Source organism: Asticcacaulis benevestitus DSM 16100 = ATCC BAA-896, assembly GCF_000376105.1.
In the GTDB taxonomy this organism is placed as follows: domain Bacteria; phylum Pseudomonadota; class Alphaproteobacteria; order Caulobacterales; family Caulobacteraceae; genus Asticcacaulis; species Asticcacaulis benevestitus.
This window is the reverse complement of record NZ_AQWM01000002.1, coordinates 55,487-169,162: the sequence shown is the minus strand read 5'-3', so window position 1 is coordinate 169,162 and position 113,676 is coordinate 55,487. Positions and strand designations below refer to the sequence as shown.

Below are 113,676 nucleotides of genomic sequence, written 5' to 3'. Positions count from 1 at the left end.
CCTTTGCGTAGGCACGGGGCTTTATAGAGAAAAGTCCTGCGCGGGAGAATGGAAAAACGCCCCAGGAACCATAAGGCTCCGGGCGAGAGGCGGCGACTTATACAAGGATATGTCGGTGAGTCAACGGGTTTATTGGCTTTTATGACGGGAATAAACTGCGGCGCGGGCAGCTTTGATTTGAAAGCTGTTATGCCCATGAAGCTCGACCCGCCCCCGTCAGGGTTATCAAGAACCATATCAGAAATGCGGAACCAAAAACACTAAAAGTCCAAAACGCACCTTGTCCCAACTGGCGAAAAAGCCTTGTGGCGCGCGGCCGAACCCCGTTGCTGTCGCTACTATAAGACTTACAACGGCAATCCACAGTGCTGTGATGGGTGGGGTTAGGGGAGTCCAGGCGGATATGTGTGCTGCAAAATGCGTGCTGTTGGCGCAAATCATGGACGTAATCCAAAGGACTAGATTGGCGCCTAACCAAAATAATCTGACCATAATTCCCCCGCAGGAAATCGTTACATAAACAACATGGCTTGATTTCAATGCGCGAAGGCTTAACTAAGCGGCAGACCCTTTCCACCTTTATAAAGTAACACCACCATGGCCGATACCGCTTCTGTCACCGCAAAAACCCCCGTCACCGTCCTGACCGGCTATCTGGGCGCCGGCAAGACGACCCTGCTCAACCGCATCCTGTCGGAAAACCATGGCAAGAAATACGCCGTCATCGTCAATGAGTTCGGCGAAATCGGCATCGACAACGACCTGATCGTCGGCGCCGATGAAGAAGTGTTTGAAATGAACAATGGCTGCGTCTGCTGCACGGTGCGCGGCGACCTGATCCGTATCCTGGCTGGTCTGATGAAGCGCAAAGGCCGGTTTGACGCCATCATCGTCGAGACCACGGGCCTGGCCGATCCCGGCCCGGTGGCCCAGACCTTCTTTGTGGACGAAGACATCAAGGCCAAGACCTATCTCGATTCTGTGACCGCGCTGGTGGATGCCCTGCACTTTGATGAAGCGCTCAGGACCGACCGCGTGGTCAAGGAACAGATCGCCTTTGCCGACCATATTATCCTCAACAAAACCGATCTGGTTGATGACGCCAAGCTTGATGAGATTGAAGGCCGCCTGAAGGGCCTGAACCCGCTGGCCAGCATCACCCGCGCCCAGCGGTCTTTTGTCGATATCGCTTCGCTGCTTAATCAGCACCGCTTTGACCTGACCAAGATGGACAGCATCGGTCATGATGACCACGATCACCACGATCACGATCATCATGGTCACGATCACGGGCATGACCACCACCACCACCATGATCACGGCCCGGCGCACGGTGAAGCCGGTCACGTCCATGATGAGCATTGCAGCCACACCATCAATCCGATCCACGACGAAGAGATCAAGAGCATATCCCTGAGCGCCGCAACGCCGATCGATGGCATTCGCTTTACCCAGTGGCTCGATAAGCTGCTGGCCGAAAAGGGACAGGACATCCTGCGCGCCAAGGGCATTCTCGACGTGAGGGGCGAGGACAAGCGTCTGGTCTTTCAGGCCGTTCACATGATCCTCGAAGGCGAGTTGCAGGGCGAATGGCGCGAAGGCGAAAAGCGTATTTCGCGCGCCGTGTTTATCGGCCGTCATCTCGATACGGTAGCGATCAAGGCCGGCTTTGAGGCCTGCATCGCGGCTTAATTCCTTTTTCTCCTCCCCTGCAGCGCAGCGTTCGGGGGAGGTGTCGCCGCGCAGTCGGCGACGGAGGGGGCAACCCGGAATTACGTTAAGAGGCCCCCTCCGGCGGGACTTCGCCCGCCACCTCCCCCGATTTGCCAAGAGGCTCGCAAGGGAGGATGAAGTGATACTTCCCAAACCGTTTTCATCACCTTATAAGCGCCCTCATGACCTTTGCTTACCAAAACTCGTTCGACTCCTATGTGGTCGCCGCCCTTTTCGATACGCTCGGTGAGCCCGTGGTGGCGCTGGCCGATGGCCGCGTCGTTTTCCCTGAAGCCGACGCGCGCTATGACGCGCACCCTGACGCCAGCATCCTGAGCGCCGTCATCCACCCGACCGGCCTTGGCGTCATCACCGGTGGCGATGATGGCCGCGTGGTCTGGACAACGAAGGAAGCCGGCCCGATCGAACTGGCGTCGCACAAGGGGGCGTGGATCGACGTCATCGCTGTGGCACCCGAAGGCCAGGTGATCGCGTACGCCACCGCCAAGAAGGTGCATGTGCTCGATCTGCTCAAGAAAGAGAGCAAAATCTTCACGCATGAGCATTCCGTCTCCGATCTCGTCTTCGATCCGAAGGCGCGCAAGCTCTACTGCGCCACCTATAATGGCGTGGTTGTGTGGTTTGCCCGTATCGATGAAAAGCAAAAGCCGACCAAGCTGTTCTGGGCCGGTTCGCACACGAAGATCGCCATGGCGCCGTCGAGCGAATTCGTCATCACCGCCATGCAGGAAAGTGCCCTACACGGCTGGCGGCTGAAGGATTCGAAAGACATGCGGATGGGCGGCTATCCCGCCAAGATCAAGAGCCTGAACTTCTTTGCCAAGGGCAAGCTTTTGGCCACCTCCGGCGCCAATGGCGCGGTGGTCTGGCCCTTCCTGCGCGCCAACGGCCCGATGGGCGAGGAAGCCTCCGAGATCAATCCGCTGGAAGGTACCATGGTCAGTTGCGTGGCCGGTGCGCCCGAGGAAACCATTCTGGCTGCCGGCACTGAGGACGGCCGCGTCTGGCTGGCTGAGCTGCAATCGACCCACATTGAGTGGATCAAGGGCGAAAAGGGCGCGGCCATCACCTCGCTGTCGCTCTCCGGCGAAGGCACGCGCATTCTGTTTGGTGATGAGGACGGAACCGTCTATATATTCGAACCTGCGGAGTAATTTGGACGCTGGGGGCGTGCATGAGTGACGGTAAGGGCGATGAGCCGGAGAATGACATTCCGGGTCTGGGTGAAGAGGTCATCTATGATGCCCCTGCGGAAGACACCACACCACCACCATCTGTAAAGCCTGTGCCCCTTAAACGTAAATTCCGTCCGTTCCGTTTCGCCGTCGGCTGTGTCGTCGGCTTCTTCGCCTTTTCGATCCTGTCGGTCGCCATCCATCGCTTTGTGCCGGTGCCTATTACGCTGCTGATGATCGAGCGGCTTGGTCATGGTAATGGCCTTGATCACCGCTGGGTGCCGGCGTCGCAGATCTCGGACAATCTCAAGCGCGCCGTCATCGCTTCGGAAGACGCCAAGTTCTGCACGCATGATGGCTTCGATATCCAGGCCATCGAAAAGGCCCAGCGCTACAATGCCACCCACAAGAAGAAGCGCGGCGCTTCGACCATTTCGCAGCAGACCGCCAAGAATGTTTTCCTGTGGCCGGATCGTTCCTGGGTGCGCAAGGGCTTTGAGGTCTATTACACCTTCCTGATCGAGCATATGTGGTCGAAGGACCGGATCATGGAGGTCTATCTCAACTCTATCGAGATGGGGCCGGGCGTCTATGGCGCCGAGGCCGCCTCGCAATATTGGTTTGGTCACAGCGCGAAGACGCTCAGCCGCGCGGAAGCGGCGCAACTGGCGGCCATCCTGCCCAATCCGATCAAGCGCAAGGCCAAGGGCAACAAGCGCTCCGGCCGCATTGCCGCCAATGCGCGCACCGTGGTCAGTCAGGGACTGGACGCCTGCGCAGCGGAATAAACAGAGGTATGGTTTACTAGCTTTCCAATATTTGGCTTTGCAGCAATCATCCTGTGATGGCGTTATTTGTCTGTCATTAAAGGGGGCTATTGATCGCATCGGGGGGATAAGCAAATGACGGAATACGCAGTCAATGACTGGCTAAATATTGCTCTCCAATCTCTGGAATGTCTGGCAGCGATAGCAATCGGTCTGGCCTATTTCCGCCAAGGGGGCGTCCAGGCCCGTGCCAGGCTGGCTAGCCGCTTCGGCCTTACAATTAGCGCCGCAGCACGCCTCTATCAAGAGGCACGGACGCCGCTATACGTGTTGTTGCGCGGGCTCGGCGGACTGGGATTTGTCGTCCTGGGACTAGGCGGATTGGCAAACCTAGCTGTGCTCATCTTCTTCGATCAGTTGAGTATGAAGCTGATAGAAATGCAGGTGTATCTCCTGATCGGCGGTATCGCTTATGCCATGGCCTCGATTGGTCTTCTCGCACTGTTCAAAGCAGAAACCATCGTGCGGCTGAAACATCTGAATCTGCTGGCAAACGGTCAGGAGCCAGTTGAATCAGGACTGCCATTGCTTAGGACAGATGGTCGCGAGGTTTTGAAAGTGCGGATTATCGGTTTTGCCCTTCTGGCGATACTTGTGTGGAACGCTTGGAGATTTGTACCGCTGATGATGCACTGGCCGCATCCTGTGGCTTGACCTCCACGATCAAATAGCCTTTCCTCTCGGCATTCACCTTGGGAGGTCTGTTATGAAGCGTCTGTTAGTGTCCGCCGCGTGTCTTGCCCTGCTGACGGGCTGCGCCACCACCTCAGCCCCGACGGCGCCGGTCGCCGAAGCACCGCCTGTTGCACCTGAACCGGCGGTCCCGCCGGTCGCGTCCGCCAAGCCCACCCCGGCCGAAGCCAAGGCCTTCGCCGATGAGGCCGAAACCAAGCTGGCCGACCTCAACGAATATGCCCAGCATGTGCAGTGGATGGGCGCCACCTTCATCAATTACGACACCGAATGGCTTCAGACCCGCGCCGATGCGGCGCTCAATGAGGCTCAGGTCAGCCTGGCGCTGCAAGCCGCCAAATATAACGATGTCGACGTCGATGCGGTAACGCGCCGCAAGCTGTTGCTGTTGCGGGTGTCGCAGGTTTTACCGGCGGCCGACAAACCCGGCGCGGCGGCCGATCTGGCGGCGGTCAATACCCGCCTGGGTTCGACCTATTCGACCGGAAAATTCACCTGGAACGGCAAGGTTTATAATCTCGACGAAGCCTCGCGCACCATGGCCGCGTCGCGCGATCCGAAGGTCACCCGCGCCATGTGGGAAGGCTGGATGAGTATCGCCGCGCCCATGAAGGGCGACTACGCCAAGCTGGCGCAGCTTTCCAATGCCGGCGCCGAAGGGCTGGGCTTCAAGGATACCGGCGCACTGTGGCGTTCGGGTTATGACATGGCGCCGGATGCCTTCGCCACCGAGACAGACCGCCTGTGGTCGCAGGTCGCGCCCTTCTATAAAAATCTGCATTGCTATACGCGCCGCAAGCTCAATGAGAAATATGGCGACAGCGTGCAGCCGAAGTTCGGACCGATCCGTGCCGACCTGCTCGGCAATATGTGGGCGCAGGACTGGTCGAACATCTATGACGTGGTGGCGCCGAAGGGCATCAAATCGTCCTACAGTCTCGACAAGCTGCTGGTGCAGAAGAAGTACGACCCCATCAAGATGGTCAAGACCGGCGAGAGCTTTTACACCTCGCTTGGTTTCGCGGCCCTGCCGCAGACCTTCTGGGAGCGCTCGCAGTTCACCCGTCCGAAGGACCGCGAAGTCGTCTGCCACGCCTCGGCCTGGGACGTCGATAACCTGTCCGACGTGCGCATCAAGATGTGTACCAATGTCAATGGTGAGGACTTCTACACCGTCCACCACGAGCTGGGGCACAACTTCTATCAGCGCGCCTACAAGGATCAGCCGTTCCTGTTCAAGAACAGCGCCAATGACGGTTTCCACGAGGCGATCGGTGATTTCGTCGGCCTGAGTTCGGTGACCCCGACCTATCTCAACCAGATCGGCCTGCTCGACAAGGTGCCGGACGAATCCGAGGATATCCCGTACCTGCTCAAGATGGCCTTGCAGAAGGTTGCCTTCCTGCCGTTCGGCATCGAGGTCGATCGCTGGCGCTGGGAGGTCTTTTCCGGCAAGATCACCGAGGCGCAGTATAATCAGCGCTGGTGGGAACTGGTGGGCAAGTATCAGGGGCTTTCGGCGCCGGCCGTGCGTCCGTCCAATGCCTTCGATCCGGGCGCGAAATACCACGTGGCGGCCAGCGTGCCCTACACGCGCTATTTCCTGGCGGCGATCCTCCAGTTCCAGTTCCAGCGCGCGGCCTGCGATCAGGCGGGCTGGAAGGGTCCGCTGGCGCGTTGCTCGATCTATGGCGAGCGCGCGGTGGGTGAAAAGCTGAACGCCATGCTGGAGATGGGGCAATCAAAGCCCTGGCCGGATGCGCTGGAAGCCTTCACCGGCCAGCGTGACATGGATGCGACGGCGATTCTGGATTATTTCGCACCGCTCAATGCGTGGCTGGAAGAACAGAATAAGGGCCAGACCTGCGGCTGGGAAGGCTCGATATAAGGTATGGGGTTTGGGGCCTGCGGCCCCAAGTCTTCTCTCCTTCCGAAGAAGCCCGGCCCCTTTGAGGGCCAGGCTTTCTTCGGAACAAGGCAAGGTTTGTACGGTCACAGACCCCACGCCCCATAGCTATACGCAATGATCTCTGGAGTATGCCTTGGTAAATTATGCCGCTCAAGATACCTATTATGTAGTTCAAAGCGGAACGTGGCGGCTTCCGGTTGTTATACTTGGGGGGGGCGCTCGTAGCTGTTTGGCTGATGACGTTCTGGAAAGGCATCAAGACGGGAAGGCTAACTGCAATTGTCATTGCCATTGGTTTCGGCATTTTGACGCTCGTGCCTTATGTCTCAATGTATATCAATCTGGTCAAATTTGGCGCAGACATTTCAGTAATATTACCTTCTCTGCTGTCGTGGCTGGGCATGGTCGAGATTGTATGGTTGCCGTTGGCTTGGTTGACCGTGATTTATGGCAATTGGCTTTACCGGAAGCGCATCCGCCTGAAGACCAGCAGTCAGGTATTTGACTGACTGGGACCCCAAACCCCATAGGTTTATCTCAGCATATCAACCGCTGTATCGGTTGCCATAGCAAGCGCTTTTTCATCGAACATCAGCGTCATGTGTCCCTGATCCGGCAGAATCGTCACAGCGATCTTCGGATTGGCCTTACCGATTTCGACAGGATAGGCCGAAGCTGTGAAAAGTTCATCATTGGCGCCGATCAGGATGCGCGTCGGTTGCCGGATCGCCGCCAGTCTGGCCTGCCAGTCCTGTTGCAGATTGGCCGATGCCAGCAGGGCGTGACTATAGGTGCGCGGACGCTGGTTGTCGTTTTCCAGCACCGCCATGGCCAGAACGGTCAGGTGATCAAGCGCAGACATGCCGAAGCGGTTGAGAATGGTCAGGACGACGATGCGCGGCACGCTGACCACCGTCCAGCCGCCCTGCGAGGGGCGATCCATGGGTGTGTTGGGCGCGATGAAAGGCGACAGCGCCAGATAGCCGTTGAAGTTACCGGCATAGTGGCTGGCGGCGGTGCGCAGGATGACAGCACCGCCCATAGAATGCCCGACCAGCAGCCGCTTTTCACCGGGATGTTCGCGTTTAATAAGCTTTACCAGATCATCGAGATCGTCTTCGTATTGCCCGCGATAGACGATATCTCCAAGCCGGCCGTTCGGGCCGGGACTCATACCGTGACCGCGCAGATCAGGCGCGTAGACGGTGATGCCGCGCGCGGCATAGGCCTTGGCCAGACCGTGAACGGCCAGTGACGTGCCGGAGGAGCCATGCACCAGAACAGCCACGCCGCCGCCGGGTCTGCCGGCATAGATGTGATAGGCGAGCTTCCCGCCATCCCGCGCCGTCAGGTAATGATAAGCGGGCAGTTCGCGGCTGAAACGCGCGAACGGATCATTGGCCTTTTCGACGGCGGCGATAAGGGGCGGCGCTTTCGGGGCTGTGAAGATCAGTATGCCGCCGGCGACAGCGATCATGACAAGAGGTATAAGGATAAGACCGCGAAGAAGATGTTTGAGCATGAGGCTCTCCTGTGGATGTGACCTCGCTTGCTTATGGGGCGCGTGCCTCGTAGTCTTGGCGTCTTTCGTGGATGGTCGCCAAATTTCGCCAATGGATTTGTTTCGTCTCTTAAGCTTTCGCTATGCGCCGCATCGCTCATTGCAGGCGTTGCTGACCATGCCTTTTCTGGGGCTGTTGCTGGCCTTGTTCGGGCCTTTCGGCAGCTATACCACCATGGATTTCTGGGAGCGTTGCGCACATTTTTCGCTGTGTTTTACGGTTATTGGCTTCGTTATCATGGAGGGCGCTTACCGGCTGGCGCGGCGCTTTTTCGCCGGCAATTGGCCCTTGTGGGTAGCCTTGGTTTACGATGCCGTTCTGGTCTTGCCGGCGGCCGTTATCGTCTGGGGCTCGCTGCATGTTTTCGGCCGAGGCGCCTTGCGGTTTGTTCACTTCACGGACCTGCTGTGGCAGAACCTGTTCGTGATATGGGTGGTGCAGGCCAGCATCACGCTGGTGGCATGGCTGCGCCATAGCCGGTTGCCAAAGCCTGAGCCTGCGGTGGCAGGGGAGGCGTTCCCCCTGGCGCATCGCTTGCCGTTCGCGCTGAAACGCAGCGCTGTGCTGGCCATGTCGTCGGAAGATCATTATCTGCGCATTTACACGGCGCGCGGCGAGGCGCTGATCCATATGACCCTGACCGAGGCGGTCGAATTGTTAAAAGACGGCTTCCAGATTCATCGTTCGCACTGGGTCCACGATGGTGCGGTCAAGGATTACAGAAACGGCTTGGTCGAGCTGAATACGGGTTTGAAGCTGCCGTTAAGTCGCCACCGTCGGAAAGAGTTCGAGGCGTGGCTGGAACAGGTGAGCTGAACATTCGGGGCGTGGGGTCTGTGACACCACAAACCTTACCTTATTCCAAAGAAAAACCCGGCCTTTTGGACCGGGTTTTTCTTTGGAAAGAGATGAAGACTTGGGGCCATTGGCCCCAAACCCCGTAAGTTATGCCAGCTTGATCTCGCGCAGCCTCTGCATCAGGAAGTCCTGCGCCGTGATCGGTTCGCCCCCCAGATCGGGATGCTCAGGCGTGATGCAGTTCGGCAGGATTTCGATCACATAGGGCGGCTCGAAATGCAGGAAGAACGGCGTCGAATACCGCGCGAAATCCTTGCGCCCCTCAGCCGGATTGATGACGCGGTGCTGGGTCGACGGCAGAACCCCGTTGGTTAGTCGTGACAGCATGTCGCCGATATTGCAGACAATGCAGTCGGCGGGCGGGGTGATCGGCAGCCACTGGCCATCACGGTCGAGCAGTTGCAGGCCGGGCTCCTCAGCGCCCAGCAACAGGGTGATGACATTGATATCGCCATGCGCGCCGGCGCGGACGCTCTCACCCGGCGTGGTCACCGGCGGATAGTGCAGCAAGCGCAGCACGCTGTTGCCATCTTTGACCGTGGGCGTGAAAAATTCCGCATCGAGCTTCAGATAGGTGGCGATGGCGCGCAGCACCTTCTTGCCGAGCGTGTCGAGCGCTTCGTAGAGCGCGTAGGTGCTGGCATGGAAGTCGGCGATCTCCTGCGGCCACAGGTTTTCCGGCATATAATCCGTGTACGGATGACCTGCGGGGAGCTCGCGGCCGATATGCCAGAATTCCTTGAGATCGTGGTGCGTGGCGCCCTTGGCGGTCTCGATGCCGAAGGGCGTATAACCCCGCGCGCCGCCCATGCCGGTCTGGCGATAGCGCAACTTGGTGGCTTCGGGCAGGGCGAAGAAGGCCTTGGTGGCGCTGAGTGCCCGATCAAGCAGGGCCGGATCAAGCCCATGGCCGCCAAGCACTGCGAAGCCGTAACGCTCGAATGCCGCGCCCAGGCTCTGCGAAAAGGCAGCGAAATCGGTCTCATACAGCGCTAACGGTACAGGCGGAATGGCGGAAACGGGGGCGGGGGTATCGGGCATGTCAGGCACTCTTGAAAGGGTTGCGCCTTCATAAGCTGCCAGCCCTTGGCCGACAAGAGCAACTAAAATCCCACAACCCCGATTAACCTTCGCTCAGGGGATGATTTTTGCAACAAACTCGGTTATGACCGCAGGAGGTGTAACGCGACTCGTGATGAGGGCGCGGTGTTTTGTGCTGCTAAGGCGGATACGGGTTGTTTCGAGTATGGGTGAGGGTCGCAGGTTTGGGATGTGGACGAGGGCAGCCGTCATGGTTATGGCCGCCGCGTCCCTGTTATGCCTGACCACCGCCAGCCTGCCGAGCCTTGGCTGGGCCCAGAGTGACAGTGCGGAGTCCAACCCCTCTATCGCACAGCAGATCGCCGATTCCGACCTGCAGCCGGTCAATTCCACCAAAGCCTTAAGAAGTTCCGAGCAGTCGGTGGTGCGCGTTCTGGTCGTCTATCGCGGTTATGGCGGCGTGCCGCTCGATACGGTCGGTATGGGCTCAGGCTTTGTGGTGGCGCCCGGCTATATCGTCACCAATTACCACGTCATCCAGGTGCCGCCCGAAGCTTCCAGCGCCGATATCTATATCGTGCCGCATAAGGATTCCGGCGCCAGCTACCAGCCGGTGCAACTGGTCAAGCCGTGGGTCGAAGGCGATCTGGCCCTGCTGGCCGCGCCCGGCCTGAAAATCCCGCCGCTCAAGCTGTATCTGACCCCTTACAAGAACGAACGCGTCGTTTCGATGGGCTATCCGGACGTCACGGATCACCTGCTGAATCGCTCCGGCACCGCCTTGCTGGAACCGGCCGACGCCTATGTGACGCAAGGCTCCATTGCGCTGTTTGCCTCCACCAACCCGGACGGCAGCCGCGTCGAGACCCTGTTCCATACCGCGCCAATCAACCATGGCAATTCCGGCGGCCCGCTGCTCAACGAATGCGGTCAGGTGGTCGGGGTCAACACCTGGACGGCGCCCTCCACCATGTCGGCTGGCGGCAATCTCGATATTTCTGCGGGCCAGTTCGTCGCCACCCATGTGTCGGCGCTCAACACCTTCCTGAGCTCGGCGGGTGTCAGCCCCGGTCTGGTCAGCGCGCCCTGTTACGCCAAGAGCGAGGACGAGATCGTCAAGGACGACGCCCTTTCGCGGGTTCTGGCTGCCGCCGCCGAAGCGCAGGTTCAGCGCCTGGCCGAGCAGAAGAAGGCCGAGGCCGACCGCGCCACCCTGGAGCGTTTGCAACTGGGCGCCATGATCGTGCTGTCGGGGCTGGTGCTGGTGCTGATCGGCCTGATTATCCGTCGTGAAATCCTGCATCGCGCCGAGATTCATCGCAAGGAACACGGCGCACCGACCGCTTTCTCGGATGAGGCGCCGTCGGAGTCACCGAAGCCCGGCAAGACCAAGCCGGTGCGTGCGGAAAGAGTGCGGACGGACCATCTGGAAAAGGTGCGCACGGCCATTACCTCACGCGTCAAGCACCCGATCCCGTGGGGCTGGATCTTCCTGGCGGCCGTCATCATCATCGCTGTGGCCACTTTCCTGATCAAGGATCACGACATTTATCGCCGTCTGACCAAGCCCAAGGTGGCCGCGCCGGTGGCGGCGGCAGCCGCCGTCCACATGGTCTGTGCCATCGACAAGGCGGCGTCGAGCAATCCTTTGAGCGATGCCGGTCCGGTCGAGTTCGATTTTGACGCCATCCACGCCTGCGTCAACGATCGCACGCCTTACGAGCCACAGGCCAATGGCACGCTTTTGCGCTTCACCACGGGTGACGCCAATCCGGTGGCGGCGCGCATGGAACTGGCGGCCGACGCCACCACCTTCATTCGCTACGAATACCGGATGGAGCCGGCGCAGTATGCGGCCTTCAAGGGGCAGATGAGCGCGCTTGGCTCGTTCCGCTGCTCGGCCCATGCCGATCAGGGTGCGTTGACGGCGCTGGCTGACAATCTTGCCCGTGTGCGCGGTCTGTCCCAGACCTATCTGACCATGGCGCCGGAGACCAAGACGGTCTGGCGTTGCGCACCGCAGACCGGGCAAGGTTAACCTTCGCCCTATCTATGCCTTCATGCTGTGTTCAGGCGGTTATCTGTAAAGCTTACCCGTGAGTTTTGTTTGCGCCTGTGGATCAACACCATGGCCTTATGAAATCCTAACGAATCCGCGCGGTCTTCCTGCCAGCCCCCTTACCCGTCCTGTGCGATGGCTGAGAGGCTGACCTGAATTTGGCCCCGCCATTTTAAGGCTGACCGCCGAACGCGGTCGAAAACATACATCTGAGGAGTTATTCAATGCGTACTTTCAATCTGTCGAGCCGTAACGTGGTTCTGGCCCTGACCGGCGCGGCCTTTCTGCTGGCTGGTTGTGAAACCGTCGATACCAGCAATGGCGTCAAGACGAGCAGCAAGACCAAGTCCGGCGCCCTGATCGGCGCAGGCGCAGGCGCCGTATTGGGCGCCCTGTCCAACAAGAACGACCGCCGCAAGAACGCCGTCATTGGCGCCGGTATCGGCGCGCTGGCCGGTGCGGGCGTTGGCGCCTATATGGATCGCCAATCCAAGGACCTGCGCGCCCAACTGGAATCGCGCGGCGTCTATGTCACCCGTCAAGGAGACAACATCATCCTGAACCTGCCGTCGGATGTGACCTTCTCGACCGGCAGCGCCGATATCGCCGGTTCTTTCCTGCCGGTGCTCGATGACGTCGCCACCATCCTGAACCAGTATCCTTCGACCTATATCGACGTGGTCGGCCATGCCGACAGCCAGGGTTCGGACGCGTTTAACCTCGACCTGTCCGAGCGCCGCGCCAACGCTACGGCCGGCTATCTGGTGGCGCGCAAGGTCAAGAGCGAGCGTATCTATGTCGCCGGCATGGGTGAAACGCGCCCGATCGCCAGCAATGATACCGCTGAAGGCCGCGCCAAGAACCGTCGCGTTGAGATCACCCTGCGCCCGGTGGAATAAGACTTATTTACCCTGTTTTTTGAGGGAATATCAAAGTTACGGGTTTAGATTGGCGGCATGGAAACACCATGCCGCTTTTCGCTTTTAGGGGCTGAGGTCGATAGAGTGACCCCTGCCTGTGTGATGGAGTTCGTTGGCCGCAAGGTGGCGGCGAAGGAGCGCGCCATCGTGGCCAATCACAACCTGCACAGCCTTTATCTGTTTCAGAAGCGCGCCGACATGCGTGCCTTTTACGAAAAGGCCGATCTGATCGAGATCGATTCGACGCCGATGATCGCCTGGGCCAAACTCATGGGCCATCCGGTATCGCGTGATCATCGCTGCACCTATCTCGATTTCCGCGAAGATTTCTGGGCGCTGGCGCAAACGCATAACTGGCGTGTCTATCATGTCGGTGGTGAGGCCGCGCACAATGACGCCTCAAAGGCGGCGATCCTTGGGCGTTTTCCGAAGGTGCATCTCGACCTGCATACCGGCTTTTTCGACATGAAAGGGGCGGATAACGACGCCCTTCTGGCTGATCTGAAGGCGAAACGTCCGGACGTCCTGCTGGTCGGGATGGGCATGCCGCGCCAGGAAACATGGATTCTCGCTAATCTTGAGCGCCTGCCCGATTGCGTCATCCTGCCGGTCGGGGCCGCCTTTGATTATGAGGCTGGCGTCATGTACACGCCGCCGCGCTGGACGGGCCAGCTCGGCATCGAATGGCTGGTCAGGTTCTTCCATGAGCCTCAGCGCCTTTTCGAGCGCTATTTCATCGAACCGTGGTGGCTTATACCGCAAGCCTTACGCGATGTATGGCGTCGCCGCTCGATTGCCTGAGAGATCAGTGCGTTGTTAATCTCCATTAACAATCATAGTTAACGCCGCTTTAACCGCACACGGGCAAACTGCCGGCCACGGACGGATCGCGTCCGGATGTCAGTATCAAGGCGCCAGATGACCGCACTTCTTCATCGTGATTTCTCGCCACAGACCGATCCGGTCAAGAACAAGGTCGTGCTGATCACCGGCGGCACCGGCTCGTTCGGCCGCCGCATGGTCCAGACCCTGCTGGAGACATATGATCCGCGCAAGGTGATCATCCTGTCACGTGACGAACTCAAGCAATACGAGATGAAGAACGAGCTGGAAGAGCGCTTTGACAAGGTGAAAATGTCGAAGATGCGCTTCTTCCTGGGCGATGTGCGCGACCGCGACCGCCTGAACATGGCCTTTCGCGGCGTCGATCTCGTCATCCATGCGGCGGCGCTGAAGCAGGTGCCGGCGGCTGAATATAACCCGTCGGAATGTATCGCCACTAATATCAATGGTGCGGAGAATGTGGTGGCCGCCGCGTTTGCCGCCCACGTGAAGAAGGTGGTGGCGCTCTCCACCGACAAGGCATGCTCGCCGATCAATCTCTACGGCGCCACCAAACTGGCCTCTGACAAGATCTTCGTCGCCGCCAACAATATGTCGGGTGATATCGGTACGCGTTTCTGCGTGGTGCGCTATGGCAATGTCGTCGGTTCGCGCGGTTCAGTGGTGCCCTTCTTCAAGCGCCTGCTGGAAAAAGGCGCGACTGACCTGCCGATCACCGATCCCCGCATGACGCGCTTCTGGATCTCGCTCGATCAGGGCGTGGCCTTTGTCCTGTCCTGTCTGGAGCTGACACAGGGCGGTGAGATTTTTGTGCCGAAGATCCCAGCGACCCTGGTCACCGATCTGGCCACCGCCATGGCGCCGGAGGCCACCCAGACGGTTATCGGCATCCGTCCCGGTGAGAAGCTGCACGAGATGATGATCTCGGCCGATGACTCCCGCTCGACCTACGAGCTCGACGACCGCTATGTCATCGAGCCCGAATTCGCCGAATATACCCGCAAGAGCTTCTCCAAGGTGCGCGGCATCAGGAAGGTCGATGAGGGCTTCTCCTATGCCAGCGACAACAATGAAGAACGTCTGGACGCCACAGGCATCAAGGACATGATGAAGGCGTATCTGTCGTGAGGGTTTGTTTCACTTTTTCCTCCCCTGCGAAGCGGGAACCTTCGTTCCGAGAGAGGTGTCGAGCAAGCGTAGCGCGTCGAGACGGAGGGGGCGTTTTTGTTAGCGCGGCTTACCCCCTCCGACAGCGACACCGGTCCTGCGGACCTCGCGCTGCCACCTCCCCCGCTTCGCAGGGGAGGAAAAGATGACCTTTCTTCCCTATGGCCGCCAGTCGATCAGCGAGGCCGATATTGAGGCGGTCGTGGCGGCTCTGCGCTCCGATTTCCTGACCACCGGCCCTCTGGTCGAGCGCTTCGAAAAGGCGCTGGCCGATGCCGTGGGCGCCAAGGAGGCCGTGGTGGTTGCCAATGGCACGGCGGCCCTGCATCTGGCGGTCATGACCGAGGAACTGTCGGCGCGCTGCGCGGTGATCGTGCCGGCCATCACTTTCGCCGCCTCGGCCAATTGTGTCGCCTACTGCGGTGCGCCGGTGATCTTCGCCGATGTCGATCCGGTCACCGGCCTGATCACCGATGAAAGCTTCGATGATGCGCTTAAAATCCTGGAGCGCGACCATCATGGTTATCGTCTCGGTGGGGTCATTCCGGTTCATTATGCCGGCCGGCCCGTCGATCTTTCTCATATTCATGACGTATGCGGCGCGCGCGGTTCGTTCGTTATCGAAGACGCCTGCCACGCCATCGGCACGGTGGGGCCGCAAGGGGCTGTCGGCAGTTGTCAGGCCTCCAACATGGCCTGCTTTTCATTCCACCCCGTCAAGACCCTGACCACCGGCGAGGGCGGGGCGATCACCACCCATGATCCGGTGCTGGCGAAACGCCTGCGCGCCTTGCGTTCACACGGAATCGAGCGCGATCCGGTGCATTTCGTAGGTCTGCGTTATGACGGCGAAGGCGATACCGGCCCGTGGGTCTATGAGCAGCAATGCCTTGGTTATAACTATCGTTTGCCGGACCTGAATTGTGCGCTCGGCCTGTCGCAATTGCAGCGTTTGCCGGACTTCGCAGGCCGCCGCAAAACCCTGGTCAGGGCCTATCAAGCCGCACTGGAAGAAACGAACATTCCGGTAAACTGGAAGTCTTCGGAGCATGATGCGGTGTTCCATCTTTTCGCGGTGAACATCGATTTCGCGGGTCTCGGCACCACGCGCGCGGCCGTCATGTCTGGTTTACGCGAACGCGGCATCGGCACCCAGGTGCACTACATTCCGGTGCATCGCCAGCCGTGGTGGCAGACCCATGCGCTGGCGCAGCGTGCGCTGCCAGGCGCTGATTGTTTCTATCAAAACACACTCTCTTTACCGCTTTATGCTGACATGAGCGATGATGACCCGGCGCGGGTCATTGAGGCGTTGCGTGAGGTGCTGGGATGAGTCTGGAAGTTGTTATTGATGGCCGCAAGATCGGCGCCGATCATGAGCCCTATATCATTTGCGAACTCTCCGGCAATCACAACGGCTCGCTCGATCGCGCCCTGAAAATGATCGATGCGGCGGCCGAGACCGGCTGTGACGCCATCAAGCTCCAGACCTATACCGCTGACACCATCACCCTGGATTCTGACCGGCCGGAGTTTTATCTTCATGGCGGCCCGTGGGACGGCCGTTCGCTTTACGAACTGTATGAGGAAGCCCACACACCGTGGGACTGGCATCCGGCGCTGTTCGAGCGGGCTAAAAAACACGGCGTGACGATGTTTTCATCGCCCTTCGATGAAACAGCGGTTGATCTGCTGGCGGGGCTTGAGGCGCCGGCCTACAAGATTGCCTCGTTCGAACTGGTTGATCTGCCGCTCGTCGCTTACGTGGCGCAACAGGGCAAGCCCATGATCATGTCGACAGGCATGGCCAATGCGCGTGAGATCGATGCGGCGGTCCAGACCGCGCGCAAGTTCGGCACCGGCGAGATCATCTTGTTGCATTGTGTATCGGAATATCCGGCCAATATCGCTGACGCCAATGTCCGCACCGTGCCCGATCTTGGCCGCAAGTTCGGCTGCGTCTCGGGTCTGTCCGACCATACTTTCGGCACGGCGGCCAGCGTGGCGTCGGTGGCGGTGGGCGGCTGTGTGATCGAAAAGCACTTTACCCTCGCCCGCGCGGACGGCGGTCCTGATTCCGGCTTTTCGCTGGAACCTGCCGAGTTCGCGGCGCTGGTGCGTGACTGCAAGGACGCCTGGCGGGCGCTGGGTCGCGTCCATTATGAGACGCTCGGCACCGAGCAGGGTTCGAAAACCTTCCGGCGCTCGCTCTATGTGGTGAAGGACGTCAAGGCCGGCGAGGCGCTGACCAAGGACAATATACGCTCGATCCGGCCCGGCCTCGGGCTGCCGCCCTCACGCCTGTGGGACGTGGTCGGCAAGGCGGCCAGCCGTGACCTGATGCGCGGTGAGCCGCTCGCCGACGACATGATCTCTCTTTAGCTCAAACGCCGCGTGGCTGCCTCGCACCGGCTCGGGCGGGTATTAGTCCGCGGCCGTCGCCTTGACCGTCGGCCGGAACGGGTTCCAGCCCTTGCGCATCTTCAGGAACGGGCGCTCGTAATAGGCGTAGGACAGGGTGGCGATGACCAGGGTGACAGGCACGATGGAAAACATTGAAAAGCCAACAAGAAGGCGTTCCCAGTATTTTCCCGGCACGAACAGCCGCAACTAGCCGAACTTACCCGCCTGATAATCGGCATAGGCCTGATGGATTTCCTGCACGGTGTTCATGACGAAGGGGCCGTGCGCGACGATTGGCTCATTGATCGGCGCGGCGTGTCCGAACAGAAGCACGCTGTCTTTTACCGCTTCGATATCGACCAGATCGCCCTCGCCAAATTCGACCAGGTTGAAGTGACTGACATCGGTGCCATTGACCGCGACATCACCGCGCACGACATAGCAGAAGACATCACGGCCAGTGAGACCGTCGAACACGATCCGGCCGCCCGTCTTCATATCGAGCGTGGTCATGAAGACGCCGGTCAGGGAGGTAATCGCACCTTTAAGGTCGCGCCATTCGCCGGAAATGAGATTGAGCGTCACCCCTTCGGCCTCGATGGTGGGAATCTGGCTTATCTGCACGCCCGTATAGCGCGGCGCGGTCATTTTCAGATGTGACGGCAGGTTGACCCAGAGCTGGAGAATCTCCATCGGGCCGCCGGCGCGTTTGAAGGCTTCGGGCGATACTTCTTCGTGGACGAGACCGCTGCCGGCCGTCATCCACTGCACACCGCCGGCGTGAATGACGCTCTCGTGGCCGCCGGAATCGCGGTGGGCCAGATCGCCTTCCAGGATGAAGGTCACGGTCTCGAAGCCGCGATGCGGATGCGGGCCGAACGGCAGGCCGCGATTGCCTGGCGCGTAGGTCTGCGGGCCGTGGTGATTGAGGAAGAGAAAGGCGCCGATATTGTTGAGCCGTCGGCTGGGCACGGGGCGGCGCGTCACCAGATCGGCGATATCATCGCGCGTGGCGGGATGCAGGTCGAGAACCGGTTTGGTCGTCATGTCAGGTACTCCTTTACAAGCGGGCGCACGCTGACCGTATATGACACAGAGGTCAAGCGGCAGGCCATGCGAAGGTCATAATTTTAGGGTACGTTACCGTCTACAGTTGGAGCTGAGCGTATGAAACATCCTCTTTTACTATGCGGCATCGCAGCCGGCGCCTTTGTGATGCTGGCCCAGCCCGTTCTGGCGCAGGAGATGCGTCCCTACAGCCAGGTCGAGTTACAACAGGCGTATGAACGCGGTCGCGCCGATCAGGCGCGCGACACACGCAGCGCCACCACCCTGCCGCGGGACCAGCCCGATGGCTACTGCTATCAGCGTCAGGCCAGCGCCCGCGCCACCGGCACAATTGTTGGCGCTGTTTTGGGCGGAATGGTTGGCAACGGTCTGTCTGATCGCTGGAACCGTAGCGGGAATACGATCGGCGGCGCCATGGTCGGCGGTCTTTTAGGCTCGTCAGTCGGCGGTGATAGCGTGGCCTGCTATCGGGACGCCTACTACGCCTATGACGATGGCTATTATGCCCCGCCACCCCCGCCGCGCGGCTATGTCACCGTTTTTTACAGCAGCCGTCCGTCCTATGGCTATGGCCACGTCTATCGCCGCCCCTATGGTTATGACCGCCCCTATTACGGTCACCGCTACCGCTGGTAAGGTGAGCGGCCCCTAAAATTTTAAGCCCGCGAAGCCTGAGACAGCTTCGCGGGTTTTTGTTTGAGGTTGAGAAAGGAGAGCTCTATCAGGAGGTAGGTCAGGCAGGCGATGAGCAGGCCGAGGTATTGCTCGTCTTGCGGTGAGACCTCTCCTAATAGCCATACCGCCAGCAGGATGCCGAAATAGATCGGCAGGATGCACAGGGCGCGCAAGCCATCCAGCCCGGCGATCGCCTTGCGCTTAAGCAAGGGGCCGGTGACCCCATGGTTCTAAAAACCTCGGTAGCATATCGCCCCCGCACTGGCACTACCCTTAACGGATGTGATAAGTCGCCCGTCATGACCGCTTTCGAGACCGCCCTTTACTGGCTTGACTATGCCGCCGTCGCCGTTTTCGCCGCATCGGGCGCTTTGGCCGCCGCGCGCACACGTCAGGATATCGTCACCTTCGGCTTCTTCGCCGCCATTACAGGCGTCGGCGGCGGCACCATGCGCGACCTGCTGATCGGTGCGCCGGTCTTCTGGGTGCAGCGGCCCGGCTATATTGTGGCCTGTCTGGTGGCGGCCGTAGGGGTTTGGATCTTCGCCAGGCGCGGCTGGCGTTTCCGTGCGCTGTTGTGGCTCGACGCCGTCGGGCTGGCGGCCTATGCGGTCGTCGGAACGGCCAAGGCGCTGAGCCTCGGCGTTCACCCCTTCTCGGCGATCATCATGGGGGTTCTGACCTCGTGTTTCGGGGGGGTGATCCGTGACGTGCTGGCCGGAGAACCTAATCTGCTGATGAGCCGTGAAATCTATGTCACGGCGGCCCTGCTCAGCGCGGGCGTCTTTGCGGGTATGACCCTGATGGGGGCCGATTTCTGGCTGGCAGCTCTGGTCGGATTTTTCGCCGGCGTGGCCCTGCGGGCCTGCGCCATCCGCTACAATCTGCGCCTGCCAGGCTTTGCGCAGGGCGGTGGTGAGACGGAATACTAAAGCGCCGATCTGGTTGGATCAGATCGGCGCTCTACTTCTTTGCTTTACGCGCTTTTTCATCCGAAAAGTGCGTCACACTTTTCGGAAAGCGCTAACCACCTTTCAGCACGCGGTAAGTCACTTCCGCGACCTCCCAGTCTTCGGGCGTATCGATATCGACCACCTGAGTACGCGGCAGGATGACCGGCGCGGAGATGGGGGAGAAGGCGGTTTCACCGTTCACCCAGGCGTCGCTCCAGCCCCAGTAGAACTGTGCGGCATCATGATAGGCGGGTTCCAGATCCTGTGAACGTTTGGTCAGGTTTTCCGGCCAGAACATATCGACGCTGCCATCGGCTGTCTTTTTCAGGGCGCGCTGGATCGGAAAGGCGTACGAGGTGACGGAAAAGGCGAAGCGCTTGCCCTGCAATCTGTCCCAGCCTTCTTTCAGGCGTTCGGGATCGAGCAGCGGGGCGGTGGCGTAGATGCAGCAGGCGGCGTCATAGGCCATGCCGTGCTGAGAGAACCATTGGAGCGCATGGACGACGACCGCGCCGGTGCCGGCATGATCATTGGCGAGATCGGCCGGGCGCATGAAGGGGATATCGGCGCCGAAGGACCGCGCCACATCAGCGATTTCCTCGTCATCGGTCGAGACAATGATGCTGTCGAACAGGCCGGACTCTTGCGCCGCGCGGATGGAATAGCCGATCATCGGCTGGCCGAAAAATGGCTTGATGTTCTTGCGCGGAATACGTTTTGAGCCGCCGCGGGCGGGGATGATGGCGACCCGTTTCATACAAGCGCAATCCGACAAGGTGCCGCCACTTTTCGGATAAAGTGCGCGACCAAGCAGGAAACTGAAATGAGGTTATTCTTCATAAAAGTCTCATTTCAGGAAGAGCTTGTTGATATAGGGGTCGTGCTGCGGCAGGCGTTCCATCAGCGGCTGTTTGGGCGACAGCGGCGACGGGTAGAGATTATACTCGATCGCCAGCAGCAGGCGCGGCTTGTCCGCCGGCAACTGCCCTTTATGGAAGCCATAGACATCCTCAAGGAACCACGAACCGGCCGGCGCAGTGATGGTCTCGATGGCGTCCGCGCCGAAGGCCTCGATGATGGCGTCGTCGGTCTGGGCCTTGCCACTTTCCAGCCGGCGATCCTGATGCGAACCCCTGACGTATGTGTGCGGGCCGGACGTCGCGTCGATATCGGTCAGATAGTAGAAAGCCTTGAAACAGCGCGAACAGTCGTAATCGCGGTGAAAGCGCTGGACGCCCTTGGCGGTGTTGCGGCCGGGATAGCCCCAGGCGGCCCCGATATTGTCGATTACCGGCTTGCAGCCGAGATAGGCCTCGGCCACGGCCAGAATATCCGGACTATTCATCAGGTCGAGCATATGCGGTGCGCGCAGCACCTCTTCCCAGGTATAATAACCGATATTGATCTCATCAGACGGCGGCTGATTCCAGTCGAAAAGACCAAGGTGCGGGCGATAGGGATCGTGGCACGGGGTAGCCTTGAAATAGCTGACAAGATCGCTGAGCACGCCGGCCGGCAGGGGCGGTTGCAAACCCGTAAGGCCGTCGTGGCGCAACTGGTCATGCAGGATCGCCTGAGCGTCGGTTGGCCTCAAGCCCGGCGTTTTGGGCGAAAAGGCCGCAAGTGTGCGGGAGAAGCCGTTGCGCTGATCGAGCCCCAGCACCGGCAGCAGGTCATAGGCCGGGTTGCGGGCGTCTTCGCGGGCGCGCTGAAAGAAGCGCTGCCAGGTAGGCACGCGTGTCTTCAGGCGCTCGGTTAACGAAACCATGACAGGCCCGACTTTCTACAGGCCGACGAGCGCCGCCAGGTCGTTCAGGGTCTTAGCGTCCTTCAGCTTTTCGGCATCAACGATCTGGTCCATATCGCTATCGACCATGGCGACGAACGAGATGACCGACAGGCTGTCCCAGTTGCCGATATCATTGATGGTTTCAGCGCCGGTAAGGCCGGCGGGATCGGCTTCGAGGATCTCGGCGACGGCGGCGAAAAAGGCGGGCTTATCCATGGGGGTACTCCGGAAACGTAAGGCTTCAGTGAAATCCTGATTCCGTCAATATTCCCTTAAAGGGTTAATGCGAAGTGTTATGGTGGGGTCGCGCAAGCGAATCACCAATAAGCGTTGCGTAATTGAGGTGCGGTCATGACCGAGGCAATTCTGAAAGGCGTCAGTTTACGTGGCATACGTGCCTGCGTGCCGGCGCAAACGCGCACCCTGGCCGAGGAAAACCTGATCCCCGACGAGGCGGAGCGCGAACGCCTGATCGGCACGATCGGTGTGCGTTCCCGTCATATCGCCCGCCCGGATATTCTGACCTCAGATCTGTGCCAGAAGGCGGCCGATGGCCTGCTCGACGAACTGGGCTGGGCGCGCGACAGTATAGATGTGCTGATCATGGTGACGCAAAGCGCCGATTTCGTCATTCCCTCCACCGCCTGTGCCCTGCAGGCGCGCTTGGGGCTGGGTTCCTGCCTCGCCTTCGATATCAATCTCGGCTGTTCAGGCTATGCCTATGGCCTGTGGACGGCGGCCTCGCTTATGCAGACCCTGAAAGTCTCCGGACGTCCGGCGCGGGCTCTGGTTCTGGCCGGTGATGTCAGCACCTCGAAGCTGCTGGAAGGGGACCGTAGCACCATTCCGCTGTTTGGTGACGCCGGCTCGGCCACGGCGCTGGAAATTGATCCGCAGGCGGACGATATGCCAAATTCTCACTGGTACGGTGTCTTTGGCACCGATGGTTCCGGTGCGGCGCATATCATGGTCGAAGCGGGTGGTTTGAAGCACCCATTGCTGCCGCCGAAAGAGCCGCACAGTCCTGAAAAACTTGAGGAGCTGTACCGCAAGTCGCGCCTGCACCTTAACGGCACAGAGGTTTTCAATTTCACACTGAAAAACGTGCCGGGCCTGGTCAAAGCGATCTTTGAGACGTCAGGCACGACGATCGAAGACGTCGATTACGTCCTTTTCCATCAGGCCAATGTCTTCATGCTCAACCATTTGCGCAAGAAATCCGGCCTGCCGGAAGACAAGGTGCCGGTGGCCATGGAAACCTTCGGCAACACCTCGTCGGCCTCGATTCCGCTGACCATCGCTGCGAAACTGTCTCAGATTTTCGACAAGCCGCAAAGCCTGATCATGATGGGTTTCGGCGTCGGCTGGTCGTGGAGCGCCATCAAGTTGACCGTCGGCCCCATGCCGGCCCCGCAGATCGTCGAGCTGGCCTGATGCCTGATTCCACTATGAAGTCGCCGCTGGGCCGCCCAGGATATATTCAAGCCGCCTCTTATGGGGATGCGGACGTGTTGCGCCTTGAGCTGGATCACATTTTCAAGTCATCATGGCTATGTGTGGGCTTTGCTAACGACCTGCAAAATCACAACGACTTCATAACCTTCCAGGTCGGCCCGCACAGCCTTGTCGTGCAGAATTTCAAAGGCGTGCTTAAAGCGTTCCGCAACGTGTGCTCGCACCGCTTTTCACGTCTCCAAACCGAGCCTTGCGGTAACCGGGCGCTGACCTGCCCCTATCACGGCTGGCGCTACGACGGCGAAGGGCGGCCGGTGGGCATTCCGCAGAACGAAACGGCTTTCGGGCTCGTTGATTCCGACAGGGCTGCGCTGGCGCTGGAATCGTATGAGATGGACACGGTTGGCCATTTCGTCTTTGTGCGGATGAATTCGCCAGGGCCTTCGCTGAAGGCGTTTCTGGGCGAGGCCTGGGAGGCCTTGGCGCACGTATCGGACATCTGCGTCGAACGGATCGAGCAGATCAGCTACGAGGTAGGGGCTAACTGGAAGCTGGGTGTTGAAAACGGTATCGAGGCCTATCATCACCCGCTTGTGCATTCTGACACTTTCTCGAATGTTCTGCAGCAGGACATCCTAATGAACGTCTATGGGCCGCACTGTACGCACGAGGGCGCGCTGACGGCGCGTTCGCGGCGGTGGTGGGATACGATAGCGGACAAGGCGCGATTGGAGCTCAGTGATCGCCAGAGGGACTATGTCAGCTTCCTGATCTTTCCTAATGTCGTCACCACTTTCACTGCGGGCGCCCTATTCACCTTCCAGACCCTGACCCCTATCAACGCCTCGCGGTTCCGGTTGAATTCCTCAAGTTGGCTGGCTGCTGGATCAGGAGCTGCGCGCCCGCTGGTGATCGGATCGTTGAATGCCTTTAGCGCCAGGGTGCGTGACGAAGATCTGAAGATCTGCGAGATCGCGCAGTCTGGTGTCGCTGAGCGAGGTATAGACCGCCCCCCATTTCTGGGTGAGGTCGATAACAGGGTGCGTCATTTCCAGGCCGCATATGCCGAACGTATGGAGGCCCAGCATGTATGAACAGCGCCTTGGTCACATTCCGCCCAGCTCTTACTGGCGCGATGATGTTCTCAATGAAGAGATGGCACGCATCTTTAAGCCATCGTGGCTGTGCGTCGCCTTTACTGACGACTTGTCCAGTGACCGCGACTTCGTGACTTGCGAAATCGCCGGACACAGCATTGTCGTGCAGAATTTCAAAGGTGTGCTGAAGGCTTTTCGCAATGTCTGCTCGCATCGTTTTTCGCGTATCCAGACGGAGCCATGCGGCAACCGGCCGCTCACATGCCCTTATCATGGCTGGAGCTATGATGCCGAGGGCCGTCCCCATGGCATACCCCAGAATGCCGCCGCTTTCGGGTTGAGCGAGGAAGATCGCACTGCACTGGCTTTGAGCGCATATGAGTTGGAGGTGTGCGGTCGCTTCGTCTTTGTCCGCATGCAGCCTGGTGGGCCTGGTTTACGCGATTTCCTGGGCCGGATTTATGATGATCTGGTGCATTTCACTGAGGTCTGTCCGAAACAAATCAGCCGAACGACCCTTGAATGGGAGGTTAATTGGAAGATAGGCATGGAGAATGCCGCCGAGGGGTATCATACCCGCATGATTCATCGTGATAGCCTGGATCCGACTCTTCAGGACGACTTGCTGGTGGAAACGATCGAGGACCATACGGTCTTTTATCGCAGCCTGACGCAAAAGACGCAGAAGTGGTGGGACCACGTGGCGCGCGTGGTGCATATGCAGGTTAGTGACCGTTTTCCCAAAAGCGTTAACTGGGTTATTTTTCCAAATATCGTAATCCTGGCCACGCACGGCGCATCCTTTGTTTTCCAGACATTCGAGCCTGTCTCGGCTTTACGCTTTCGCTTCAAGTCGACCTATTGGATGGCGGACAGCCGTTCAGGTGCTGCCACGGACATCATTGCCAGAAACCTGGCCGAATTCAGCGAACGTGTGATGGGCGAGGATCACGGTGTCTGTACCTTGGTACAGGCCGGCGTGCAGGATGTGCCGACTGAGCGTCCGCCTCTGTTGGGTGAGCCGGAAGGCCGTATCGCTCATTTCCAGAAGGCCTATGCCAGGCGCATGGAGGTCGTGATATGATATTTAATCCCATGTCTCTCGAAGGCCGGACCATCCTCGTGACCGGCGCCACCAGCGGCATCGGCAAAGCGACGGCCATCTATCTGTCGAAGCTGGGCGCGCGCGTCGTGGCTTCGGGGCGCAACCAGGCGCGCTTGGACGAAACATTGGCATCGTTAGAAGGTCATGGCCATATCGGCCGTCTGTTCGATCTCTCTGATCTTGATGCCATCGTGCCGTGGCTGAAAGCCTTGTGCGCTGACATCGGGCCGCTCAACGGCATCGCCCATTGCGCCGGCGTGCAGGCCACCAAGCCGATCCAGTCGATCAACTCCGCCTTCGTGATGGACGTCCTGACGCAGAATCTCGGCGCGGCCCTGATGTTGGCGCAGGCCTTCCGCCTCAAGGCCTGCCACGGTTCTCCGGCCTCGCTGGTCTATTGCTCGTCCTCGGCGGCGCTACGCACAGCGCCCGGCAATGTGGTCTATGCGTCATCCAAGGGCGGCATCGTTTCAGCGGTCAAGGGACTGGGCGTCGAACTGGTGCGCGATGGCGTGCGGGTCAACGCAGTGGCGCCGGCCATGGTCGATACGCCTATGTCGGATCAGTTTCGCACCATCCTCTCGGAAGAGAATTTCAAACGCGTGGTCGATATGCACCCGCTTGGCCTCGGAAGGCCGGACGATGTCGCCGCCGCGATCGCTTTCCTGCTGGCCGATACCTCGCGCTGGATCACCGGTTCGATTCTGTCCGTAGACGGAGGATTTCTGGCGTGAACGCACATGCGCCGATCAAGCCGTCGCGTAAAATCAGTCTGTCGCTGTCGGAAAAGCACAGCCACGGACCGCTCAGCTATCTCGAAATGGGCAATCCGGAGGGTGAAACCGTGGTCTTTGTCCATGGTTTCGGCGCCGACCTCCTGACCTGGCAACTGTGCCTTGTGCCGCTCGCCGCGACATACCGCCTGATCGCGCTGGATCTGCCGGGCCATGGCCGCGGCGCGCCCGATGTCGGCGATGCGTCGCTGGCCTTTATGACCGGCTGGTTGAAAGAGGCGTTCGATGTGCTCGATATTGCGTCCGCGCATATCGTTGGCCATTCCATGGGCGCCAAGATCGCGCTCGGTTTTGTTTTGAGCCACGCGGAGCGCGTCAAATCGCTGTCGCTGATCGCACCGGCGGGGCTTGGCGGCAATTTCCACCTAGACGCGCTGGATGCCTTTTTGGGCGGTGACGATGCTGAAGCCCTGGCGCGTCAGTTGCTTGGGCCGCGCGGGCAAAATCTCGGCGCGTCCCTGACCGCCTCATTGCAAAATGCGGCGGCCGATCCGGTGCGTCGTGAGGGGTTGAAAGCTTTGCTCGGCAACGCCAAGGCCTATGGTCTGGCGCTTTCGCCCGAAGGTTTTGACTGGAAACGCGTGATGTGTCCGGTTCAGATCATGTGGGGCGACCACGACCATTTGATCCCCATGCCACAAGCGCATCGCCTGCCCACATCTGCGCCCTTGCACCTGATCAAAGGCGCGGGCCATCTGCCGCATATGGAGGCCTCTGCCACCGTTGTCGCTCACCTGAAGGAATTTTTGCCGTAATGACTGCCCTCGACATGATCCGTGAAGACCTTCGCACGCTCCTGCATGATAAGGGCGCGCAGACCGGCGAGATCAACGCCGATACGCCGCTTCTCAATGGTCCCTATGATATCGACAGCCTCGATCTGGCGACGCTTGTGGTGACTCTGGAAGAAAAAACCGGCCTGACGCCCTTCGCCAACGGCTTTGTGCTGTTCCATACGGCAGGGGAACTTGCTGCCCTGTTTGGCGGCTGAAATGGACGCCCTGAACCCCGGTTTCACCCTGATCGAAGGTGATCATACGCTTTCGAGCGACGATTTACGTCCGGATGGCGTGGCGGTCGTCGAGGTGGCGAAAACGGGTGTAAAGGGTGTGGTCGCCGCGCTTCTGGGAACCGGCGATGTTTTCATGGTGCGCGACGCATCGGTGCCGCTGCCACAAGCCGCTGAGGATAAGGTGTGGCTGCAGACGTCCGGTACGACCGGCGCGCCAAAATGGGTGGGGCATAGCCGCGACCGTCTGAAAGCACGGATCAGGGCCGGTGGTGACCGGGCGCGCTGGCTCCTGACCTTTCATCCGGGGAGTTTTGCCGGCCTTCAGGTGCTCCTCACCGCCATGGCCGGCGGTCATGTCCTGATCGCACCGGGCCATGGTGCCAGCATCGCCGATATGGCCGATCTGGCGGTGGCGGAACAGGCCACGCATATTTCGGGAACGCCGACCTTCTGGCGCGCCTTCCTGATGGCGCTCGGTGACCGATCGCTGACCCTCAAAAGCGTGACCCTGGGCGGTGAGGCCGCCGATCAGACCCTGCTGGATGCTGTGAAAGCGCGCTTCCCGCAGGCGATCCTTCGCCACATCTACGCCACGACCGAGGCCGGCACCGTCTTTTCGGTGCAGGACGGCCTGGCAGGTTTCCCCCGCGACTGGCTGAACGATGAGCTGTCCGTCACCGGAGAGGGCACGCTCAAAGTGAAAGGGCTCGATACCGGCGATATGGTCGAGCTGACGCCAGATCGTGTTCTCTTCAGGGGACGTCGAGACGCCATGGTCAATGTGGGTGGTGTCAAGGTCTATCCGGAAGTGGTGGAATCATACCTGTTAGAACTTTCGTCCATACAAGATGTGCGCGTTTCCGCGAGGCCTAATCCCATCACAGGCCATGTGCTGGTGGCGGATATCGTGCTCAAGCCAGATTCCGGTTTTGATGAAGCGCAAATCAAGGCACACTTGCAGGGGCTGCCGCGTGCGCAGCGTCCGGTCAGCCTGCGCTATGTCGACGCGCTCGATATCGGCGCCACCGGCAAGAAATCGAGGTCCGTATGAATGAGGTTCCGCACAAATGGCTGATCGTCAGCGGCGTCAGCCGGGGGCTGGGTCTGGCTCTAGCGCGCGACCTGCTGGCGCAGGGCTATGGTGTGGCCGGTTGCAGCACCACCTTTGGCGAGGATTTGCAGGCGCTGAAGGATGTCCATGGGGGCAAGTTCGTCTGGCAGGCGGTCGATATGGCCGATACAGCCGCCATCGAGGCTTTTGTCGGCAGCGCGGTCGCGGCCTTTGACGGTCAGCGCCTGTGGGGCGTGGTCAATAATGCCGGCATGTCGGTCGAAGGCATCCTGTCCACCCTGCCGGTCAGCGACATAGAGCGCGTCCTGCGGGTCAATCTGACCGGCGCGATCTGTCTGGCGCGGTCGGCCCTGCGGCGCATGATGAAGACGCGCAAACCCGGCCGCATCATCAATATTTCCTCGATCACGGGCCTGCGCGGCTATACGGGCCTGAGCGCCTACGCGGCGTCCAAGGCCGGACTGGATGGATTTTCCCGCGCCTTGTCGCGTGAGGTCGGGCGCATCGGCATCACCGTCAATTCGGTGGCGCCGGGCTATATGAAGACGGCGCTGTCCGAAGGTCTGGACGACCGGCAACTCGACCAGATCGTCCGCCGCACCCCGCTTGGCCGGTTGTGCGAGCTGGCCGATATCGTTCATCTGGTGCGCTTCCTGCTGTCCGAAGATGCCGGCTTTATTACAGGGCAAACCCTGGTGGTTGACGGGGGGCTCACGTCCTGATGGTCAGTTTCACAGCCAGAGCCCCGAAACTGTGTGGGATCGTCACCGCCATGCCGGAGGCTGTCAGCGAGAACGCCGACTTGGCGGCCAGTTTTGGCGCCGAAACCATGGCCAAGATCATGGCCGCCACGGGCATCGAGCGCCGTCCGGTCGCCGATCGTCATACGGTCAGCCAGTTGGGCGAGGCCGCGGCTGTGGTGCTGCTGGAAAGGCTGGGCTGGGCGCCTGACAGCATCGGTCTGCTGATCGTGGTGACCCAAACGCCCGATTATCCACTGCCGGGTACCGCCAGCCTGTTGCAAAACAGGCTGGGACTAGCCAAATCGACAGCGGCTTTCGATATCAGCCTGGGGTGTTCCGGCTATGTCTACGGGCTTTCGGTCGCCCATGCGATGATGCAGTCCGGCAACATCCGGCGCGCGCTTCTGGTGACGGGCGATATTACCTCGCATATGATTTCGGAGTCGAATCGTGCGCTGGCGCCTTTGTTTGGTGACGCCGTGGCGGTGACGGCGCTTGAGCTTTCCGAGCACGGACAGATCGCGTTTGACCTGGGTTCCGATGGTTCCGGCGCGCCCTATCTGATCTCAAAAACCGGCGGTCTGGCCGAACCTGGCACGCCGGAACTCTTCATGGACGGCACACAGGTCATGGCGTTCTCGCTCAAGCAGGTGGCGCCTTCGATCGAACGCGCGCTCCATGAGGCCGGCAAGAGCATTGGCGATATGGACTATGTGGTGCTGCATCAGGCGAACGCCATAATGCTGAAAACGCTCGGCCAGAAGATCAAGGCGCGCGAGGACCAACTCGTCTATGCCGTACGTGACTTCGGCAATACCACATCGACCTCGATCCCTTTGGCATTGTGTGATCACCTGAGCAAGGTGGCCACGGCCCCGCAGCTGACCTTGCTGTTGTGCGGTTTCGGCGTTGGCTGGTCGTGGTCTACGGCGGTGTGGCAAACCGAGGCGCCGCTCTGTCACGATATCATCCGGGTGGCCTGATGCGGCTGTTTATTCGCACCGAAGCCTCGACCCAGATCGGCCTTGGTCACTTCATGCGCTGTTTCGCCATCGCCGAAGAAGCACGGGCCCAAGGCATCGAGGTCACCTTCCTGCTCAATGAACTGGGTGAGGCGGCCATGGCGCGGCTGGAAGAGATCGGCGCCAAGGGTGTCCGCATCGATGGTCCTCTGGGCAGCGCCGCCGATTTCATGGCCATCGCGGATCTGGATTTGACGCGCAAGGATTGGCTGCTGATCGATAGCTATGCGGCTACTGAGGACTATATCGCCCTGCAAAGCCAGGCCGTGCGGGTAGCTGTTCTGGATGATCTCAATGTGCTCGAACGCTTCGATTGCGACCTGCTGATCAATCCGGCGCAGTCGGCGAAACCGGCGGATTACGAGCGAAAAACACGCGCAAGGCTAAGGCTTGGGCCTGACTATGCCCTGATCCGCAAAGAGTTCACCGAAGCCTTTCCGGATAGCGCGGACGCGCCATTCGTTACCATCATGTTTGGCGGCAGCGACCCTGCACAGCTCACAAGCCGTTGTGTAGAAGGGATCTATGGAAACATAGAAAGTGTCCACGTGAGGGCAGTCGCGGGACCTGCCAATGTTCATACAGATGATCTAACAAAATTAGAACAAAAGTTAGAACATTATCGCCTATACGCCTCTCCCCCAAGTGTAGCAAGAGTTTTGGCCGGCAGCGCCTTGGTGATCACGGCGGCAGGGGGGAGTGTCGGCGAGGTGGCGGCCATGGGCCTGCCGGCGCTGGTTCTGGTGGTCTATGACAATCAGGCGGCGGCGCTCAAGGCCTGCCCCTATCCGGTGATCGATGCGCGCGGCGGACTGCCCAATGATCTCGGTGCGCAGGTCAAGGCGCTGCTGGATGACCCGGCGCGTCTGGCCGAGATCGCCCGTATCGCTCATGCCGTGGTCGATGGTGAAGGGCCGCGCCGAATTGTGGAGGCCTTGCGCCATGTATAGTTTTCTCAGCTACCGCCGTATCACACCCGATGACGCCCAGATGCTGCTCGACTGGCGCACCGCGCCGCATATCACGCAATATATGCTGACCGATGTGCCCTACGATATCGAGCGCCAGAAAGCCTGGATCGAGCGCTGCAACACGCGTGACGATTATCAGCACTGTATCATCCGGATCGAAGGCCGCGACGTCGGCTACGCGTCGATTACCGTCACCGACCGGGTTTCCGGTGTAGGTGAACTCGGCGTCTATATTGGGGAAGCTTCCGCGCCCAAAGAACTGACCATCTATAATTTCGTTGGCACCCTCAACCATGCCTTCTTCACCATGGGGCTGCACAAGATCGTCAACCATGTCGTGGCCTGGAATGAGCGCACCCTGCGACTTCAGCAGTTTAACGGCTATCGCCATGTCGGTGTGTTGAAGGATCACGCCCTGAAGGATGGCGTGCGCCATGACCTGCATATTTTCGAGCTGTCGGCGGCGCACTGGGCGGATTTCCGCAAAAAATTTCCGCACGAGGGTAACTGGTGGGGCGAAGAGACCGTATATAAGGGGCAGTAAGTTTCCTCCCACCTGTAAAAAGGACGGGAGAAGAAAGGTAAGTCAAGATGACCAAATCTTCGCTCGGATTCGACCTCACCCCGCCCACGGCAGAGCAAAAGCAGCAACTGGCCGCACGGCTTGATCCGGAAGCCCGCCGTATCCTGCTCAATGCCGGCACCGAACCGGCCTTCTGCGGCAAGTTCGACGAATACGAAGAAGAGGGCGCCTATGTCTGCAATCTCTGCGACCTGCCGCTCTTCGACAGCCACGCCAAGTTCCATTCGGGCTCCGGCTGGCCAAGCTTTTATCAAGGCATCGACAAGGATCATATCCGCAACATTGTCGACCGTTCTCATGGTATGACGCGGATCGAGATCCGCTGCGCCCGCTGCGATTCACATCTTGGCCATGTCTTTGAAGACGGCCCCAGGCCCACCGGCCTGCGTTACTGTTTGAATTCGGTGGCGATGGAGTTCATTCCCGAAGGCCAGCCCCTGCCGGACCGCCTGGGCCGTGGGGCACCCGAGGGCGACGTGCTCAAGCTCTGAAAGCTCCAAAATACCCGCATACCGCTTGTAAGTAAGAAATTCACGTTTGCACAGCATAGTCTCTCTCTTCTGAGGGATGGTACACATGCAGAAGCTGTTGCAATGGGTTGTCAATCTTAAGGCGCGGACCCTGTTCACGATGGTGTTCGTGTCTGGTATCGTCCTGATGCTGGCCGTGATGGTGCTGCTCCATACGTCGCTGGCGATCGTCACCGAGAAGACCAACGATATTGATACCCACCGGGCGCAGGAAACGGCGCAGGCCGCCCTCACGACGCAGACCGCCAGCCTGACCGAAACCCTGCAGGACAATGCCGTGTGGAATGGTGGTCAGGAACAGATCTATGGCCGCGGTCTTGAATCGCAATGGCTGCGTTCGACCTGGGGCGGCAAGGCCAGAGATCGCAACGGTTATGACGGTGTCTATATCCTTGATGAACAGTACCGCATCCTGTGGGGGGCCTCGCGCGGCAAGGCCTATATGCGTGGTGGGCTGGAACGTTTCGGCAAGGACTTCAAAGCGCAGGTAGAGCGCAAGGGCGCTCTGTTGCGCGATGGCAAGGGCGTGGTGACAGGCTTTTCCAAAACCCGTTCAGGCCCGGCTCTGGTCGCCATGACCCTGATCCGGCGTTCGGATTCCGGCATTGCCAATCTGGGCACCGTGCGGCGTTATCTGGTTATGACGCGCCACCTGACACCGGCCAGACTTAGCGCTATGAGCGAGACCTTTGGGCTGGCCGGTTTGCGTCTGGCCCCGGCGGCGGAACAGGTTGCGCCGGCTTATGCTTTGCGTGGCGAGGCCGGCAAGGTTGGCCAACTGACCTGGACGGAGCGTCGGCCCGGCAAGGAGGCTGCGCGTGCGGCGTCGGGCAGTATTCGCAAAGTCGCTGGCGTTACGGCGCTGATTATCCTGATCTTTGTTTTGGTCAGCTCTTTTGCCCTCTATAAAATGGCCAAGAGCGAGAAACTGGCGCGGACCCTGGCCCTGACCGATGGCCTGAGTGGCTTGCCCAATCGCCGGGCGCTGTTCGAACTGGTGCAGAAATCCAGATTCGGCGGGACTTCGGTCTACAAGACCGTCGTTTATCTCGATCTCGATGGCTTCAAGGAGGTCAATGATATCTACGGTCACGCCATCGGCGACAAGCTTATTGTGATGGTGGCAGCGATGCTGAAAAGCAAGCTGCCGCCCGGCGCCATGCTGGCGCGCATGGGCGGTGACGAATTCGCCATGGTGCTGACAGGGGCCGAGGCCATGAAGCCCTGCCTGGACTTTGCCCAGAGCGTCCTCGATTTTTTCGCGCGGCCCGTCCACATAGACGAACGCAGTCTGCATGTTGGCGCCAGTATCGGCATCGCCACGGCGGATATCAAGGCGGTGCGCAGCGAGGAACTGTTCCGCCGCGCCGATATGGCGATGTATGAGTCCAAGAGCGCCGGCAAGAACCGCATCACCCTCTATGACGCCACGCTCGATGCCGAGCGCCTGCGCAAGACCGACATCGAGGATGGTATTCGTAAAGGTCTGGAAAATGACGAGTTCGATGTCGTTTATCAGCCGATCGTCGAGGCCCGCAGCGGTGTGATCAGCAGCGTCGAGGCGCTGGTGCGCTGGCCGCGACGGCCCGAAGGGGCGATGATGCCGGATCAGTTTATCGATGTCGCCGAGTGCAGCGGTCTGATCCATCCGCTGGGCCAGTTCGTGCTGCGCAAGGCCTGTCTCGATCTCGGCGCCGTGCCGGGTTTGCGCCTGAGCGTCAACCTGTCGCCGGCACAGTTCCGTGATCCGGAGCTGGAGGCCAAGGTGGCGAAAACCCTTGAGGAAACTGGCTTCCCGGTGGAGCGGCTGGAACTGGAAGTGACCGAGGGCTACCTGATCGAAAATCCGGCGCGGGCTGTCGCCGCCATCGCCAATCTCAAGGCGCTGGGGCTTTCGATGGCGCTTGATGATTTCGGCACCGGCTATTCGAGCATCGGCTATCTGCGCCGCTATGCCTTCGACAAGATCAAGATCGACAAGTCACTGGCCGGAACGGTGGACCGCGATCCACAGGCCGCCGCGCTTGTGGCCGGCACCGTCGCCATCGCCCAGGCCCTGCATATCTCGGTGACGGCCGAGGGCGTCGAGACCGAGGATCATGTGCGTCTGCTGAAACTGGCCGGCTGTCAGTATCTGCAGGGCTTTTACTACAGCCGACCGAAACCGCTGGCGGAGGTCTTGGCGTGGTGCAAAGACACAACCGAAACGTCGGTGGCTTAAGAATTAGAGCGCTGATTTGATTGGATCAGATCGGCGCTCTAATTTTTTGTTTTGACGCACTTTTTAATCCGAAAAGTGCGTCACACTTTTCGGAAAGTGCTCTAGTTGGACGCCGGTGCTGGATTGTACATCGTCTTTACCAGATCGGCCTGCGGTACGCCGTCCTTGATCGCCTTGAGCAGGAGGGTGGCTTGCTTTGCACTATCGCCGCCGTGCGGGTTTTCAGCGATGATCTGGAGAACATTGGCGGCGTCCGACACTTGGTCCTTCTGTATCAGCAGGTAAACCGCCTGAAAGGCAAAGTTCGTTACGGCCGGTTCCAGATTATAAGCCTGAATGGCAGCTCTGAGCGCATTGTCATCGGGATAGTCTGGCTGGTCATATCCCGCCAATGACAGGTAATAAAGCGCGGAAGCATTGAGCGGATCGCCCGTATACGCGGCACCCAGCGCCTTGCGCGCCTTCTTCAGTGCACCGGGCCGATCCGCCTCGCTGGTGGCGTCCGAAATGGCATGGCGATACCAGGCTTCGCCCAACCTGAAGGCCGCCTCCGCATCGGCCGGATGGGCCGCTGTGTAGGGCGTCAGCCAGGCAATGGCTTTCAGGGGATCGCCGCCTATAACCTCGGCCCGGGCCAATATAAGCTGCGCCTCATCATCAGTGGGGAATTTGGCGGCTTCGCGGCGTATGTTCACAAGCGTCTTTTGTGCCAGCTCAGGCATCAGCCCCGAACGCATGCCAGCATCGAGCAGCAGCAGTTTATTAAGAGAGGCGGGCAGCGCCGTGGTTGTGATGACCGGCGCTGGCATATCCTTCAAGGCATAGACCTTGGCCGGCATTTTGTGGAAGTAATCCTCCAGTTCGATCGTCAGCTTTTTCATCGACAGGCCAAAGCTCGCCTCGAAGGCGCTGGCCGGATCTTCACCCTGGCGATAGGCCTTGAGGTAGGCCTGAAACTGAGTCATGCGCTCAGGTGAGGCGAAAATCCAATGCGTCAGCAGCCAGGATTGGGCATAATAGGCGTCGGTGTCCGGGCCGTTGCCTTGCCATGAGGTGGCGCTGCGCAAAAGCTTGTCATAACGGATTGAACCGGCGCCATTCAGGGTGCGTGCGCGGTCGCTCCAGAACAGGCCGACGGCGACCTGATCATCGTGCAGGCGCGCCGTGCCGTAATATTCCGCGAATCCTTCGACAAACCACGGCGGATAGCGTTCCAGATCGTGTTTATACATAAAATCGTGAGCGTATTCGTGAAACAGGATGATCTGGCTGGCACTTTCCGGCTGATGCAGCGCATCGCGGCCGGTTGAGACGGAGCGGTCGGGAAAAACAGCGATCGCCGAAGTGCCTTCTGTATCGAATATGAAGACGCCGGCGACACCTGCCGGCAGGTCCGGCCGGATCGTTGTCAGACTGGGGCGGCTGGCCAGTAGATATAGCCTCAGGGGAGGCAGGGCTTCCATATTCTGATTGCCGTAGAAGCTGTTGAGGACGAAGCGGTATTGTTCCAGATTGCGCAGGTAGGCCTCCGTCATCGGTGCGCTTATCTGGCTATAAACGGTAAAATGCTCCGATCGCGCCTGTACCCAGTTGCCGGCCCGCACCGTTAGGGGAGCAAGAAGGCAGGCCAGGGCCGAAAGCGACGCCCATAAGCGGCGTGATTTTTTGGTGATTCGCATATTTCCCCCTTACCAAGCCGCCAAACCCAGACTGCCGCGTCTTGTAGACTTTATTTAAGTCGAGGCTGCGTAGGCTGTAAAGTATAACCTTTGGTGGTTTGGACGTGACGACGCTAACAAAGGGATTTCGCCGCGTCTAGCGGCTTGATCCATCCGCCGGGCCAGTGCGCTTTAAGGCAAGTCTACCTCGATCTTGACGCCGATTCTGGAGCGTACATCGTTAAAATTATCGCCACGGCCTCATCGCTCAGGTCTCGCCGCCGTCGAATTGGCAACAAAAAAGCGGCCCCTTTCGGAGCCGCTTTTCATTTCATCCGTGTTCGGACGGTTTAACCGGCGAACTGATAAGCCGTCTTCACGATGGTGTAGAATTCCTTCGCGTAGGCGCCTTGTTCGCGCGGGCCGAAGCTGGAACCCTTACGGCCACCGAACGGGACGTGGTAGTCAACACCGGCGGTCGGCAGGTTGACCATGACCATGCCGGCTTCCGAATGGCGCTTGAAGGTTTCGGCCGACTTCAGCGACGAGGTGCAGATGCCTGCCGACAGACCAAACTCGGTGTCGTTGGCGACCTTGATGGCTTCTTCGAGATCCTTGACGCGGATGACCGAGGCGACCGGTCCGAAGACCTCTTCCTTGTTGATCGACATGTCCGGTGTGGTTTTGTCGATCAGGGTCGGGGCGTAATAGTAGCCGGGGGTGCCAAAGGTCAGGTCTTCGCCGCCGGAGAGCACGACGCCGCCTTCAGCCTTGGCCTTGGCGACCGCGTCACGGGCGATGGTGAGTTGTTCCTGCGAAGCGATCGGGCCCATCTGGACGCCGTCAGCGCGCGAGTCGCCGACCTTGATGGCCTTGGCGGCTTCGGCGAGCTTGGCGACGAACTGGTCTGCGATGCCTTCGGTGACGATGATGCGCGACGAAGCCGTGCAGCGGTGACCGGAGGAGAAGAAGGACGAGTTCAGCACCGAATTGACGGCGATGTTGAGGTCGGCGTCATCGAGCACAACGACGGGGTTCTTGCCGCCCATTTCGCACTGGACGCGCTTGCCTTTTGCGACCGCTTGATCACGGACGCGGGTGCCGGTGGGCACGGAGCCGGTGAAAGAGATGGCGTCACAGCCGTCGATCAGCAGCGGGCCGGCGACCGAGCCACGGGCGAAGACCACGTTCAGCACGCCCTTGGGCAGGCCGGCGCGGTTGAGGATGTCGGCCAGTTCCCACGCACAGGCGGGGGTCAGTTCGGCGGGCTTGCAGACAACCGTGTTGCCGAAAGCGATGGCCGGGGCCATCTTCCAGGCCGGGATGGCGATGGGGAAGTTCCACGGGCAAATCAGGCCAATGACGCCGACCGGCTCGCGGGTGATTTCCACCTTGACGCCAGGACGGACGGAATCGAGCACTTCGCCATGGGCGCGCAGGGCTTCACCGGCGAAATACTTGAAGATATGGCCGGCGCGGGTGACTTCGCCGATACCTTCCGGCAGGGTCTTGCCTTCTTCGCGCGACAACAGCGCGCCGAGTTCGGCCTTGCGGGCGAGGATTTCGGTGCCGGCGTTGTCGAGCACGTCGAAGCGTTGTTGCGGCGTCGAGAACTGCCAGGTCTTGAAGGCTTCCTTCGCCGCGGCGATGGCGGCCGAGACCTCGGCTTCACCGGCGGTCGAATAGGTGCCGACGATGTCGTTGGTGTCCGAAGGATTGATATCGTTGAAGGTCTTGTCGATGACGACCCATTCGCCGTTGATCAGATTGCCTTTAGTGGTCATGGCCGAAGCTCTCCTGAGGATGTGTGTGGCATTATGAAGCAAGCACTGGGACGGCTCTATAGGCCGTTGTGGTAGCGCTCACAAGGGAATGTTGTGCGCCTCTATATAGTCAGACAATAGTGGTTTGTCATCGGCAGAGACCGTAGATTTTGAAATTATCCGGATGAAATTATACACGGCTGATCAGGTGTTCGACCTGCGCCCCGGCGACGCCGGGCAGGTGCGCCAGGCGGTCGGTCATGCGGCGGGCTTCCCCGGGCGTCAAGCCGCTCACGCGGAAGCGATGCTGGTAAACGCCACTCAGCCTGTATTGCTGCAAGCGGCTTATAGCCAGACCCATGCGGCTGACGGCGCTGTCGATGTCAAAAGGAGACAGCGTGGTGAGGGAAACGATGTGGCTGAGGCTGGCGAAAACATCGCGGGCCAGATCGTCGTCGGGTTCGGTGAAGGAGACGTGCGCGTTCAAGTTTCAGGCCCATAAGCATGAAGGTCTCGAAAGGGAGGCTGGATAGATCCCGTTTCGTTGCCGGACATCGGCCGCATCGCTCTTTGATGAGCCGCCACCTTGCCGGGGAAGGCAGGTTGGCGCGGAGATGATCCGCTCTTGATGCGCGCTCTCTATAGCGGTCTCGCGTGTCGGCATCAACTAAAATCGTATACGATGTTAAGCTTTACTGAAACCTTGGGTAATGTCTTTTGAGGTGCATTGAATCCTTGGGCGCTTTAAAGGCAAATGGCCGCTTACAACATTCAGGCGGGCGGGCAGCTTCAAGGTTCAAGTATCATGGCAATTCCGTTTATCGACCTCGGTATCCAGCGCGAACGTATCGGCGCGAAGATCGAGGAGGCTGTCCTCAAGGTGATCAAGCACGGCGCCTATATCATGGGGCCTGAGGTGCGCAGCTTCGAGGCCAATATGTCGGCCTTCGCCGGCTCGAAGCACACCCTGTCCTGCGCCAACGGCACCGACGCCATCGAGCTGATCCTGCTGGGATTGGGTGTCGGTAAGGGCGATGCCGTGTTCGTGCCGGCCTTTACCTTTGTTGCCACCGCCGAAGTCGTGCCGATGACCGGCGCCGAGCCGGTGTTCGTCGACATCCAGGCCGACACCTACAATATCGATCCGGTCAAGCTGGAAGCGTCCATCGAGGCTGTACTTAAAGAGGGCCGGCTTAAGCCCGCCGCCATCATTGCCGTCGACCTCTTTGGTCAGCCGGCCGATTATCCGGCGCTTTCGGTCATCGCCAAAAAGTACGGCCTCTATCTGATCTGCGACTCGGCGCAGGCCTTTGGCTGCACCATCGATGGCAAGCAGCCGCTGGAGTGGTGCGTGGCGACGGCGACCAGCTTCTATCCGGCCAAGCCGCTGGGCTGTTATGGCGATGGCGGCGCGGTCGCCACCAATGACGACGCCCTGATGGAGCGCTTGGTGTCGTTCCGCGTCCATGGCGGCGCCACCGCCACCGACGCGGCGACCATGAACTATACCCACGAGGCCAAGTACCTCAATGTCCGCATCGGCATGAATTCGCGCCTCGATACCATCCAGGCGGCGGTGTTGATCGAAAAGCTCAACATCTTCGCCGAGGAAATCGCCCTGCGTCAGAATGTGGCCAGGCGTTATAATGAGCTGCTGGGTGGCAAGGTCATTTCGGTGCCGCACGTCAAGGAAGGCTATGTCTCGACCTGGGCGCAATACACCATCGAGCACGCCAACCGCGACGCGCTGCAGCTGCACCTGCGCGAAAAGGGCGTGCCATCGGCGGTCTATTATCCGATTCCGCTGCATCAGCAGCCGGGCTACAGCATGTTCACCTCTGGCACCGGCGATCTGGCGGTCTCGGAGGCCAAGTCGAAGACCGTGATCAGCCTGCCGTTCAGCCCCTATCTCGATGCGGCCACACAGGATGAGATCGTCGCGGCCGTTCTGTCGTTTGAGGGCTGAAAAGCAAACTGACGCGTTCCTTGAGCAATATGACGGCCTGGCGCGGTATTTTGCCAAGGGTTCGGAAAATTTCTCAAAATGAGTCGGCTTTGCGGAAAAATTTGTCTTTTAATCGCGGCAATCTTCCGCTATGGACAAAAAATACCCTCGATCTCGCGTGTGCACACACATGGATGAAAAGTCCGTGCGCTGAAAAACGGTGTGCTGCGTAAAGAGCCGGGCTTTGCAATACTAAGAGGCTAAAACCATATGGCGATATTACAGGTCAGTGCAGCGGCGGCAACGGCAGGGGCGGCGAAGCCCGCACTGCTGGCGCATCAGGCTGTGCTTGATCTCAGCGCCGGCGATACCGCCTGGATGCTGGTCGCCACCTGCCTCGTGCTGTTCATGACCCTGCCGGGGCTGGCGCTGTTTTACGGCGGCATGGTGCGCAAGAAAAACCTGCTCTCGACGCTCGCCCAATCGGTCGCCACCTCGGTCATCGCCTCGGTGATCTGGATCTTCATCGGCTACAGCTTTGCCTTTGGCGTCGGCGGTGGTGATGCGGCCAGCTTCATCAACAAGTTCATCGGCGGTTTTGATGTCGCCTTGCTGAATGGCGTCAAGCCGGACACGGCCTATAGCGCCGCGCCGCACCTGCCGGAATATCTCTGGGTCGCCTATCAGATGACCTTCGCCATCATCACGCCGGCCCTGATCGCCGGCGCGATCGCTGAGCGCATGAAGTTCTCCGCTTTCTGCCTGTTTGTCGCCCTGTGGAGCGTGCTGGTCTATGCGCCGGTCTGTCACTGGGTGTGGGGCGGTGGTTTCCTGGGCGCCATGGGCGTGCTCGATTTCGCCGGCGGCGCCGTGGTGCACGTCAATTCCGGTGTCGCCGGTCTGGTCGCCTGTCTGGTCATCGGCAAGCGCAAGGGTTTCGGCCGCGACAACATGGCCCCGCATAACCTTGGCTACACCATGATCGGCGCCTCCATGCTGCTGGTCGGCTGGATCGGTTTTAACGCCGGTTCGGAATGGGAGGCGGATTCGCTGGCCAGCGTGGCCATGCTCAACACGATCGTTGCCGCCATGACCGGCGCAGTCGGCTGGATTATTCCCGAATGGATCGAGCGCAAGCAGCCGACCCTGCTCGGCATGGTTTCCGGTCTCGTGGCCGGTCTCGTCGGCATCACCCCGGCGGCCGGCTTCGTCAACCCGACGGGCGCCCTGGCCATCGGGCTCCTGACCGGCGTGGCCTGCTATTTCGGCACGACCTACGTCAAGAACATGTTCCGCTACGATGACAGCCTCGACGCCTTCGGCGTCCACGGCATCGGCGGTTTCGTCGGCGCCCTGCTGACGGCGGTGTTCGTCGACACAACGATAAATACAGGCGACGCGGCGGCCCACGCCACCGTGCTCAAACAGTTGATTGGCCTTGTGGTGGTCATCGGCTGGAGCGCTCTGGTTACCTTCCTTATCCTCATGGTCTGCAAATACACAACAGGCCTTCGCGTAACAGAGGAAGAGGAGATCGAGGGTCTCGATCAATCGCAGCACGGGGAGACCCTGCACGGATAAAATCAAAAGGCTGAAAGGCTGGACTGAGTTTTCCCCCTCGCGATTGACCAGAGACCCACCCGGAAGCGGGCGGTCGCGAGGTCAGCCGAGGGGGTTCGCATGTCAGGGCCCTGAGGCGTTATAGACTTCCGAAGCTTTCGCTTCGGCAAGGCCAGGTGGTCAGAGGCGAGGTTTCGCCGAGCCATGCGGCCTTGAGCTGGTAACAAAAGAAACAACAAACGGCAAATATGTCATCTGTGGTAAAAAAGCCGCCGAACGTTTGCCGGGATTGAGATTAGAACTTTTCTTTGCAAGGGTTTTGCGCTTTTAGCACGCTTGTTAGAGAGTATTGGGCCGCTGGGCTCGCTTCGAGTGAGAAGGTAGTGAGATGGATACGAACCGTTTCGTGATTGAAGTCAAAAAGACACCGGCGAAAACCGATGCGAAGACACGCATCGAGAATTTCAACGAGATCTATGCCGACTTCAAACCGACACAGGCCTCGCATCAGGCCTCGCGCTGCGCCCAGTGCGGCGTGCCCTTCTGTCAGCATGGCTGCCCCCTGTCGAACAACATCCCCGACTGGCTGCGCCTGACCGCCGAAGGCCGTCCGCAGGAAGCCTGGGAGCTGTCGGCGGCGACCTCGACCCTGCCGGAAATCTGCGGCCGTATCTGTCCGCAGGACCGTCTGTGCGAAGGCTCCTGCGTGCTCGAACAATCGGGCTGGCAGAACGTCACCATCGGCAGCGTGGAGCGCTATCTCGGCGATATGGCCTTTGAGAACGGCTGGATCGAGCCGATCGTGCCGGAAGTCGAGCGTTCGCAATCGATCGGCATTATCGGCGCAGGGCCGGCCGGCATCGCTGCCGCTGATCGTCTGCGCACGCAAGGCTACAAGGTCACCATCTATGACCGCTATGATCGCGCCGGCGGCCTGCTGGTTTACGGTATCCCGTCGTTCAAGCTGGAAAAGCACGTCGTGGCGCGCCGCACAGACCGCCTGGCCGCTTCGGGCGTCGAATACGTCATGAACACCGACATCGGCGCCGACGATCACCTCACGTTTGAGGAACTGCGCGAGAAGCATGACGCCGTGCTGATCGCCACCGGCGTCTACAAGACGCGCCGCCTGTCGGTGCCGGGCTGTGGCTCGAAGGGCGTGGTCGCCGCGCTCGATTACCTGATCACGGCCAACAAGGTCGGTTTCGGTGATCAGATCGAAGATTTCGCCAATGGCCGTCTCAATGCCGAAGGCAAGCACGTTGTCGTTATCGGCGGCGGCGACACCGCCATGGACTGCGTGCGCACCGCCACCCGTCAGGGCGCCAAGTCGGTGACCTGCGTCTATCGCCGTGACCGCGCCAACATGCCGGGTTCGGACCGAGAAGTCTCCAATGCCGAAGAAGAAGGCGTGCGTTTCGAGTGGCTGTCGGCCCCGAAAGCCGTCCTCGGCGATGCCGACACGGTGACGGGCCTCAAGATCCAGCGCATGCGCCTGACCACGCCGGACGCGCAAGGCCGTCAGGGCATCGAAGACATCCACGGCAACGAAGCCGACCTGCCCGCCGATTTGATCATCGAGGCGCTCGGTTTCGAGCCGGAAAATCTGCCGGTGCTGTTCAATGAACCCAAGCTCGAAGTGTCGCGCTGGGGCACCCTCAAGGTGATGGCCGGCGAGTTCGCCACCACCGTCAAGGGCGTCTTCGCGGCGGGCGATATCGTCCGTGGCGCATCGCTCGTGGTGTGGGCTGTCCGCGAGGGGCAGGACGCCGCCGCCGACATCCACCACTATCTCCAAACCGAATTACTTGTACCGGCCAACGCCAATGGCGAGCCTTCCTCCTACGCGCTGGGAGCTGCGGAATAATCATGACCTTCGACTCTTACAAGCACTACCAAGACCAACGTCAGCGCCTGATCGACGGCCACGCCTACGATCCGGAATCCGAAATCTCGGCCTGCGGCGTCGGCGTCGTCTGTTCCATCGATGGCTCGCAAAAACGTGAGGTCGTCGAACTGGCCGTCAAGGCGCTGAAAGCCCTGTTCCACCGCGGCGCCGTCGATGCCGACGGCAAGTCGGGCGATGGCGCCGGCATCATGATCAATGTGCCGCAGGCCTTCTTCCGCAAGCAGATCGAGAACATCGGCCACAAGCCGCGCTCCGGCCCAATCCTCGTTGGTCAGGTCTTCCTGCCGCGCACCGATCTCGGCGCCCAGGAAACCGCCCGCACCATCGTGGAATCGGAAATCCTGCGTTCGGGCTTCTTCCTCTATGGCTGGCGTCAGGCGCCGGTCGACGTGACGCAGCTCGGTGAGCGCGCCATGGCGACGCGTCCGGAAATCGAACAGATCATGATGGCGGCGCCGGAAGGTCTGGAAGGCGAAGCGCTGGAACGCGCCATGTTCCTTTGCCGTCGACGCATCGAGAAGCGTGTCGATGACGCCCACCTCGGCGATTTCTATCTCTGCTCGTTCTCGGCCAAGACCCTGATCTATAAGGGCATGTTCCGCGCCGAGTCGGTCGATGACTTCTATCTCGACCTGAAGGACCCGGACTTCACCTCGTCGGTCGCTATCTTCCACCAGCGTTTCTCGACCAACACCTTCCCCGAATGGCGTCTGGCCCAGCCCTTCCGCATGCTGGCGCACAACGGTGAAATCAACACCCTGCGTGGCAACATCAACTGGATGAAGTCGCACGAGATCCGCATGGCCGCCACCACCTTTGGCGATCAGGCCTCGGACGTGAAGCCGGTCATCCAGCCGCGTGGCTCCGATTCTGCCGCGCTCGACAACGTGTTCGAACTGCTGGTCCGCGCCGGCCGCTCGGCGCCGATGGCCAAGGCGCTGCTGATTCCCGAAGCCACCGCCAATGACGAGACGGCTTCCGACGCCAACAAGGCGCTCTACGCCTATTGCAACGCCGTGATGGAGCCGTGGGACGGCCCCGCCGCCATCTGCGCCACTGACGGCCGCTGGGTCATCGCCGGCAAGGACCGCAACGGCCTGCGCCCTCTGCGCGTCACCGAAACCAAGGACGGCCTGCTGATCGTCGGTTCCGAAGCCGGCATGACCGGCGTGGCCGAAGAGCGCATTTCGCGCCGCATCCACATCGCGCCCGGCCGTATGATCGCGGTCGATCTCGAAGGCGGCAAGCTCTACGGCGAGGATGAAATCATCGACGCTCTGGCGGCCAAGCACAACTATTCGGGCTGGCTGGAAAACATGGTCGATCTGGAACCCCTGATCATGCCGGGGCCGGAGCCGCGCGTCTATTTCGGCGAAGAACTGCATCGTCGCCAGATCGCTGCCGGCTTCACGCTCGAAGACCTCGATACGGTCCTCGACGCCATGGTGAAGGACGGCAAGGAAGCCATCGGCTCGATGGGCGACGATACGCCGCTTGCCGTGCTTTCCGAGCAGTGGCGTCCGATCGCGCACTATTTCCGCCAGAACTTCGCGCAGGTCACCAACCCGCCGATCGATCCGTTGCGCGAAGCGCAAGGGATGTCGCTCAAGACGCGCTTCAAGAACCTTGGCAACATCCTGGCCGAGGACGAGGCCCAGACTGACGTCTTCGTGCTGGAAAGCCCGTTCCTCAGCACGCTGATGTATCAGCGCATGATCACGTTTGATAATGTCGGCCATGTCGCCAAGCTCGACTGTACCTTCCCCGTGCCGGGCGAAGGCGCCTTGCCGGGTGCCGGCCTGAGCGCCGCGCTCGAACGCCTGCGTGACGAAGCCGTCAAGGCCGTGAGCAACGACAAGGCCAGCATGATCGTGCTGAGCGATGAAGCCCTGTCGGCCGATCTCATGGGCGTGCCGATGATCCTGGCCGCCGCCGCCGTCCACTCGCGCCTCGTGCAACAGGGGCTGCGTTCGTTCGTTTCGATCATCGTCCGCACTTCGGAAGCCATGGACCCGCACACCTTCGCGGTGCTGGTCGGCGTCGGCGCCACGGCGATCAACCCCTATCTGTCGCTGGAAATTCTGCAGGAACGTCTGGCGCAGGGCCGTTACGAGGGCTTCAACGAGCACAAGGCCTTCTCCAATTACAAGAAGGCTATCGAAGCCGGTCTGATGAAGATCCTGGCCAAGAAGGGCATCTCGATCATCTCCTCCTATCGCGGCGGTTATGAGTTTGAGGCGCTTGGTCTTTCGCGTGCGCTGGTGGCCGAATATTTCCCCGGCGTGACCTCGCGTATCTCCGGCATCGGGCTTTCGGGCATCGAGCAAAAGCTGACCGCCCTGCACCTCAATGCCTGGGCGAAGAAGCCTGTCACCCCGATCGGCGGCTTCTACAAGATGCGCGCCGCCGGCGAGACCCACTACTATCAGCCGAAGCTTATCCACCTGCTGCAGGACGCGACGACGCGCGACGATTACGAGGTCTTCAAGAAGTATTCCTCGCTGATCGCCGGCATGTCGAAGACGGCCCCGACCAGCCCGCGCGACCTGCTCGCCTGGGAAGGCAAGCTGCCGCCGCTCGCCATTGAAGAGGTCGAAAGCGTCAACGAAATCCGCAAGCGCTTCGTCACGCCCGGCATGTCGCTCGGCGCGCTCAGCCCCGAAGCCCACGAAACCCTGAACATCGCCATGAACCGTATCGGCGCGCGGTCGGTGTCGGGTGAGGGCGGGGAAGACCCTGAGCGTTATCACCGTCGTCCGAACGGCGACAATCCGAACTCGGCCATCAAGCAGATCGCGTCCGGCCGTTTCGGCGTCACCGCCGAATACCTCAACCAATGCCGTGAGATCGAAATCAAGGTGGCCCAGGGCGCGAAGCCCGGCGAAGGCGGGCAACTGCCCGGCTTCAAGGTCACCGAGTTCATCGCCCGTATGCGTCACTCGACGCCGGGGGTTGGCCTGATTTCGCCGCCGCCGCACCACGACATCTACTCGATCGAAGATCTGGCCCAGCTCATCTATGACCTGAAACAGATCAATCCGCGCGCCCGCGTCACCGTCAAGCTGGTGTCGCAATCGGGCATCGGCGCGGTCGCGGCCGGCGTTGCCAAGGCCAAGGCCGACGCCATTCTTGTCTCCGGCAATGTCGGCGGCACCGGCGCGTCCCCCCTGACCTCGGTCAAGTTTGCCGGCCTGCCGTTCGAGCTCGGCCTGTCGGAAGCGCATCAGGTGCTGACGCTCAACAATCTGCGCGGCCAGATCCGTCTGCGCGCCGATGGCGGTATGCGCACCGGTCGTGATATCGTGATCGCCGCCCTGCTCGGCGCCGACGAATTCGGCATCGGCACGGCCTCGCTGGTCGCCATGGGCTGTCTGATGGTGCGTCAGTGCCAGTCGAACACCTGCCCGGTCGGTGTCTGCGTGCAGGACGAGCGCCTGCGCGCCAAGTTCACCGGCACGCCGGAAAAGGTGATCAACCTGTTCACCTTCATCGCCCGCGAAGTGCGCGAAATCCTGGCCTCGCTTGGCCTGCGTTCACTCGGCGAAGCCACCGGCCGCACCGACCTGCTCCAGCAGGTGTCGCGCGGCGGGGTGCACCTCGATGACCTCGACCTCAACCCGCTGCTGGTCCGTGTCGATCTCGATCCCGGCGCCACCATCACGCGCTATGACGAGATCAACGAGGTCGCCGATACGCTCGACGCCAAGATCGTCCGTGACGCCGCCTACATGCTGGAGCGCAAGGAAAAGATGCAGTTGACCTACGATGTGCGCAACACCATGCGCGCCGTCGGCACCCGCACCTCGTCGCATATCGTCAGCGCCTATGGCTCGACGCTCGATGAGGGTCACCTCAAGCTCGACCTGATGGGGTCGGTTGGCCAGTCGCTTGGCGCTTTCGCGGTCAAGGGTCTGTCGATCAACCTGATCGGTGAAGCCAACGACTATGTCGGCAAGGGCCTTTCCGGCGCCACCATCGTTATCCGGCCCAAGGCCTGGCAGGAAGGCCAGGCGCTGGCCGGCAACACCCTGCTTTACGGTGCGACCTCCGGTCAGCTCTATATCGCCGGCTCAGTGGGCGAACGTTTCGCCGTCCGTAACTCCGGCGCCACCACGGTGGTCGAAGGCGTCGGCGCGCATGCCTGCGAATATATGACCGGCGGCGAAGTCGTCATCCTCGGCAAGTCCGGTGCCAATTTCGGCGCGGGCATGACTGGCGGTGTCGCCTATGTCTACGATCCGGACGAGACCTTCGCCCGCTACATCAACCCCGAAGGCATCACCTTGCGTCCCGTACCGGATGAAAACGTGGCCCGCCTCAAGGCGTTGATCACCACCCACCTTGAGAAGACGCTTTCGCCGCGCGCGCAGGCCATTCTCGATGATTGGGATAACAGCCTGAAGGCCTTCGTTGAGGTTATGCCGAATGAGATTTTGGCCATACAGCAAAAGCTGCAAGCCAAGAGCGCTTAAAAGAAAAGGCGGTCCGCAAGGGCCGCCTTTTTCGTTGGCCGTGCCTGAAAATACCGCATAAACCGAACGTGATTTCTTTACTGGTATGTGGCAGCCTAGTTTGCGGACGAGGGCGAGATATAGCATGAGCGCTATGAACACACTTCGCAACGATAATGCGCAAGGCTCCGGTACGCAGCCCAAAATCCTGCTGGTCGATGATCGCTGGGAAAACCTGTTGGCCACCGAAGCCCTGCTGAAGCCGCTCGGCGCCTCCATCATTACCGCCGATTCTGGTGAAAAAGCCCTCAATCTGGTACTGGAGAACGATTTCGCCATCGTCCTGCTCGATGTCCAGATGCCGATCATGGACGGTTTCGAAACCGCCCGCCTGATGAAGACGCGCCCCAATATGCGCAATGTGCCGATCATCTTCATCACCGCCATCAGCAAGGAAGATCACTTCGCCACCGAAGCGGCCGAGATCGGCGCGGTCGATTATATCTTCAAACCGATCAATTCGGATATCCTCAAGAGCAAGGTGAAGGTCTACCTCGACCTGTACACGCAGCGGGAGCAGATTCTGCAACTGAACGCCACTCTGCGTCAGTCGAATGAGGAGCTTGAACGCTTCGCCTATGTCTGCTCGCACGATATGCAGGAACCGGTGCGGATGATGAACATCTATGCCGGTTTTCTGGCCGAGGATGCGCTTTCGCAACTCGACGAGGACAGCCAGCGCCACATCGGCTATATCCGCGAAAACGCCGTGCGCATGCAAAAGATGATCCGCGATATCCTCAGTTTCTCGCGCATCGGCCGTGAGGCCATCGTGCTGGAAACCATCGACAGCCAGCAGGTCTTTTCAGAGGTGATGCAGGGCTTTGAGGACATCGTGGCGCAAAAGCAGGCCGTGGTGACGGCCGAAGGTCTGCCAGTCGTCCGCACAAGCCCGACCCTATTGCGCGTGCTGCTGCAAAACCTGCTCTGCAATGCGATGAAATTCCAGGACGGCAGCCGCACGCCGGTGATCACGGTTTCGGCCAGCCGTGAAGGCAGCGGTCGCAACGCCATGTGGCGCTTCGATGTCAGCGATAATGGCATCGGCATTGATCCGGTGTTTTACGAGCGCATCTTCCAGATTTTCCAGCGCCTGCACAGTTTCGATGACTATACCGGCACCGGAATCGGGCTTTCGACCTGCCGCAAGTTCGTCCGGCTATGTGGCGGCGATATCACCGTGCGTTCAACGCCGGGCGTGGGCAGCGTGTTCAGCTTCACCCTGCCGGACAAGGCATAGGCATGGGAGAGGCCTTGGAAATTCTGTTGGTGGAAGACAATCTGGGCGATGTCGAGATGACGAAACGCGCCTTGCGGACGGCCAGCACGCCCTGTCGGGTTGAAGTGGCCAGCAATGGACGCCAGGCGCTCGATTGTCTGCATAAGGCCGGCCGCTACGAAGGCGCGGTGACGCCGCAACTGATCCTGCTCGATATCAATATGCCGTTGATGGACGGCAAGGCCTTTCTAGATCATGTCAAGGTCTCGAACGATTTCAAGGCTATTCCGGTCGTGATGTTCACCAGCTCGGAATCAGCGCGAGATGTCCGTGATTGTTATGAGCGCCATGCCAATGGCTATGTGGTGAAGCCGTTCGACGGCCAGGCCTATGCCGCGGCCGTGCGTGGGGTGATCGATTTTTGGGGCAGTTTATCGACGCTTCCCCAATAGGCTCTGAAGTTTGTCCGGCGTCGCCTCATTGAATCTTTATCCATAAGCCGCGATGCTGTCTCAAAAATGCGCACATCCGGAGTCTGTCATGAAACCGAACCGCCTGATCTTCCCGCTTCTTCTGGCTTCCGGCGCCGTGCTGGCGCTCACGGCCTGCGCCAGCCTGACCGCTGGGCCGGTTGGCAACGCCTCGGTGCCACAGCCCGCGAAACCGGTTGATATCGAGCAGTATAGCGGCCTGTGGTATGAAATCGGGCGTTACGAGAACCGTTTTGAGAAGGACTGCGAGGGCGTCACTGCCGAGTATCGTGCTCGTCCGGATGGTCTGATCGACGTCATCAATTCCTGCCACAAGGGCGGCCTTTCGGGACCGGTCAAGGTGGCCGAAGGTAAGGCCAAGGTCTTGCCGGGCAGCGATAACGCCAAGCTCAAGGTATCGTTCTTTGGTCCGCTTTACGGCGATTACTGGGTGCTTGACCGCGCCGACGACTATAGCTGGGCCATTGTCGGCGAGCCGTCAGGCCGTTACCTGTGGCTGCTCAGCCGTGTCGCCCAGCCGCACGAGATGGTGCGCAACACGATCGAGGCGCGCACCCGCCAGATGGGCTATGACTGGGGCCGTGTGCGGATGACGAAGCATTAATTATCGCTCAAACGCCTCGAAGCTCCTCGCATAAGCTCGGGCGGCGGTTGCCCTTGCCAAAGCACAAATGCTTTGGAGATGTCTTAAATCCCGTCGCCGCCATAGATCGGGTTGTGGATGCCGCACTCGACCTTTTCGGTGCCGGCCCAGCGGCCTGAGCGTGCGTCTTCGCCGGCGGCCACCGGTTTGGTGCAGGTGAAGCAGCCGATCGACGGGAAACCCTGATCGACCAACGGATGCGCAGGCAGGTCGTGATTGACGAAATAGGCCTCGACATCGGCCGCGGTCCAGGTGGCCAGTGGATTGACCTTGAAATGCTTGCCGCCGAATTCGACGATGGGCAGGCTGGTGCGCGTGGCGCTCTGATGGCGTTTGCGGCCGGAAATCCAGGCGCCAAAGCCTTCCATGAAGCGATTAAGCGGGCGGACTTTACGCAGATCACAGCACTGATTGGGCTGGGTGCGCCACAGGGTGTTCTTGTCATCCTCCACGGCCGCTTCCGCCGGGTCGGCCTTGAGGTTGACGAGGTTTGTCAGGCCGAGCCTGGCCACCAGTTCATCGCGGTACTGGATCGTCTGGAAGAAGTGACGGTCGGTATCGAGGAAGATGACCGGCAGGTTGGGCTCGATTTGCGAAACCATGTGCAGCAGCACGGCGGAATCGGCGCCAAACGACGACGACAGGGTGATGTCGCCGATGAATTGCTCGGTGATCGCCTTGCGCAGGATGTCCTGTGCCGTCAGGTGTTCCCAGACATCACTGAGCGCCTCGGCACGCAAGGCGCCGAGCGTCCTCTTCTGGTCTTTAAGTATGTCGATCAAAATCGTCATAGCGGGAGGTCCTTAGCTCTCGACTGTGTGCCGTAGAGCCCATACGGGACGGTTGGTATCCGCCGCCCCTTGATAAAATACGCTAAAACGCGATTTGGCGGCCGCGATGGCCTGCACCGGGTCTTTGTCCTTGACCAGAAACTCGCTGAAACCACAGCGCAGCATCAGGAAAAGCTGGTCGCGCAGCACATCGCCGACGGCACGGATGGCGCCGGTATAGCCTTCTTCGCGCAGGATACGGGCGGTCGAGTAGCCGCGGCCATCACGATAGCCGGGGAAGCTGACCTCGATCAGGGTGATCTTCTCGATGAAGGGCAGCAAAAGCCGCACATCATCGCCCGGATTGACGCGGATGCCGTAATGACCATTGAGGCCATCAAGCTCCTTGAGGGCGCGGTCGAAACCGAGCACATAGGGGCCGTCGACGCCTGTGGTCTCTTCGTCGGCCAGCAGGGTCCAGCCATCAGGGATGATCTCGCCGTCCGTGGTGACCAGTTGCGGGGTGTGCGATGAGTTAAGCAGGCTCATGGAGCGCCTCCGCGAAGGTGTTGCGGCCGAGGCGTTCCACGGCGTCGATGAAGCGCTCGGAATCACTCGTGCGCAGTTGAAGGTAGAGCTGAACCACGCGCTCGATGGCGGCGGGCACGGCTTCGGCCGGCAAGCCCTTGCCGGTGATGACGCCGAGCGCGGCGTTTTCATCAGCGCGGCCGCCGAGCAGGATCTGGTAAAATTCGATCCCCTGCTTGTCGACGCCCAGAATGCCGATATGGCCGACATGGTGGTGACCGCAGGCATTGATGCAGCCGGAAATCTTGATCTGCAGATCGCCGATCTTATCGGTCAGGTTGGCATCGGCGAAGCGTTGCGAAATGTCCTGAGCCAGCGGAATGGAGCGCGCATTGGCCAGTGAGCAATAGTCGAGACCCGGGCAGGCTATCATGTCGGTGATCTTGCCGCCGTTGGCCGTACTCAGATTGGCCGCGTCGAGGCGGGTATAGAGCGCGTAAAGATCGGCCTTGGGCACATGCGGCAGGATGACGTTCTGCTCGTGGCTGACGCGCAGTTCGCTATAGGCATATTGTTCGGCCACATCGGCCATCACGTCCATCTGCGCCGAGGAAGCGTCGCCCGGCGGCAGGCCGACCGGCTTGAGCGAAATGGTCACTGACACATGGTCGTCGCGCTTGTGAGCGAGCGTGTTGTTCTTGACCCAGCGGGCGAAGGCCTTATCGGCGGTCTGGGCGCGTTCATAGGCTACGCGATCAAATTTCGCGTCCTTGAAGTCCGGGTCGGGGAAGAAGCTCCGGATACGGACGATCTCGGCGGCTGGCGCATCGATAGCGGCCTTGTCGAGCGACTCCCACTCTTCCTCAACCTGACGGGCGTATTCATCGGGGCCAAGGGCAGCGACCAGAATCTTGATGCGCGCCTTGTAGCTGTTATCGCGGCGGCCATAGCGGTTATAGACGCGCAGGCAGGCTTCGAGATAGCTCAGAAGTTGCTCGCCTTTGAGGCCCGTCTTGATGCGATGACCCAGCGAAGGCGTGCGGCCAAGACCCCCGCCGACATAGAGATCGAAACCTTCCGGCTTGGCGTGCAGGCCGATATCGTGGACGCGCACGGCGGCGCGGTCGCGGTCGGCGCCGGTGATGGCGATCTTGAACTTCCGCGGCAGGAAGGTGAATTCCGGGTGGTTCGATGACCACTGACGGATCAGTTCGGCCCACGGACGCGGGTCTTCGTGCTCATCCCTGGCGGCGCCGGCGAACTGGTCAGTTGTGGTGTTGCGGATGCAGTTGCCCGAGGTTTGCAGGGCGTGCATCTCCACCTCAGCCAGTTCTTCGAGGATCTTCGGCGTATCGGCCAGCTTGATCCAGTTGAACTGCAAATTCTGCCGCGTGGTGAAGTGGCCAAAATCGCGGTCATAGGTGCGGGCGATGTGCGCGAGTTTGCGCACCTGCTTCGACGACAGCACGCCATAGGGCACGGCGATACGCAGCATGTAGGCGTGCAGTTGCAGATAAAGGCCGTTCATCAGGCGCAGCGGCTTGAACTGGTCTTCGCTCAGTTCGCCCGAGAGGCGGCGCGCCACCTGATCGGCGAATTCAGCGTTCCGATCGCGGACGAAGGCGTGGTCGAAGGAATCGTAAACGTACATGACCTAGTACTCCTGGAAGATATCGGCGCGGCCGTGCAGACGGGCGATTTCGTCGGCGGTCTGGCCGATGGTCGGGCCGTTGGCGCGGACAAATTCGCGCACATGTTCGCGCTGCACCGGTGCATCGGCGGCGCTGAGCGGAATAAGATAGGCGCCGACCACCTCGGTTTCGCGCGCCTTCCATTCGGTCAGCAGCGCTTCGGCGGCGTCATCATCGAGACGCGCGGCCTGGGCGGCGTCCTCGCTCCAGCCTGCGGCGGAAAACCACAGGGTCAGGCCATCGGTCAGGCGATTGGCGGTTAGTAATTTCATGCGTTCAGTCTCACGGCTTCTTCAACGACGCCGGCTATGGCGTTTTGATCCTTATAGAGGGCGGCTACCTCGCCGATGATGACGAGGGTAGGGCCTTTAGGCGGGTTGGCTGCGACGGTATCCGCCAGTGTGCTTAAAGACACGAGCGTGCGGCGTTCATTAGGACGGGTGCCATTCTCGATGATCAGGGCCGGCGTATCGGGCATCCGACCATGCGCCATGAGTTTCTCAGAAAGGATCTTCGATGTGGCGACGCCCATATAGACGACCAGCGTGTGATGCGGGGCGGACAGCGCCGACCAGTCGAGCAGCAGCGGGTTGTTGTCCGGATCGCCGTCTTTCGCGTGGCCGGTAATGAAGGTAACGCTCTGGGCGTGGTCACGGTGCGTTAGGGGCACGGCCGCCGAGGCCGCGCAGCCCAGTGCTGCCGTGACGCCCGGCGTGATATGGACCTCGATGCCGGCGGCGCGCAGGGCCTCGACCTCTTCGCCGCCACGGCCGAACACGAACGGATCGCCGCCCTTGAGGCGCACAACGCGCTTGCCAAGGCGCGCTTGCTCGACCAGCAGTTCGTGAATCTGTTCCTGCGGCACACTGTGATTGGAGCGCGCCTTGCCGACATAAAAACGATCGGCGTCGCGGCGGGCCAGATCCATGACGCCGTCGCCGACAAGGCGGTCATAGACGATGACATCGGCTTCACTCAGCAGGCGCAGGGCTTTCAGCGTCAGGAGTTCGGGATCGCCGGGGCCGGCGCCGACCAGATGCACAACGCCGGTGCGCGGGACATTGACAAGAGCAAGCGCCAGTTCAACGGCCTCATCGATCTTGCCGGTGCGCGCCAGTTCGGCGGCGGGTGATTGCAGCACATTTTCCCACACGCGACGGCGATCATCCGTGTTCGGAAGAAGCTCGCGCAAGCGCGGCGACAGGGCGGTGGCGAAGGCGGCGACCTCGGTTTCCGATGGCGGTACGGCGGCCTCGATCTTGCGTCGCGTTTCACGCGCCAGAACCGGCGCTGTGCCGCCGGTGGCGACGCCGATGCTCAAGGTGCCGCGGTCGATGATGGCGGGGACGTGGAAATCGCTGAGATCGGGGAAATCTACCACATTCAGTGGTGCGCGCGAGGTACGGGCCAGGGCCGCGCCCTTTTCCGCCATAGCCCGATCCTCGAAGGCGACGATGATCAGGGCCGCCTCGGCCAGCTCCGAGGCTTCCGGCCAGCGCGCATGCGCGTCTGCCAGATCGGCCAGCGGCGCGAAAACAGTGATCTTGGCAGGGGTGCGGTTCAGCAGGGTGAGCTTGCGGATCGCCCACGCGCCAGCGCCGATCAGGACGACCTGACGGTTTTCCAGCGGCCATGACAGGGGCAAAGCGAGCATCGCGACAACACCAAAAGAGGGAGCATACAACATGATCCCCTTTACCAGGCTTCTATGTAAGGTTTTGTGGCGCCAAATTAAAGCGATGGTTTGTCGCCTGAGGGTTTAGGGCGGCTAAAGGCTCGCTATTCTGTGAGAATGACCTTAACAAGTAAGACAACCCGTCGCATAGGCCAAAGCCTGTCAGCATGATAGAGTGTGGGCATGAGCTCAGAACACGCTATCGCCGCCCGCCAGAAAATCCGCCAAGACGCCGCCGCCATCGGTGTGGATGAAGCCTTTATTTCGAAGCTAGTCGACGAATTTTATGCGCGCGTGCGCGTACATCCGCAACTGGGGTCGGTGTTTAACGGCGCGGTCGATGACTGGCCCGATCACTTGGCCAAACTCAAGTCATTCTGGGAATCCGTGGCACTGAACGCCGGTGTCTATTCCGGTCGGCCGATGCAGGCGCACATGAAGGTCTCGACCATCGAGCCGGCGCATTTCGGTGAATGGCTGTATCTGTTCGAGCAGACCCTGCGCGATATCGCGCCTTCCGAGGCGGCGGTGGAATATTTCATGATCCGCGCTAGCCGGATCGGCGAGAGCCTGAAGCTCGGCCTGTTCTTCAGGCCATAGGATTTATTGTCACACCATGCCCCTCCCCGGGAGTGGCCAAATGGTGCTGAGTGGCTGAGTAAAGAAAAAGCGCCCGTGACCGGAGCCACAGACGCTTCTTCTAACCCTTCACGCAAACAACCTGCTTAAGAGTATGCACGATCTCGACGTGATCGGCCTGAGCCTTCATTACCGCGTCGATATCCTTGTAGGCGGCCGGCGTCTCATCGACCACCTCGGAATCCTTCCGGCACTCCACGCCGGCCGTGGCCAGGGCGTGGTCTTCCAGCGTGAACCGCCGCTTGGCTTCCGACCGTGACATCGCCCGGCCTGCGCCGTGTGAACACGAACACAGGGCCTCGGCTGCCGCCTGGCCATCGATTCCGCGCACGATGAACGACTTGGCGCCCATCGAGCCCGGAATGATGCCCAGCGTTTCCGGCGTGATCCGCACGGCACCCTTCCGGGTTACCAGCACGTCCGAACCGAAATGCCGCTCATGCGCCACGTAATTATGGTGACAATTGACGGCTTCGCAGTCGCTGGTGAAGCGCTTCGGTACCGATGCCGACAAAGCCGCAAGGGCCGCTGTCATCATCAGTTCCCGGTTGGCCCGTGCGAACCTCTGCGCCCACGACACCGCACCCATATAGTCGCCGAACAGGTCGGAACCTTCCGGCAAATAGGCGAGGTCTTCGTCGGGCAGGCTGATATACCACCGCTTCATTTCGTGCTTGGCGCGTTCGATGAAGTACGAACCGATCCGGTTGCCGATCCCCCTCGAACCGGAGTGCAGCATGATCCAGACGGCGTCGTTTTCGTCGAGGCAAACCTCGACGAAGTGGTTGCCGGTACCGAGCGTCCCCAGATGATTATGTGCCCGTGATGCCGATTGCGAAATCTTCGGATGCTTGTCCACGATCTTTTGCAGTTCGCCACTCAAACCCTTGAAGACCTCGGTTTGGGCTTCCGGCACTTCACCCCACGCACCCCGGTCGTTGCGCCCGCCATTGTCCGTCCGCCCGTGCGGAATCCGCTGCTCGATCGCTGTCCGCAGGCCCGACAGATTGTCAGGCAGATCAGACGCATTGAGAGTGGTACGGATGGCCATCATGCCGCAGCCGAGATCGACCCCAACCGCCGCCGGAATGATCGCGCCCTTGGTCGGGATGACCGAACCAATGGTGGCGCCCATGCCCCAGTGAACATCCGGCATGATGGCGACGTGCTTATGGATAAACGGCATGGCGGCGATATTATCGAGCTGCTTGCGCGCCTGATCCTCAACCGCCACACCGTCAATCCATGCCTTGATTAGGCCACCTCTGGCCCCTTGAAAGACTTGCATGTCTTTCTCCTTTCTTAGTTGATTATCCCGGATTTAACGCGCTCAAGCCGCGATGCGGTAGGGCAACGAAGCATGAGAAAAGCCCTTTTGACCGGGTCAAAAGGGCTGCACAAAAGCTAAAGATCGGGTGATCCTAGTCTTTCATCCTACAGCCCTGTCCACGGTCGCTCCAATTGCGGAGTGCTTGTGGGCGTAGCGCAGCCGCAAAGGTGCCGACCTCTTTCGAGGATGGCATCTGGTTCGGCTGGATGTGGCTATACGCTTGGGTCATGCGGGCTTCATCTGCCTGTTTTATACACGGGTCAAGCGGTGAAGGTTTCAAATGTGACGAGTGTGGCTTTGCGGTATCAGGTGCATAATGCACCTAAAAATAGGTGTGGCCTGTCTTGATGCCGCGGTGATAATCGAGCCGGCGGTAAAAGGCTTCCGGGTCTTTCGGCTTCACCACCCATGACGGATCGTGGTTGAGCAGGTCATAGAGCCGCGTCAGGGTAAAGCGCACCGCCGAGCCACGCGCGAACAAAGGCAGGGCGTTGACCTCGGCTTCGGACAGCGGCCGCGTGGCATGATAGGCCTTGATAAAGGCCGAGATCATCTGCGGCATGGGCTGGCCGCCCGGCGTAAAGCCCCAGGCATTGAGCGAGACCGCCAGATCATAGGCGTAGGCGTCGGTGCAGGCGTAATAATAGTCGATCACGCCGGTGACCTTGCCGTCATCGCTCATCAGTACATTGTCGGTGAAATAATCAGCATGGATGGCGCCCACAGGTAAGCCTGATGGCCAGTGGGTTTGCAGAAACCCCAGTTCTTCGCGGAATTCGGCAAGGATATCCTGGGCGCGCAGTGAGCCCGCCGCCCTCGGTTCGCAGCGCGCGATCAGGCCCGGCCACGCCGCCAGACCCATCGAATTTTCGCGTATCTGGGGGAAATCGCCGCCGATCAGATGCAGCTTCGCCAGATATTCGCCGGCGGATGTGGCGTGGCGCGTATCGGGATTGCGCGGCCAGCGACCGGGCAGCCATTTGATGAGGGCGCAACTCTTGCCATTGATGCGGCCAAGGCTTTGACCATCGCGCTTGAGCGCCGGCCCCGGCGCCGGATAGCCCTTGCGGTCGAGATAGAGGGTGTAGTCCATGAACCACGGCAGGCCGTCTTCCGGCGTCGCGGCCTCGAAAAGCGTGAGCGCGTAAAGACCAGACGTGGCTTCGACCTTGAAATTGGTGTTGGAGACACCTTCCTCGATACCTTCGAGATGCAGCACCTCGCCGATATCATAATCAGCGAGATAGGCACGGGCGTCCTCCAGCGAAACCTGCGTAAAGACAGCCATAAACCTCGTAACCCCTGTTATGCCTCAACGGTGCGAAGGCCGATGAACCCCATTCGTCATCATTTGGCAAGTCCAAATGGTTGCAAGACCATCCGCAAGCGGCAATTTGCGAATTGATCGCAAATTTACTTGCTCCCCTGGCACAGAATGACTAAATCGCTGGCTTAGAATCCATCGCTTGGGTTAGCGGGGCTGATCTGTTAGCTAGCCGCATCCCGGAAAAGGAATCCGCATATGGCCAAGACTGTACCTTCCGTTGTCGATCTCATCGGCGATACCCCTCTGATCCGCCTGAAGGCGGCCAGCGAGGCGACCGGCTGCGAGATCTACGGCAAGGCGGAATTCCTTAACCCCGGCCAGTCGATCAAGGATCGCGCCGCGCTGTGGATCATCCGCGCCGCCGAGGCCGACGGCTCGCTGAAGCCGGGCGGCACCATTGTGGAAGGCACAGCCGGCAATACCGGCATCGGCCTGGCCATGGTCGCCAAGGCCCTGGGCTACAAGGCCAAGATCGTCATTCCGCGCACACAGGCGCAGGAGAAAAAGGACGCGATCCGGGCTTTCGGCGCCGAGTTGATCGAGGTCGACGCCCTGCCTTACGCCAATCCCGGCAACTATGTCCGCTATTCCGGCACCCTGGCGCAAGAGCTGCGCGATGCCGGCGAAAGCGTCATATGGGCCAACCAGTTCGACAACACCGCCAACCGGCAGGCCCATATCGACGCCACCGGCCCGGAAATCTGGGCGCAGACCGATGGCAAGATCGACGCCTTTATCTGCGCCGTCGGTTCGGGCGGTACGCTCGGGGGCTTAAGCCTCTATTTCAAGCAAAAGAACCCGGACATCCAGATCGGTCTGGCCGATCCGTTTGGCGCGGCGCTTTACAGCTATTACACCACGGGCGAGCTGAAATCCGAAGGCACCTCGATCACTGAAGGTATCGGTCAGGGCCGCATCACCGCCAATCTCGAAGGGATCACCGTTGATCGCTCGTATCAGGTGGCGGATTCGGAATGGCTGCCGGTGCTCTATGATCTGATCGAAAACGAAGGCCTGTGCCTTGGCACCTCGGCCGCGCTCAATATCGTCGGCGCCATGAAGATGGCCCGGGACTTAGGGCCGGGTAAGACCATCGTCACCATGCTGTGCGACTATGGCAACCGCTATGCCTCGAAGATCTTCAATCCGCCCTTCCTGCGTGAAAAAGGCCTGCCTGTCCCGCCATGGATGGCGGCGGACTAGTGGCCTGTTCCCTAAATATCCATGGCGGCGAAAACCGGCGGTTCGGTCTGCGCGCTCGGCGCGCCGTCGATGCGACTGGCCTCGCCACGCAGCCACTCCATGAAGCGCAGTTGCGCCGGGGTGGGTTCGCGCGTTTGCGGCCAGACCAGATAGTAGCCGTATTCCAGCGGCTTGTCCTTTTCGTCAAACAGGATCATCAGCCGGCCGGCCTTCAGATCGGCCTCGGCGATGGTGCGCTTGGCCAGGGCCACGCCGCGACCGGCAACCGCCCCCTCGATCACCATACTCGACTGGTTGAAACGCGGGCCGCGCGACGCATCGACGCCTTCAACGCCATGCGCCTTGAGCCACATCGGCCAGTCCGGGCAGCTCGGATCGGTTTCGGCACCGACATCGTGCAGCAGGACGTGGTGCGCCAGATCGGCCGGTTTTTTGATGGGCGCGGCCTCGAACAGCAAGGGCGAGCACACTGGCACGACGGCCTCGGCCAGCAGATGCTCGACATGCAGCCCGTTGTAGTGGCCATTGCCGTAACGGACGGCCAGATCGATATCGGACACGGCGAAATCGACCGGCGCCATGTCAGCACTCACCCAGACGTCGATATCTTCATTAGCGGCGCTAAAGTCATAAAGGCGCGGCATCAGCCACTTGGCAGCGAAGCTGGGCGCGGCGGAAACGGTGACGCGGCCCTTCTGGTTGCCCTGTTTCATCAGGCGCGTGGCCTCGAACATCTTCTCGAAGGCTTCTTTCAAAATCTGCGCCGAGGCCTTACCGGCTTCGGAAAGCACAACGCGGCGGCCATCGCGCACAAACAGTTCAACGCCAACGTGCTCTTCCAGAAGGCGAATTTGCTGCGACACCGCGCCGGGCGTCACAAACAGCTCTTCGGCGGCCTGTTTGAAACTCTCATGGCGGGCGGCGGCTTCAAAAACCCGAAGCGCCGACAGCGGCGGCAAGCGATCACGCGACATCTACAAATCCCCGACTTGGCTACATAGCCTCAGTTGCCCTTAACCAGACGCCCCTTTATAGCGTCTTTCAGTTTAAAAAAACTATTTCGATCCAAAAAATCGAAAAGCACTGGAGAAAAAAATGACCGAAGCCAATCCGCTTCATCACATCGATGCGCTGGAAGCCGGCGAAACCTGGACCACCGACGTGGTCGTCATCGGCGCCGGCCCGGTCGGGCTGTTCAGCGTTTTTGAACTGGGCCTGCTCGATATCAAGTGCCATCTGATCGATATTCTCGACAAGGTGGGCGGCCAGTGCGCCGAGCTGTATCCGGAAAAGCCGATCTATGACATTCCCGCCTGGCCGATCATCTCCGGCGACGACCTGACCAAGCGTCTGCTGGAGCAGATCCATCCCTTCGGCGCCAAGTATCACCTCGGCGAAATGGCCGTGGCCGTGCGCAAGATCGAGGACGGCGAGCATGAAGGCCTTTGGGAAGTGACGACCGACCAGCAGACCGTGGTGCGCGCCAAGTCGATCGTCATCGCAGCCGGCGGCGGTTCGTTCCAGCCCAAGAAGCCGCCGATCCCCGGCATTGATGGCTTTGAAAACCTCGGCGCCGGCCTTGGCGTCCATTATGCCGTGCGCAAGATGGAAGCCTTCCGCGACAAGGAAATCGTCATTTCCGGCGGCGGCGATTCCGCGCTCGACTGGGTGCTGAATCTGCAACCGATCGCCAAGCGCGTGACGCTCATCCACCGCCGCGACGACTTCCGCGCCGCACCGCACTCTGTCGCCAAGATGCGCGAACTGGTCGCTGCCGGGGAGATGAATCTCGTCATCGCCCAGGCCACGGCGCTTAAGGGCGAAACCGGCCACTTCCTGGAATCGGTCGCCATCGAAGACAGCGACGGCAATGCCTCTCATCTGAAAGCCGACGCCTTCCTGCCCTTCTTCGGCCTGACCATGAAACTGGGTCCGGTGGCGGAATTCGGCCTGAACCTGCATGAAAACCTGATCCCGGTCGACACCGAGAAGTTCGAGACCTCGACCAAGGGCATCTTCGCCATCGGCGATATCAACCACTATCCGGGCAAGCTGAAGCTGATCCTGTCGGGCTTCCACGAGGCGGCGCTTATGGCGCAACAGGCTTTCCGCTATGTCTATCCGGACAAGAAGCTGCGCTTCCAGTACACGACATCGTCGTCGGAACTGCAAAAGAAGATGGGTGTCAAATAGCGGGGCCATGCCCCCCGCCTGCCTATGCTTTCAGCGCCTCATTATCCGCGGATAAAGAGGCGCTTTTGCGTTCGCCCTACAAGCCGCCTGGCACCAATTGACCGCCGCCGGGGAGCGGCAGGGTCTGGCCGTTCAGCGCCGGATTGCGATACTTGTCATAGCTCAGCGTGTGGCCCTGGCTGTCGATCTGGGCCGGATCACCCGTCAGCTTGCCAACCGCGGCATCGGCGGTCAGCGTCCAGCGACTGGACGCGTCGAGCGCGACATCGGTGTTGCGCGTGGTCTTGCCGGTCAGATGGGAATTTTCGCTCAGGTTTACCGCGATATGGCTAATGGCGTCGGTGACGAAATCGCCGGTCAGCATCTGATGGCTGACCGTCAGGGTGGCGTCGCCGCCATTGCGTCCCAGCTCACCCCACTGGTCCGCTGCCGCCTTCAAAATGACGCCGCTGGCTGTGGTCAGCTCGACCTCATCCAGTTTAATCTGTGTACGGATGTTTGTGACGTAAAAGCCGGCGCGCCGGCCACTAAGATGCCCGCCCGTGAAGGTCAGAGCGGCGGTATGATCCTCCGGTGGCCCCATCATCTCCATGGCGGGGCGCATCCCCGCCTTCGCGTCTCTGGGGCGTTCGCCGGCTGGAGGTTCTCCGCCGCCAGGACGACGACCACCTCGATCCATACCACCTTGAGGGCCTGAAAGCGGCACGCCGTCATCCTGTGGCGCCTCATAGATCATCACGCCATAACCATCGCCGGAAAGGCCGCTGTCGATAAAGCTGGCACGGTGCTGGCCATCGATGACCAGCCCATCGGCGCGTCCGGCCCTGGCGGAAATGCGTTCGACTTCCAGATCGCCGGATAGCGAAATGACAGGCGACAAAGGCCCTTCGGTGACAAACTGGCTGTCGCTGATCCGCACAGGCTGGCCGCGCCCCATGACCGAAAGCGCCGTGGCATGATCGGATACTGTGGCGACGGAAATCTTACTGGCCACAAGGCTGGCGCCGGGCCGGACCTCAAGCCCGTAGGCGCCGGTGCCTTGCGTCGCCAGGGCCACACCCTCCAGCTTGAGCGCGGAGCCTTCGCCGCTGACATAGGCGGCGGTGGCCCCTTGTCCGAGCGTGGCGATATGGCCGCCGGTCATCAGCACCTGGGCGCCGCTGTCGATCAGCAGAGCCGAATTCATGCCATAGGCGCGTGTATCTGCCACCAGCGAGGCCGTGCCGGTGGTGGCGATATCAACGCTGTCGAGCATGATCTGCGCGCCGCGCAGGGCATAGAGGCCGGACACGTCGGGCTTGTCAGACGGAATGTTCTGGTGACTGAGGGTTCTCGCCACGCCAGCGAGGGTCAGCACGCCCTTGAGGCGTTGCGATACGGCGATAACGGCCGGCGCCGGACGGGTATCGACCGGGGCGCTGGCGGGCTTGCCCCTGCCGCCGCCGCGCGGCGGGCCTCCGCCCATGCCGCCCATATTGCCGCCCCCCATGCCCCCGCCTCCCATACCTTGCGAAAAGGCGGGAGTGGTCAGCACGAGGCTTAGCCCTGTCAGCAGGAAAAATCGGGTAGCGCGCATGGAGAAGCCCTCGGTTGAAGCGAGGGGCTTAGCAAGCGAAAGGGGCAAGATTTTGCAGCCTTTGTATCCGATCTGACGTAAAACGGGAGTAGGTGGCATATGTAAAACCGTTACGCATCACAGGACTTAGACATGATCGACAGGCGACATACGCTTTTGGTCGGTTTGGCGATGTGCTTTCCTGGCGTGGTTTATGCCAGCGATGTTATCCATATTCCGTTGAGATTTACCGAGGTCGGTAAGCCCTTGATCGATGTGATGATCAACCGAGAAGGGCCGTACAGCTTCTTGATAGATACCGGGGCCTCCAGCAGCGGCGTCCGTGACGAGCTCGCCCAGACCCTGAAATTGCCTGTTATCCGGAAATTGAACACCAACGGTCTGGGCGGCCAGGTTCTGCCCCTTACGCTCTATTCCGCGCATGAAATCGTTTATGGCACGAATCTGCGCCAGGCGAATGTCGCCCTTACCGGCTTTCCGAATTTCGGCGTTAGGGATGGGCGAATGGGTATTCTGCCGGCGGGGTTTCTGACGACACTGCCGTCGCAACTCGATTATGAGGCGAAGGAGCTTCGTCTTTATCGCGGCGCATGGCACGACCTCCACGATTTCACGCCGGTCAAGTCTTACCTGAGTGCCGAAAATCCGGGGGAGTCGCAGAAAATTTATCTGACCGTTGTGATAGACGGTGTCCCGCTGAAGGTATTGCTGGATACCGGGAGCAGTGATGAGCTATTGCTATTTCCGCGCGTAGTGAAATCAAAGGGGCTGTGGGACCGGTTTGCGGTTTATCGTGATCTCAAGCGGCGCGGCGTCACAGGGGCGACAACCGCGACGCGCTTGGTCACCATGCCTAACTTCGCCATTGGCGACATAAAACTGGACAGCCTGCCTGTCATGCTGATGGACCCGGCGGGCCATGACGGTGATTTTAACGTCGACGGCATATTGGGGACGCGATTCCTCAGCCAGTACACCCTGGCTGTTAATGGCAGCAAGGGGATCGCCCTGAAAGCCAATAGCCATTTTGTCGCGCCGGTCGTCGGTGACTAAAGCGCGTAAAAACTAAATCTAGGCTTGAAACGCCTTGACCACCTCAAGCGCCGCGAACTCATCGTTGCGAATCGAGGTGATGGTTTCCTTGCTGCCGTAAAGCGCGCGGATGGCTTCGGGCACCTCCGGCTGGAAGCCGAGCGCCGAGGCGACGAAATCGGGGAACTTGGCCGGATGGGCGGTGGCCAGGGCGATCTGCGGCTGCGATTGTCCCATGCCGCGCTTGAGCGCTGCGGCCACGGCTACGGCGGTATGCGGGCAGATCACCTTGTTCCATTTTTTGTAGCCGTAGGCGATGGTCGCTTTTGTCTCGCCTTCGGAAATCGTGCTGGCGCTCACCTGAGCGTTCAGCGCGCCTTGCAGGTCGGGGGAGAGGAAGACCTTGCCGGTGGCGTTGAAAGTATCGAACAGGCCCTTGACGCCCTCAGCATGGCGGCCGGAGGCCTCGAACACCAGACGCTCGAAATTGGATGGCGCCTGCACATCCATCGAGACAGACGCGGTTTCGACCGCCTGATGGCGAACATAGTGGCCGGTATTGATCGCCTGAGCGAGGGCGTCGTTGCGGTTAACCGCGGCGTGGATATGGCCGACATTACCGCCGATCTTGCGCCCCACCCAGCCGGCGAAGGCGTCGCCGAAATTGCCGGTCGGCACCACGAATTCGGGATGATCGGCGCCGGAAGCGGCCGCGGCGGCGAGATAATATGGCACCTGACCGAGCAGACGCCCCCAGTTGATCGAATTGACGGAGGAGACGAGGCCGTTCTGCTTCAGGCTTTCTTCGCCGAGCAGGCGCTTGACCATGCGCTGACAGTCGTCGAAATCGCCTTCGACGCCGATATTGAGCACATTGTCGGCCTCGACCGTGGTCATTTGCAGGCGCTGCACGGGCGAGACGCGGCCGAGCGGATGGAAGACGACAAGGCGGACGTGTTCGGAACCGGCGAAGGCGCGCACGGCGGCAGCACCCGTATCACCCGATGTGGCGGTGACGAGGGTCAGTGTTTCGCCATTCTGCGCCAGGGCGGCGTCGGTCAGCGGCGCGATCATCTGCATCGCCATATCCTTGAAGGCGAGCGTCGGGCCGTGGAACAGCTCCAGAATCCACAGATTGTCCTCGACCTGAACCAGCGGCACCTGGCCGGCCTCATTGAGGAAGGCGGCCTTGGTGCGGGCGGCGGCTTTTTTCACCGCCTCAGCCCCCAGCACATCGACGCCAAACAGGGTCAGCAGTTTTTCGGTCAGATCGCCGTAATCGCCGGCGGAAGCGGCGGCGAGGTCAAAATCAGGGGTCGGATAGGTTTCAGGCACATAAAGGCCGCCATCGGGCGCCAGGCCATCGAGCAGGGCGCCAGCAAAGGTACGGGGTTCGCGGAAGCCGCGGGTGCCTATATAGTTCATTTTGTTACCAATTTTGCCAAATGACGTAATGGCTTGCGCTTGTGCCCGCATTGCCGTTATGAAGCGCGCGAGTTATCATTTAAAGTCACTCAAATAAAGGCCTTCATGTCATCTGACGCCACAAAAACGCTTCCTGATGTTCTGGTGTCCGCCAGACGCATCACCATCAAGGTCGGCTCGGCCCTGATCGTCGATGCGGCGTCAGGTGTGGCCGATGCGGCGTGGATGCGCGGGCTGGCCGAAGATATCGCGGCCTTGATGGCTGAGGGCAAGTCGGTGCTTCTGGTGTCATCCGGTGCCGGCGCTTTGGGTCGTCGCTATCTGGGCCTAAATCGTGGCTTGCCGCGCAAGAAGCTGAAACTTGATGAAAAACAGGCCGCCGCCGCTGCCGGTCAGCCGCGCCTTATGAGCGCGTGGGAAGAGGCCTTTCAGGCGGTAGGGCTCAAGACAGCTCAGGTTTTGCTGACGCGCGAGGATACCGAGAAGCGCCGCCGCTGGCTCAATGCGCGCGCCACGATCGAGACCCTGTTTGATCTCGGTTGCGTGCCCATCGTCAATGAAAACGACACGGTGGTGACCGAGGAAATCCGTTATGGCGACAATGACCGGCTGGCGGCGCGTGCTGCGCAACTGGTGCGTTCGGAAGCGCTGATCCTGCTGTCCGATGTCGATGGTCTGTATACGGACGATCCGCGTCGCAATACGGCTGCCGAACATATTTCGGTGGTTGAAAAACTGGATGCAGGCATCGAGGCGATGGCCGGTGGCGCCAATGCGCAGGCGGGGGTCGGCACCGGTGGCATGGCCACCAAAATCGCCGCCGCCAAGATTGCCGGTTCGGCCGGCTGCGCCACCCTGATCGCGTCGGGGCAGGTGGTCAGGCCCCTGTCGGCGCTTGGCCATGGTGCGAAATTCACCCTGATCCGGCCGCAGGCGTCCTTGAGCGCGGCCTATAAGGCGTGGATCGCCGGCACGGTGGTGCCCGCCGGCAAGCTGATGCTCGATGAGGGCGCGGTGCGGGCGCTGCATAACGGCAAGAGCCTGCTGCCGTCAGGTATTGTCGAGGTCACCGGCCAGTTCGACAAGGGTGACAGCGTGTCGATTATCTCACCGGCGGGACTGGAAGTGGCGCGCGGCATCGTCACCTATTCCGCCGAGGCTATCCGTGCCATTCGTGGGCGGGGCAGTAAAGACATCGAGAGTATTTTAGGCTATACATCTGGCGATGAAGTCATCCATCGGGATGATATGGCGCTGGTATGATAGGTCTATTATGACGTATCCCTACTTATTGATTTTAGTCTGGATAGTTATTTCAGCGCTGACAATTGCGTTCGTGGCGAAACGCATCGCTTGGGTCATTGTCGCGGCTTTTGTGTTAGTGCCTGCTATTTTAGTTTGGCGCGAAGTCGCCTCCGAGGCTACTAAGCTGGCCGCTGAGGGTAGAATTTACCCACTCGGTGATACGGCATCATTTTACATGATTGCGCAAGTTATTGCCCTTTCCCTTGCATTTATTATAGGGCGGGCTCTACGCGGATACAGAATGAGACCACGGCCTAAATAATCTTGATGACTTCGGGCAGCAGTATAATTTCCCATGAAACGGTCGTAATTTGTTCCGTTTGCGCTATATAGCCCTTGAAGACCAAGGAGCCTCCCGATGGACGACCAAAGCCGCCTTTCGCTGACCGACCTGATGACCGACATGGCCCGCAAGGCCAAGGTCGGCGCGGAAGCTTTGCGTCTGGCCGGACCAGAGGTGCGCACCAAGGCCATTCTGGAAGCCGCCAAATCTATCCGCCAGCGCGAAGCCCAAATCCTCGCCGCCAATCTTGAAGACCAGAAGTTCGCCCGCGACAAGGGCCTGACCGAAGCCATGATCGAGCGCCTGATCCTCAATCCGGCGCGGGTCGAGGCCATGGCCAAAGGGATGGAAGAGGTCGCGGCGCTGGCCGATCCGGTCGGGCGCGAACTGGCGCGCTGGACGCGGCCCAATGGTCTCGATATCGCTCGCGTATCCACCCCCATCGGCGTCATCGCCATCATCTATGAGAGCCGCCCCAATGTGACGGCCGACGCCGCCGCCCTGTGCATCCGCTCATCGAACGCGGCCATCCTGCGCACCGGATCGGAAGCGCTCAATTCGGCGCTGGCCATCTATGCCGCTTTCGAAGATGGTTTCCGCGCAGCCGGCCTACCCGAAAGTTGCGTGCAACTGGTGCCGACCTCCGACCGTGATGCCGTCGGCCTGATCCTCGGCGGTCTCGACAAGACGATCAATCTGATCATTCCGCGTGGTGGCAAGTCGCTGGTGGCGCGGGTGCAGGCCGAGGCGCGCGCGCCGGTTCTGGCCCACCTCGAAGGCCTCAACCACACCTATATCCACGCCGACGCCGATGCGGAAAAAGCCGTTGCGGTGACGCTGAACGCCAAGATGCGTCGCGTCTCGGTGTGTGGCGCGACCGAAACCCTGCTGATCGATGCCGCCGTGGCGCCCGATCTGCTGCCGAAAATCGCCACCGCGCTAGAAGCCGCCGGTTGCGAACTGCGCGGCGATGAAGCGTCACAAAAGCTTCATCCGATGAAGGCGGCCACCGAAGAGGACTGGCGGACGGAATATTCGCTCGCCATCATTTCGACCAAAGTGGTCGATGATATCCAGGCGGCCATTGATCATATCCGCACCTACGGTTCGGGTCACACCGAAGCGATCATCACCGAAAACGCTGAAGCGGCCGAGACCTTCCTCAATGCGGTCGATTCCGCCATCGTCATCTGGAACGCCTCGACGCAATATGCCGATGGCGGCGAGTTCGGCTTTGGCGCTGAAATCGGCATTTCCACCGATCGCCTGCACGCGCGCGGCCCGGTTGGCGTCGATCAACTCACCACGTTCAAATATGTCGTGCGCGGCGATGGCCAGACGCGGCCTTGAGCCCCTTTAACCTGCCCTTTACACCGCGTCACCAAACTGTCGTCAAAGCGCTATAAACACGGCGTTCTTTTGTAGTATGGGTTGAGCGGGCTTTTTTCAGCAGGTTTCATGGATAATCGCAGATCGGTTTGGCATATCATCCCCGCGGGATCGGTGATCGGCGTTGGCGTCCTGATCGCCATGTCGTTCTATGCGCCTTTGCATCCGTTCCTGATCTTCGTGGCGCTGCTGATTGTCGCCTACACCATGTTCAAATATCTGGTGCTTTTGGGTGATGCCGAGGAAAAGATCCGCGCGCTGAAGGCGCCGGAAAAGCAGGTCAAGGTGCAGCCGGAGGGGCCGAGTTTCCAGGAGGTGCTGCGCGCCGTGCCTGATCCGGTCATGATCGTGTCCGGTCATGAGCCGGATGATATCGCCGCCCGCCGCGTGATCTTCGCCAATGCAGCAGCGCAACGTATCTTTCATATCGCCGATCGCGGCGGCCCGCTGGTGAGTGCTATCCGGGTGCCGGAAGTGCTGGAATGCGTCGATGAAGCTCTCTTCGGTGGCATCAGCGGCTCGGTCGATTTTGAAATGAGCGGTGGTGCGCGTGATCAGTTCTGGCGCGCTTTTTCGGCGCCCTTGCCGATGGAAAACAAGCACGACATGGCGCAGCGTCTGGCCTTGCTGGTTCTGCGCGATGAAACGGATTCACGCCGCATGGAGCGGATGCGCGCCGACTTCCTGGCCAATGCCTCGCACGAACTGCGCACGCCGCTGGCCTCGATCACCGGCTTTATCGAAACCCTGCGCGGACCGGCGCGTGACGATGAAAAGGCGCGTGACAAGTTCCTCAGCATCATGGGCGCTCAGGCCGACCGCATGGGCCGGCTGATCGCGGACCTGCTGTCTCTGTCACGCATCGAGATGAGCGAGCACGTGCCGCCATCGGGTGAGACCGACCTGCCGCTGGCTGTGCGCGATGTCGTTGACAGCCTGACCGTGATTGCTCAGCAGAAGAATGTGAAGCTGCGCATCGAAGGGCCGAAGCCTGGCCTTTATCCCATTATCGGCGACCGTGATCAGATCCTGCAGGTGGTGCAGAATCTGGTCGATAATGCGCTCAAATACGCGCCGCAAAATTCCGAGGTCAGTATCGAGATCTGCCTCGATGTCACCCTGCCGCAGGCGGTGGCGCTTTCGGATGGCAAGGCGGCCAAGCTGGTGCTGCTGCGCCCGGATCGCAACGTCCACGACTACTACGCCCGCATCACCGTGCGGGACAACGGCCCTGGCATCAAGCGCGAATTCCTGCCGCGTCTGGCCGAACGCTTCTATCGCGTCGAGGGTCAAAAGAGCGGCGATCGTCTGGGCACCGGCCTTGGCCTCGCCATCGTCAAGCACATCATCAACCGTCACCGTGGCGGGCTGGTGGTGGAAAGCCAGGGGCCGGTCTCTGCCAGCGACGATGATATTCTGGAACGCGACGGCAAGGTGACCGCCCTGCCGCAGATCGCGCCGCAGACCTTCACCGCCTTTAGCGCCTATTTCCCGCAGAGCCGCGCCTTCGGAACGGCGGAGACGCCTCGCCTTGTCGTCGATGCGGCGGCGTCGCTGAAGGACGCCGGATAGCCGATTCCAGGCTTTTTCAAGCGTCTATTATAAAACTGTCACAAAATACGCCTAATGGGGCTATAGATTTTGGTAATACAGGTGCGGGATACTTGTCAGCAGGCCCGCTTCGTCAGCTATCAAAATCAGGGAATTTCAAAGGTGCCGATCAAGATGAACAACCACATCGTAAAAACCTACGGCGACGAACTCGACCAGCTTTCGGCCGAAGTCGTGCTCATGGGCGGTCTGGCCGAAGCGCAGGTTGCCGACGCGGTTGACGCCGTGGCGCGCCGCGATGTGGCCCTGGCGCAAAGCGTCGTCGCACGCGACCACAAGCTTGATGAACTGGAAAAGGATATCGAGCGCAAGTGCATCCGCCTGATCGCGCTGCGTCAGCCGATGGCCGAAGATCTGCGCAAGACCGTGGCCGCCATGAAGCTGGCGACCGCTCTTGAGCGCACCGGCGATCTGGCCAAGAATATCGCCAAGCGCGCCATCGTGATCTCGGAAGCCGAGCCGATGACGCCGCTCACCCGCTCGATCGAGCGCATGGGCAAGCTGGTGTCGTCGCGCCTGCGTGACGTGCTGGACGCCTATAAGGGCGGCAAGGTCGAACTGGCGCAGAGCGTCTGGGCCTCCGATACCGAGGTCGACGAACACTACAACGCCCTTTTCCGCGAACTGCTCACCTACATGATGGGTGATCCGCGCACCATCTCGGCCTGTACGCACCTTCTGTTCATGGCCAAGAACCTTGAGCGCATCGGTGACTACGCCACCAACATGGCCGAGCATATTCATTTTGAGCTGACGGGCGAAGACTATGTCGAGAGCCGCCCGAAGGCCAATACCCTCAGTAACCTGGAATAGATTTTAGGCCCGCATGAAGCCCTACATCATCATTGCCGAAGACGAAGACGCCCTGGGCACCTTGCTCAGCTACAATCTTGAAAAAGAAGGCTACGAGGTCGGTCAGGCCAGCGATGGCGACGAAGCCCTGGTGATGATCAAGGAGCGTCTGCCCGACCTTCTGGTCTGCGACTGGATGATGCCGAAAGTGTCGGGCATTGAGGTCTGCCGCCGCCTGCGTCAGCAGACGACGACGCGCAACCTGCCGATCGTCATGCTCACGGCGCGTTCGGAAGAGACCGACCGTATCCGTGGTCTCGATACCGGCGCCGATGATTATGTCGTCAAGCCGTTTTCGATGGTCGAGCTGATGGCGCGCATTCGCGCTGTTCTGCGCCGCATCCGTCCGGCGCTTTCGGAAGATCGCGTCGAGTTTGGCGAAATCTCGGTTGATCGCCTGTCGCACCGCGTTCAGCGCGCTGGCCGTGATGTCCACCTTGGGCCGACCGAATACAAGCTGCTTGATTATCTGATGCAGTATCCGCGCCGCGTTTTCAGCCGCGAACAACTGCTCGATGCGGTCTGGGGCAATGACGTCTATGTCGAGGCCCGCACGGTGGATGTTCATGTTGGCCGCCTGCGCAAGGCGCTCAACAACGGCGCCGAGTTCGACCCGATCCGCACGGTGCGTTCGGCCGGTTATTCGCTCGATCTGCAAAACTAAGACGCGTCTTAGGTCGTACGGCTAATCTCCACGCCCGGCCGCGGGTAGGGTGGGGTTTCGCTGAGCTCGAAAAGTATTTCCTTGTTGCGGTAGTCAATACTGACCGAGGAAAACTGGCGCAGATAATCCATGCCGATCAGCAGGGCGGGGCGGTCCTCTTCTATTTTCCACATCGAAAAATCTGGCACATCCGCAATGACCAGGGTGCCATCGGTAAATGACAGGTCGCGTATACGAATGCGGTAGATGGGAATAAGCTCTCCGGTGACCGTGCCGCCGGTGACGCCGGTCAGCGTCATGATGGCGGAACTGTCCGGATTGTGATTGCGGCTTATCAGTTTGTTGTACAGAGCCCGGTTACCGACGGACACTTCGGCGCCGCTGTCGATAAAGGCGATGGCGCCCACACTGTTCACCGTGCAGTCAAAGACGCGCAGACGGCCGTTGTTGCCGCGCGCACGGACACGGGCCGTATCCGGCCCGGCGGCTTCCGGCTGATGGAGGGCTTGCTCAACATGCAGGGCATGGTTCTGGAAATCGAAGGTGACGCGCGTGCCGTTGATGGCGTCCAGACCCAGATAACCGTCCGCGAACAGGTTGCTGCGGGGCAGGACCGGCAGGGCGAGCCCATGGCGTTGAAAGGGTCCGAAAGACAGGTTAGCGACCTGCACGGTCGGCACCGTAATCCGACCGCCAATGCCTTCGAGTATGATGGATTTGTCCTGCTTCAGTCCAAGCGCTGCGGCGACATTGCCGGCGATGACCGAACGCTCGGCGCCGGTATCGACCACAAAACGATAGGGCCCTTTTCCATCGATCATGACCTCGATGGTCAGGTGGTTGTTGGCGTCCGTGCGGGCGGCCAGGCTGGCCGAGTCGAGACCGGCAGGGCTCGGCTCACTGCCCGGCTTTGGCTGTAGAGGGTTGGCGACGATGGTTTGCGTCCGGCCGGGCCAGGGGGCCAGAAGCCCGACGCCGGCCAGCAGGCTGCGCCGCGACCAGCGGTTAAGAGACGTATCTGTCATATGCGTTTCCCCCGGAGCGTCTGCGCGCGCCGGAGAAAGCATAACATTGTTCTTTATTACTGCAAGGCTGGACTAGAGCCCGACGAAGAAGGTCTTGGAGCAATATTCGCAGGTGATATGCACCTTGCCGTCGGCTTCCAGCATCTCGGCCTGTTCTTCATTCGAGAACGACTGCACAAGGCCTTCGACGCGCTCCTGCGAGCAACGGCAAAGCTTGTGTACCGACTTGAGCGCGCTCAGGCGCACGCCGTCCTCGTGGAACAGGCGGAACAGCAGGCGGTCGGCTGTCAGGTCGAAATCGGTCAGTTCTTCCTCGCCCAGCGTTTCGAACAGGGCGCGGATATGTTGGAACGACTCCCTTGTGTCGCCACGCGTTGCATCGCCGGCAATCGCCTGGATCATGGCGCCAGCGGCTCTCCAGTGAGGACCGTCGACATCCATATATTCCGAAGCCGCCAGCTTGATCTGGGTCGGCACCTGTTCGGACTGGCGGAAATAGTTCTCGGCACACAGGGCCAGGCTCTCGCCCTCGATCGGCGTGATGCCCTGATAGCGCTCACCGTGATCTTCCGGATCGAGCGTCATGATGAAGGTGCCTTTGCCGAGCAGGGACTGCGCCCCCAGGCTCTGGAAGCTGCCTTCGTTGGCCGCCACCAGCGCCGCCAGTTCATCCTTGTCGAAGCGGCAGAAGCCGCGCAGGCCGCCCTTGGTGTCGTAATCGGCCACCACGTAGCGCACCACGCCATCGCCCTGCGCCTGCAGGATCAGACGGCCCTCGAATTTCAGCGACGCCCCGACCAACACGGCCAGCACGCAGGCTTCGCCGAGCAGGTTGGCGATCTGCGGCGGATAGTCGTGCGCCTTCAGGATCTGGTCAAGCGTCTCGCCCAGCCGGACCAGACGCCCATGCACAGGGTGGGCCTCGATAACGAAGCGGGCGGAGTAGTCTTCGGTAGGATCGATGATGTCGGGCATATATTCGCGCAGAAAACTTGAGGTTTTGGTTTCAGATTTTACGGGTTTGGCAGGTTTATCAGTCATCAGTCTATGGTTTTAAAGAATTAGGGGCCGCAATGCCATAATAAATGGCGAAGGCGGTTGTGCGGGGGGCACTTTTATCCTATTTGCGGCGGCATTAGCTCAGTCGGCCACGTGTGGCCATGAAGTAGCAAGCCGGGCGAACGGCTCCTTGAGCCGGTGACGCCCTTAGAGCGTAATGGTGGGCCATTCCGTTCTAAGTTTTTTTGTTGCGCCTCATGTTTATCCAAAAAGTGCCAGCCACTTTTTGGCATGAGGCTTTAGATAGGCGCGACCGCGATGAATGCAAGCTTTCCCCAACCGAACCTCGCCACCCTGGTGCTGGACTTCGATTCGACCTTCACCTCGGTGGAAGCGCTCGATATCCTGGCGGAACTGCTGAGCGCTGCCGATCCGGCCCGCGCTGCCGATGTCGCCCATATCAAAACCCTGACCGATCAGGCCATGTCGGGCGAGATATCCTTCGCTGACGCTCTGTCGCGCCGCGTCCAGATCCTCAAGCCGACGCGCGAAGATATCGCCGGCCTGATCGAGGTGCTCAAGACCAAGGTCAGTCCGTCGATCGCGCGTAACCGGGCTGTGTTCGCAGAGAACCCCGGCAAGTTCCGCATCATCTCCGGCGGTTTCCACGATTTCATCGATGCGGTGGTCGCCGATTACGGCCTCGCGGCCGAGTATGTGCTGGCCAACCGCCTGATCTGGAATGACGAGGGCGTGGCCATTGGTGTCGATCAGGCCAACCTGCTGTCACAGGATGGCGGCAAGGTGCTGGCCCTGACCGGTCTTGGCCTGACAGGACAGGTGGTTATGGTCGGCGATGGCTGGACCGATTTCGAGGTCTTCAAGGGCGGTGCTGCCGAGCGTTTCTACGCCTTCACCGAAAACGTGGTGCGCCCGAAAGTGGTTGGCGCCGTCAATGGCGAGACCTCGCAGGTCGCGGCTTCGTTCGATGAGGTGCTGCACACCGAAGGCTATCAGGGGCGCTACAGCTTCCCGCGCTCGAAGCTCAAGGTTTTGCTGCTCGAAAATATTCACCCCGATGCCGTGCGCGCCTTCCGAGAAGAAGGCTATGATGTCACGACGGTCAAGGGTGCGCTCGATGAGGACGATCTGATCGAAGCCCTGCAAGGCGTCCATATCCTTGGCCTGCGTTCGAAAACCAACCTGACAGCCAAGGCGGTCGAAGCCGCCGACAAGCTGATGGCGGTCGCCGCCTTCTGCATCGGCACCAACCAGATCGACCTCAAGGCCTGCTCGCAAAAAGGCATCGCCGTCTTCAACGCGCCCTATTCCAACACGCGTTCGGTGGTGGAAATGGTCATGGGCCTGACCGTCATCCTGACGCGCAACATCTATGACAAGTCCGTCCAGATGCACACCGGCAAGTGGGACAAGTCGGCCACCGGCGCCCACGAAGTGCGCGGCAAGACGCTCGGTATCATCGGCTACGGCGCCATTGGTTCGCAGTTGTCGATCCTGTCCGAAGCCTTCGGCATGCGCGTCATCTATTTCGATCTCGCCGAAAAGCTGACCCTTGGCAACGCCAAGCGCTATCGCTCGCTTGATGCCCTGCTGGCCGAAGCCGACGTCGTGTCGCTGCACGTCGACGGCCGTGGCGAAAACAAGAACATCTTCGGCGCGGCGCAGTTCGCCCGCATGAAGGATGGCGCCTTGTTCATCAACCTGTCGCGTGGCCATGTTGTCGATATCGACGCCCTGGCCGCCGCGCTGAAATCCGGCAAGATCTACGGCGCCGCCGTCGATGTCTTCCCCGAAGAACCGCGCACCAATGACGATCCGTTCGAGAGCCCGCTGATGGGCCTCAAGAACCTGATTCTGACGCCGCACATCGGCGGCTCGACGGAAGAAGCGCAGGAAGCCATCGCCGAGTTCGCCTCGGAACGTCTGCTCAACTTCCTTAACCGTGGCGACACCACCTTCTCGGTCAACATGCCGCACGTCCAGTTGTCGGAAGTGGAGGGGCGTCACCGCTTCTTGCACCTGCACAAGAACGTGCCGGGCGTGCTGGCGGCGATCAACGTTATCATGGCGAAGTATGAGCTGAACGTGCTGGCCCAGCACCTCAAGACTAACGAAGCGCTCGGTTACGTCATCGTCGATGTCGATCGCGGCTATCCGAAGGAAGCGCTGGAAGAACTGAAGGCGGTCAACGGCACGCTGAAATTCCGCTCACTGGTCTAAGCGCGCCGGTGATTAAGGCCAGAGCCTAGTCGAAATACACGGCATTGTCTTCGGGCGTTTCCGGTGTCTTTTTAACCGGTGCTTCCGGGCCATTTTTCAGACGCAGCCAGGCGTCATAGACCTCCTGCGGCACCTTGGCGGGGCGTCGGCTGTCGTCGGTCATTTTCTGAATAAAGTTAAATTTCAGCCCCATACGCGTTCCCGCGGTCCAGGCCGCACTGCCACGCTTGACGGAGATGGTGGCCAGATCGATCAGCCAGATTTCAGCGGGTACGATATCCATATGATTGAGGGCGACCCGGGCGCCGCTGGCGCTTGAATCCAGGATGCGGCAGGTGATGATTTCGCGGCTGGAAAGAAACAGCAGCGCACCCTTGTCATTACGCGCCTGGCGCGGTTCGGCACGGCGGTCGGCATACTGTTCCGGCATGATAACTTCGACCGGACCATGGTCCCGCTGCGGTGCTCTGGTGGCAGGCCGTGGGGCGTTGAGGTGTCGAAAAGGTGTGGTCATAACAAGCCCGATATGGAACGTGAAAACGCATGCGCCGGAAAGCACATGAAGGATACGCTACGCTTTACACTACAGAACCATGCCGGCTGAGCCGGACGATGCGTCCGGTCACGGCCCGTGGGACGGGTGCGGGAGGACTGCGGTTGGTCGAAAACACCCGTAGGTGCTGTGCGGCCTATGTTAAGCCCGTTTCGTTTATAAAGGGTTTGTACGTGCGCTAAAAAGATGCGGCATAGGCGAACGGCTGTGGATATAAAATTTGTGGCCGCCCCTTGACATTATAATGACGAACAGGCAATTACGCGTCTTCGCTTCTGCGAAATAAATGTTTTTACGCTATTTGCGCGTTTTCCAGTTGAATTCACTCAGGTGATTCTCGGACTGATGCGCTGCTCTGGCCGCGTGAGGTATGCTCTTTCAAAGGAGTACATACCGCCAGTGATCCAAGATCGCCGCTTTAAGCGATCTGCCATCTATAAAAATAACCGAAGTCCGTGACACGCGAACGCTTCGACCCTTAACCACCCGATCTGACATCCGTCAGGTGCGGGTAAGGGCCGTTTTGACGCGCCCGAAGCCATGAAAGCTGTTGTTACGTGACCAAACTCTTTTCCGATCTCGGCCTTGCCTCCACCCTGCTGATCCAGCTTGAAAAAGCCGGCTACACCACGCCGACCCCGATCCAGGCCCAGGCCATTCCTTTCCTGCTCGCCGGCCACGATCTGCTGGGTATCGCCCAGACCGGCACTGGAAAGACCGCCGCCTTCGCCCTGCCGATCCTGCAAAAGCTGCTCGCCGAGCGCAAGATGCCAACCCCGCGCCAGACGCGCGTGCTGGTCCTGTCGCCGACCCGCGAACTGGCCTCGCAAATCGCTGACAGCTTCGCGCAATATTCGCGCGGCACCGGACTGCAGATCGCCACCATCTACGGCGGCGCCAAGTATGGCCCGCAATTCAAGGCGCTGAACGGCGGCCTCGATATCCTCGTCGCCACGCCCGGCCGCCTGATCGATCACATCGAACAAAAGACTGTCGATCTGTCGGCTGTTGAATTCTTCGTGCTCGACGAAGCCGACCAGATGCTGGACCTTGGCTTCGTGAAGCCGATCCGTCAGGTCGCTTCGCGCATGCGCGGCCCGCGTCAGAACCTCTTCTTCTCGGCCACCATGCCGAAGGAAATCGGCATCCTGGCTTCGGAACTTCTGGTCAACCCCAAGAAGGTCGAAGTCACGCCGGAAGCCACGACCGCCGAGCGCGTCGAGCAAAGCGTCATCTTCATCGAAGCCCTGCGCAAGCGCGCCCTGCTGACCGAACTCTACGCCGAAGACAATCTGAGCCGCACGCTCGTCTTCACCCGCACCAAGCGCTCGGCCGACAAGGTCGCCGCCTATCTGCAGGCCGGTGGCATCGAAGCCGCCGCCATCCACGGTGATAAGTCGCAAGGTCAGCGCGAACGTGCCCTGCAAGCCTTCAAGGCCGGCAAGGTCCGCGCTCTCGTCGCCACCGACATCGCCGCCCGTGGTATCGACGTCGACAGCGTGTCGCACGTCATCAATTACGAGCTGCCGAACGTTTCGGAAGCCTATGTTCACCGCATCGGCCGCACCGCCCGTGCCGGCAAGACCGGTATCTCGATCAGCTTCTGCTCGGACGATGAGCGCAAGATGCTGAAGGATATCGAGCGCATGACCCGTCAGCGCATTCCTTCGGTCGATCGCCGCAAGGATCAGGCCCTGAAGCTGCTCGACGAAGCCATGCTGGCCTCGGGCGTCGCTGAAAAGCCGACCACCCCTGACCGCATCCCGCAAAAGCGGGAAGCCCGTCATATCGATCCGCACGCCGAGAACGTCCACAAGCGCAGCCGCAACCGTCCGGGCAAGTCGAATTCCGAGGGCGACGAACGCAGCGAGCGTTCATCCTTCGCCGACCGCAAGTACGGCAACAAGAAGCCCGGTGGTAAGGATTTCGGTCCGCGCCCGGCGAACTACGATCCGATGTCGGCTGAACGCCCTGCGGCGTTCGGTGGCCAGAAGGACCAGGCTGATCGCAAGCCTTTCGCCAAGAAGCCTTTCGATCGAAGCGCTGCCCCGCGTGGCGAGCGTTCAGAGCGCAGCTATGATCGTCCGCGTACGGATGCACCGCGCGGTGACCGTCCGCACGCCGATCGTGCTCATGCTGAGCGTCCGCGCGAATACACCCCGCGTGACAATGCCGCCCCGCGCGGCGAGCGTCCGGCCAAGGGTGAGTTCAAGGCGAAAGCCCGTCCCGCCGGTCGCAAGGATAACGCCAAGGCCAGCGCCTCCAAGGGCGCTTTCAAGCCCGCCGGCAACCACTACAGCGACGCCCCCAAGGCTCGCACCGAAGGCGCCCAGTTCAAGCGCCGCGCCAAGTAGTCGCTGACTTAAAAACCTAAAACAAACTCAAGGGCTTGCCTGTGACGGACACAGGCAGGCCCTTTTGCATTTTCACGGTTGTGTGAAGGGGGGTTTTCCCGTTTAATAGACGGACGCCCGCTTTATAGCGCCGAATGCCAGGATTACCCTTCATGATAGCTCAAGCCGCGACCAAAGCCGAAAAACGATTGTCCGGCCTGTTCGTCCGCCTTGTTGTGGTCGCAGCCGTCGCCACCGGCCTGATGTTGAGTGCGTGCACGTCGAAAGATCCCGAAGCCGCCGCGCCGCTGGCCCTGGTCGATAAGACGGTCGATTCCCATTCCTATGCCCGCCCGCAGGAAGCCCGCGTCAGCCACGTCGATCTCGACCTGACCGCCGATTTCCAGGCCAAGATGCTCAAGGGCACGGCGACCCTGACCCTGATTACCGAAGCCAACGCCAAGCAGGTGATCCTCGATACCCGCGCGCTCGATATCGAGTCGGTGACCGATGCCGCCGGCACCCCGCTGAAATTCACGCTCGGCAAGGGCAATGCGATGATGGGCAAGCCGCTCACCATCGAACTGCCGCAGGGCGCCCAGAAGATCGTGGTCCATTACCAGACCACGAAAGACGGCACGGCTCTGCAATGGCTGTCCCCCGAACAGACCGCCGGCAAGAAGCTCCCCTTCCTGTTCAGCCAGGGCGAGGAAATCCACACCCGCACCTGGATACCGACGCAGGACAGCCCGGCCATCCGCCAGACCTATGCGGCGCGCATCGTCGTGCCGAAGGACCTGATGGCGGTGATGAGCGCCGATCGCCTGACGCCCGAAGGCGAAAGGGTAGCGGGCCATGCCAATCAGCGCGCCTACCGCTTCGAGATGAAAGAGCCGATCGCGCCCTATCTGATCGCCATCGCCATCGGCGACCTCGGCTTTAAGTCCGAGGGCTCGCGTACCGGCGTCTATGCTGAAAAGGCGACGCTGGCCGCCGCTTCAGCCGAATTCACCGACATGCAGGCCATGCTGGAGGCGGCTGAAAAGCTCTATGGGCCTTACAAGTGGGGCCGCTACGACGTGCTCGTCCTGCCGCCATCTTTCCCCTTTGGCGGCATGGAAAACCCGACCCTGACCTTCGCCACCCCCACCGTCCTGGCTGGCGACAAATCGCTGGTCTCGCTGATCGCGCACGAAATGGCGCATAGCTGGTCTGGCAATCTGGTCACCAACGCCACCTGGGAAGATTTCTGGCTCAACGAAGGCTTCACGGTCTATTTCGAGGGCCGGATCATGGAAGAGGTCTACGGCAAGGATCGCGCCGACATGCTGCGTGTGCTCGGCTGGCAGGACCTGCAAGGCACGATGAAGGACCTGACCGAAAACGGCAATCCCGACTTCACGCGCCTGCACCCCGATCTGCGCGGCATCAATCCGGACGATTATTTCAGCGACGTGCCCTATGAAAAGGGTGCCGCTTTCCTGCGCATGCTGGAAGCACACTTCGGTCGCAAGAAGCTCGATGCTTATCTCAAGGGCTATTTCCAGCGCTTCGCCTTCAAGAGCATGACGACCGAGGCCTTCCTGGTCGATCTGCGCACCCACCTGCTGAAAAATGACGACGATCTTGAAAAATCACTCAAGATCAACGCCTGGCTCTATGACAAGGGTATGCCGGACAATGTCGTCGTCCCGACCTCGGCAGCGCTCAACGAGGTGTCGGCGCAGGTGCTGGCCTTTATCGAAGGCGCTTCCGCCAAGGAGCTGAAGGTCGATAATTACAGTTCGCCGCAGTGGCAATATATGCTGACCCATATGCCTGAGACCCTGACCGATGCACAACTGGCCGATCTAGACGCCACGTTCAAGTTCAGCCAGTCGCACAATTCCGAAATCTTGTTTGCCTGGCTGCAACTGGCGATCAAGCACCGTTATCAGCCGGCCATGGCGCCGCTGCATGATTTCCTGACCGAGCAGGGCCGTCGTAAATATGTGGTGCCGCTGTACAAGAGCCTGATGGCGCAACCGGGCTGGGGTGTCGACATGGCCAAGAAGATCTATGCCGAGGCGCGTCCTGGGTATCACGATGTGACGCGCGGCAGTGTCGACGATATCGTAAAGTAGGCAGGGCCGGCGGAAAGCGTTTTTAACGCTTCACGTCAAAGCCGTCGTCGCTCAGGAAGGTGTCCAGATCGCCGGGCGTGGCCAGGCTGGCGTCACCCGGCTGGGCGTGTTTCAGGCAGGCGCAGGCAATGCCATAATCGAGCGCCTTTTCATCGTCCGTACCCGTCAGAAGGCCGTGCATGACGCCGGCGGCGAAGGCATCGCCGCCGCCAATGCGATCGACGATCTGCTCAATATTGTGAGTGTCGGTTTCCAGCGATCGCTCGCGCGTATACATAAGCCCCGTCAGGCGGTTGTGGTCGACATTGACCTGTTCGCGGCGCGTGCAGACCAGACGTTGCAGATGCGGGAAGGCGGCAAAGGCGTGATCGGCCGCTTCGCGCTCGTCATTAAAGCGCTGGCCGCTGATCAGTTCGATATCGCGGTAGCCGCCAAAGATCAGATCGGCCTGCTGCATGAGTTGCGTAATGTAGGCGGGCGCGTCGGCGCTCCATTCGGCCCATAGTTTCGGTCGGTAATTGCAATCGAACGATACCCTGACGCCGGCTTTGCGCGCCACCTTCATGGCGTCGAGCGCGGCGCGAACACAGTTTTCACCCAGCGCCGCCGTCACGCCGGAGACGTGCAGCCAGCCAGCGCCTTTCAGCAGGGCCGGCCAGTCGATCGCGCTGAAATCGGCAAGAGCGAAGGCTGAGTCAGCGCGGTCATAGACGATATCCGACGGACGATGGATGGCGCCGGGTGTCAGGAAGTAGAGCCCCATACGTTGCGGTGCTTTGGTCACGGCGCGGGTATCGACGCCCCAGCGCCGCAGTTCATTGACCGCCGCCACGCCCAGCGCATTGTCGGCCACCACGCTGACCATGCGCGTGTCGTGCCCCAGTCGCGCCAGGCCTACCGCCACATTGGCCTCGGCGCCACCGACGACGGGTTGCAGGGGCGACAGCGCTTCCAGCAGGTGCCCGCCGGTGACGGTCAGGCGGATCAGCAGTTCACCGAAACAAACAAAGGGGGCGGTGGTGGGCATGAGGTATTTCCTGTTGGTCTTAGGATATTTCGGGGGCGCCGGGCTGAAGCGCTACGGCCTTCAGGTCCAGCGAGGCTTCGGTGTGCCCCGAAAAGCTGACAACCGCGGACTGGCCGGGGAAGATGCGATGCACGCCGGTCGTCTGGCCGGTAGAGATCAACATGCCGCGCCTGAGCGGGCGTTGGCGCGCGGCCAGATGTCCGGCGAGCCAGGCCAGCGCCTTCAAGGGGCCGCCGGGCATGATGAACAGGCCACCGGTGCCGACCACCTCGCCCTCAATTTCGCACTTCGACTGGAAGGCTTTGAGCGCATCTTCGCCCAGGGTGTGCGGTGTCGTGTCGGAATCGAGATCGAGCAGGCGCGGCCCCAGCACCAGGCCGAAATTGTTGCCAAAATCCGAAGCCGTCACCGTAGGCCCCAGACTATTGATGGTCGGCAGGGGAGAGCCCGCCAGCTCGATGCCGGCGAAGAGGGCGTCGCACAGGCGCAGGGCTTCTTCCTCGCTGTAGTCGGTTTTTTCCGGATCGGCGTCATGATCGATGCGTAGCACATATTCGGCCTCGATCGCACCAAAACCATCGGTGAAGACCGGAAAGATGATCGGCCCTGTATAGGGGGTGAAGGCCGGTTTGAAGATCGGGCCGGCCATCCGCTCGGTGCCCATAGGGCCTTGGAAATCCGGATGCAGGCGCGCGATTTTCCAGCCGATAAGCTCTTGATGCCAGAGATCAAGCGCGGCGTCCTGAATAGCGTAAGAGTCCGTCATCGCCGCGGGAATGTCACCGGGATAATCGGACAGGGCGGTTGCGGATCTGCGGGCCGTGATAAAACGCTCGGCGATGGATGTATGGGGCATTGTGACATCTTTCATGGTGGGGCGAACCTAAATGATACCGGTGTCACGATCAATCCCAATACGACTTTTCGCTAAAAAATCGCCGGGCGTGTCACAGATGCCAAACCTGCCTCGTCATATCAGCATAACCCAACCGAAGGAGACTGCTATGACCCACTTCAACCGCCTCAACCTCGCGGCCCTGGCCGCCGAAGGCTATAACGGCATGGCCGCCGTTGAAACCTATCTGCACGGCGCGCTCGATCTGAAGCTCTTGAGCCTCGTCAAGCTGCGCGTGTCGCAGATCAATGGCTGCGCCTTCTGTCTGCACATGCACTACGAAGAAGCGCTCAAGGCCGGTGATACGCCCGCCCGTCTCAATCTGCTGCCTGCGTGGGAAGAATCGCGCATGTTCAGTGAGAAGGAACGCGCTGCTCTCATATGGGCCGAGGCCTTGACCCACATCGCCACCGACCGCGCAGAAGATGAGACCTATGCTGAGGTCAAAGCGCACTTCACCGACAAGGAAATGTCGGATCTCACGATCGCCATCGCCATGATCAATGCCTGGAACCGTATCGCCATTTCGATGCGTTTCCTGCACGCCAATGATAAACCCACCGAATAAGGTTTAAGAGGTCACCAGATAAGAACAGATAGATTTATACGTGGAAGCCTCTGTGCTTATCTGGCTTATCTGGGGATCAACCGTCTTGAAAAATCAGCATGATCCCGAAATCCGACATCCAGTGGTTTGAAACCGAGCGACGCTACCTGCAAGGCGTGGCCTACCGTATGCTTGGCACGGTCAGCGAGGCCGAGGACGCCGTGCAGGACGCCTATCTGCGCATCAAGGATATCGATCCGGAAGAGATCGATAATACACGCGCCTTCCTTACCCGGATCGTGACGCGCATCTGCCTCGACATCCTGAAAAGCGCCCATCGCAGGCGCGTCGATTATGTCGGGCCATGGCTGCCCGAACCGCTCCACGATATCAGCGACTTTACCGGTTCGCTGGCAGGCCCGACCGAACTGGCCGAAGACCTGTCGGTGGGTCTGCTCTATGCACTGGAACGCCTGACGCCGCTCGAGCGCGCCAGCTTTCTGCTGCATGATGTTTTCGATGTCGGTTACAGCGAGATCGCACAGACCTTAGAGCGCTCGGAAGAGAGCTGCCGTCGGCTTGCCGCCCGCGCCCGCCAGCATGTCCGGGCATCACGACCGCGCTTCAAGGTGACGCCCGATGATGAGCGACGTTACCTCGAAGCCTTCGCCATCGCCTCGCAAAAGGGAGACATGTTGGCGCTGGAAGCCATGCTGGCCGAGGACGTCAAGCTCTATAGCGATGGTGGCGGCAAGGTGTCGGCGGCGATCAATATCCTGGATGGCAAGCGCCGTGTTGGCGCCTTCATGGCCGGCATCTACCAGAAGTTCCGTAACCACACGACGACGGCCCTACGCTACGAACGGGTCAATGGGGTTATGGCGCTGCTGACCACGCACGCCGACGACTATACCGACGTCCTGAGCGTGGACATCAGCGACGGCAGAATTTCCGCCGTCTGGTTCCAGCGTAACCCCGACAAGCTGACAAGGCTGCACTAAAGCTTATAAGCGGCCTTTGGCAGATTATAGGTCAGGTCCTCGATCAGTTCGGCGGCGTCTTCGACCGGCATACGGTGCTCGGCCACCAGGCGGGCCAGGAAGGTCGAGTCGATGCGGCGGGCGACATCATGGCGCGCGGGGATCGACAGGAAGGCGCGCGTGTCGTCATTGAAGCCAACCGTATTGTAGAAACCGGCCGTCTCGGTGACCTGTTCGCGGAAGCGCATCATGCCTTCGGGTGAGTCATGGAACCACCACGATGGGCCGAGCTTGAGAATGGGATAGTGACCCGCCAGCGGCGCCAGTTCGCGGGCGTAGCTGGTCTCATCTAAGGTGAAGAGAATGACCGTCAGGTTCTTTTCATTGCCGAAGGCGTCGAGCAGCGGTTTGAGCGCGTGGACATAGTTGGTCGGCAGGGGCATATCGGCGCCCTTGTCGCGGCCGTACCTGTCGAAGATCTGCTTGTTGTGATTGCGGAAGCTGCCGGGGTGAATCTGCATGGTCAGGCCGTCATCGAGCGACATGCGCGCCATTTCGGTCAGCATCTGGGCGCGGAAAAGCTCGGCGTCTTCCGGCGAGACACGCTTTTTCAGCACACGGTGGAACAGGTCTTTGGTGTCGGAATGCGACAGATTGGCCGTTTGCGCGGTCGGGTGCCCGTGGTCGGTCGAGGTGGCGCCGTAGGTCATGAAAACATCACGGCGATTGCGGTGGGCACGCAGATAGCCCTTCCAGCTATAGACGTCTTCGCCGGTCAGCTCGCCGAAAATCTTGAGCTTGTCGTGGAAATCCTCATGCTCCGGATCGATGACCGGATCGGGGCGATAGGCGGTGACCACACGACCTTTCCAGCCGGAATCCTTGATCTTCTGGTGATGTTCCAGCGTATCGGTCGGGCCTTCTGTAGTGGCCAGCAGATCGATATTGAAGCGTTCGAACAGCGCGCGCGGGCGATACTCAGGCGAGGCCAGGCACTCGCCGATACGGTCGAAATAATGATCGGCGGTGCTGGCATCAAGCGCCACGTCAAAGCCCATGATCTCGCCGAAGACATGGCTCATCCACATGAAAGAGGGGGTGCCGCGGAACAGGTGCTGATGGGCGGCGTAGATATGCCAGGCCTTGCGCGCATCGGCGGTGGAGGGGCCGTCTTTCGAGCCGACGCCGACCGCGTCCATGTCGATGCCCTGGCTGTAGAGCATGCGGTAGATGTAATGATCCGGCGCCAGGAACAGCGTCGTGGCGTTCTCGAACGGCAGGTTATCGGCGAACCATGATGGATCGGTATGGCCGTGCGGCGACAGGATCGGCAGGGATTTGACGCTGCTGTAAAGCTCACGGGCGATGGCGCGCTGGGCGGGATCGCTGGAAAACAGGCGGTCTTCGTGGAGGTATAGAGGCTTGGACATGGCGCGCGACCCAGATGAAGGCGATAACGAAAAACTGGTAACCGGTGTCATGTATTTTGACAACCGATTTCGTGGCGCGGGTGTCAAACCTTCGCGGTCGACTGCCGCACCACAAGGGCGGATTCAAAAATAAGGGCGTCTTCCGGCGCGCCTTCGCTACGCAGCAGGGTCAGCACGGCGGCCCTGGCCATGTCGCGTGTCGGCAGATGGACGGTGGTGAGCGGCGGATAGACGCGCTCCGCCATCGGGCTGTCGTCATAGCCGCAGATGCTGAGATCGTCAGGGATGCGCAGGCCAAGCCCGAACGCGGCCTTATAGGCGCCGATGGCCATTTCGTCATTGCCGGCGAAAAGCGCCGTCGGCCGCGTATCGGATGTCAGGAGGCGGAGCGCGGCGGCGTGACCGGATTCAAGGGTGTAATCGCCTTGCACTTCCAGCGCCGGTTCGATATCGAGGCCGTGGGCCTGCAGGCCTTCGCGGAAGCCGGCGCGGCGCTCGCTGGCCGAAAGGTAGCCGTCCGGGCCGGCGATAAAGCCGATCCGTGTGTGGCCAAGCTGCGCCAGGTGTTCGCCGGCGGCGCGGCAACCGATCCGCTCTTTTGACAGAATGGCATGACCACCCTTCGTCGTGGCCGGATGGAGCGCCGACACGCGCACATAGGGGGTTTTCAGGTCTTCGAGCAGGCCCAGCAAGCGCTTGTCCTCCGAAATCGGCGGCAGGACGATAACGCCGGCTAGGCGCTGAAGCTCGATAAAGTCGCGGATATCCTTGATGAACTGGTCACTGTGACGGTCGCACGGGTGAAGCACGAGTTCGGTGCCGGAACCGCGCAAGGCGTCGAGCGCGCCAAGCTGCATGTTGACGACATATTGCGCGTTGGGATTATCGTAGATCAGGCCGATAAGGAAAGAGCGCCGGAAGGCGAGGCCGCGGGCCTGCGGATCGGGGCGGAAACCGATGCGGTCGATAACCGCGTTGACCTGATCGCGCGTCTCGGCGCGCACGCTGGGGGAGGCGTTGATGACGCGCGAGACGGTCTTTTTCGATAGCCGCGCCAGTCGCGCCACATCATTGATGGTCGCTTTTTTACGGCTCTTTATGAAGGCCTCGATATCGTCGTCGTATGTCGTCATTATCAGTCGCTTGTTTTGCCATGGTTAGCGGTCTTCGCGCTTACTGAACAGGATTATTTCTTGAAATAGGACGGCCAACGCCCTATGACACCGGTATCAAGATTTGACGATGGCGTGCCCTGATTGCAGGTGCCTGGTTTTGTGGCGCCGTTGCTCAAAATCGCCATCTGTAAGCATAGGGTTACTGTTTAAATGCGCCTGTCCTTGTCTGAGCTGTCTGCCGCCAAAGCCCTGAAACCCGCCTATGATCCGGCGTCGCTTGCCACCGGGGTCGTCCATTTTGGTCCGGGTGCCTTCCACCGCGCCCATCAGGCGGCCTATTTCGATGCCTTGGCGCAAAACGATCCGCGGTGGGGCATCTGCGGCGTGTCGCTGCACTCAACCGGCGTGCGCGATGCGCTGGCCCCTCAAGATGGGCTCTATACCCTGGCCATTCTCGACGAAGAGATCAGCTACCGCGTCATCGGCGCCATGCGCGAGGTGCTGGTGGGTCCGGAAGATATCGAAGCGGTCTTTGAGCGCATGACCCGCCCGTCGGTATCGCTGGTGACCTCGACCGTCACCGAAAAAGGCTATTGCCTGGCGCCTGATTTCTCGCTTGATCTTCAGCATCCGGACATTGTCCACGATCTTGCCCATCCGCAGACACCGAAGTCCTTCATCGGCTATGTCACGGAGGGATTGCGCCGTCGCCGCGCGCAGGGTCTGAAGCCGTTCGTTCTGATCCCCTGTGACAATCTGCCGAAGAACGGTGAGCGCCTCAAGGCGGCTGTGACCGTTTTCGCTGGTCAGTCGGACAATGAATTTGCGCGCTGGATCTGGGACCAATTGCAGTGCCCTTGCACCATGGTCGATTCGATCACCCCGGCCACCGATGATGAGCTGCGCACCCGCGTGCAGGCGGTGGTGGGCCTCGAAGATGCCTGGCCGATCCAGCGCGAGGCCTTTACCCAGTGGGTTATTGAAAAGCACGTCCATGATGGCGGTCCGGACTGGCAGAGCGTCGGCGTCACCCTGACGGACAATGTGCCGGCCTATGAGCGCGCCAAGTTGCGTCTGCTCAATGGCCCGCATTCGACCCTGGCCTATATGGGGCTGCATCGCGGCTATGAGAGCGTGTCGGAGGCCATGAAGGATGCAGAACTGGCCGATATCGTCCGTGGGCTGATGATTGAAGATGTCGTGCCGCTGCTGGAAGCGCCCGAAGGGCTCGATCTGATCGCCTACTGCGAAGACATCCTCAAGCGCTTCCGCAATCCGGCCATTGTTCACAAGCTTTCTCAGATAGCCTGGGACGGATCGCAGAAGCTGCCCATCCGTATCCTCAGTTCGCTGACAGAGGCGCTGGATCGCGGTCAGGATATCCGCCGCCTGTCGCTGCCTCTGGCGGCATGGATGCGCTTTATCCGCAGCAAGGCCCTCACGGGCGATGCCCTGACAGACCCGCTGGCAACCGATCTGATCGCGGTCGGCAAGACCTGTCAGGATAATGTGTCGGACGTCAGCCGTTTCCTGGCTATGCGCAGCGTATTCCCGCAAGATCTGGCCACCGATACCACCTTCATCACGGCGATTGAGGCCGCGTACACGCAACTGTTGACGCGCGAGGGTGTTTTCGCTTGAGATCGTGAGACCACGCGCCTAAATCTGAGATAAGACAATCAGATGAGGTCAGTATGAGCGAAATCAGCGAAGCGGAACGGGCGTTCTTAGGTGGTGGCCGTCTGCATGAAGACCGCGCCTTCAAGCCGGTCAATGTCGTCGTCCTGACCATTTCCGACACGCGCGACGAGGAAAGCGACACCTCCGGAGACGTTTTGGCGCGTCGTGTCGAAGGGGCCGGTCATGTGCTGGCGGATCGCGCCATTGTGCGCGATGATATCGACGCCATCCGCGAGCGCGTCATGCGCTGGGTCAATTCCGGCACGGTCGACGCCATCGTCACCACCGGCGGCACCGGCATTACCGGCCGCGATGTCACCCCCGAAGCCATCGAACCCCTGCTGTATAAGCGCATCGAAGGCTTTTCGACCATCTTCCATATGCTGAGCTACCAGACGGTGGGTCTCTCTACCCTGCAATCGCGGGCCCTGGCTGGCATCATCGATGGTGTTTTCATTTTCTGTCTGCCGGGCTCGAACGGCGCGGTCAAGGATGGCTGGGACAAGGTAATCCGCTGGCAGCTCGATAGCCGCCATGGTCCGTGCAACATGGTCGAACTGATGCCGCGTTTGAAGGAACGCTGATGGCGGTAACGGTAGACGAAGCGCTGACCCTGGTCCGCGCGCGGGCCTTGAAGGCGCGCAAGCAAAAGGTGCCGCTCGGCAAGGCGATGGGCCGTGTGCTGGCCAGGCCGGTGCTCGCCAGCCGTGATCAACCACCGTTCAACGCCTCGGCCATGGACGGTTACGCCACGCGCAAGGACTTTTTGAGCGGCGATCAGGCGACCCTGACCGTGATCGGCGAAAGCTCGGCCGGCCGCGCCTTTGAAGGGCGCCTCGGGGCCGACGAGGCGGTGCGCATCTTCACCGGCGCTCCCGTGCCGGCCGATTGCGACGCCATTGTCATTCAGGAAAACGTCGTCCGCGGTGAACAGATCATAGAGCTGACGCCGGATGGCCGCGTGCCGATGCCAACCCATATCCGCAAGGCCGGGCAGGATTTCAAGGCCGGTGATACCCTGCTGGAGCGTGGCGTACGCCTCGATCCATGGCGTTTGTCACTGGCGGCCGCAGCGGGCTGCGATACGCTTTCGGTCGTCCGCCGCCCGCACGTCGTCGTGCTGTGCACCGGCGATGAACTGGTGCTGCCGGGATATAATCCGAAGGCGGATCAAATCTATGAATCGGCCTCCTACGCGCTGATGGCGTTGATCCGCCAGTGGGGCGGTAAGGCCTCCTATCTCGGTTTGCAGGGCGATGACGCCAAGGGCATTCACAAGGCGCTGAAAGGCGTGAAGGCCGATCTGATCGTCACGGTGGGCGGCGCCAGTGTCGGTGACTACGATCTGGTCAAGCCGGCGCTGGCGAAACTGGGCCTGACGCTCGATTTCGACAGCGTCAAGGTGCGCCCCGGCAAGCCGACCAGTTTTGGCGCGCTTGAGGATGGCCGGCGGGCTTTGAGCCTGCCCGGCAATCCGGCCTCGGCCTTCGTGACGGCGCAACTGTTTCTTAAAGTCTGGATCGAAGCATCGCTGGGCATGGAGGCTACGTCGCCTTTCGTCACGGCCCTGGTGCAGGGCGTGCTTGGTCCGGCCGGCCCGCGTGAGGCCTATCTGCGGGCGAAGCTCTCCAGTTCGTCCTATGGCCAGCTTCAGGTGACAGCCTTCGATGACCAGGATTCGTCTCTGGTCAGTGTTTTCGCCCGCGCCGACGCCTTGATCCGCCTGCCGGCGGGGGCTGCGGCGCAGAAGACCGGTGCGCGTGTCATCGTCCTGCCTCTGGACCGGCTTTGACATAAAAGTCACGCCAAACGCCATAAGTTCGCGCGGGTCTGGACGAACGTGGTTCGCCGATGCACAGATAGGGCATGAACCCTACGCCCCCGACATCGCCTGATTCAAAGCTTGATATCGCCGCCGGTTTTGCCAGCGATATCGGCAAACGCGATGAAAATCAGGATTTCGCCGCCTTGTGCCTGGAAGATGGCCAGCGTCTTCACGGTGCCGTCGCAGCGCTGGCTGATGGCGTCGGGGGCCGCAAGGGCGGGCGCGTGGCGGCCGAGCTGTCGGTGCGCACCTTTATCGACGATTATCTCGGCCAGTCGGAGTTGTTGTCGCCGCGCAAGACGGCGGCGCGGGCGCTGGAGAGCATCAACTACTGGCTTTTCCGCGAAGGCCAGAAGAACGAAAACCTCAAAGGCATGTGCGCCGCCTTTACCGGCGTGGTGATCAAGGGCCGCCGCCTGCACAGTTTCCACGCCGGCGATACGCGACTCTATCGCCTGCGCGCGGGGCAGCTCGAACTCCTGACGCAGGACCACAAACCCGAAGGCGCCGACGGCAGTTCCTTCATTACGCGCGCGGTCGGGGCCGAAGAGGCCATCCGCATCGATTACGGCGCCCACGATATCTTCCCGCACGATCGCCTGATGCTGTGTTCTGACGGCGTGCATGGCTTCGTCAGCCAGACGCAGATCCTGGCCCTGCTCGATGCCCGCACCTCACCCGATGAGACGGCGCAGAAGCTGGTCAGCATGGCCCTGGCCCATGGCGGCGATGACAACGCTACGGCCATGGTGATCGATGTCATCGACCTGCCGCCGGCCACCATCGAAGACCTCAACCTCGCCATCGCCAAATTGCCGATGATTGAGCCGCCGCATACCGGCGAAACCATCGACGGCTTCCGCCTTGATCGCCAACTGGCCGATGGCATCTACAGCCGCGTTTTCCGCGCGCGTGATATGCGCGAATTCCGCACCGGCGTCAGCCCGCATGTCGTGCTGAAATTTCCCAAGCCCCACACCATCGGTTCGGAAAGCTCGGCGCGTTCGGCCTTCATGCGTGAGGCCTGGGTGGCCAGTCGCGTCCAGCACATGTGGATCGGCTCGGTGCTTGATATTGCGCCCGGCCGCCAAAGCTGCCTCTATGTCGCCCAGCCCTATTATGCCGGCGAGACCCTCGAACATCGCCTGTCACGCGCGCCGAAAATCCGGCTGGAGGAGGGCGTCGCCATCGCCACCAAGCTGGCCAAGGCGCTGGGATCGCTGCATCGCGCCGGCATCATCCACCGCGACGTCAAGCCGGAGAACATCATCCTGATGCCGGAGGGCGGTTTCAAGCTGGTCGATCTCGGCGTGGCGCGGATTCCCGGCATCGACAAGGACAGCCTGTTCGTGCCCGGCACGCCCAGCTACAAGGCGCCTGAGCTTTTTGACGGCAAGCCGGGGGATGAACGCTCGGATATCTTCGCCATGGGCGTGACGCTCTATCGCCTGTTTACCGGGGGGGCCTATCCGTTCGGCGAGATCGAAACCGGCCAGACGCCGAAATTCAGCAAGCCGGAGCTCCTGACCAGTCGTCGGGGTGATCTGCCGGCCTGGCTCGACAGCCTGATCCTGCAGGCGCTGGCGCCCAATCCGCAGGACCGCTTCCGGGATGGTTTCGAGATGGCTTTCAAGCTGGAAACCGGCGCCCATGGCGCGGAGCCGGACTTCTTCCGCAAACATTCGTGGCTCGGCCGCAATCAGATCGGCATCTGGCGCGGCGTCAGCCTGTTTCTGGCGCTGGTCATCGTGGCCATGCTGCTGACCTCACGCTATCATATCGTCCTGCCGCCCTGGGTGATGGACGCCTTGCGCTGGATCGCCCGCCCGAACGGCTAAACTGTCAGGCCGCACCCTCCTATCGAAAGCTTAAAGCTTGTTTGAGGTGGGGCGTTTTTCTTAAAAACCCAAGGTTTGCGCTAAATTGCGGCGCAGGCGCGACAGCACCTTACAAAAATGTAATAAACGGGGGAAAATTGCTGTGCTAACCCTGCCAACTGGTTTCATTTCCAATGATCCCGTAAGGCCTTCCCTGGGTCGCCTAGCCCTGGCCTTGCGCTTTGCTCCAACCCGGAAAATATCCTATGCGCTCAATGCTTTTTGCCGCCGGTCTGCTCCTCGCCTCGACCGCGCTCACCCCCGTCATGGCGCTGGCCGCCCCGCCTGCCGCCATTGTCGCAGACGCGCAAGCGCCGCAGGGCAAGCTGCCCGATGCCGCTGCCCCGCTGGCCTATCGTCTTGACCTGACCATTGTGCCTTCAAAGCCGCGCTTCTCCGGCCATGTCGAGATCGATGTCAATGTGAAGGCGGAAACCAAGTCGCTCTACCTGCATGGCCGCGACCTCAAGGTGTCGAAAGTGGTCGCCATGGTTGGCGACAAGGTGATCAGCGCCAAATATACCCAGGTCGATGATCTGGGCGTCGCGCGCCTCGATTTCGCCAAGGCCGTGCCTGCCGGCAAGATCACGCTGGTGTTCGATTACGATGCCCCCTTCACCAACGACGCCGCCGGTCTCTACCGCGTTCAGGTTGGTGGTGACTGGTACGTCTGGTCGCAGTTTGAATCGATCGACGCCCGCGCCGCCTTTCCGTCGTTCGATGAGCCGGGCTTCAAGACCCAGTTCCGCGTGAAAATCACCACTGAGCCCGGCCTGCTCGCGGTCAGCAACGCGCCACGTGATGGCGAGGTGACCGCCGGCAAGCTGGTGACCCATATCTTCTACCCGACCGAAAAACTGCCGACCTACCTGATGGCCTTCGTCGTCGGCCCGTTCGTCACAGCCGAGGGGGCGGTGCCGGCGAACCAGTTCCGTAATCATCCCCTGCCAATCCGCATCATCGCCACCAAGCCGAACGCCGATAAGCTGAAATACGCGCTCAATGAGACACCGGCCATCGTCAACCACCTCGAATCCTATTTCGGTCAGGGCTTCCCCTATCCGAAACTCGACCAGATCGCTTCGCCGATCATGCCGGGCGCCATGGAAAACGCTGGCGCCGACATCTACGGCGACAACATCCTGCTGCTGCCGGAAGGTGCCTCGACCACGCAGAAGCAGGAATTCGGCATGGTGGTGGCGCACGAACTGTCGCACCAGTGGTTCGGCGATTATGTCACCCCGGCCTGGTGGGATGATATCTGGCTCAATGAGAGCTTTGCCAACTGGATGGGCTACCGCATCGGCAACGAATGGCGCCCTGAGCTGAACATTGGTGTCGGCGCGGTCGAAGAGGGTTTCGATGCCATGGGCTCCGATGCGCTCAAGGTCGGTCGTCCGATTCACCAGCCGATCACCCGCAATGGCGATATCGACTCGGCGTTTGACGGCATCACCTATGGCAAGGGCGGGCAGGTCGTTTCGATGATCGCCGGCTATCTGGGTGACGAACGCTTCAAGGCCGGCGTCCGCCTGCACATGTCGCGTCATCCGCATGGCAATGCGACCTCGGAAGATTTCTTCGGTGCCCTGGCCGATGCGGCCCAAAATCCGAAAGTGCTCGATTCGATGAAGAGCTTCGTCGATCAGCAGGGCTTCCCGGTCATCGATTTCAGCCACAATGGCGGCTGGCTGGTGGCGACACAATCGCGCTATGCCCGCCTCGGCACCACCTTGCCCGAACAGACCTGGACCATCCCGCTGTGCATCCGTCGTGACGCCGATACCGGCTGTTTCATGCTGTCCGACAAGCAGGGCAATCTCGGCGTCGATAAGCCGGGCGCCTTCATGCCGAATGCCGGCGGCACCGGCTATTACCGCTTTAATCTGACGCTTGCGGACTGGGATGCCCTGCTCGCGACCGGCGACAAGCTTTCGGGCGCCGAGGGCATAGCCACCATCGACAGCCTGTGGGGCCAGTTCTACGCGGGCAAGCTGCCGGCTGCGGAGCTCATCAAGGCGGCACGCATCATGGTCAACAATAAGGATTCCAACGTGGCCGTCAGCGGGGGGGGCAACCTCTCCAACCTGCGCAGCCGAGGCATTATCGGTGAGGCGTCCCTGGCCGATTATCGCCGGGTCATGGATTCCATCTATGCGCCGCGTCTGGCCGCTCTGGGTTTTGATCCCAAGGCCAATGCCTATATCAACGATGATCCGGATACCTCCAAACTGCGCCAGAGCCTGGTCGGCATTGTGGCCGGCGATGCCCGTGATGCGGCGGTCCGCAAACAACTGCTCGACGCCGCCAACGCCTACCTGGCGGGTGACGACAAGGCGCTCGATCAGGCCTATCGTGGCCGCGCCCTGAGCGTCTATGTCGAGGAGGGCGGCCTGCCCGCCGCCAAGGCGATGCTGGAGCGTGCCCTCACCGCCAGCGACGAGACCATTCGTAGCGCCGCCATGCGCTCGGTCACCGCCGACGCCAAGCCGGAAACGGCGACCTGGATCTTCGGGATCCTCAGCGACAAGCGTCTGCGTAATCCGGACAAGACCGGCCTGATCGCCGGTCTGATGGGCAGCAACGACACGCGAGACATGGCCTATGATTGGTTGAAGGCCAACTATGACACCTTCTCGACCGGGGCGGGCATCTTCTCCGCCGGCCGCATCGCCTCCCTGCCGGGCCGCTATTGCTCGGCGGCCAAGGCGGACGAGGTCGATCAGATCATGCGTCCGAAGGTCAAGGCCGCCGGCCGCGGCGAACTATCCTTTGATCGTATGCTCGAAGGTATGCGCACCTGCAATGCGCTCAAGGACGCCAAGTCCGATGAGCTGGCGCAGTCGCTCAAAGCGGCGCAATAAGCGTTACAACGCATGTAGCTACGGCCCTCCGGTGCGAACCGGAGGGCTTTTTCATGCCTTGCCCTTCGGTCAACCCTGTGTCATTTCTCATTTCAAAGAGAGCAAAGGCTCCAGACGACATAACAGGGACGAACGCGCCCAAGGGGTTGAGACGACATGACAACGACATCAGGCGAAACAGGTCACAAAAAGCAAAGCCAAGAAAAACAGAGCATGTGGCTTGTGATCGGGGCTTCATCGCTGGGCACCATTTTTGAATGGTTCGACTTTTATATTTTCGGCACGTTGGCGGCCATTATGGGCACGCAGTTCTTCGAGGTTGAAGGCATCAACCCGACGACCTCCTTCATCTTCGCTCTGCTGGCCCTGGCGGCCGGCTTCGTGGTGCGGCCCTTCGGCGCCATGGTCTTTGGCGGCATGGGCGACAAAATCGGCCGCAAGCATACCTTTCTGGTCACCATGGTCATCATGGGGCTGTCGACCTTCCTCGTCGGCGTCCTGCCCAACTATGCCACCATCGGCATCGCCGCGCCGATCATCCTGATCGGTCTGCGCCTGGTGCAGGGCCTTGCCATGGGCGGCGAATATGGCGGCGCCGCCACCTATGTTGCTGAGCATTCTCCGGATAACAAACGCGGCCAGATGACGGCGTGGATTCAGACAACGGCCACGCTTGGCCTGCTGCTGGCGCTCGTCGCCATCGGCGTTACCCAGCACTATGTCAGCCCGGAAGACTTCAAGGCCTGGGGCTGGCGCCTGCCGTTCCTGTTCTCGATCGTCCTTCTGCTGGTCTCGATCTGGATTCGCATGAAGCTCAACGAAAGCCCGGTTTTCCAGGCCATGAAGGACGAAGGCCGGACGTCAAAATCCCCACTTAGGGAAGCCTTCCTCGAATGGCGCAATCTCAAGATCGTGCTGATCGCCCTGTTCGGTCTCGTGGCCGGTCAAGGCGTGGTGTGGTATACCGGCCAGTTCTATGCGCTGTTCTTCCTGCAGAAGATGCTGCACGTTGATCTCTCAACCTCGTACTGGCTGATCGGCGGGGCGCTGGCCATCGGCACGCCGTTCTTTATCTTTTTTGGCTGGCTGTCCGATCGCATCGGGCGCAAGCCGATCATTCTGGCCGGCCTTGTTCTGGCGGCGGCGGGCTATTTCCCGCTGTTCGGCGCCCTGACCGGCGCGGTCAGTCCGGCGCTCGAACAGGCGCAAAAAGCTTCGCCGGTGGTGGTGGTGGCCGATCAGGCCGCCTGCGCTGTCCAGTTCGATCCGGTCGGCAAGGCCAAGTTCCTGCAATCTTGCGATATCGCCAAGTCCTACCTCGCCAAGGGCGGTTTCAGCTACAGCAATGAAGCGGCCCCGGCCGGCGCTGTCGCTTCGGTGCGAATCGGTCAGACGGTCATCCCGTCCTTTGAGGGCAAGAACCTGACCGGCGCGGCGCTGAAAACCGCTCAGGCCGACTTCGTCAAGCAAGTGGGTGGCGCGCTCAAGGCGGCGGGCTATCCGACAAAGGCGGATAACGCCACGATCGACTATCCGAAGACTCTGGGCATCCTGACCCTGCTCGTCCTGCTCGTCACAATGGTCTATGCCCCGATGGCGGCGGCGCTCGTCGAAATGTTCCCGGCGCGCATCCGTTACAGCGCGATGTCCTTGCCCTATCACTTCGGAAATGGCTGGTTCGGTGGCCTGCTGCCCTTCATCACCTTCACCATCGTGGCGGCGACGGGCGGCATCTATGACGGCCTGTGGTATCCGGTCGGGATCGCGGCCTTCACGGTGGTCATTGGCCTGCTGTTCGTAAAGGACAATCGCCACCTCGATTTTAACAGGTAAGAGCTGTTAACTTCACGAAAACGTTGAAACAAAAGGCCCTCGGTCGATTGACCGGGGGCCTTTTTTTGGCCAAGGTTCGCCATCACGGGGCGAGGCAGGCTTTTTTCGCCCCAACAGTGCCACCTTGCATATCTCATTTCCTTCAAAAGGCGACACCCATGGCCGACGATTCCGTACCGCCCGTTCAGGCACCCGATCCCAACCCTTATGCCAATCCGAAAAACCCCAACAATCTGATCGAGCGCGTGCAGGCCATCCTGCTCAAGCCGACCGCGACCTGGGATGTGATCGAGCGTGAAACGACCGACGTCAAGACGCTTTACACCAGCTACATCCTGCCTTTGGCGGCCATCGGCCCGGTGGCCAGCGCCGTTGGCGGCGTGGTTTTCGGCATCGGTGCTTTCGGCATCTCCTACCATACGCCTTTGACCGCCGCGATCATCGGGGCCGTGGTGGGCTATGTGCTGTCTCTCGTCATGATCTATGTCGTAGCCCTGGTCATTGATGGTCTGGCTCCCAGCTTTAACGGCCAGAAAAATTTCATCCAGGCGCTCAAGCTCGCTGCCTATGCCTCGACCGCGACCTGGGTGGCCGGTATCTTCGGCCTGCTGCCCGCGCTCGGTGTTCTGGCGCTCCTCGCCTGGATCTATGGCATCTACCTCTTCTATCTTGGTATGCCGAAGCTGATGAAGAACCCGGCTGACAAGACCATCGTCTATATGATCGTGGTTGCGGTTATCTATTTCGTGCTGGGCCTGATCGCCAGCGCGATCATCGGCTCGATCACCGCTGCCGGCATGATGGGCGCAGGCGGTTTAGGCGCCTTTTCTTCTCACAACACGGTGGTCGCGCCCAATCTGAGCAAGGTGGAAGCCGCTGCTAATCAGATGGAAACAGCCGCGAACCAGATGGCCGCCCAGGCTTCGGCCATGGAAAATGGTCAGACGACGGTCAAGCTGGCGGATGCCGGCGCGCTTCTGGCGCTTCTGCCGCCGTCGCTCAATGGCGTGGCGCGCAGCGATGACCGTACCCAGGCCAATAATATGGGCGGCATGGCGGTCTCGACCGCCGAAGGCACCTACCGCATCGGCGATGGCTCGGTCCACGTCACCGTCACCGATATGGGCACCATGGCCGGTTTCGGCGCCATGGCGGCGGCGGTCAATATCAACACGTCGAGCAGCAGCGCCACCGGCTATGAAAAGGTCACGACGCAGAATGGCCAGATGGTCACCGAGGAATACGACACGCAATCGAAGCACGGCAAATACGCCGTGGTCTCCAATGGCCGCATCACGGTTGAAGCCGAAGGCGATAATGTCGACATGGCCACGCTGAAATCGGCGGTGGCGAGCATCGATCTAGGCCGCGCGCAGGCCCTGACGAAGTAATTTACGGCACAGGATCGGCCGGATCTTCCGGCAGGCCGAGGAAACGCCAGTACGCGTTATAAACGCCGTCACGGGTCAGGGTATTATGCTCTGATCCGTGCATGTGTATGAAAACCTTCGGTTCATTGGCCAAAGCGAACAACCGCTCGCCCTGAGCAAACGGCACGACCCTGTCCTTGTCGCCATGGGCGATCAGCACCGGCATATGGACGTCCTTTATTCGCTCACGGCTGAGGAACTTGTCCGTCATCAGAAACGACACCGGAATATACGGATAACGCTCTGCCCCGACATCGGATGTCGCCGTGAAAGGCGCTTCCAGTATCAGCGCGCGGGCGGGCCGCTGCGTCGCCAGCCAGGTGGCGACACCGGTGCCGAGCGAATGGCCGTGGATAACGATATCACTGTCCTTGAATCCCGTGGCTCGCAGCCAGTCATAGGCCGTCAGACCATCCGTCAAAAGGCCTTTTTCCGTAGGCGTACCGGTCGAACCGGAATAGCCGCGATAGGCGAGGGCTAGATAGCCGACGCCTTCCTTGTGCATGCGGATATAGCGCCATTTGCCCTTTTCCAGGCTGGCGGCATTGCCATGCAGGAAAAGGATCACCGGCATGCCGGGTTTCGGCGGCTCATACCAGGCTTGCAGGGCTTCCCCATCGGCCGTTTTTAGGCTGATATCCTCGATCTTCAGACCCTTGATATCAGGGGTTTCGTGCCCTTGAACCTGCATATAAAGCATATGCCGTTGGTTGATATAGAGATAGCCGATCACGCCCAAATAGGCCACGGCCATCAGTCCCGCCACAACCAGCAACAGGTTGCGAGCCAATTTAAGAATAGCCTGTTTGGTCAACATCACACCCCCACGGTTTCCGCAACTATTGAAAGGAATTATGCTTGGCGCAAGGTGATTTTTGTAAAACTAGTTTACATAACAAACTTGTTGATATAATTGCAGTCGGATTGAGGCATGGCGTCTCATCAAGGGAGGCTCTCATGGCTGAAAATGTAACTCTTAAGCGTTATCACGATCTCGATGCCGTCCGCGGATTGGCCCTGACGCTGGGGGTGGCCCTGCACGCCACCATGTCCTTTATCGAGCCGCGGATCTGGATCATCAAGGATATCCATCACGCCGACAGCCTGAGTCTGCTGTTCTACGTCATCCATATGTTCCGCATGACCACCTTCTTCGTCATGGCCGGCTTCTTCGCGCATATGATGGTGGGCAGGCGCGGTGTCTGGGGTTTCGCCGTCAATCGCCTGAAGCGTCTGGCCCTACCGCTCGTTGTCTTCTGGCCCATCGTCATCACCGCCATCGTCGCCATGATGATCATTGCCAACATGCCGCCACCGGGAACGCCTGCGCCGCCAGCCCCGCCACCGACGGCCTTTGACATCCACACCTTCCCGCTGACGCACCTGTGGTTTCTCTATGTGCTGCTGATCCTGTGCGCCGGCGCCATTGTCCTCAAGCTTACGGTCGATCTGCTCCATATCGGCAAGCCGCTGGGGCGCCTGGTCGATAGCGTGGTCGGCGCCCTGACCAAAAGCGACCTGATCAGTGTCGTGCTGTTCCTGCCGGTCGCCATCACCATGTATCTCAATCCGCAGGCGGCCCTGTGGTTCGGTATACCCACGCCTGATACCGGCCTGATCCCCAACCCCACCGCTGTGGCCGGCTTTACCATCTCCTTCGCCTTTGGCTGGTGCTTGCATCGCCGCGCCGACCTGCTGGCGCATTTCGCCCATCGCTTCTGGCTCTATCTGTTCAGCGCGGTTGTCGGCACGATCATCTGCCTTAACATGATTGGCAGCACACCGGTCCTGGTGCCGGTCAATGGCCGCGATCACCCGCTCTATATCCTGATCTATGGCCTCAGCGCTTGGTCGTGGGTGCTGGCCTTCATCGGCATGGCGCATCGCTTCATCAGGCGCGAAAGCCCGCTGCTGCGTCTGCTGTCGGATAGCTCCTACTGGGTCTATATCATCCATATCCCGGTGCTGCTGGTCTTCCAGTACGTCGTGAAGGACCTCGCCCTGCCGGCCGAAGCCAAATTCGCCATCGTCCTGTTCAGCACCCTGGCGATTGGCATTCTCAGCTATCAAATTATGGTACGCTACAGCTTCATCGGGGCGATTCTTAACGGCCGCCGCCGCAAGACGAAGCACGCGACCCAAGAAGGGGAGGCCACGGCATGACACCCGAGATGAGACATGACGACGACGACGCCTCCCAAAACCTCGCCTTCCTGAGGGCCCTCGTCAGCGAGGGACCGAAGACGCAAGGGGCGGCGGGCATCATCTTCCTGACCGCCGGATTGGCCTACGGAATCGATTGTCTGGCCTACTGGGCGCAGATGGCGTTTGATCTTCCCTCGTCCCCGCTGATCGGGCTGGTTCTCATCCTGTTCCCCATTGTTGTCTCCGTCCCCGTCATCATCTATGTGGGCTGGAAAGGCCGCAAGGGCGGACAGCAGGGCGTCGCCACGCGGGCGCTCAATGCCGCCTACGCCTCGGCCGGACTGGCCAATCTTGCCCTCGCCATCGTCTTTGGTTATGTGGCGAGCAGCCAGAAAAGCATGCTGATCTGGCTTCTCTATCCGGTGGTGATCTGCGCCTTTTTCGGCGCAGTCTGGTATGTCGCTTACATGATCCGGCGCAAACTTTGGCTGGCCTTCGTATCGGCCGGCTGGTTCGTCACCACGATGGCTCTGGGCCTGATGATCCGCCATACTGAGACCTATCTTCTCGTGCTTGGTGTGGCACTGATCCTTCTGATGGGCGGCGCCGGCTGGACCATGACGCACCTTAACCGCCAGCAGGAGTCAGGCACATGAGCGATAACAGCGCCGGCACCGGGCGGGATATTCAGGCCGATCTGGCCTTCGTCAAGGCACTCGTCACCGAAGGCAGCCGGGCGCAGATTTCAGGCGGGGCCCTCTATCTCGCCGGCGGCGTGTGCTATGGGCTGCAATGCCTGGCCCAATGGGCGCATCTGGTCGGCATCGTCAATCTGGGCCTGTGGGGCAATCTGATCGCCGGCTTTTTGCCCTCGATCGTTTTTCTGGCCGTGATGGGCGTCATCCTGTGGCGTGATCGCAAGGTGCCGAAAAATGGTGTGGCCACACGCGCGCTCAATGCCGCCTTCAGCAGCGCCGGACTGGCCAATCTGTTCATGGTCGGGGTATTTGCCTATGTCGCCATCACCGAAAAAAGCATGCTGATCTGGTTGCTGTACCCGATCACGGTCTGCGCTTTTCAGGGAGCGGTCTGGTATACGGCCTACATGATCCGCAAGCAGATCTGGCTGGCGGTCATATCCGCCGGCTGGTTCGTCACCACCCTGACCCTGGGCTTCCTCCTCGGCACCCCGCACTACGTGCTGGTGCTGGGCCTGGCCCTGTCCGTTATCATGGGAGGGGGCGGCTGGTACATGATGACACAGGCGCGTAAGTAACCATGGCTGCTTTTGATATTAATAAGCTGGATGACGCCATCCACGGACGCCTGCGTCTGGGGATCATGGCCTATCTGATGGACGCCGAAGCCGCCGATTTCAACGAGCTGAAGGCGGTGCTGGAGGCGACCCAGGGCAATCTGTCGGTCCATCTGCGCAAGCTGGAAGAGGCGGGCTATGTCGAGATCGTCAAGAGCTTTCAGGGCCGCAAACCCCTGACACGCGCTCACATCACTTTGGCTGGTCGCAAGGCCTTCGCCAACTATCTCGATGCCTTGTCCAATCTGGTTTCCAAGCGTTAGAACATGCGTTTTGCGCAATGCCCGTAGATCTAAAGCGTTCGCGAAGGCCCGCATTTGGATTGTCCGACCCTGCCGATCTTGCTAAGAGGGGCGCGCGTACCATATGGAATGACTATGACCTTAAGCCCCCCTCTCGATATCAACAGCCGCGCCGAAATTCTGGCTACCGGCGCGCGCGTGATGCGCATCGAAGGCGAGGCCCTGCTACTGTTTGCCGGTTCCCTTTCGGAAGCGTTCGTGCGGGCGGTCGAGATCCTTTACGCCGCCAAGGGCCGCGTCATCATCTCCGGCATGGGCAAGTCGGGCCATATCGGCGCCAAGATCACCGCGACGCTCGCCTCCACCGGCACGCCAGCGCAGTTCGTCCACCCCGCCGAAGCCTCGCACGGCGACCTCGGCATGATCACCGCCGATGACGTGGTGGTGGTGCTGTCCAACTCCGGCGAAACCTCGGAACTTTCGGACATCATCGCCCATACCCGCCGCTTTGGCATCCCCCTGATCGGTGTGGCATCGCGCCCCGATTCGACCCTGCTCAAGGCGGCCGATATCGCGCTGGTCCTGCCCGCCGCGCCGGAAGCCTGCGCCATCGGCATGGCGCCTACCACGAGCACGACCATGACCCTGGCGCTGGGCGATGCCCTGGCCGTGGCCATCATGGAAAAGCGCGGCTTCAAGCCGACCGATTTCAAGACCTTCCACCCCGGCGGCAAGCTCGGCGCGCAGTTGCTGCGCGTCGATCAACTGATGCACAAGGGCGATGCCCTGCCGCTGATCGGCGAACTGACGCCGATGAGCGACGCCCTGCTGGAAATGACCGCCAAGAGCTTCGGCGTGGTCGGCGTCACCGATGCCAATGGCAAGCTGGCCGGCATCATTACCGACGGCGACCTGCGCCGCAATATGACCGGCCTGATGGAGAAGACCGCGAAACAGGTCATGCACGCCGGCCCGCGCACCATCCGTCCTGAAGCTCTCGCCGCCGAGGCGCTTGGCATCATGAACGACAAGAAGATCACCTGCCTGTTCGCGGTCGATGAGAGCCACGCGCCGGTCGGCCTGATCCATATCCACGATTGCCTGCGTGCGGGAGTTGCTTAAGTGAAGACCATCATACTGATCCCCGCGCGCTATGCTTCGACGCGCTATCCCGGCAAGCCGCTGGTCATGCTGACCGGCAAGGATGGCGTGCCGAAATCGCTGATCCAGCGCTCCTGGGAAGCCGCCAAGGGCGTGGTGGATGTCGCCTCGGTCTATGTCTGCACCGATGATGACCGCATCAAGGATGCTGCTGAGGCCTTCGGCGCTAGCGTGATCATGACGGCGGAATCCTGCGCCAACGGCACCGAACGCTGCGCCGACGCGCTGCAGCACCTGAGCGAATCTGCCGATCTCTATATCAATTTACAGGGCGATGCGCCGCTCACCCCGGCCTGGTTCGTCGAAGACCTGATCCGTGCCATGAAGGCCGACCCGTCGGTGCAGATGGCCACGCCGGTCCTGCGCTGCGACGCCCAGACCCACGCCAACTTCGTCGAGGATCGCCTGAATGGTCGCGTCGGTGGCACCACGGCGGTGTTCGACAAAAACCTCAACGCGCTCTACTTCTCCAAGGAAGTCATTCCCTATACCGGCAAGACGTTTGGCGAGGGCGACACCATCCCGGTCTTCCACCATGTCGGCGTCTACGGCTACCGCGAGCAGGCGCTGAAGAGCTATTCGAGCTGGCCGGTCGGCCCGCTGGAAACCTGGGAAGGCCTTGAGCAACTGCGTTTTCTGGAAAACGGCATGCCGATACGCTGTGTCGAGGTCGACGGCCGCGGTCGCGTGTTCTGGGAACTGAACAACCCCGTCGATGTCGCCCGCATCGAACAAGTGATTTAGAGGGGAAAGCTCCTCAGCCGTGCGGGGGCGCTTGGCCCTGTCGGCCGCGATTTCCCTTAAACCCCCTCGCCCCGTTTACGGGGAGAGGGTTGGGGTGAGGGGCTAACATAATTGGCAGCGCAGTCTGTCAGAGGAAGATGAACATGATCCAGCCGCAACACGTCAAAACCAAGGTCTTCGAGATCGGTGATTTCGGCCAGCTGAAGGTCAAAATCGGCGGCGACGAACCGTTCGTGCTGATCGCCGGGCCGTGTCAGATCGAGAGCCTCGACCACGCCCTGATGATGGCCGAGAAGATCGCCGAGGCCTGCGCGCCAACCGGCACGAAATTCATCTACAAGTCCAGCTATGACAAGGCCAACCGCTCCTCGATCGGTACGGCGCGCGGTATCGGCATGGCGGAAGGCCTCGATATCCTGGCTGCCGTCCGCGACAAGTTCGGCTGTCCCGTTCTGACCGATGTCCATGATACCCACCAGTGCGAGCCGGTGGGCAAGCAGGTCGATGTCATCCAGATCCCGGCCTTCCTGTGCCGCCAGACCGACCTTTTGCTGGCCGCCGGCGCCACCGGCCGCACCATTAATGTCAAGAAGGGCCAGTTCCTGGCGCCCTGGGATATGAAGAACGTTGCTAACAAGATCGCATCAACGGGCAATGAACGCATCATCCTGTGCGATCGCGGCACCAGCTTTGGTTACAACACGCTGGTCAGCGATTTCCGCGGCCTGCCGATCATGGCCCAGACCGGTTATCCGGTGATGTTCGACGCCACCCACTCGGTACAGCAGCCGGGCGGTCAGGGCACGACCTCGGGCGGTCAGCGCGAGTTCGCACCGGTGCTGGCGCGTGCCGCGTGCGCCGTCGGTGTATCGGCGGTGTTTGTCGAAACGCACGAAGACCCCGATCATGCGCCGAGCGACGGCCCCAACATGATCTATATCGACAAGATGAAAGATCTGATCGGCACGCTCCGCGCCTTCGATGATCTGGCTAAGGGGAAGTAGAGCGCTGGAGCGGGTGAAGGGAATCGAACCCTCGTTGTCAGCTTGGGAAGCTGCTGCTCTACCATTGAGCTACACCCGCATCTAACAGAAAACATTGAGAAATTCTGAACAAAGTTTCGGAAAATCTTGTTAGTTTACACTTCGGTTTACATCTGTGTTCGCCAAGCGTTTCTCCAATGCCACGACAATGGCCGCGCCGTCAACATAGCGCCGACGGATTTCCGATACTTGTTGCACGCTCCACGCCATCAAATCGGCAATTTCAGCGTCTGTGAGGCGTTCGCCGGGAATCGTCATCAGGCGCGTAGCAAAGGTGCCGCGCAGGTCGTGCAGGCGCTTCCACGCCTTGTTGCCGTCATCATCAGTGAACGATATGTCGGCTTCGTTGCGTACATCGGTGAAGGACGAACTCATGCCAAGCACGGTTCGCCAAAGCTGTTCACCAGCACCGTATCAACACCCGGCTTGCGTGGACGGGTGGCGAGTTCATCCAGCAGGCCTTTCAGGCCGGGTATGATAGGCATGGTGACCTTGCGCCGCTTTCCCTTGCTTTTCTTGAGGGCAACGCGAGATAGAACAAATGTTCCAACTTCGGAAAGTTTGAGTTTGGCGAGGTCGGTGCGGCGCAAGCCAGTCATAGACGCCAGCCGGACCAGATCGCACATCGGTGGGTTGGCGCTGGCCATAAACTTCGCCAGATCATCGTCTGTCCAGATGATTTCTGACCTGTTAGCACCTCTGTAAAGGCGGGGTATATCCTCGGCGACATTGAGCTTAAGATTAAAGTGGCGCTTACCGTAGCGGAGAAGGCGGCTCAGGTTAGCGATATGCTCATCTGCCGATCTCGGCGCATTCGCCATTTCGGCGCGCCACTTCATCACAATCGCCACCTGACGCGGATCATTCCACAGGCGGAGCGGGACGGTGCCCCAGCGGGTCAGGATATGGTCAAGGTAGTTATTCCACAGTCGCTTTGTGGTTGGCTCCAGACGGGCCCATTCTGGATTCTTGGCGTCTGTACGATATTCGGCGATCAACGCCGCCATCGTGTCCTTCGGCACTGGGGAACGATCTTGCAGCGCATTGGATATGGCCTTGATATCCTCGGTCTTGATCGTCGGCTTTTCGCCGCCATCCTGCGTGCGTATACAGGGGCCACCACGCCACGCGTAAATGTACCAGCGCACGGGCTGACCGGGGCGCGGCTTCTTAACGATATGGACGCCTTCTACCCCAGTTTTCCGGCTGCTGCCCATTCTGCCCATTCGTCCTTTACCGCGGCTGGCTGCGGCATAGCCGCCTGATCCAGCACCTTAATGACTCCCTCTCGGGAAACTTCAACCCCGACGACTGTCAGGCCCAATTCGCGAGCCGTCTCAACCGCGCGCTTGATAGCTGCCTTGGTCGGGTAGTGGTCTGTGCGCTCGGCGTACTTACGCGCTCCCATCAGGACTTCCACCGCGTGCGAGAGATTGGGGTGTCAAGATAGGGGCGCCGCTCCAGTACCCGGCGGGCGGGCTGCCACGACCGGCGACCGTCACGCTCTATCACATCGTCCTTCCGGAAATAGTAGGCGAGGCGGCCAATCTTGGTGAAGGTGTTCAGCGTGCGCGCTTCGGCGCGGTTGTAGCTCATATCCATAATGAGGTCGTAGAACTCGGCACGCGTTGCAGGCGGCGATTGTTGAACTGCGACCGGTGGCGTTCGCAACAGAACTCGGATTTCTTCACCAGAGCCGTATAAGGCGCTCTGCACTCCAAACAGGCGCGATGCCAGCGCTTTGGCGTCTTCGTCGCTGTGAGGCCGCTCTGAGCGCGTGCGTTTAAACTATGAGCGTTCATCGTGAGAACATTGCGTATTGCGATGCAAAATAACTTGTGACAGCTTTTTAATAGCTGACGGATGAGAGGATTCGTCGGCTATCCGGCCTGTGCGCTATCTGCCAACGAGGTCAGCGCGCAGGCCGGAGCTATGACTTCGGTCGGCATGAGGTCCGCGCGCGTTTATTGAAAAGGGGTGCGCGGATCTTCTCAATAGGTAGAAGACGATTCTTCCAATCATGGCGAAATGAGGTGACGCTTCCAGATTCTGGAGAATGTCGTTAATAATTCCATATTTGTGGAATAATGGTCACTAGGGTGACCCAAACCGGCGCGCTGAACATGATCAGGCCCACAATCGTTGTAGCCAATGGGGATTTTGCGGTCGTTCATGAGGCGCTCCTAAAAGGGGATTTCGTCGTCAAACGGCGGCTGTTCGCCGGGCGCGGTACGGTGGTCTTTGCCTGAGCTGATGCCGCGCGTGCGGGTCTGTCCGTAATCGTCCTGGCTATCGGCGTGCGGCGGGCCACTGCCCTCACGGCGACCGCCAAGCAAGGTCAGATTGCCGTTGAAGCGTTGCAGCACCACTTCGGTTGAATACCGCTCTACGCCCTGCTGGTCGCTCCATTTGCGGGTCAGAGAGCCTTCGAGATAGACCCTTGAGCCCTTGCGCAGGTAGTCTTCGGCGACCTTAGCCAGCGCGTCATTGAAGATAACGACACGGTGCCATTCGGTCTTTTCCTTGCGCTCGCCGGTCTGCTTATCCTTCCACGTCTCGGACGTGGCGACGGTCAGATTGGCGATGCGGTCGCCATTGTTCATAGTGCGGATTTCGGGGTCTTTGCCGAGATTGCCGACGATGATGACTTTGTTGACACCGGCCATGGCTATGCAGCCTCCTGAAAGATATCGGCGGGCCGGAATGTCCAGCGTTGCGCCTTGAGTTGGGTTCTGATGGTTTCGGCTTCGTCCTAGCCTAGGCCGGAATCGATGACGGCGAAGGGCACGGCCAGTGGCTTGCCGTCTTCGTCCGACACGTCTGGCAGGCGGGCATAGATCGCAAACGCGTCATCGAACTGGCGAAAGGCGACTTGATGCGGCTCGCGCTCAAGGTTTGTAAGGATGGTTTGCAGGGCCTGCATCGGCTCGATGAGGGAAAGGCGCTGGCGACCAATCGAAATAGCGGACGTTGATTTCAACTATCAGCGATCACCGATGGCGGTCAGGTACAGGTCAAGGAAGGTTTCTTCTTCGTCCCGCTTGGTCTTGTCCATCTTGCGCAGGCGAACCACCTTGCGCAGGATTTTGACATCAAAGCCTTCGCCCTTGGCCTCGTCGTACACTTCCTTGATGTCGCCGCTGATACCGGCCTTGTCCTCTTCGAGGCGTTCGACGCGCTCAACGATGGTGCGCAGCCGGGTTTGAGCCTTGCCGCTGATGATGTCGTCAGACGAAAAGACGACGGTTTCGGCGGCTTCGTCGCCATCTTCGGGCGGTTCGTTTTTCAGCACGCGCGATCTGCCGATATCGTTGGGCGGCGTGATAATACCCGCAGTCGCCATCTTGCCCATGAAGGTCTTAGCGACCGCGCTGGCAATGCCGAGGTCTTTCGCCATGGGTCGTGGCGCTGATCGTCGGCTTGCCGACCGCATAGGATACGGCGCGGTCGTATTCGGTGGGCTGGTTTTGGGATACGGCGAGGCTCAGATCGCGTCCCCTTCCGAGTTGAAGTGAACGGCGGGCTCAAAGGCAGGCTGGAAGGCCATGCCATACGCCATCCACTCCGCACGGGATTCCAGCAGCAAGCGCAGATGGCCGACATTGACGGTGACATTAGCCGCACGGGGAAGTGGCATGCTGCCTTCAACGGTGGCGGCTGTCAGACGGTTGACGAAATCGTTCACTGGTCACCTGCCATGGCGACGGTCGGCGCTGTATAGGGTTCAATGCCGTCGTGAACTCATAAATGCGTTTTAGGCTTGCTTCCGGCAAAACTTCGAGATGCTCGCATATTACTTGGGCCCGGCTTTCTTTGCAGCGCTCCGCGGGATCGCACAAATTTCAAAAGTGTCTACCCTGGTACATGCCACCCGCCATGATCTGGGCTTCTATACGTTTATGTACAACTATCAAATGAACGTAAAATAGTGTTGCCGGCGCTTACAACCCTTGCTAATCGTCGTTCTGCCTTCGGCATGTTTGCCAGGCCGAGTTTTTACAGGGGACTACTACATGAAGAAGTTTTGGATAATGGCGACATGCGTGCCGCTGCTTGTTACTTTGTCGGCATGCGACACTACGTCGCCGATGGCGTCGTACTCGGTCTTACCGGCAAATACGCTAGCATTGCAGGGAGCATTGAAGTCAAAGGGCGCGACCGTAAAGGTTGGCGACGTTACCAAAGCCGCCACCGTGAGCGACCCACACTGTCGTCTCGCCGGCGCACTGGACGTGACAAACGGCAAGACCGTTGAAGCTTATGTGAAATCGGCATTACAAGCGGAACTGCTGGCGGCTCAATCCTACGATGTTGCGGCACCGACCACTATTAACGCAAGGTTGGACCAGCTAGATGTCAACACAGTGGGCGACGCAGCTTGGACTATTGGGCTGACGTTGACTTCCAACGTAAACCCGACAGGCTATCAAGTGACATCGACCTACAAGTTCAAGACAAGCTTCTCAGCAATCGCGGCTTGTCAGAATGCGACGTCTGCCTTTATTCCAGCGCTTCAAGAAGCCATTGGTTCTGGCGTATCAAACGCGCAATTCGCGACACTAATCACTCAATAGTCGCCAAGAGACAATTAGACATGCCCGTAGCTAACCGCTACGGGCTTTTTCATGGAAGCCAGGAGTGTTGGGAAATTTATCCGCCAGCGTCGCCGCAAACTCAAAATCTCACAAGAAGCGCTTGCTTCCGCGATAGGGCTCACCTTCCAGCAGGTTCAGAAGTACGAGCGTGGCGCCAATCGTGTCAGCGCCTCCATGCTTTATGACATTAGTCGTATCCTGCGCTGCGATGCCGGCGATTTGCTGCCGCGCGGCGACTGGAAGGCGCACGGGGTGGTTTCCGACTGGTTGCAGGATGCCCGGCACCGCCAGCATCCTGACCTGTTCGAGGCGCTGAAGGCGTGGCCAGAATCGCATCTGCGCCTGCTGCTGGCCACCCGTCAGGCGCCGCAAAAGCTGTGAATAAGGGGCTGGGCGCCTTGTAAACAAAGGCCGGCCGCTTACCTGTACCTATAGCCAACATAACAGGACACACCTCATGCCTCCCAGCACGTTCCGATGCGAAGCCTTCGCCGCGCCCGCCACCGACAAGCCCTTGGGCCAGATCACGATAGAGCGTCGTGAGCCTACGGCTGAGGATGTCCAGATCGACATCCTGTTCTGCGGGGTTTGCCACTCCGATCTCCACATGGCGCGCAACGAATGGGGCTTCACCACCTATCCCGTTGTGCCCGGTCACGAAATCGTCGGCCGTGTCGCCAGCGTCGGTTCGGCGGTGACGAAGTTCAAGGTGGGGGATCTCGTCGGCGTCGGCTGTATGGTCGATTCCTGCCGGACGTGCGCCAGTTGCCAGGAAGGCCTTGAGCAATATTGCGAGGTCGGCAATATCCAGACCTATGGTTCGCCCGACAAGCATATCGGCGGCACCACCCATGGCGGTTATTCCAAGAGCATCACCGTCTATGAAGGCTTTGTGCTGCGCATTTCCGACAAACTCGATCTCGCCGCTACCGCGCCGCTTTTGTGCGCCGGCATTACCACCTGGTCGCCGCTGCGCCACTGGAAGGTCGGGCCGGGCCAGAAGGTCGGCATCGTCGGCCTTGGCGGGCTGGGGCATATGGGGGTTAAGTTCGCCCATGCGCTTGGCGCCCATGTCGTGCTGTTCACTACCTCGGCCTCCAAGATCGAAGACGGCAAGCGCCTTGGCGCCGATGAGGTCGTGGTGTCGAAAAACGCCGATGAAATGGTGGCTCATGGCGGCTCGTTCGATTTCATTCTCGATTGCGTGTCGGCGGAGCATGATATCAATGCCTATCTGAACCTGTTGAAGCGTGATGGCACGCTCTGCTTGGTCGGTGCGCCTGAGCATCCCATGCCAGTGGCGGCGTTCTCCCTGCTCATGGGGCGTCGCTCGCTGGCGGGTTCGGGCATAGGTGGTATCGCAGAAACGCAGGAGATGCTCGATTTCTGCGCGGAGCATGGCATCACCTCGGATGTCGAGGTCATTGATATCAAGGACATCAACACCGCCTATGAGCGGATGCTGAAGTCGGACGTGCGCTATCGCTTCAGCATTGATATGGCCACGCTCGGCGCCTGAGCCTTGTAAAACGAACGTTCTAACCTATATGCTATCAAGGGGCCGCTCATTCGAGTGGCCCTTTTTGTTGCGCGGTGCGCGAAGCCGCCGCTCATTTCCGCAAAATGCGAAGCGAACCTCTTATTGGCGCAATTATCCACATCTGTGGAGTTTTCAGACACAACATCTAGATATGTGTGGACAGTTGCAATTCCCCTCATACCATATATTGCGGTTTTTAACATTTCGTTTACCATCTGTGGATGACTGGGGAGCAAGTCCCTTTGGACATATCTATATCTTGTGGTTGGAAGGCTTTTATTCCGCAAGTTATCAGGGATCATGGGAGAGTGAGAGTATGAGCTGGACAGACGAACGCGTTGAGACATTGAAGAAGCTTTGGCAGGAAGGTCATTCCGCCAGCCAGATCGCCAAGCAACTTGGTGGCGTGACGCGCAATGCCGTGATCGGCAAGGTGCACCGCCTGGGCCTGTCAGGCCGTGCGGCGCCTTCGCAGCCCACTCGTCCGCTTTATAAGCCTGCGCGTCCGCCCCGTCCGGCGGCATCGACGGCCTCTCATGCCGCGCCTGAGCGCACCGTTCAGCATGCGCAGCCAAGCCTGCGCTCCAGTGTGCCGGTTCTGTCGCGTCCGGTGATCAGCCAGCCCATCGTGCCCTATATCGAAGAGCCGGGTACGGCCACGGTGCTCACCCTCGGCGCCAAGATGTGCAAGTGGCCGATCGGCGATCCGTCGTCGGACAGTTTCTCCTTCTGTGGTCGTCGCTCGGACGACGGCACCCCCTATTGCGTCGAACACGGCCGCGTCGCCTACCAGCCGTCGCAAAAAGCCAAGAAGCGTGACGGCGGTGCCGATCTGTCGCGTAATCTGCGTCGCTACCTGTAAGCACAAACGTAAAACCAACATAAAAGCCCCGCGATCAATACGATCGCGGGGCTTTCTGGTTTTTTGGAAATGACACGTTCTTAGAATGTGTAAGTCTTTAATTTAATGTGCGTTTTACATTCGGTAGATCAAGCGAGAAGGTCGGGATGATGACCTTGAGCGGTCGGCCGTGCTCGTCCTCAAACATGTAATAACCGCTCATTGAACCAGACGGGGTGCTGAGCGGGCAGCCGGACGAATAGGTGTAGGTTTGGTGCGGCTTGAGGATCGGCGTTTCGCCGACGACACCGGGACCGTTGACGAGCTCGACCTGGCCGCGCGCATCCATGATCGTCCAGTGGCGGGTCTTGAGCTGCACGGTTTCATCGCCACCGTTCATCAGGGTGATGTGATAGGCCCAGACGTAACGTGGGGCGCCTGTATAATCGTCTTCGGGCGGGACGTAATCGACCTCGACGCGGATCGTGATATCGTGACTGGTGTGCTGATAGAACATGATCCGGCTTTAAAACTTGCTGATTCTGATAAGCTCTCTTAAATGGTGAGCCCGATCAAGAAAAGAGAATACCGCGCCCATGTCGCTGAAGCCCGTCCCGACTGAACTGTCCGAACCCCAAGGTATCCTGCCGATGCAGAGCCTGGCGGCGCTTGTCGACCAGGGCGCGGTGCTGAGCACCTCGGCGCTCGATGACAACCAGATCCAGCCGGCCAGCATCGATCTGCGTCTGGGTGACCGCGCCTGGCGCGTGCGCGCCTCCTATCTGCCGCGCAGCCGCACGGTCGCCGATCGCCTGCGCGACGTGCAGATGCACGAGATGGACCTGACCCGCGGCGCGGTGTTTGAATCCGGCTGCGTCTATATCGCCGAACTGAAGGAATCCCTTAATCTGCCGGCCGGTATCAGCGCCCGCGCCAATCCGAAATCCTCGACCGGCCGTGTCGATGTCTTTGTGCGCCTGCTGACCGATTACGGCGTGGCCTTCGATGATGTGGCCGAAGGCTATTCCGGCCCGCTCTATATCGAAATCGCCCCGCAGACCTTCTCGGTGCTGGCGCGTTCCGGCACCCGCCTCAACCAGTTGCGCGTCAAGCGCGGCGTATCGCCGAAGCTGTACACGACCGATTGCGGTGTTGACCTGACCGGCGATCTGGTCGGCTTCCGTGCCCGCCGCCACGCCGGTATCATCGATCTCGATCATATCGATGGCCACGACCCGAAGAAATTCTGGGAACCGCTCTATCAGGCGGGCGGCGAACTGCTGCTCGATCCGGGTGAATTCTATATCCTGGCCTCCAAGACCGACGTTGAAATTCCGGCCATGGAGGCAGCGGAAATGCTGCCGATCGATCCGGGCGTCGGTGAGTTCCGCGTCCACTACGCCGGTTTCTTCGATCCCGGTTTCGGCACGGCTGAGGCCGCCGGCACTGGCTCGAAAGGCGTGCTCGAAGTGCGTTGCCACGAAACGCCCTTCCTGCTCGAAGACGGCCAGACGGTGGCGCGGCTGGTATATGAACCCCTGACCGCCCGTCCTGATAAGCTCTATGGTCAACTGGGTTCAAATTATCAACGTCAAGGTCTGAAACTGTCCAAGCATTTCAAGGTCTGGTGAGAGACTATGATCCGAACCAGCCTTTGCATTCTGGGGTGGCTGGTTGCCGGCGCCGCTAATGCGGCAAATCCTTTGGTCGATGTTGAAGGTGGTAATATCGTTTGTCATAGCGGCGGCCGGACGACGTTCCTGACCCGCGACGGCCAGAATAGTGAACCTGTCCTGTCTT

At 60.3% G+C, this 113,676-nt stretch carries 108 protein-coding genes, 1 tRNA gene and 1 riboswitch (1 of these 110 running past the window's edge); of the genes, 69 read left to right on the top strand and 40 right to left on the bottom strand.

Features of this window, described 5'->3' with window-relative positions:
- Positions 1 to 597 precede the first annotated feature (597 nt).
- The 6 genes from B060_RS0104205 to B060_RS0104180 all read left to right on the top strand — a co-directional run bounded on the left by B060_RS0104205 (position 598) and on the right by B060_RS0104180 (position 6,847).
- Entirely contained in the window at positions 598 to 1,692 is a 1,095-nt protein-coding gene (locus tag B060_RS0104205) for a CobW family GTP-binding protein (protein WP_018080505.1), read from the top strand.
- Between the two features lie 203 nt (positions 1,693 to 1,895).
- Positions 1,896 to 2,888, top strand: coding sequence for a WD40 repeat domain-containing protein (locus tag B060_RS0104200; protein ID WP_018080504.1), 993 nt, complete (start codon positions 1,896 to 1,898; stop codon positions 2,886 to 2,888).
- Positions 2,889 to 2,908: 20 nt separating this feature from the next.
- Positions 2,909 to 3,697, top strand: a complete 789-nt coding sequence (gene mtgA, locus B060_RS0104195) for a monofunctional biosynthetic peptidoglycan transglycosylase (RefSeq protein ID WP_018080503.1) — start codon at positions 2,909 to 2,911, stop codon at positions 3,695 to 3,697.
- A 114-nt stretch (positions 3,698 to 3,811) separates the two neighbouring features.
- Positions 3,812 to 4,390 (top strand): hypothetical protein, encoded by a 579-nt coding sequence (locus tag B060_RS0104190; RefSeq protein ID WP_018080502.1) that lies wholly within the window; start codon positions 3,812 to 3,814, stop codon positions 4,388 to 4,390.
- Positions 4,391 to 4,442: 52 nt separating this feature from the next.
- Positions 4,443 to 6,317, top strand: coding sequence for a M2 family metallopeptidase (locus B060_RS0104185; RefSeq protein ID WP_031220314.1), 1,875 nt, complete (start codon positions 4,443 to 4,445; stop codon positions 6,315 to 6,317).
- A gap of 257 nt (positions 6,318 to 6,574) precedes the next feature.
- Entirely contained in the window at positions 6,575 to 6,847 is a 273-nt protein-coding gene (locus B060_RS0104180) for a hypothetical protein (protein ID WP_155847620.1), read from the top strand.
- A gap of 23 nt (positions 6,848 to 6,870) precedes the next feature.
- Here the strand turns inward: B060_RS0104180 and B060_RS0104175 are convergent, their stop codons facing one another.
- Positions 6,871 to 7,860 carry an alpha/beta hydrolase gene (locus tag B060_RS0104175; RefSeq protein WP_018080499.1) on the bottom strand — a complete coding sequence of 330 codons (990 nt, stop codon included), beginning with the start codon at positions 7,858 to 7,860 and terminating at the stop codon, positions 6,871 to 6,873.
- Positions 7,861 to 7,951: 91 nt separating this feature from the next.
- On the opposite strand from B060_RS0104175, the gene B060_RS25990 reads away from it, so the two are divergent.
- Positions 7,952 to 8,716, top strand: a complete 765-nt coding sequence (locus B060_RS25990) for a LytTR family DNA-binding domain-containing protein (RefSeq protein ID WP_018080498.1) — start codon at positions 7,952 to 7,954, stop codon at positions 8,714 to 8,716.
- A gap of 129 nt (positions 8,717 to 8,845) precedes the next feature.
- On the opposite strand, the gene B060_RS0104165 is transcribed toward B060_RS25990, so the two are convergent.
- Positions 8,846 to 9,799 (bottom strand): isopenicillin N synthase family dioxygenase, encoded by a 954-nt coding sequence (locus B060_RS0104165; RefSeq protein WP_018080497.1) that lies wholly within the window; start codon positions 9,797 to 9,799, stop codon positions 8,846 to 8,848.
- Positions 9,800 to 10,049: 250 nt separating this feature from the next.
- Between B060_RS0104165 and B060_RS0104160 the strand changes: the two genes are divergently transcribed.
- The 6 genes from B060_RS0104160 to pseI all read left to right on the top strand — a co-directional run bounded on the left by B060_RS0104160 (position 10,050) and on the right by pseI (position 17,170).
- Positions 10,050 to 11,837 (top strand): S1 family peptidase, encoded by a 1,788-nt coding sequence (locus tag B060_RS0104160; protein ID WP_018080496.1) that lies wholly within the window; start codon positions 10,050 to 10,052, stop codon positions 11,835 to 11,837.
- 245 nt (positions 11,838 to 12,082) lie between these two features.
- On the top strand, positions 12,083 to 12,757 hold the full coding sequence (locus B060_RS0104155) for a YiaD family glycine zipper/OmpA-like lipoprotein (RefSeq protein WP_018080495.1): 675 nt from the start codon (positions 12,083 to 12,085) through the stop codon (positions 12,755 to 12,757).
- 57 nt (positions 12,758 to 12,814) lie between these two features.
- Positions 12,815 to 13,579: a WecB/TagA/CpsF family glycosyltransferase gene (locus tag B060_RS0104150; protein ID WP_026172587.1), complete on the top strand. Its 765-nt coding sequence runs from the start codon at positions 12,815 to 12,817 to the stop codon at positions 13,577 to 13,579.
- A 117-nt stretch (positions 13,580 to 13,696) separates the two neighbouring features.
- Positions 13,697 to 14,749 carry a UDP-N-acetylglucosamine 4,6-dehydratase (inverting) gene (pseB, locus tag B060_RS0104145; RefSeq protein ID WP_018080493.1) on the top strand — a complete coding sequence of 351 codons (1,053 nt, stop codon included), beginning with the start codon at positions 13,697 to 13,699 and terminating at the stop codon, positions 14,747 to 14,749.
- Between the two features lie 184 nt (positions 14,750 to 14,933).
- Positions 14,934 to 16,121, top strand: a complete 1,188-nt coding sequence (gene pseC, locus B060_RS0104140; protein ID WP_018080492.1) for a UDP-4-amino-4,6-dideoxy-N-acetyl-beta-L-altrosamine transaminase — start codon at positions 14,934 to 14,936, stop codon at positions 16,119 to 16,121.
- Positions 16,118 to 17,170, top strand: coding sequence for a pseudaminic acid synthase (gene pseI / locus B060_RS0104135; protein WP_018080491.1), 1,053 nt, complete (start codon positions 16,118 to 16,120; stop codon positions 17,168 to 17,170). The genes pseC and pseI overlap by 4 nt, the downstream gene beginning before the upstream one ends.
- A 42-nt stretch (positions 17,171 to 17,212) precedes the next feature.
- Here pseI and B060_RS28190 read toward each other — a convergent pair whose 3' ends face one another.
- Positions 17,213 to 17,344, bottom strand: coding sequence for a hypothetical protein (locus tag B060_RS28190; RefSeq protein ID WP_269078006.1), 132 nt, complete (start codon positions 17,342 to 17,344; stop codon positions 17,213 to 17,215).
- A 54-nt stretch (positions 17,345 to 17,398) separates the two neighbouring features.
- Entirely contained in the window at positions 17,399 to 18,238 is an 840-nt protein-coding gene (locus tag B060_RS0104125) for a pirin family protein (protein ID WP_018080489.1), read from the bottom strand.
- A gap of 120 nt (positions 18,239 to 18,358) precedes the next feature.
- On the opposite strand from B060_RS0104125, the gene B060_RS0104120 reads away from it, so the two are divergent.
- Positions 18,359 to 18,895 (top strand): glycine zipper 2TM domain-containing protein, encoded by a 537-nt coding sequence (locus B060_RS0104120; protein WP_018080488.1) that lies wholly within the window; start codon positions 18,359 to 18,361, stop codon positions 18,893 to 18,895.
- A gap of 20 nt (positions 18,896 to 18,915) precedes the next feature.
- Here B060_RS0104120 and B060_RS0104115 read toward each other — a convergent pair whose 3' ends face one another.
- On the bottom strand, positions 18,916 to 19,143 hold the full coding sequence (locus tag B060_RS0104115) for a hypothetical protein (protein WP_018080487.1): 228 nt from the start codon (positions 19,141 to 19,143) through the stop codon (positions 18,916 to 18,918).
- Between the two features lie 90 nt (positions 19,144 to 19,233).
- Between B060_RS0104115 and B060_RS0104110 the strand changes: the two genes are divergently transcribed.
- Positions 19,234 to 19,866, top strand: a complete 633-nt coding sequence (locus B060_RS0104110) for a trimeric intracellular cation channel family protein (RefSeq protein ID WP_018080486.1) — start codon at positions 19,234 to 19,236, stop codon at positions 19,864 to 19,866.
- A 91-nt stretch (positions 19,867 to 19,957) separates the two neighbouring features.
- Here the strand turns inward: B060_RS0104110 and pseF are convergent, their stop codons facing one another.
- The 3 genes from pseF to B060_RS0104095 all read right to left on the bottom strand — a co-directional run bounded on the left by pseF (position 19,958) and on the right by B060_RS0104095 (position 21,892).
- Positions 19,958 to 20,644 (bottom strand): pseudaminic acid cytidylyltransferase, encoded by a 687-nt coding sequence (gene pseF / locus B060_RS0104105; RefSeq protein ID WP_018080485.1) that lies wholly within the window; start codon positions 20,642 to 20,644, stop codon positions 19,958 to 19,960.
- Between the two features lie 90 nt (positions 20,645 to 20,734).
- Entirely contained in the window at positions 20,735 to 21,655 is a 921-nt protein-coding gene (locus B060_RS0104100; protein WP_018080484.1) for a phytanoyl-CoA dioxygenase family protein, read from the bottom strand.
- 15 nt (positions 21,656 to 21,670) lie between these two features.
- On the bottom strand, positions 21,671 to 21,892 hold the full coding sequence (locus B060_RS0104095) for a phosphopantetheine-binding protein (protein WP_018080483.1): 222 nt from the start codon (positions 21,890 to 21,892) through the stop codon (positions 21,671 to 21,673).
- 135 nt (positions 21,893 to 22,027) lie between these two features.
- On the opposite strand from B060_RS0104095, the gene B060_RS0104090 reads away from it, so the two are divergent.
- From B060_RS0104090 to B060_RS0104030, 13 genes are all read left to right on the top strand, one after another.
- The gene (locus B060_RS0104090) at positions 22,028 to 23,110 is read left to right on the top strand and encodes a 3-oxoacyl-ACP synthase III family protein (protein ID WP_018080482.1); all 1,083 of its coding nucleotides are present in this window, start codon (positions 22,028 to 22,030) and stop codon (positions 23,108 to 23,110) included.
- Positions 23,111 to 23,124: 14 nt separating this feature from the next.
- Positions 23,125 to 24,225: an aromatic ring-hydroxylating oxygenase subunit alpha gene (locus B060_RS0104085; RefSeq protein ID WP_035422986.1), complete on the top strand. Its 1,101-nt coding sequence runs from the start codon at positions 23,125 to 23,127 to the stop codon at positions 24,223 to 24,225.
- Complete coding sequence (locus tag B060_RS0104080; RefSeq protein WP_018080480.1) at positions 24,218 to 25,312, top strand: aromatic ring-hydroxylating oxygenase subunit alpha; 1,095 nt, start codon at positions 24,218 to 24,220, stop codon at positions 25,310 to 25,312. The genes B060_RS0104085 and B060_RS0104080 overlap by 8 nt, the downstream gene beginning before the upstream one ends.
- The gene (locus B060_RS0104075; RefSeq protein WP_018080479.1) at positions 25,309 to 26,067 is read left to right on the top strand and encodes an SDR family NAD(P)-dependent oxidoreductase; all 759 of its coding nucleotides are present in this window, start codon (positions 25,309 to 25,311) and stop codon (positions 26,065 to 26,067) included. The genes B060_RS0104080 and B060_RS0104075 overlap by 4 nt, the downstream gene beginning before the upstream one ends.
- Complete coding sequence (locus B060_RS0104070; RefSeq protein ID WP_018080478.1) at positions 26,064 to 26,882, top strand: alpha/beta fold hydrolase; 819 nt, start codon at positions 26,064 to 26,066, stop codon at positions 26,880 to 26,882. The genes B060_RS0104075 and B060_RS0104070 overlap by 4 nt, the downstream gene beginning before the upstream one ends.
- Positions 26,882 to 27,118 carry an acyl carrier protein gene (locus B060_RS0104065; RefSeq protein WP_018080477.1) on the top strand — a complete coding sequence of 79 codons (237 nt, stop codon included), beginning with the start codon at positions 26,882 to 26,884 and terminating at the stop codon, positions 27,116 to 27,118. The genes B060_RS0104070 and B060_RS0104065 overlap by 1 nt, the downstream gene beginning before the upstream one ends.
- A 1-nt stretch (position 27,119) precedes the next feature.
- Positions 27,120 to 28,190, top strand: coding sequence for an AMP-binding protein (locus tag B060_RS0104060; RefSeq protein WP_018080476.1), 1,071 nt, complete (start codon positions 27,120 to 27,122; stop codon positions 28,188 to 28,190).
- The gene (locus B060_RS0104055; protein WP_018080475.1) at positions 28,187 to 28,933 is read left to right on the top strand and encodes an SDR family NAD(P)-dependent oxidoreductase; all 747 of its coding nucleotides are present in this window, start codon (positions 28,187 to 28,189) and stop codon (positions 28,931 to 28,933) included. Before B060_RS0104060 ends, B060_RS0104055 begins: the two co-directional genes overlap by 4 nt.
- The gene (locus B060_RS0104050) at positions 28,933 to 29,937 is read left to right on the top strand and encodes a ketoacyl-ACP synthase III (RefSeq protein ID WP_018080474.1); all 1,005 of its coding nucleotides are present in this window, start codon (positions 28,933 to 28,935) and stop codon (positions 29,935 to 29,937) included. The genes B060_RS0104055 and B060_RS0104050 overlap by 1 nt, the downstream gene beginning before the upstream one ends.
- Complete coding sequence (gene pseG / locus B060_RS0104045) at positions 29,937 to 30,926, top strand: UDP-2,4-diacetamido-2,4,6-trideoxy-beta-L-altropyranose hydrolase (protein WP_018080473.1); 990 nt, start codon at positions 29,937 to 29,939, stop codon at positions 30,924 to 30,926. Before B060_RS0104050 ends, pseG begins: the two co-directional genes overlap by 1 nt.
- On the top strand, positions 30,919 to 31,491 hold the full coding sequence (locus tag B060_RS0104040; protein ID WP_018080472.1) for a GNAT family N-acetyltransferase: 573 nt from the start codon (positions 30,919 to 30,921) through the stop codon (positions 31,489 to 31,491). Before pseG ends, B060_RS0104040 begins: the two co-directional genes overlap by 8 nt.
- Positions 31,492 to 31,538: 47 nt before the next feature.
- The gene (gene msrB, locus B060_RS0104035) at positions 31,539 to 32,021 is read left to right on the top strand and encodes a peptide-methionine (R)-S-oxide reductase MsrB (protein ID WP_018080471.1); all 483 of its coding nucleotides are present in this window, start codon (positions 31,539 to 31,541) and stop codon (positions 32,019 to 32,021) included.
- An 85-nt stretch (positions 32,022 to 32,106) separates the two neighbouring features.
- A complete protein-coding gene (locus B060_RS0104030; RefSeq protein WP_018080470.1) occupies positions 32,107 to 34,281 on the top strand; it encodes a bifunctional diguanylate cyclase/phosphodiesterase in 2,175 nt (724 codons plus the stop codon).
- A 101-nt stretch (positions 34,282 to 34,382) separates the two neighbouring features.
- On the opposite strand, the gene B060_RS0104025 is transcribed toward B060_RS0104030, so the two are convergent.
- The 3 genes from B060_RS0104025 to B060_RS0104015 all read right to left on the bottom strand — a co-directional run bounded on the left by B060_RS0104025 (position 34,383) and on the right by B060_RS0104015 (position 38,189).
- Positions 34,383 to 35,960: a hypothetical protein gene (locus tag B060_RS0104025; RefSeq protein ID WP_018080469.1), complete on the bottom strand. Its 1,578-nt coding sequence runs from the start codon at positions 35,958 to 35,960 to the stop codon at positions 34,383 to 34,385.
- 329 nt (positions 35,961 to 36,289) lie between these two features.
- Positions 36,290 to 37,723, bottom strand: coding sequence for an aldehyde dehydrogenase family protein (locus B060_RS0104020; protein ID WP_018080468.1), 1,434 nt, complete (start codon positions 37,721 to 37,723; stop codon positions 36,290 to 36,292).
- Between the two features lie 169 nt (positions 37,724 to 37,892).
- The gene (locus tag B060_RS0104015; protein WP_018080467.1) at positions 37,893 to 38,189 is read right to left on the bottom strand and encodes a hypothetical protein; all 297 of its coding nucleotides are present in this window, start codon (positions 38,187 to 38,189) and stop codon (positions 37,893 to 37,895) included.
- 43 nt (positions 38,190 to 38,232) lie between these two features.
- Positions 38,233 to 38,339, bottom strand: a riboswitch (SAM-I-IV-variant riboswitch).
- A 168-nt stretch (positions 38,340 to 38,507) separates the two neighbouring features.
- Between B060_RS0104015 and B060_RS0104010 the strand changes: the two genes are divergently transcribed.
- The 7 genes from B060_RS0104010 (at position 38,508) to B060_RS0103980 (ending at position 49,941) form a co-directional block, all read left to right on the top strand.
- A complete protein-coding gene (locus B060_RS0104010; RefSeq protein ID WP_026172585.1) occupies positions 38,508 to 39,668 on the top strand; it encodes a DegT/DnrJ/EryC1/StrS family aminotransferase in 1,161 nt (386 codons plus the stop codon).
- A 249-nt stretch (positions 39,669 to 39,917) separates the two neighbouring features.
- Complete coding sequence (locus B060_RS0104005; RefSeq protein ID WP_018080465.1) at positions 39,918 to 41,228, top strand: ammonium transporter; 1,311 nt, start codon at positions 39,918 to 39,920, stop codon at positions 41,226 to 41,228.
- A gap of 367 nt (positions 41,229 to 41,595) precedes the next feature.
- Complete coding sequence (locus tag B060_RS0104000) at positions 41,596 to 43,074, top strand: NAD(P)-dependent oxidoreductase (RefSeq protein ID WP_018080464.1); 1,479 nt, start codon at positions 41,596 to 41,598, stop codon at positions 43,072 to 43,074.
- 2 nt (positions 43,075 to 43,076) lie between these two features.
- Entirely contained in the window at positions 43,077 to 47,588 is a 4,512-nt protein-coding gene (gene gltB, locus B060_RS0103995) for a glutamate synthase large subunit (RefSeq protein WP_018080463.1), read from the top strand.
- A 124-nt stretch (positions 47,589 to 47,712) separates the two neighbouring features.
- Entirely contained in the window at positions 47,713 to 48,867 is a 1,155-nt protein-coding gene (locus B060_RS0103990; protein ID WP_031220317.1) for a sensor histidine kinase, read from the top strand.
- Positions 48,868 to 48,881: 14 nt separating this feature from the next.
- Positions 48,882 to 49,298 carry a response regulator gene (locus B060_RS0103985; protein WP_236621562.1) on the top strand — a complete coding sequence of 139 codons (417 nt, stop codon included), beginning with the start codon at positions 48,882 to 48,884 and terminating at the stop codon, positions 49,296 to 49,298.
- A gap of 88 nt (positions 49,299 to 49,386) precedes the next feature.
- Positions 49,387 to 49,941, top strand: a complete 555-nt coding sequence (locus B060_RS0103980; RefSeq protein ID WP_018080460.1) for a lipocalin family protein — start codon at positions 49,387 to 49,389, stop codon at positions 49,939 to 49,941.
- A gap of 83 nt (positions 49,942 to 50,024) precedes the next feature.
- Here the strand turns inward: B060_RS0103980 and B060_RS0103975 are convergent, their stop codons facing one another.
- The 5 genes from B060_RS0103975 to cysG are packed head-to-tail and all read right to left on the bottom strand — an operon-like array spanning position 50,025 to position 54,623.
- Positions 50,025 to 50,771 (bottom strand): phosphoadenylyl-sulfate reductase, encoded by a 747-nt coding sequence (locus B060_RS0103975; RefSeq protein ID WP_018080459.1) that lies wholly within the window; start codon positions 50,769 to 50,771, stop codon positions 50,025 to 50,027.
- Between the two features lie 12 nt (positions 50,772 to 50,783).
- Positions 50,784 to 51,299, bottom strand: a complete 516-nt coding sequence (locus B060_RS0103970) for a DUF934 domain-containing protein (RefSeq protein WP_018080458.1) — start codon at positions 51,297 to 51,299, stop codon at positions 50,784 to 50,786.
- The gene (locus B060_RS0103965; protein WP_018080457.1) at positions 51,286 to 52,929 is read right to left on the bottom strand and encodes a nitrite/sulfite reductase; all 1,644 of its coding nucleotides are present in this window, start codon (positions 52,927 to 52,929) and stop codon (positions 51,286 to 51,288) included. The genes B060_RS0103970 and B060_RS0103965 overlap by 14 nt, the downstream gene beginning before the upstream one ends.
- Before the next feature lie 3 nt (positions 52,930 to 52,932).
- Complete coding sequence (locus B060_RS23840; protein ID WP_018080456.1) at positions 52,933 to 53,241, bottom strand: DUF2849 domain-containing protein; 309 nt, start codon at positions 53,239 to 53,241, stop codon at positions 52,933 to 52,935.
- On the bottom strand, positions 53,238 to 54,623 hold the full coding sequence (gene cysG, locus B060_RS0103955) for a siroheme synthase CysG (RefSeq protein WP_035422991.1): 1,386 nt from the start codon (positions 54,621 to 54,623) through the stop codon (positions 53,238 to 53,240). Before cysG ends, B060_RS23840 begins: the two co-directional genes overlap by 4 nt.
- Before the next feature lie 204 nt (positions 54,624 to 54,827).
- Here cysG and B060_RS0103950 point away from each other — a divergent pair, with 204 nt between their 5' ends.
- Positions 54,828 to 55,244, top strand: coding sequence for a group III truncated hemoglobin (locus B060_RS0103950; protein ID WP_018080454.1), 417 nt, complete (start codon positions 54,828 to 54,830; stop codon positions 55,242 to 55,244).
- Positions 55,245 to 55,344: 100 nt separating this feature from the next.
- Here B060_RS0103950 and B060_RS0103945 read toward each other — a convergent pair whose 3' ends face one another.
- Positions 55,345 to 56,571, bottom strand: coding sequence for an RtcB family protein (locus B060_RS0103945; RefSeq protein ID WP_018080453.1), 1,227 nt, complete (start codon positions 56,569 to 56,571; stop codon positions 55,345 to 55,347).
- Between the two features lie 364 nt (positions 56,572 to 56,935).
- The gene (gene thrB, locus B060_RS0103940; RefSeq protein WP_018080452.1) at positions 56,936 to 57,901 is read right to left on the bottom strand and encodes a homoserine kinase; all 966 of its coding nucleotides are present in this window, start codon (positions 57,899 to 57,901) and stop codon (positions 56,936 to 56,938) included.
- 234 nt (positions 57,902 to 58,135) lie between these two features.
- On the opposite strand from thrB, the gene B060_RS0103935 reads away from it, so the two are divergent.
- Positions 58,136 to 59,143, top strand: coding sequence for a cysteine synthase A (locus tag B060_RS0103935; RefSeq protein WP_018080451.1), 1,008 nt, complete (start codon positions 58,136 to 58,138; stop codon positions 59,141 to 59,143).
- Positions 59,144 to 59,154: 11 nt separating this feature from the next.
- Here B060_RS0103935 and gcvA read toward each other — a convergent pair whose 3' ends face one another.
- Positions 59,155 to 60,117, bottom strand: coding sequence for a transcriptional regulator GcvA (gcvA, locus tag B060_RS0103930; RefSeq protein ID WP_018080450.1), 963 nt, complete (start codon positions 60,115 to 60,117; stop codon positions 59,155 to 59,157).
- Positions 60,118 to 60,238: 121 nt separating this feature from the next.
- Here gcvA and B060_RS0103925 point away from each other — a divergent pair, with 121 nt between their 5' ends.
- Positions 60,239 to 61,336, top strand: coding sequence for an NAD(P)/FAD-dependent oxidoreductase (locus B060_RS0103925; RefSeq protein ID WP_018080449.1), 1,098 nt, complete (start codon positions 60,239 to 60,241; stop codon positions 61,334 to 61,336).
- A gap of 76 nt (positions 61,337 to 61,412) precedes the next feature.
- On the opposite strand, the gene B060_RS27705 is transcribed toward B060_RS0103925, so the two are convergent.
- Positions 61,413 to 62,912, bottom strand: coding sequence for a hypothetical protein (locus B060_RS27705; protein WP_211210474.1), 1,500 nt, complete (start codon positions 62,910 to 62,912; stop codon positions 61,413 to 61,415).
- A gap of 156 nt (positions 62,913 to 63,068) precedes the next feature.
- Here B060_RS27705 and B060_RS0103915 point away from each other — a divergent pair, with 156 nt between their 5' ends.
- Complete coding sequence (locus B060_RS0103915) at positions 63,069 to 63,965, top strand: aspartyl protease family protein (RefSeq protein WP_162149135.1); 897 nt, start codon at positions 63,069 to 63,071, stop codon at positions 63,963 to 63,965.
- Positions 63,966 to 63,983: 18 nt separating this feature from the next.
- On the opposite strand, the gene thrC is transcribed toward B060_RS0103915, so the two are convergent.
- On the bottom strand, positions 63,984 to 65,369 hold the full coding sequence (gene thrC / locus B060_RS0103910; protein WP_018080446.1) for a threonine synthase: 1,386 nt from the start codon (positions 65,367 to 65,369) through the stop codon (positions 63,984 to 63,986).
- A 105-nt stretch (positions 65,370 to 65,474) separates the two neighbouring features.
- Between thrC and proB the strand changes: the two genes are divergently transcribed.
- The 5 genes from proB (at position 65,475) to phoB (ending at position 71,473) form a co-directional block, all read left to right on the top strand.
- Positions 65,475 to 66,632, top strand: coding sequence for a glutamate 5-kinase (gene proB / locus B060_RS0103905; protein ID WP_018080445.1), 1,158 nt, complete (start codon positions 65,475 to 65,477; stop codon positions 66,630 to 66,632).
- 400 nt (positions 66,633 to 67,032) lie between these two features.
- Positions 67,033 to 68,307, top strand: coding sequence for a glutamate-5-semialdehyde dehydrogenase (locus tag B060_RS0103895; RefSeq protein WP_018080443.1), 1,275 nt, complete (start codon positions 67,033 to 67,035; stop codon positions 68,305 to 68,307).
- Between the two features lie 108 nt (positions 68,308 to 68,415).
- Positions 68,416 to 69,918, top strand: coding sequence for a sensor histidine kinase (locus B060_RS0103890; protein ID WP_018080442.1), 1,503 nt, complete (start codon positions 68,416 to 68,418; stop codon positions 69,916 to 69,918).
- A 153-nt stretch (positions 69,919 to 70,071) separates the two neighbouring features.
- Complete coding sequence (gene phoU, locus B060_RS0103885) at positions 70,072 to 70,770, top strand: phosphate signaling complex protein PhoU (RefSeq protein ID WP_026172581.1); 699 nt, start codon at positions 70,072 to 70,074, stop codon at positions 70,768 to 70,770.
- 13 nt (positions 70,771 to 70,783) lie between these two features.
- Positions 70,784 to 71,473 carry a phosphate regulon transcriptional regulator PhoB gene (gene phoB / locus B060_RS0103880; protein WP_018080440.1) on the top strand — a complete coding sequence of 230 codons (690 nt, stop codon included), beginning with the start codon at positions 70,784 to 70,786 and terminating at the stop codon, positions 71,471 to 71,473.
- Positions 71,474 to 71,481: 8 nt separating this feature from the next.
- On the opposite strand, the gene B060_RS0103875 is transcribed toward phoB, so the two are convergent.
- Together B060_RS0103875 and B060_RS0103870 are read right to left on the bottom strand one after the other, a co-directional pair.
- Entirely contained in the window at positions 71,482 to 72,498 is a 1,017-nt protein-coding gene (locus B060_RS0103875) for a retropepsin-like aspartic protease (RefSeq protein ID WP_162149134.1), read from the bottom strand.
- A gap of 72 nt (positions 72,499 to 72,570) precedes the next feature.
- Positions 72,571 to 73,473 carry an Hsp33 family molecular chaperone gene (locus B060_RS0103870; protein WP_026172580.1) on the bottom strand — a complete coding sequence of 301 codons (903 nt, stop codon included), beginning with the start codon at positions 73,471 to 73,473 and terminating at the stop codon, positions 72,571 to 72,573.
- A 342-nt stretch (positions 73,474 to 73,815) separates the two neighbouring features.
- Here B060_RS0103870 and serA point away from each other — a divergent pair, with 342 nt between their 5' ends.
- Positions 73,816 to 75,738 carry a phosphoglycerate dehydrogenase gene (gene serA, locus B060_RS28405; RefSeq protein ID WP_018080437.1) on the top strand — a complete coding sequence of 641 codons (1,923 nt, stop codon included), beginning with the start codon at positions 73,816 to 73,818 and terminating at the stop codon, positions 75,736 to 75,738.
- A 25-nt stretch (positions 75,739 to 75,763) separates the two neighbouring features.
- Here serA and B060_RS0103860 read toward each other — a convergent pair whose 3' ends face one another.
- On the bottom strand, positions 75,764 to 76,252 hold the full coding sequence (locus B060_RS0103860; RefSeq protein ID WP_155847804.1) for a hypothetical protein: 489 nt from the start codon (positions 76,250 to 76,252) through the stop codon (positions 75,764 to 75,766).
- Positions 76,253 to 76,848: 596 nt separating this feature from the next.
- On the opposite strand from B060_RS0103860, the gene B060_RS28400 reads away from it, so the two are divergent.
- Both B060_RS28400 and B060_RS0103850 read left to right on the top strand, forming a co-directional pair.
- Positions 76,849 to 78,645, top strand: a complete 1,797-nt coding sequence (locus B060_RS28400; RefSeq protein ID WP_018080435.1) for a DEAD/DEAH box helicase — start codon at positions 76,849 to 76,851, stop codon at positions 78,643 to 78,645.
- 152 nt (positions 78,646 to 78,797) lie between these two features.
- Positions 78,798 to 80,747 (top strand): M1 family metallopeptidase, encoded by a 1,950-nt coding sequence (locus B060_RS0103850; protein WP_018080434.1) that lies wholly within the window; start codon positions 78,798 to 78,800, stop codon positions 80,745 to 80,747.
- A gap of 22 nt (positions 80,748 to 80,769) precedes the next feature.
- Here B060_RS0103850 and B060_RS0103845 read toward each other — a convergent pair whose 3' ends face one another.
- Both B060_RS0103845 and B060_RS0103840 read right to left on the bottom strand, forming a co-directional pair.
- Positions 80,770 to 81,774 carry a sugar kinase gene (locus B060_RS0103845; RefSeq protein ID WP_018080433.1) on the bottom strand — a complete coding sequence of 335 codons (1,005 nt, stop codon included), beginning with the start codon at positions 81,772 to 81,774 and terminating at the stop codon, positions 80,770 to 80,772.
- A gap of 19 nt (positions 81,775 to 81,793) precedes the next feature.
- Complete coding sequence (locus B060_RS0103840) at positions 81,794 to 82,630, bottom strand: 2-keto-4-pentenoate hydratase (RefSeq protein WP_018080432.1); 837 nt, start codon at positions 82,628 to 82,630, stop codon at positions 81,794 to 81,796.
- Positions 82,631 to 82,778: 148 nt separating this feature from the next.
- Here B060_RS0103840 and B060_RS0103835 point away from each other — a divergent pair, with 148 nt between their 5' ends.
- A complete protein-coding gene (locus B060_RS0103835; protein ID WP_018080431.1) occupies positions 82,779 to 83,237 on the top strand; it encodes a carboxymuconolactone decarboxylase family protein in 459 nt (152 codons plus the stop codon).
- 98 nt (positions 83,238 to 83,335) lie between these two features.
- The gene (locus B060_RS0103830; protein WP_018080430.1) at positions 83,336 to 84,217 is read left to right on the top strand and encodes a sigma-70 family RNA polymerase sigma factor; all 882 of its coding nucleotides are present in this window, start codon (positions 83,336 to 83,338) and stop codon (positions 84,215 to 84,217) included.
- Here B060_RS0103830 and uxaC read toward each other — a convergent pair.
- Positions 84,214 to 85,626 carry a glucuronate isomerase gene (gene uxaC, locus B060_RS0103825; RefSeq protein ID WP_026172578.1) on the bottom strand — a complete coding sequence of 471 codons (1,413 nt, stop codon included), beginning with the start codon at positions 85,624 to 85,626 and terminating at the stop codon, positions 84,214 to 84,216. The genes B060_RS0103830 and uxaC overlap by 4 nt on opposite strands.
- A gap of 83 nt (positions 85,627 to 85,709) precedes the next feature.
- Entirely contained in the window at positions 85,710 to 86,759 is a 1,050-nt protein-coding gene (locus B060_RS0103820; protein WP_018080428.1) for a LacI family DNA-binding transcriptional regulator, read from the bottom strand.
- A gap of 204 nt (positions 86,760 to 86,963) precedes the next feature.
- On the opposite strand from B060_RS0103820, the gene B060_RS0103815 reads away from it, so the two are divergent.
- The 7 genes from B060_RS0103815 (at position 86,964) to B060_RS23835 (ending at position 98,211) form a co-directional block, all read left to right on the top strand.
- On the top strand, positions 86,964 to 88,382 hold the full coding sequence (locus B060_RS0103815; RefSeq protein WP_330217082.1) for a mannitol dehydrogenase family protein: 1,419 nt from the start codon (positions 86,964 to 86,966) through the stop codon (positions 88,380 to 88,382).
- A gap of 53 nt (positions 88,383 to 88,435) precedes the next feature.
- Positions 88,436 to 89,005 (top strand): molybdenum cofactor biosynthesis protein B, encoded by a 570-nt coding sequence (gene moaB / locus B060_RS0103810; RefSeq protein ID WP_018080426.1) that lies wholly within the window; start codon positions 88,436 to 88,438, stop codon positions 89,003 to 89,005.
- Positions 89,005 to 90,213, top strand: coding sequence for a molybdopterin molybdotransferase MoeA (locus B060_RS0103805; protein WP_018080425.1), 1,209 nt, complete (start codon positions 89,005 to 89,007; stop codon positions 90,211 to 90,213). The genes moaB and B060_RS0103805 overlap by 1 nt, the downstream gene beginning before the upstream one ends.
- Positions 90,214 to 90,287: 74 nt before the next feature.
- Complete coding sequence (locus B060_RS0103800; protein ID WP_018080424.1) at positions 90,288 to 92,084, top strand: bifunctional protein-serine/threonine kinase/phosphatase; 1,797 nt, start codon at positions 90,288 to 90,290, stop codon at positions 92,082 to 92,084.
- A gap of 245 nt (positions 92,085 to 92,329) precedes the next feature.
- A complete protein-coding gene (locus B060_RS0103795) occupies positions 92,330 to 94,987 on the top strand; it encodes a M1 family metallopeptidase (protein WP_026172576.1) in 2,658 nt (885 codons plus the stop codon).
- A 213-nt stretch (positions 94,988 to 95,200) separates the two neighbouring features.
- Positions 95,201 to 96,820, top strand: a complete 1,620-nt coding sequence (locus tag B060_RS0103790; RefSeq protein ID WP_236621630.1) for an MFS transporter — start codon at positions 95,201 to 95,203, stop codon at positions 96,818 to 96,820.
- A gap of 158 nt (positions 96,821 to 96,978) precedes the next feature.
- Positions 96,979 to 98,211: a Yip1 family protein gene (locus tag B060_RS23835; protein ID WP_018080421.1), complete on the top strand. Its 1,233-nt coding sequence runs from the start codon at positions 96,979 to 96,981 to the stop codon at positions 98,209 to 98,211.
- 1 nt (position 98,212) lies between these two features.
- Here the strand turns inward: B060_RS23835 and B060_RS0103780 are convergent, their stop codons facing one another.
- A complete protein-coding gene (locus B060_RS0103780; RefSeq protein WP_018080420.1) occupies positions 98,213 to 99,067 on the bottom strand; it encodes an alpha/beta hydrolase in 855 nt (284 codons plus the stop codon).
- Between the two features lie 140 nt (positions 99,068 to 99,207).
- Between B060_RS0103780 and B060_RS0103775 the strand changes: the two genes are divergently transcribed.
- The 7 genes from B060_RS0103775 to kdsA all read left to right on the top strand — a co-directional run bounded on the left by B060_RS0103775 (position 99,208) and on the right by kdsA (position 104,861).
- Positions 99,208 to 100,413, top strand: a complete 1,206-nt coding sequence (locus tag B060_RS0103775) for an acyltransferase family protein (protein WP_018080419.1) — start codon at positions 99,208 to 99,210, stop codon at positions 100,411 to 100,413.
- Entirely contained in the window at positions 100,410 to 101,051 is a 642-nt protein-coding gene (locus tag B060_RS0103770) for a hypothetical protein (RefSeq protein WP_018080418.1), read from the top strand. Before B060_RS0103775 ends, B060_RS0103770 begins: the two co-directional genes overlap by 4 nt.
- Complete coding sequence (locus tag B060_RS0103765; protein ID WP_018080417.1) at positions 101,048 to 101,671, top strand: hypothetical protein; 624 nt, start codon at positions 101,048 to 101,050, stop codon at positions 101,669 to 101,671. The genes B060_RS0103770 and B060_RS0103765 overlap by 4 nt, the downstream gene beginning before the upstream one ends.
- Before the next feature lie 2 nt (positions 101,672 to 101,673).
- Positions 101,674 to 101,973 carry a winged helix-turn-helix domain-containing protein gene (locus B060_RS0103760; RefSeq protein ID WP_018080416.1) on the top strand — a complete coding sequence of 100 codons (300 nt, stop codon included), beginning with the start codon at positions 101,674 to 101,676 and terminating at the stop codon, positions 101,971 to 101,973.
- 114 nt (positions 101,974 to 102,087) lie between these two features.
- Complete coding sequence (locus B060_RS0103755) at positions 102,088 to 103,074, top strand: KpsF/GutQ family sugar-phosphate isomerase (RefSeq protein WP_018080415.1); 987 nt, start codon at positions 102,088 to 102,090, stop codon at positions 103,072 to 103,074.
- Positions 103,075 to 103,857 (top strand): 3-deoxy-manno-octulosonate cytidylyltransferase, encoded by a 783-nt coding sequence (locus B060_RS0103750; protein WP_018080414.1) that lies wholly within the window; start codon positions 103,075 to 103,077, stop codon positions 103,855 to 103,857.
- Between the two features lie 143 nt (positions 103,858 to 104,000).
- Positions 104,001 to 104,861, top strand: coding sequence for a 3-deoxy-8-phosphooctulonate synthase (gene kdsA, locus B060_RS0103745; RefSeq protein ID WP_155847802.1), 861 nt, complete (start codon positions 104,001 to 104,003; stop codon positions 104,859 to 104,861).
- A 5-nt stretch (positions 104,862 to 104,866) separates the two neighbouring features.
- Here the strand turns inward: kdsA and B060_RS0103740 are convergent.
- The 10 genes from B060_RS0103740 to B060_RS0103700 form a co-directional block, all read right to left on the bottom strand.
- Positions 104,867 to 104,940, bottom strand: a tRNA-Gly gene (locus tag B060_RS0103740).
- A gap of 50 nt (positions 104,941 to 104,990) precedes the next feature.
- A complete protein-coding gene (locus tag B060_RS0103735; RefSeq protein WP_018080411.1) occupies positions 104,991 to 105,275 on the bottom strand; it encodes a hypothetical protein in 285 nt (94 codons plus the stop codon).
- On the bottom strand, positions 105,272 to 105,907 hold the full coding sequence (locus tag B060_RS0103730) for a site-specific integrase (RefSeq protein WP_155847801.1): 636 nt from the start codon (positions 105,905 to 105,907) through the stop codon (positions 105,272 to 105,274). Before B060_RS0103730 ends, B060_RS0103735 begins: the two co-directional genes overlap by 4 nt.
- A gap of 182 nt (positions 105,908 to 106,089) precedes the next feature.
- The gene (locus B060_RS0103725) at positions 106,090 to 106,308 is read right to left on the bottom strand and encodes a hypothetical protein (protein ID WP_018080409.1); all 219 of its coding nucleotides are present in this window, start codon (positions 106,306 to 106,308) and stop codon (positions 106,090 to 106,092) included.
- Entirely contained in the window at positions 106,308 to 106,616 is a 309-nt protein-coding gene (locus B060_RS26990) for a hypothetical protein (RefSeq protein WP_201768110.1), read from the bottom strand. Before B060_RS26990 ends, B060_RS0103725 begins: the two co-directional genes overlap by 1 nt.
- 302 nt (positions 106,617 to 106,918) lie before the next feature.
- On the bottom strand, positions 106,919 to 107,074 hold the full coding sequence (locus B060_RS27555) for a hypothetical protein (RefSeq protein ID WP_155847799.1): 156 nt from the start codon (positions 107,072 to 107,074) through the stop codon (positions 106,919 to 106,921).
- 9 nt (positions 107,075 to 107,083) lie between these two features.
- Positions 107,084 to 107,566 carry a single-stranded DNA-binding protein gene (gene ssb, locus B060_RS0103715; protein ID WP_018080407.1) on the bottom strand — a complete coding sequence of 161 codons (483 nt, stop codon included), beginning with the start codon at positions 107,564 to 107,566 and terminating at the stop codon, positions 107,084 to 107,086.
- Positions 107,567 to 107,652: 86 nt separating this feature from the next.
- Entirely contained in the window at positions 107,653 to 107,880 is a 228-nt protein-coding gene (locus B060_RS27090) for a hypothetical protein (protein WP_155847798.1), read from the bottom strand.
- Positions 107,881 to 107,883: 3 nt separating this feature from the next.
- A complete protein-coding gene (locus tag B060_RS25980) occupies positions 107,884 to 108,123 on the bottom strand; it encodes a DUF2312 domain-containing protein (RefSeq protein ID WP_026172573.1) in 240 nt (79 codons plus the stop codon).
- Between the two features lie 261 nt (positions 108,124 to 108,384).
- Positions 108,385 to 108,585 (bottom strand): hypothetical protein, encoded by a 201-nt coding sequence (locus B060_RS0103700; RefSeq protein WP_018080404.1) that lies wholly within the window; start codon positions 108,583 to 108,585, stop codon positions 108,385 to 108,387.
- A gap of 328 nt (positions 108,586 to 108,913) precedes the next feature.
- Here B060_RS0103700 and B060_RS0103690 point away from each other — a divergent pair, with 328 nt between their 5' ends.
- The 4 genes from B060_RS0103690 to gcrA all read left to right on the top strand — a co-directional run bounded on the left by B060_RS0103690 (position 108,914) and on the right by gcrA (position 111,897).
- A complete protein-coding gene (locus tag B060_RS0103690; protein ID WP_018080402.1) occupies positions 108,914 to 109,474 on the top strand; it encodes a hypothetical protein in 561 nt (186 codons plus the stop codon).
- Between the two features lie 51 nt (positions 109,475 to 109,525).
- A complete protein-coding gene (locus tag B060_RS0103685) occupies positions 109,526 to 109,876 on the top strand; it encodes a helix-turn-helix domain-containing protein (protein ID WP_018080401.1) in 351 nt (116 codons plus the stop codon).
- A 76-nt stretch (positions 109,877 to 109,952) separates the two neighbouring features.
- A complete protein-coding gene (locus B060_RS0103680) occupies positions 109,953 to 111,014 on the top strand; it encodes an NAD(P)-dependent alcohol dehydrogenase (protein WP_018080400.1) in 1,062 nt (353 codons plus the stop codon).
- Positions 111,015 to 111,351: 337 nt separating this feature from the next.
- The gene (gene gcrA / locus B060_RS0103675) at positions 111,352 to 111,897 is read left to right on the top strand and encodes a cell cycle sigma 70 cofactor GcrA (RefSeq protein ID WP_018080399.1); all 546 of its coding nucleotides are present in this window, start codon (positions 111,352 to 111,354) and stop codon (positions 111,895 to 111,897) included.
- Positions 111,898 to 111,994: 97 nt separating this feature from the next.
- Here the strand turns inward: gcrA and apaG are convergent, their stop codons facing one another.
- Complete coding sequence (apaG, locus tag B060_RS0103670; RefSeq protein ID WP_018080398.1) at positions 111,995 to 112,393, bottom strand: Co2+/Mg2+ efflux protein ApaG; 399 nt, start codon at positions 112,391 to 112,393, stop codon at positions 111,995 to 111,997.
- A 79-nt stretch (positions 112,394 to 112,472) separates the two neighbouring features.
- Here apaG and B060_RS0103665 point away from each other — a divergent pair, with 79 nt between their 5' ends.
- Positions 112,473 to 113,507 (top strand): 2'-deoxycytidine 5'-triphosphate deaminase, encoded by a 1,035-nt coding sequence (locus tag B060_RS0103665; RefSeq protein ID WP_018080397.1) that lies wholly within the window; start codon positions 112,473 to 112,475, stop codon positions 113,505 to 113,507.
- A 6-nt stretch (positions 113,508 to 113,513) separates the two neighbouring features.
- Positions 113,514 to 113,676, top strand: the beginning of a protein-coding gene (locus B060_RS0103660; protein ID WP_018080396.1) for a hypothetical protein. The gene runs 503 nt beyond the window's last position; the window shows 163 of its 666 coding nt (coding positions 1–163); the start codon lies at positions 113,514 to 113,516; its stop codon lies off the right edge, out of view.

Bases quoted from the DNA above. Each gene is read 5' to 3' on its own strand.
- B060_RS0103665 (WP_018080397.1), top strand. From the start codon at position 112,473: ATGTCGCTGAAGCCCGTCCCGACTGAACTGTCCGAACCCCAAGGTATC.
- B060_RS0103725 (WP_018080409.1), bottom strand. From the start codon at position 106,308: ATGGGAGCGCGTAAGTACGCCGAGCGCACAGACCACTACCCGACCAAG.
- B060_RS0104175 (WP_018080499.1), bottom strand. From the start codon at position 7,860: ATGCTCAAACATCTTCTTCGCGGTCTTATCCTTATACCTCTTGTCATG.
- pseC (WP_018080492.1), top strand. From the start codon at position 14,934: ATGACCTTTCTTCCCTATGGCCGCCAGTCGATCAGCGAGGCCGATATT.
- phoU (WP_026172581.1), top strand. From the start codon at position 70,072: ATGAACAACCACATCGTAAAAACCTACGGCGACGAACTCGACCAGCTT.
- B060_RS0104185 (WP_031220314.1), top strand. From the start codon at position 4,443: ATGAAGCGTCTGTTAGTGTCCGCCGCGTGTCTTGCCCTGCTGACGGGC.
- B060_RS0104205 (WP_018080505.1), top strand. From the start codon at position 598: ATGGCCGATACCGCTTCTGTCACCGCAAAAACCCCCGTCACCGTCCTG.
- msrB (WP_018080471.1), top strand. From the start codon at position 31,539: ATGACCAAATCTTCGCTCGGATTCGACCTCACCCCGCCCACGGCAGAG.
- B060_RS0103875 (WP_162149134.1), bottom strand. From the start codon at position 72,498: ATGACAGATACGTCTCTTAACCGCTGGTCGCGGCGCAGCCTGCTGGCC.
- thrB (WP_018080452.1), bottom strand. From the start codon at position 57,901: ATGGCTGTCTTTACGCAGGTTTCGCTGGAGGACGCCCGTGCCTATCTC.
- B060_RS0104000 (WP_018080464.1), top strand. From the start codon at position 41,596: ATGGATACGAACCGTTTCGTGATTGAAGTCAAAAAGACACCGGCGAAA.
- B060_RS0104025 (WP_018080469.1), bottom strand. From the start codon at position 35,960: ATGCGAATCACCAAAAAATCACGCCGCTTATGGGCGTCGCTTTCGGCC.
- B060_RS0104090 (WP_018080482.1), top strand. From the start codon at position 22,028: ATGACCGAGGCAATTCTGAAAGGCGTCAGTTTACGTGGCATACGTGCC.
- B060_RS0104155 (WP_018080495.1), top strand. From the start codon at position 12,083: ATGCGTACTTTCAATCTGTCGAGCCGTAACGTGGTTCTGGCCCTGACC.
- ssb (WP_018080407.1), bottom strand. From the start codon at position 107,566: ATGGCCGGTGTCAACAAAGTCATCATCGTCGGCAATCTCGGCAAAGAC.
- gcrA (WP_018080399.1), top strand. From the start codon at position 111,352: ATGAGCTGGACAGACGAACGCGTTGAGACATTGAAGAAGCTTTGGCAG.
- B060_RS0104085 (WP_035422986.1), top strand. From the start codon at position 23,125: ATGAAGTCGCCGCTGGGCCGCCCAGGATATATTCAAGCCGCCTCTTAT.
- B060_RS23835 (WP_018080421.1), top strand. From the start codon at position 96,979: ATGGCCGACGATTCCGTACCGCCCGTTCAGGCACCCGATCCCAACCCT.
- pseI (WP_018080491.1), top strand. From the start codon at position 16,118: ATGAGTCTGGAAGTTGTTATTGATGGCCGCAAGATCGGCGCCGATCAT.
- B060_RS0104030 (WP_018080470.1), top strand. From the start codon at position 32,107: ATGCAGAAGCTGTTGCAATGGGTTGTCAATCTTAAGGCGCGGACCCTG.
- B060_RS0103820 (WP_018080428.1), bottom strand. From the start codon at position 86,759: ATGACGACATACGACGACGATATCGAGGCCTTCATAAAGAGCCGTAAA.
- B060_RS0103690 (WP_018080402.1), top strand. From the start codon at position 108,914: ATGAAGAAGTTTTGGATAATGGCGACATGCGTGCCGCTGCTTGTTACT.
- kdsA (WP_155847802.1), top strand. From the start codon at position 104,001: ATGATCCAGCCGCAACACGTCAAAACCAAGGTCTTCGAGATCGGTGAT.
- B060_RS0104180 (WP_155847620.1), top strand. From the start codon at position 6,575: ATGACGTTCTGGAAAGGCATCAAGACGGGAAGGCTAACTGCAATTGTC.
- B060_RS25990 (WP_018080498.1), top strand. From the start codon at position 7,952: ATGGATTTGTTTCGTCTCTTAAGCTTTCGCTATGCGCCGCATCGCTCA.
- B060_RS0103990 (WP_031220317.1), top strand. From the start codon at position 47,713: ATGAGCGCTATGAACACACTTCGCAACGATAATGCGCAAGGCTCCGGT.
- B060_RS0103925 (WP_018080449.1), top strand. From the start codon at position 60,239: ATGACCGAAGCCAATCCGCTTCATCACATCGATGCGCTGGAAGCCGGC.
- pseB (WP_018080493.1), top strand. From the start codon at position 13,697: ATGACCGCACTTCTTCATCGTGATTTCTCGCCACAGACCGATCCGGTC.
- B060_RS0103840 (WP_018080432.1), bottom strand. From the start codon at position 82,630: ATGCCCCATACATCCATCGCCGAGCGTTTTATCACGGCCCGCAGATCC.
- B060_RS27705 (WP_211210474.1), bottom strand. From the start codon at position 62,912: ATGCGCGCTACCCGATTTTTCCTGCTGACAGGGCTAAGCCTCGTGCTG.
- B060_RS0103895 (WP_018080443.1), top strand. From the start codon at position 67,033: ATGGACGACCAAAGCCGCCTTTCGCTGACCGACCTGATGACCGACATG.
- B060_RS0104020 (WP_018080468.1), bottom strand. From the start codon at position 37,723: ATGACCACTAAAGGCAATCTGATCAACGGCGAATGGGTCGTCATCGAC.
- B060_RS0104125 (WP_018080489.1), bottom strand. From the start codon at position 18,238: ATGACGACCAAACCGGTTCTCGACCTGCATCCCGCCACGCGCGATGAT.
- B060_RS0104005 (WP_018080465.1), top strand. From the start codon at position 39,918: ATGGCGATATTACAGGTCAGTGCAGCGGCGGCAACGGCAGGGGCGGCG.
- B060_RS0103970 (WP_018080458.1), bottom strand. From the start codon at position 51,299: ATGAGCCTGCTTAACTCATCGCACACCCCGCAACTGGTCACCACGGAC.
- B060_RS0104080 (WP_018080480.1), top strand. From the start codon at position 24,218: ATGTATGAACAGCGCCTTGGTCACATTCCGCCCAGCTCTTACTGGCGC.
- B060_RS0103790 (WP_236621630.1), top strand. From the start codon at position 95,201: ATGTGGCTTGTGATCGGGGCTTCATCGCTGGGCACCATTTTTGAATGG.
- B060_RS0104010 (WP_026172585.1), top strand. From the start codon at position 38,508: ATGGCAATTCCGTTTATCGACCTCGGTATCCAGCGCGAACGTATCGGC.
- B060_RS0103800 (WP_018080424.1), top strand. From the start codon at position 90,288: ATGAACCCTACGCCCCCGACATCGCCTGATTCAAAGCTTGATATCGCC.
- B060_RS0103685 (WP_018080401.1), top strand. From the start codon at position 109,526: ATGGAAGCCAGGAGTGTTGGGAAATTTATCCGCCAGCGTCGCCGCAAA.
- B060_RS0103680 (WP_018080400.1), top strand. From the start codon at position 109,953: ATGCCTCCCAGCACGTTCCGATGCGAAGCCTTCGCCGCGCCCGCCACC.
- B060_RS0103965 (WP_018080457.1), bottom strand. From the start codon at position 52,929: ATGTACGTTTACGATTCCTTCGACCACGCCTTCGTCCGCGATCGGAAC.
- B060_RS0104200 (WP_018080504.1), top strand. From the start codon at position 1,896: ATGACCTTTGCTTACCAAAACTCGTTCGACTCCTATGTGGTCGCCGCC.
- B060_RS0104190 (WP_018080502.1), top strand. From the start codon at position 3,812: ATGACGGAATACGCAGTCAATGACTGGCTAAATATTGCTCTCCAATCT.
- B060_RS0103765 (WP_018080417.1), top strand. From the start codon at position 101,048: ATGAGCGATAACAGCGCCGGCACCGGGCGGGATATTCAGGCCGATCTG.
- B060_RS0103735 (WP_018080411.1), bottom strand. From the start codon at position 105,275: ATGAGTTCGTCCTTCACCGATGTACGCAACGAAGCCGACATATCGTTC.
- B060_RS0104110 (WP_018080486.1), top strand. From the start codon at position 19,234: ATGACCGCTTTCGAGACCGCCCTTTACTGGCTTGACTATGCCGCCGTC.
- B060_RS0103975 (WP_018080459.1), bottom strand. From the start codon at position 50,771: ATGACGATTTTGATCGACATACTTAAAGACCAGAAGAGGACGCTCGGC.
- B060_RS0104050 (WP_018080474.1), top strand. From the start codon at position 28,933: ATGGTCAGTTTCACAGCCAGAGCCCCGAAACTGTGTGGGATCGTCACC.
- mtgA (WP_018080503.1), top strand. From the start codon at position 2,909: ATGAGTGACGGTAAGGGCGATGAGCCGGAGAATGACATTCCGGGTCTG.
- B060_RS0103805 (WP_018080425.1), top strand. From the start codon at position 89,005: ATGGCGGTAACGGTAGACGAAGCGCTGACCCTGGTCCGCGCGCGGGCC.
- B060_RS0103935 (WP_018080451.1), top strand. From the start codon at position 58,136: ATGGCCAAGACTGTACCTTCCGTTGTCGATCTCATCGGCGATACCCCT.
- apaG (WP_018080398.1), bottom strand. From the start codon at position 112,393: ATGTTCTATCAGCACACCAGTCACGATATCACGATCCGCGTCGAGGTC.
- B060_RS0103950 (WP_018080454.1), top strand. From the start codon at position 54,828: ATGAGCTCAGAACACGCTATCGCCGCCCGCCAGAAAATCCGCCAAGAC.
- B060_RS0104055 (WP_018080475.1), top strand. From the start codon at position 28,187: ATGAATGAGGTTCCGCACAAATGGCTGATCGTCAGCGGCGTCAGCCGG.
- uxaC (WP_026172578.1), bottom strand. From the start codon at position 85,626: ATGTCCAAGCCTCTATACCTCCACGAAGACCGCCTGTTTTCCAGCGAT.
- B060_RS0103775 (WP_018080419.1), top strand. From the start codon at position 99,208: ATGGCTGAAAATGTAACTCTTAAGCGTTATCACGATCTCGATGCCGTC.
- B060_RS0103870 (WP_026172580.1), bottom strand. From the start codon at position 73,473: ATGCCCGACATCATCGATCCTACCGAAGACTACTCCGCCCGCTTCGTT.
- phoB (WP_018080440.1), top strand. From the start codon at position 70,784: ATGAAGCCCTACATCATCATTGCCGAAGACGAAGACGCCCTGGGCACC.
- B060_RS0104120 (WP_018080488.1), top strand. From the start codon at position 18,359: ATGAAACATCCTCTTTTACTATGCGGCATCGCAGCCGGCGCCTTTGTG.
- cysG (WP_035422991.1), bottom strand. From the start codon at position 54,623: ATGCTCGCTTTGCCCCTGTCATGGCCGCTGGAAAACCGTCAGGTCGTC.
- gcvA (WP_018080450.1), bottom strand. From the start codon at position 60,117: ATGTCGCGTGATCGCTTGCCGCCGCTGTCGGCGCTTCGGGTTTTTGAA.
- B060_RS0104165 (WP_018080497.1), bottom strand. From the start codon at position 9,799: ATGCCCGATACCCCCGCCCCCGTTTCCGCCATTCCGCCTGTACCGTTA.
- B060_RS0104160 (WP_018080496.1), top strand. From the start codon at position 10,050: ATGGTTATGGCCGCCGCGTCCCTGTTATGCCTGACCACCGCCAGCCTG.
- B060_RS0104060 (WP_018080476.1), top strand. From the start codon at position 27,120: ATGGACGCCCTGAACCCCGGTTTCACCCTGATCGAAGGTGATCATACG.
- B060_RS0104065 (WP_018080477.1), top strand. From the start codon at position 26,882: ATGACTGCCCTCGACATGATCCGTGAAGACCTTCGCACGCTCCTGCAT.
- B060_RS0104075 (WP_018080479.1), top strand. From the start codon at position 25,309: ATGATATTTAATCCCATGTCTCTCGAAGGCCGGACCATCCTCGTGACC.
- B060_RS0103780 (WP_018080420.1), bottom strand. From the start codon at position 99,067: ATGTTGACCAAACAGGCTATTCTTAAATTGGCTCGCAACCTGTTGCTG.
- B060_RS0103760 (WP_018080416.1), top strand. From the start codon at position 101,674: ATGGCTGCTTTTGATATTAATAAGCTGGATGACGCCATCCACGGACGC.
- B060_RS27555 (WP_155847799.1), bottom strand. From the start codon at position 107,074: ATGAACGACCGCAAAATCCCCATTGGCTACAACGATTGTGGGCCTGAT.
- B060_RS0103770 (WP_018080418.1), top strand. From the start codon at position 100,410: ATGACACCCGAGATGAGACATGACGACGACGACGCCTCCCAAAACCTC.
- pseG (WP_018080473.1), top strand. From the start codon at position 29,937: ATGCGGCTGTTTATTCGCACCGAAGCCTCGACCCAGATCGGCCTTGGT.
- B060_RS0104040 (WP_018080472.1), top strand. From the start codon at position 30,919: ATGTATAGTTTTCTCAGCTACCGCCGTATCACACCCGATGACGCCCAG.
- B060_RS0103795 (WP_026172576.1), top strand. From the start codon at position 92,330: ATGCGCTCAATGCTTTTTGCCGCCGGTCTGCTCCTCGCCTCGACCGCG.
- proB (WP_018080445.1), top strand. From the start codon at position 65,475: ATGTCATCTGACGCCACAAAAACGCTTCCTGATGTTCTGGTGTCCGCC.
- B060_RS0103890 (WP_018080442.1), top strand. From the start codon at position 68,416: ATGGATAATCGCAGATCGGTTTGGCATATCATCCCCGCGGGATCGGTG.
- B060_RS0103845 (WP_018080433.1), bottom strand. From the start codon at position 81,774: ATGCCCACCACCGCCCCCTTTGTTTGTTTCGGTGAACTGCTGATCCGC.
- B060_RS0103730 (WP_155847801.1), bottom strand. From the start codon at position 105,907: ATGGCGGCGTTGATCGCCGAATATCGTACAGACGCCAAGAATCCAGAA.
- thrC (WP_018080446.1), bottom strand. From the start codon at position 65,369: ATGAACTATATAGGCACCCGCGGCTTCCGCGAACCCCGTACCTTTGCT.
- B060_RS0104100 (WP_018080484.1), bottom strand. From the start codon at position 21,655: ATGGTTTCGTTAACCGAGCGCCTGAAGACACGCGTGCCTACCTGGCAG.
- B060_RS28190 (WP_269078006.1), bottom strand. From the start codon at position 17,344: ATGTTTTCCATCGTGCCTGTCACCCTGGTCATCGCCACCCTGTCCTAC.
- gltB (WP_018080463.1), top strand. From the start codon at position 43,077: ATGACCTTCGACTCTTACAAGCACTACCAAGACCAACGTCAGCGCCTG.
- B060_RS0103830 (WP_018080430.1), top strand. From the start codon at position 83,336: ATGATCCCGAAATCCGACATCCAGTGGTTTGAAACCGAGCGACGCTAC.
- B060_RS0104095 (WP_018080483.1), bottom strand. From the start codon at position 21,892: ATGGATAAGCCCGCCTTTTTCGCCGCCGTCGCCGAGATCCTCGAAGCC.
- moaB (WP_018080426.1), top strand. From the start codon at position 88,436: ATGAGCGAAATCAGCGAAGCGGAACGGGCGTTCTTAGGTGGTGGCCGT.
- pseF (WP_018080485.1), bottom strand. From the start codon at position 20,644: ATGAAACGGGTCGCCATCATCCCCGCCCGCGGCGGCTCAAAACGTATT.
- B060_RS0103860 (WP_155847804.1), bottom strand. From the start codon at position 76,252: ATGACCACACCTTTTCGACACCTCAACGCCCCACGGCCTGCCACCAGA.
- B060_RS0103755 (WP_018080415.1), top strand. From the start codon at position 102,088: ATGACCTTAAGCCCCCCTCTCGATATCAACAGCCGCGCCGAAATTCTG.
- B060_RS0103980 (WP_018080460.1), top strand. From the start codon at position 49,387: ATGAAACCGAACCGCCTGATCTTCCCGCTTCTTCTGGCTTCCGGCGCC.
- B060_RS0103945 (WP_018080453.1), bottom strand. From the start codon at position 56,571: ATGCAAGTCTTTCAAGGGGCCAGAGGTGGCCTAATCAAGGCATGGATT.
- B060_RS0104150 (WP_026172587.1), top strand. From the start codon at position 12,815: ATGGAAACACCATGCCGCTTTTCGCTTTTAGGGGCTGAGGTCGATAGA.
- B060_RS23840 (WP_018080456.1), bottom strand. From the start codon at position 53,241: ATGAAATTACTAACCGCCAATCGCCTGACCGATGGCCTGACCCTGTGG.
- B060_RS0103850 (WP_018080434.1), top strand. From the start codon at position 78,798: ATGATAGCTCAAGCCGCGACCAAAGCCGAAAAACGATTGTCCGGCCTG.
- B060_RS0103835 (WP_018080431.1), top strand. From the start codon at position 82,779: ATGACCCACTTCAACCGCCTCAACCTCGCGGCCCTGGCCGCCGAAGGC.
- serA (WP_018080437.1), top strand. From the start codon at position 73,816: ATGAATGCAAGCTTTCCCCAACCGAACCTCGCCACCCTGGTGCTGGAC.